This window comes from Mesorhizobium sp. M0800, from assembly GCF_040320095.1.
In the GTDB taxonomy this organism is placed as follows: domain Bacteria; phylum Pseudomonadota; class Alphaproteobacteria; order Rhizobiales; family Rhizobiaceae; genus Mesorhizobium.
In genome coordinates, this window is the sequence record NZ_JAMYOZ010000011.1 from 1 (window position 1) to 111,531 (window position 111,531).

At 61.1% G+C, this 111,531-nt stretch carries 113 protein-coding genes and 8 pseudogenes (1 of these 121 only partly in view); 72 read left to right on the forward strand and 49 right to left on the reverse strand.

The window, feature by feature from the left end:
* Positions 1–330 precede the first annotated feature (330 nt).
* From NKI18_RS15455 to NKI18_RS15475, 5 genes are all read left to right on the forward strand, one after another.
* On the forward strand, positions 331–1,581 hold the full coding sequence (locus tag NKI18_RS15455) for a lanthanide ABC transporter ABC transporter substrate-binding protein PedA1 (RefSeq protein WP_352622142.1): 1,251 nt from the start codon (positions 331–333) through the stop codon (positions 1,579–1,581).
* A 21-nt stretch (positions 1,582–1,602) separates the two neighbouring features.
* On the forward strand, positions 1,603–2,568 hold the full coding sequence (locus NKI18_RS15460) for a YVTN family beta-propeller repeat protein (protein WP_352622141.1): 966 nt from the start codon (positions 1,603–1,605) through the stop codon (positions 2,566–2,568).
* A 98-nt stretch (positions 2,569–2,666) separates the two neighbouring features.
* A complete protein-coding gene (locus NKI18_RS15465) occupies positions 2,667–3,455 on the forward strand; it encodes a lanthanide ABC transporter ATP-binding protein PedB/LutE (protein WP_031212311.1) in 789 nt (262 codons plus the stop codon).
* Between the two features lie 11 nt (positions 3,456–3,466).
* Positions 3,467–4,327: a lanthanide ABC transporter permease protein PedC gene (locus NKI18_RS15470; RefSeq protein WP_352622146.1), complete on the forward strand. Its 861-nt coding sequence runs from the start codon at positions 3,467–3,469 to the stop codon at positions 4,325–4,327.
* Entirely contained in the window at positions 4,327–4,956 is a 630-nt protein-coding gene (locus NKI18_RS15475) for a hypothetical protein (RefSeq protein ID WP_352622139.1), read from the forward strand. The genes NKI18_RS15470 and NKI18_RS15475 overlap by 1 nt, the downstream gene beginning before the upstream one ends.
* Positions 4,957–4,983: 27 nt before the next feature.
* Here NKI18_RS15475 and NKI18_RS15480 read toward each other — a convergent pair whose 3' ends face one another.
* The 4 genes from NKI18_RS15480 to NKI18_RS15495 all read right to left on the reverse strand — a co-directional run bounded on the left by NKI18_RS15480 (position 4,984) and on the right by NKI18_RS15495 (position 8,291).
* Complete coding sequence (locus NKI18_RS15480) at positions 4,984–5,184, reverse strand: hypothetical protein (RefSeq protein WP_023678847.1); 201 nt, start codon at positions 5,182–5,184, stop codon at positions 4,984–4,986.
* Between the two features lie 295 nt (positions 5,185–5,479).
* Positions 5,480–6,295 (reverse strand): oxidoreductase, encoded by an 816-nt coding sequence (locus tag NKI18_RS15485; RefSeq protein ID WP_352622137.1) that lies wholly within the window; start codon positions 6,293–6,295, stop codon positions 5,480–5,482.
* Between the two features lie 66 nt (positions 6,296–6,361).
* Positions 6,362–7,666 (reverse strand): beta-ketoacyl-ACP synthase II, encoded by a 1,305-nt coding sequence (fabF, locus tag NKI18_RS15490; protein WP_352622136.1) that lies wholly within the window; start codon positions 7,664–7,666, stop codon positions 6,362–6,364.
* A gap of 46 nt (positions 7,667–7,712) precedes the next feature.
* Positions 7,713–8,291: a TetR/AcrR family transcriptional regulator gene (locus NKI18_RS15495; RefSeq protein WP_352594011.1), complete on the reverse strand. Its 579-nt coding sequence runs from the start codon at positions 8,289–8,291 to the stop codon at positions 7,713–7,715.
* Between the two features lie 79 nt (positions 8,292–8,370).
* Between NKI18_RS15495 and NKI18_RS15500 the strand changes: the two genes are divergently transcribed.
* Both NKI18_RS15500 and NKI18_RS15505 read left to right on the forward strand, forming a co-directional pair.
* Complete coding sequence (locus tag NKI18_RS15500; RefSeq protein WP_352622133.1) at positions 8,371–8,733, forward strand: hypothetical protein; 363 nt, start codon at positions 8,371–8,373, stop codon at positions 8,731–8,733.
* 111 nt (positions 8,734–8,844) lie between these two features.
* Complete coding sequence (locus NKI18_RS15505; protein WP_352622131.1) at positions 8,845–9,303, forward strand: nuclear transport factor 2 family protein; 459 nt, start codon at positions 8,845–8,847, stop codon at positions 9,301–9,303.
* A gap of 214 nt (positions 9,304–9,517) precedes the next feature.
* Here the strand turns inward: NKI18_RS15505 and NKI18_RS15510 are convergent, their stop codons facing one another.
* Complete coding sequence (locus tag NKI18_RS15510) at positions 9,518–10,477, reverse strand: LysR family transcriptional regulator (protein WP_352622129.1); 960 nt, start codon at positions 10,475–10,477, stop codon at positions 9,518–9,520.
* A 123-nt stretch (positions 10,478–10,600) separates the two neighbouring features.
* On the opposite strand from NKI18_RS15510, the gene NKI18_RS15515 reads away from it, so the two are divergent.
* The 10 genes from NKI18_RS15515 (at position 10,601) to gph (ending at position 20,588) form a co-directional block, all read left to right on the forward strand.
* Positions 10,601–11,647 carry a class 1 fructose-bisphosphatase gene (locus NKI18_RS15515; RefSeq protein ID WP_352622128.1) on the forward strand — a complete coding sequence of 349 codons (1,047 nt, stop codon included), beginning with the start codon at positions 10,601–10,603 and terminating at the stop codon, positions 11,645–11,647.
* 5 nt (positions 11,648–11,652) lie between these two features.
* The gene (locus NKI18_RS15520) at positions 11,653–12,525 is read left to right on the forward strand and encodes a phosphoribulokinase (protein WP_352622126.1); all 873 of its coding nucleotides are present in this window, start codon (positions 11,653–11,655) and stop codon (positions 12,523–12,525) included.
* Between the two features lie 10 nt (positions 12,526–12,535).
* The gene (gene tkt / locus NKI18_RS15525) at positions 12,536–14,557 is read left to right on the forward strand and encodes a transketolase (RefSeq protein ID WP_352622124.1); all 2,022 of its coding nucleotides are present in this window, start codon (positions 12,536–12,538) and stop codon (positions 14,555–14,557) included.
* Positions 14,558–14,567: 10 nt separating this feature from the next.
* On the forward strand, positions 14,568–15,647 hold the full coding sequence (fba, locus tag NKI18_RS15530; protein WP_352622122.1) for a class II fructose-bisphosphate aldolase: 1,080 nt from the start codon (positions 14,568–14,570) through the stop codon (positions 15,645–15,647).
* A 21-nt stretch (positions 15,648–15,668) separates the two neighbouring features.
* Positions 15,669–17,162, forward strand: coding sequence for a ribulose-bisphosphate carboxylase large subunit (locus NKI18_RS15535; protein ID WP_502900705.1), 1,494 nt, complete (start codon positions 15,669–15,671; stop codon positions 17,160–17,162).
* A gap of 18 nt (positions 17,163–17,180) precedes the next feature.
* Positions 17,181–17,615 carry a ribulose bisphosphate carboxylase small subunit gene (locus NKI18_RS15540; protein ID WP_352474618.1) on the forward strand — a complete coding sequence of 145 codons (435 nt, stop codon included), beginning with the start codon at positions 17,181–17,183 and terminating at the stop codon, positions 17,613–17,615.
* An 8-nt stretch (positions 17,616–17,623) separates the two neighbouring features.
* On the forward strand, positions 17,624–18,562 hold the full coding sequence (gene cbbX, locus NKI18_RS15545; protein WP_352622120.1) for a CbbX protein: 939 nt from the start codon (positions 17,624–17,626) through the stop codon (positions 18,560–18,562).
* Positions 18,563–18,624: 62 nt separating this feature from the next.
* Positions 18,625–19,311 (forward strand): ribulose-phosphate 3-epimerase, encoded by a 687-nt coding sequence (gene rpe, locus NKI18_RS15550; protein ID WP_352455610.1) that lies wholly within the window; start codon positions 18,625–18,627, stop codon positions 19,309–19,311.
* Between the two features lie 21 nt (positions 19,312–19,332).
* The gene (locus NKI18_RS15555) at positions 19,333–19,890 is read left to right on the forward strand and encodes a thioredoxin family protein (RefSeq protein ID WP_352622115.1); all 558 of its coding nucleotides are present in this window, start codon (positions 19,333–19,335) and stop codon (positions 19,888–19,890) included.
* The gene (gene gph, locus NKI18_RS15560; RefSeq protein WP_352622113.1) at positions 19,887–20,588 is read left to right on the forward strand and encodes a phosphoglycolate phosphatase; all 702 of its coding nucleotides are present in this window, start codon (positions 19,887–19,889) and stop codon (positions 20,586–20,588) included. The genes NKI18_RS15555 and gph overlap by 4 nt, the downstream gene beginning before the upstream one ends.
* Before the next feature lie 61 nt (positions 20,589–20,649).
* Here the strand turns inward: gph and NKI18_RS15565 are convergent, their stop codons facing one another.
* A complete protein-coding gene (locus NKI18_RS15565; protein ID WP_352578022.1) occupies positions 20,650–21,030 on the reverse strand; it encodes a c-type cytochrome in 381 nt (126 codons plus the stop codon).
* A gap of 363 nt (positions 21,031–21,393) precedes the next feature.
* Here NKI18_RS15565 and NKI18_RS15570 point away from each other — a divergent pair, with 363 nt between their 5' ends.
* The 4 genes from NKI18_RS15570 to NKI18_RS15585 are packed head-to-tail and all read left to right on the forward strand — an operon-like array spanning position 21,394 to position 24,136.
* Positions 21,394–21,603 (forward strand): hypothetical protein, encoded by a 210-nt coding sequence (locus NKI18_RS15570; RefSeq protein ID WP_352620328.1) that lies wholly within the window; start codon positions 21,394–21,396, stop codon positions 21,601–21,603.
* A 43-nt stretch (positions 21,604–21,646) separates the two neighbouring features.
* A complete protein-coding gene (locus tag NKI18_RS15575; RefSeq protein ID WP_352578023.1) occupies positions 21,647–22,633 on the forward strand; it encodes an ABC transporter substrate-binding protein in 987 nt (328 codons plus the stop codon).
* Entirely contained in the window at positions 22,630–23,427 is a 798-nt protein-coding gene (locus tag NKI18_RS15580; RefSeq protein ID WP_352578024.1) for an ABC transporter permease, read from the forward strand. The genes NKI18_RS15575 and NKI18_RS15580 overlap by 4 nt, the downstream gene beginning before the upstream one ends.
* Positions 23,396–24,136, forward strand: a complete 741-nt coding sequence (locus tag NKI18_RS15585) for an ABC transporter ATP-binding protein (protein ID WP_352620337.1) — start codon at positions 23,396–23,398, stop codon at positions 24,134–24,136. Before NKI18_RS15580 ends, NKI18_RS15585 begins: the two co-directional genes overlap by 32 nt.
* A 101-nt stretch (positions 24,137–24,237) precedes the next feature.
* Here NKI18_RS15585 and NKI18_RS15590 read toward each other — a convergent pair whose 3' ends face one another.
* A complete protein-coding gene (locus tag NKI18_RS15590; protein ID WP_352578025.1) occupies positions 24,238–24,591 on the reverse strand; it encodes a hypothetical protein in 354 nt (117 codons plus the stop codon).
* A 671-nt stretch (positions 24,592–25,262) separates the two neighbouring features.
* Between NKI18_RS15590 and NKI18_RS15595 the strand changes: the two genes are divergently transcribed.
* From NKI18_RS15595 to NKI18_RS15605, 3 genes are all read left to right on the forward strand, one after another.
* Positions 25,263–27,164: a methanol/ethanol family PQQ-dependent dehydrogenase gene (locus tag NKI18_RS15595; RefSeq protein ID WP_352620325.1), complete on the forward strand. Its 1,902-nt coding sequence runs from the start codon at positions 25,263–25,265 to the stop codon at positions 27,162–27,164.
* A 155-nt stretch (positions 27,165–27,319) separates the two neighbouring features.
* Positions 27,320–27,844, forward strand: a complete 525-nt coding sequence (locus NKI18_RS15600; protein ID WP_023678824.1) for a c-type cytochrome, methanol metabolism-related — start codon at positions 27,320–27,322, stop codon at positions 27,842–27,844.
* 1 nt (position 27,845) lies between these two features.
* Positions 27,846–28,709: a substrate-binding domain-containing protein gene (locus NKI18_RS15605; protein WP_352620323.1), complete on the forward strand. Its 864-nt coding sequence runs from the start codon at positions 27,846–27,848 to the stop codon at positions 28,707–28,709.
* 10 nt (positions 28,710–28,719) lie between these two features.
* On the opposite strand, the gene NKI18_RS15610 is transcribed toward NKI18_RS15605, so the two are convergent.
* Positions 28,720–28,953 (reverse strand): hypothetical protein, encoded by a 234-nt coding sequence (locus tag NKI18_RS15610; RefSeq protein WP_352620321.1) that lies wholly within the window; start codon positions 28,951–28,953, stop codon positions 28,720–28,722.
* A 220-nt stretch (positions 28,954–29,173) separates the two neighbouring features.
* Between NKI18_RS15610 and pqqB the strand changes: the two genes are divergently transcribed.
* From pqqB to pqqE, 4 genes are read left to right on the forward strand one after another with little or no spacing between them, the layout of a single operon-like run.
* The gene (pqqB, locus tag NKI18_RS15615; RefSeq protein ID WP_352620320.1) at positions 29,174–30,112 is read left to right on the forward strand and encodes a pyrroloquinoline quinone biosynthesis protein PqqB; all 939 of its coding nucleotides are present in this window, start codon (positions 29,174–29,176) and stop codon (positions 30,110–30,112) included.
* Positions 30,109–30,867, forward strand: a complete 759-nt coding sequence (gene pqqC / locus NKI18_RS15620; protein ID WP_352620318.1) for a pyrroloquinoline-quinone synthase PqqC — start codon at positions 30,109–30,111, stop codon at positions 30,865–30,867. The genes pqqB and pqqC overlap by 4 nt, the downstream gene beginning before the upstream one ends.
* Positions 30,864–31,160 (forward strand): pyrroloquinoline quinone biosynthesis peptide chaperone PqqD, encoded by a 297-nt coding sequence (gene pqqD / locus NKI18_RS15625; protein WP_023678820.1) that lies wholly within the window; start codon positions 30,864–30,866, stop codon positions 31,158–31,160. Before pqqC ends, pqqD begins: the two co-directional genes overlap by 4 nt.
* Positions 31,157–32,278, forward strand: coding sequence for a pyrroloquinoline quinone biosynthesis protein PqqE (gene pqqE / locus NKI18_RS15630; protein ID WP_352620316.1), 1,122 nt, complete (start codon positions 31,157–31,159; stop codon positions 32,276–32,278). The genes pqqD and pqqE overlap by 4 nt, the downstream gene beginning before the upstream one ends.
* 21 nt (positions 32,279–32,299) lie before the next feature.
* Here pqqE and fghA read toward each other — a convergent pair whose 3' ends face one another.
* From fghA to NKI18_RS15655, 5 genes and pseudogenes are all read right to left on the reverse strand, one after another.
* A complete protein-coding gene (gene fghA / locus NKI18_RS15635) occupies positions 32,300–33,151 on the reverse strand; it encodes an S-formylglutathione hydrolase (protein WP_023678818.1) in 852 nt (283 codons plus the stop codon).
* Positions 33,152–33,611: 460 nt separating this feature from the next.
* A pseudogene (locus NKI18_RS15640) lies at positions 33,612–35,065 on the reverse strand (aldehyde dehydrogenase family protein).
* Positions 35,062–36,336, reverse strand: coding sequence for an NAD(P)/FAD-dependent oxidoreductase (locus NKI18_RS15645; RefSeq protein WP_352620314.1), 1,275 nt, complete (start codon positions 36,334–36,336; stop codon positions 35,062–35,064). The pseudogene NKI18_RS15640 and the gene NKI18_RS15645 overlap by 4 nt, the downstream one beginning before the upstream one ends.
* Positions 36,337–36,390: 54 nt before the next feature.
* Positions 36,391–37,493, reverse strand: a pseudogene (locus NKI18_RS15650) (alanine racemase).
* Between the two features lie 11 nt (positions 37,494–37,504).
* Positions 37,505–38,542, reverse strand: coding sequence for a GNAT family N-acetyltransferase (locus tag NKI18_RS15655; protein WP_352620312.1), 1,038 nt, complete (start codon positions 38,540–38,542; stop codon positions 37,505–37,507).
* 54 nt (positions 38,543–38,596) lie between these two features.
* On the opposite strand from NKI18_RS15655, the gene NKI18_RS15660 reads away from it, so the two are divergent.
* Both NKI18_RS15660 and NKI18_RS15665 read left to right on the forward strand, forming a co-directional pair.
* Positions 38,597–38,890, forward strand: a complete 294-nt coding sequence (locus NKI18_RS15660) for a hypothetical protein (protein ID WP_352620310.1) — start codon at positions 38,597–38,599, stop codon at positions 38,888–38,890.
* Positions 38,851–39,534 carry an ornithine cyclodeaminase family protein gene (locus tag NKI18_RS15665; protein WP_352620308.1) on the forward strand — a complete coding sequence of 228 codons (684 nt, stop codon included), beginning with the start codon at positions 38,851–38,853 and terminating at the stop codon, positions 39,532–39,534. Before NKI18_RS15660 ends, NKI18_RS15665 begins: the two co-directional genes overlap by 40 nt.
* 145 nt (positions 39,535–39,679) lie before the next feature.
* Here the strand turns inward: NKI18_RS15665 and NKI18_RS15670 are convergent, their stop codons facing one another.
* From NKI18_RS15670 to NKI18_RS15695, 6 genes are all read right to left on the reverse strand, one after another.
* Positions 39,680–41,011 carry an NAD(P)/FAD-dependent oxidoreductase gene (locus tag NKI18_RS15670; protein ID WP_502900706.1) on the reverse strand — a complete coding sequence of 444 codons (1,332 nt, stop codon included), beginning with the start codon at positions 41,009–41,011 and terminating at the stop codon, positions 39,680–39,682.
* Between the two features lie 29 nt (positions 41,012–41,040).
* Complete coding sequence (locus tag NKI18_RS15675) at positions 41,041–41,919, reverse strand: ABC transporter permease (protein ID WP_023678809.1); 879 nt, start codon at positions 41,917–41,919, stop codon at positions 41,041–41,043.
* A gap of 32 nt (positions 41,920–41,951) precedes the next feature.
* Positions 41,952–42,902: an ABC transporter permease gene (locus NKI18_RS15680; RefSeq protein ID WP_352620304.1), complete on the reverse strand. Its 951-nt coding sequence runs from the start codon at positions 42,900–42,902 to the stop codon at positions 41,952–41,954.
* An 84-nt stretch (positions 42,903–42,986) separates the two neighbouring features.
* On the reverse strand, positions 42,987–44,657 hold the full coding sequence (locus NKI18_RS15685; RefSeq protein ID WP_353019994.1) for a peptide ABC transporter substrate-binding protein: 1,671 nt from the start codon (positions 44,655–44,657) through the stop codon (positions 42,987–42,989).
* Between the two features lie 23 nt (positions 44,658–44,680).
* Positions 44,681–46,345 carry an ABC transporter ATP-binding protein gene (locus NKI18_RS15690; protein WP_352620301.1) on the reverse strand — a complete coding sequence of 555 codons (1,665 nt, stop codon included), beginning with the start codon at positions 46,343–46,345 and terminating at the stop codon, positions 44,681–44,683.
* Between the two features lie 161 nt (positions 46,346–46,506).
* A complete protein-coding gene (locus NKI18_RS15695; protein ID WP_352620299.1) occupies positions 46,507–46,965 on the reverse strand; it encodes a hypothetical protein in 459 nt (152 codons plus the stop codon).
* Between the two features lie 158 nt (positions 46,966–47,123).
* On the opposite strand from NKI18_RS15695, the gene NKI18_RS15700 reads away from it, so the two are divergent.
* The 6 genes from NKI18_RS15700 to NKI18_RS15725 all read left to right on the forward strand — a co-directional run bounded on the left by NKI18_RS15700 (position 47,124) and on the right by NKI18_RS15725 (position 51,575).
* Complete coding sequence (locus NKI18_RS15700) at positions 47,124–48,449, forward strand: NAD(P)/FAD-dependent oxidoreductase (RefSeq protein WP_353019997.1); 1,326 nt, start codon at positions 47,124–47,126, stop codon at positions 48,447–48,449.
* An 84-nt stretch (positions 48,450–48,533) separates the two neighbouring features.
* Complete coding sequence (locus NKI18_RS15705) at positions 48,534–49,607, forward strand: tartrate dehydrogenase (RefSeq protein WP_352620295.1); 1,074 nt, start codon at positions 48,534–48,536, stop codon at positions 49,605–49,607.
* A 10-nt stretch (positions 49,608–49,617) separates the two neighbouring features.
* On the forward strand, positions 49,618–50,094 hold the full coding sequence (locus NKI18_RS15710; RefSeq protein WP_352620293.1) for an Lrp/AsnC family transcriptional regulator: 477 nt from the start codon (positions 49,618–49,620) through the stop codon (positions 50,092–50,094).
* Positions 50,095–50,397: 303 nt separating this feature from the next.
* On the forward strand, positions 50,398–50,718 hold the full coding sequence (locus tag NKI18_RS15715; RefSeq protein ID WP_352620291.1) for a nucleotidyltransferase domain-containing protein: 321 nt from the start codon (positions 50,398–50,400) through the stop codon (positions 50,716–50,718).
* Complete coding sequence (locus tag NKI18_RS15720) at positions 50,705–51,244, forward strand: ribonuclease toxin HepT-like protein (RefSeq protein ID WP_352620289.1); 540 nt, start codon at positions 50,705–50,707, stop codon at positions 51,242–51,244. Before NKI18_RS15715 ends, NKI18_RS15720 begins: the two co-directional genes overlap by 14 nt.
* Before the next feature lie 4 nt (positions 51,245–51,248).
* Positions 51,249–51,575, forward strand: coding sequence for an HVO_A0114 family putative DNA-binding protein (locus NKI18_RS15725; RefSeq protein ID WP_352578047.1), 327 nt, complete (start codon positions 51,249–51,251; stop codon positions 51,573–51,575).
* 137 nt (positions 51,576–51,712) lie between these two features.
* Here NKI18_RS15725 and NKI18_RS15730 read toward each other — a convergent pair whose 3' ends face one another.
* Positions 51,713–53,089 carry an aspartate aminotransferase family protein gene (locus NKI18_RS15730; RefSeq protein ID WP_352620285.1) on the reverse strand — a complete coding sequence of 459 codons (1,377 nt, stop codon included), beginning with the start codon at positions 53,087–53,089 and terminating at the stop codon, positions 51,713–51,715.
* 427 nt (positions 53,090–53,516) lie between these two features.
* On the opposite strand from NKI18_RS15730, the gene NKI18_RS15735 reads away from it, so the two are divergent.
* Positions 53,517–54,206, forward strand: a complete 690-nt coding sequence (locus NKI18_RS15735) for a haloacid dehalogenase type II (RefSeq protein ID WP_352620284.1) — start codon at positions 53,517–53,519, stop codon at positions 54,204–54,206.
* A 155-nt stretch (positions 54,207–54,361) separates the two neighbouring features.
* Here NKI18_RS15735 and NKI18_RS15740 read toward each other — a convergent pair whose 3' ends face one another.
* The 5 genes from NKI18_RS15740 to argE all read right to left on the reverse strand — a co-directional run bounded on the left by NKI18_RS15740 (position 54,362) and on the right by argE (position 59,506).
* Entirely contained in the window at positions 54,362–55,837 is a 1,476-nt protein-coding gene (locus tag NKI18_RS15740) for an NAD-dependent succinate-semialdehyde dehydrogenase (RefSeq protein ID WP_352620282.1), read from the reverse strand.
* 18 nt (positions 55,838–55,855) lie between these two features.
* Entirely contained in the window at positions 55,856–56,899 is a 1,044-nt protein-coding gene (locus tag NKI18_RS15745) for a tartrate dehydrogenase (protein ID WP_352620280.1), read from the reverse strand.
* 171 nt (positions 56,900–57,070) lie between these two features.
* The gene (locus tag NKI18_RS15750) at positions 57,071–57,427 is read right to left on the reverse strand and encodes a cupin domain-containing protein (protein ID WP_023678793.1); all 357 of its coding nucleotides are present in this window, start codon (positions 57,425–57,427) and stop codon (positions 57,071–57,073) included.
* Between the two features lie 14 nt (positions 57,428–57,441).
* The gene (locus NKI18_RS15755) at positions 57,442–58,365 is read right to left on the reverse strand and encodes a 2-hydroxyacid dehydrogenase (RefSeq protein ID WP_352578052.1); all 924 of its coding nucleotides are present in this window, start codon (positions 58,363–58,365) and stop codon (positions 57,442–57,444) included.
* A gap of 16 nt (positions 58,366–58,381) precedes the next feature.
* The gene (gene argE, locus NKI18_RS15760; protein WP_352620278.1) at positions 58,382–59,506 is read right to left on the reverse strand and encodes an acetylornithine deacetylase; all 1,125 of its coding nucleotides are present in this window, start codon (positions 59,504–59,506) and stop codon (positions 58,382–58,384) included.
* 242 nt (positions 59,507–59,748) lie between these two features.
* On the opposite strand from argE, the gene NKI18_RS15765 reads away from it, so the two are divergent.
* The 6 genes from NKI18_RS15765 (at position 59,749) to NKI18_RS15790 (ending at position 64,826) form a co-directional block, all read left to right on the forward strand.
* Complete coding sequence (locus NKI18_RS15765; RefSeq protein ID WP_352620276.1) at positions 59,749–60,627, forward strand: GNAT family N-acetyltransferase; 879 nt, start codon at positions 59,749–59,751, stop codon at positions 60,625–60,627.
* A 66-nt stretch (positions 60,628–60,693) separates the two neighbouring features.
* Complete coding sequence (locus tag NKI18_RS15770; RefSeq protein WP_352455573.1) at positions 60,694–60,873, forward strand: YdhR family protein; 180 nt, start codon at positions 60,694–60,696, stop codon at positions 60,871–60,873.
* Between the two features lie 426 nt (positions 60,874–61,299).
* Positions 61,300–62,268 carry a helix-turn-helix domain-containing protein gene (locus tag NKI18_RS15775; protein WP_352620335.1) on the forward strand — a complete coding sequence of 323 codons (969 nt, stop codon included), beginning with the start codon at positions 61,300–61,302 and terminating at the stop codon, positions 62,266–62,268.
* Between the two features lie 145 nt (positions 62,269–62,413).
* Entirely contained in the window at positions 62,414–63,931 is a 1,518-nt protein-coding gene (gene adh / locus NKI18_RS15780; protein WP_352620274.1) for an aldehyde dehydrogenase, read from the forward strand.
* Between the two features lie 68 nt (positions 63,932–63,999).
* The gene (locus NKI18_RS15785) at positions 64,000–64,332 is read left to right on the forward strand and encodes a DUF779 domain-containing protein (RefSeq protein ID WP_352455633.1); all 333 of its coding nucleotides are present in this window, start codon (positions 64,000–64,002) and stop codon (positions 64,330–64,332) included.
* 62 nt (positions 64,333–64,394) lie between these two features.
* Positions 64,395–64,826 carry a potassium channel family protein gene (locus NKI18_RS15790; RefSeq protein WP_352620273.1) on the forward strand — a complete coding sequence of 144 codons (432 nt, stop codon included), beginning with the start codon at positions 64,395–64,397 and terminating at the stop codon, positions 64,824–64,826.
* A 12-nt stretch (positions 64,827–64,838) separates the two neighbouring features.
* Here NKI18_RS15790 and NKI18_RS15795 read toward each other — a convergent pair.
* Positions 64,839–65,321 (reverse strand): annotated as a pseudogene (locus tag NKI18_RS15795) (oxygen-independent coproporphyrinogen III oxidase); the annotation flags it as partial.
* Positions 65,322–65,524: 203 nt separating this feature from the next.
* On the opposite strand from NKI18_RS15795, the gene NKI18_RS15800 reads away from it, so the two are divergent.
* The 13 genes from NKI18_RS15800 to NKI18_RS15860 all read left to right on the forward strand — a co-directional run bounded on the left by NKI18_RS15800 (position 65,525) and on the right by NKI18_RS15860 (position 79,215).
* Positions 65,525–66,640 carry a Fic family protein gene (locus NKI18_RS15800; RefSeq protein WP_352620271.1) on the forward strand — a complete coding sequence of 372 codons (1,116 nt, stop codon included), beginning with the start codon at positions 65,525–65,527 and terminating at the stop codon, positions 66,638–66,640.
* On the forward strand, positions 66,624–66,776 hold the full coding sequence (locus NKI18_RS15805) for a hypothetical protein (protein WP_352455515.1): 153 nt from the start codon (positions 66,624–66,626) through the stop codon (positions 66,774–66,776). The genes NKI18_RS15800 and NKI18_RS15805 overlap by 17 nt, the downstream gene beginning before the upstream one ends.
* 61 nt (positions 66,777–66,837) lie before the next feature.
* Positions 66,838–67,143 carry a type II toxin-antitoxin system TacA family antitoxin gene (locus NKI18_RS15810; protein ID WP_352455514.1) on the forward strand — a complete coding sequence of 102 codons (306 nt, stop codon included), beginning with the start codon at positions 66,838–66,840 and terminating at the stop codon, positions 67,141–67,143.
* Between the two features lie 23 nt (positions 67,144–67,166).
* A complete protein-coding gene (locus NKI18_RS15815) occupies positions 67,167–67,667 on the forward strand; it encodes a GNAT family N-acetyltransferase (protein WP_352620269.1) in 501 nt (166 codons plus the stop codon).
* A 546-nt stretch (positions 67,668–68,213) separates the two neighbouring features.
* Positions 68,214–69,260, forward strand: a complete 1,047-nt coding sequence (locus tag NKI18_RS15820; RefSeq protein ID WP_352620268.1) for an NAD(P)-dependent alcohol dehydrogenase — start codon at positions 68,214–68,216, stop codon at positions 69,258–69,260.
* Positions 69,261–69,602: 342 nt separating this feature from the next.
* On the forward strand, positions 69,603–70,514 hold the full coding sequence (locus NKI18_RS15825) for a carbohydrate ABC transporter permease (RefSeq protein WP_352620266.1): 912 nt from the start codon (positions 69,603–69,605) through the stop codon (positions 70,512–70,514).
* Complete coding sequence (locus NKI18_RS15830) at positions 70,514–71,413, forward strand: carbohydrate ABC transporter permease (protein WP_352620264.1); 900 nt, start codon at positions 70,514–70,516, stop codon at positions 71,411–71,413. Before NKI18_RS15825 ends, NKI18_RS15830 begins: the two co-directional genes overlap by 1 nt.
* A gap of 47 nt (positions 71,414–71,460) precedes the next feature.
* On the forward strand, positions 71,461–72,990 hold the full coding sequence (locus NKI18_RS15835) for an ABC transporter substrate-binding protein (protein WP_352620262.1): 1,530 nt from the start codon (positions 71,461–71,463) through the stop codon (positions 72,988–72,990).
* 65 nt (positions 72,991–73,055) lie between these two features.
* Positions 73,056–74,585, forward strand: a complete 1,530-nt coding sequence (locus tag NKI18_RS15840) for a xylulokinase (protein ID WP_352620260.1) — start codon at positions 73,056–73,058, stop codon at positions 74,583–74,585.
* Complete coding sequence (locus NKI18_RS15845) at positions 74,578–75,903, forward strand: iron-containing alcohol dehydrogenase (protein WP_352620258.1); 1,326 nt, start codon at positions 74,578–74,580, stop codon at positions 75,901–75,903. The genes NKI18_RS15840 and NKI18_RS15845 overlap by 8 nt, the downstream gene beginning before the upstream one ends.
* Before the next feature lie 77 nt (positions 75,904–75,980).
* Entirely contained in the window at positions 75,981–77,063 is a 1,083-nt protein-coding gene (locus NKI18_RS15850; protein WP_352570961.1) for an ABC transporter ATP-binding protein, read from the forward strand.
* Complete coding sequence (locus NKI18_RS15855) at positions 77,064–78,119, forward strand: hypothetical protein (protein WP_353020005.1); 1,056 nt, start codon at positions 77,064–77,066, stop codon at positions 78,117–78,119.
* 97 nt (positions 78,120–78,216) lie between these two features.
* Complete coding sequence (locus NKI18_RS15860) at positions 78,217–79,215, forward strand: sugar-binding transcriptional regulator (RefSeq protein ID WP_352620256.1); 999 nt, start codon at positions 78,217–78,219, stop codon at positions 79,213–79,215.
* Between the two features lie 52 nt (positions 79,216–79,267).
* On the opposite strand, the gene NKI18_RS15865 is transcribed toward NKI18_RS15860, so the two are convergent.
* The 5 genes from NKI18_RS15865 to NKI18_RS15885 form a co-directional block, all read right to left on the reverse strand.
* The gene (locus NKI18_RS15865; protein ID WP_352620254.1) at positions 79,268–79,999 is read right to left on the reverse strand and encodes an ATP-binding cassette domain-containing protein; all 732 of its coding nucleotides are present in this window, start codon (positions 79,997–79,999) and stop codon (positions 79,268–79,270) included.
* A 2-nt stretch (positions 80,000–80,001) separates the two neighbouring features.
* Entirely contained in the window at positions 80,002–80,982 is a 981-nt protein-coding gene (locus tag NKI18_RS15870; RefSeq protein WP_352620252.1) for an ABC transporter permease, read from the reverse strand.
* Positions 80,983–81,183: 201 nt separating this feature from the next.
* Complete coding sequence (locus tag NKI18_RS15875; protein ID WP_292655806.1) at positions 81,184–82,167, reverse strand: sugar ABC transporter substrate-binding protein; 984 nt, start codon at positions 82,165–82,167, stop codon at positions 81,184–81,186.
* Between the two features lie 36 nt (positions 82,168–82,203).
* Positions 82,204–83,409 carry a mandelate racemase/muconate lactonizing enzyme family protein gene (locus NKI18_RS15880; RefSeq protein ID WP_352620250.1) on the reverse strand — a complete coding sequence of 402 codons (1,206 nt, stop codon included), beginning with the start codon at positions 83,407–83,409 and terminating at the stop codon, positions 82,204–82,206.
* Between the two features lie 14 nt (positions 83,410–83,423).
* A complete protein-coding gene (locus NKI18_RS15885) occupies positions 83,424–84,143 on the reverse strand; it encodes a FadR/GntR family transcriptional regulator (RefSeq protein ID WP_352570962.1) in 720 nt (239 codons plus the stop codon).
* Between the two features lie 368 nt (positions 84,144–84,511).
* Here NKI18_RS15885 and NKI18_RS15890 point away from each other — a divergent pair, with 368 nt between their 5' ends.
* On the forward strand, positions 84,512–85,501 hold the full coding sequence (locus NKI18_RS15890; RefSeq protein ID WP_352620333.1) for a Tim44 domain-containing protein: 990 nt from the start codon (positions 84,512–84,514) through the stop codon (positions 85,499–85,501).
* A gap of 88 nt (positions 85,502–85,589) precedes the next feature.
* Here the strand turns inward: NKI18_RS15890 and NKI18_RS15895 are convergent, their stop codons facing one another.
* From NKI18_RS15895 to NKI18_RS15905, 3 genes are all read right to left on the reverse strand, one after another.
* Positions 85,590–86,669 carry an AI-2E family transporter gene (locus NKI18_RS15895; RefSeq protein ID WP_352620248.1) on the reverse strand — a complete coding sequence of 360 codons (1,080 nt, stop codon included), beginning with the start codon at positions 86,667–86,669 and terminating at the stop codon, positions 85,590–85,592.
* Between the two features lie 246 nt (positions 86,670–86,915).
* On the reverse strand, positions 86,916–87,329 hold the full coding sequence (locus NKI18_RS15900) for a PIN domain-containing protein (protein ID WP_353020007.1): 414 nt from the start codon (positions 87,327–87,329) through the stop codon (positions 86,916–86,918).
* Entirely contained in the window at positions 87,326–87,574 is a 249-nt protein-coding gene (locus NKI18_RS15905) for a plasmid stabilization protein (protein WP_352620331.1), read from the reverse strand. Before NKI18_RS15905 ends, NKI18_RS15900 begins: the two co-directional genes overlap by 4 nt.
* Positions 87,575–87,864: 290 nt before the next feature.
* Between NKI18_RS15905 and NKI18_RS15910 the strand changes: the two genes are divergently transcribed.
* The gene (locus tag NKI18_RS15910) at positions 87,865–88,002 is read left to right on the forward strand and encodes a hypothetical protein (protein ID WP_352620245.1); all 138 of its coding nucleotides are present in this window, start codon (positions 87,865–87,867) and stop codon (positions 88,000–88,002) included.
* Between the two features lie 147 nt (positions 88,003–88,149).
* Here the strand turns inward: NKI18_RS15910 and NKI18_RS15915 are convergent, their stop codons facing one another.
* From NKI18_RS15915 to NKI18_RS15935, 5 genes are all read right to left on the reverse strand, one after another.
* Positions 88,150–88,437, reverse strand: a complete 288-nt coding sequence (locus NKI18_RS15915; protein WP_352592868.1) for a PilZ domain-containing protein — start codon at positions 88,435–88,437, stop codon at positions 88,150–88,152.
* Positions 88,438–89,279: 842 nt separating this feature from the next.
* Positions 89,280–89,684 carry a TadE/TadG family type IV pilus assembly protein gene (locus NKI18_RS15920; RefSeq protein ID WP_352455495.1) on the reverse strand — a complete coding sequence of 135 codons (405 nt, stop codon included), beginning with the start codon at positions 89,682–89,684 and terminating at the stop codon, positions 89,280–89,282.
* Positions 89,674–90,063, reverse strand: a complete 390-nt coding sequence (locus NKI18_RS15925; RefSeq protein ID WP_352620242.1) for a TadE/TadG family type IV pilus assembly protein — start codon at positions 90,061–90,063, stop codon at positions 89,674–89,676. Before NKI18_RS15925 ends, NKI18_RS15920 begins: the two co-directional genes overlap by 11 nt.
* Positions 90,064–90,119: 56 nt before the next feature.
* Positions 90,120–90,890: a hypothetical protein gene (locus tag NKI18_RS15930; protein ID WP_353020009.1), complete on the reverse strand. Its 771-nt coding sequence runs from the start codon at positions 90,888–90,890 to the stop codon at positions 90,120–90,122.
* Positions 90,827–91,612, reverse strand: a complete 786-nt coding sequence (locus tag NKI18_RS15935) for a TadE/TadG family type IV pilus assembly protein (protein WP_352619613.1) — start codon at positions 91,610–91,612, stop codon at positions 90,827–90,829. The genes NKI18_RS15930 and NKI18_RS15935 overlap by 64 nt, the downstream gene beginning before the upstream one ends.
* Before the next feature lie 34 nt (positions 91,613–91,646).
* Between NKI18_RS15935 and NKI18_RS15940 the strand changes: the two genes are divergently transcribed.
* The 4 genes and pseudogenes from NKI18_RS15940 to NKI18_RS15955 all read left to right on the forward strand — a co-directional run bounded on the left by NKI18_RS15940 (position 91,647) and on the right by NKI18_RS15955 (position 93,232).
* A complete protein-coding gene (locus NKI18_RS15940) occupies positions 91,647–91,913 on the forward strand; it encodes an AbrB/MazE/SpoVT family DNA-binding domain-containing protein (RefSeq protein ID WP_059186960.1) in 267 nt (88 codons plus the stop codon).
* The gene (locus NKI18_RS15945) at positions 91,910–92,308 is read left to right on the forward strand and encodes a type II toxin-antitoxin system VapC family toxin (RefSeq protein ID WP_352619614.1); all 399 of its coding nucleotides are present in this window, start codon (positions 91,910–91,912) and stop codon (positions 92,306–92,308) included. The genes NKI18_RS15940 and NKI18_RS15945 overlap by 4 nt, the downstream gene beginning before the upstream one ends.
* Positions 92,309–92,459: 151 nt before the next feature.
* Positions 92,460–92,844: pseudogene (locus tag NKI18_RS15950) on the forward strand (porin family protein); the annotation flags it as partial.
* Between the two features lie 79 nt (positions 92,845–92,923).
* Positions 92,924–93,232, forward strand: a complete 309-nt coding sequence (locus tag NKI18_RS15955) for a hypothetical protein (RefSeq protein ID WP_352455491.1) — start codon at positions 92,924–92,926, stop codon at positions 93,230–93,232.
* Positions 93,233–93,387: 155 nt separating this feature from the next.
* On the opposite strand, the pseudogene NKI18_RS15960 reads toward NKI18_RS15955, so the two are convergent.
* Positions 93,388–95,241 (reverse strand): annotated as a pseudogene (locus tag NKI18_RS15960) (adenylate/guanylate cyclase domain-containing protein).
* Between the two features lie 417 nt (positions 95,242–95,658).
* On the opposite strand from NKI18_RS15960, the gene NKI18_RS15965 reads away from it, so the two are divergent.
* The 3 genes from NKI18_RS15965 (at position 95,659) to NKI18_RS15975 (ending at position 100,119) form a co-directional block, all read left to right on the forward strand.
* Positions 95,659–97,935, forward strand: coding sequence for a hybrid sensor histidine kinase/response regulator (locus NKI18_RS15965; protein ID WP_352619615.1), 2,277 nt, complete (start codon positions 95,659–95,661; stop codon positions 97,933–97,935).
* A gap of 439 nt (positions 97,936–98,374) precedes the next feature.
* Positions 98,375–99,097, forward strand: a complete 723-nt coding sequence (locus NKI18_RS15970) for an RNA polymerase sigma factor (RefSeq protein WP_352579031.1) — start codon at positions 98,375–98,377, stop codon at positions 99,095–99,097.
* Positions 99,098–99,255: 158 nt separating this feature from the next.
* A complete protein-coding gene (locus tag NKI18_RS15975; RefSeq protein WP_352648065.1) occupies positions 99,256–100,119 on the forward strand; it encodes a ferritin-like domain-containing protein in 864 nt (287 codons plus the stop codon).
* Positions 100,120–100,319: 200 nt separating this feature from the next.
* On the opposite strand, the gene NKI18_RS15980 is transcribed toward NKI18_RS15975, so the two are convergent.
* Both NKI18_RS15980 and NKI18_RS15985 read right to left on the reverse strand, forming a co-directional pair.
* Positions 100,320–100,691 (reverse strand): alpha/beta fold hydrolase, encoded by a 372-nt coding sequence (locus NKI18_RS15980; protein ID WP_352619616.1) that lies wholly within the window; start codon positions 100,689–100,691, stop codon positions 100,320–100,322.
* Between the two features lie 134 nt (positions 100,692–100,825).
* Positions 100,826–101,018: pseudogene (locus NKI18_RS15985) on the reverse strand (SLOG family protein); the annotation flags it as partial.
* Positions 101,019–102,099: 1,081 nt separating this feature from the next.
* Between NKI18_RS15985 and NKI18_RS15995 the strand changes: the two are divergent.
* The 3 genes from NKI18_RS15995 (at position 102,100) to NKI18_RS16005 (ending at position 103,493) form a co-directional block, all read left to right on the forward strand.
* Positions 102,100–102,345 (forward strand): type II toxin-antitoxin system VapB family antitoxin, encoded by a 246-nt coding sequence (locus tag NKI18_RS15995; protein ID WP_023678723.1) that lies wholly within the window; start codon positions 102,100–102,102, stop codon positions 102,343–102,345.
* Positions 102,345–102,773, forward strand: coding sequence for a type II toxin-antitoxin system VapC family toxin (locus tag NKI18_RS16000; protein WP_023678722.1), 429 nt, complete (start codon positions 102,345–102,347; stop codon positions 102,771–102,773). Before NKI18_RS15995 ends, NKI18_RS16000 begins: the two co-directional genes overlap by 1 nt.
* Positions 102,774–103,280: 507 nt before the next feature.
* Positions 103,281–103,493, forward strand: a complete 213-nt coding sequence (locus tag NKI18_RS16005; RefSeq protein ID WP_352619617.1) for an XRE family transcriptional regulator — start codon at positions 103,281–103,283, stop codon at positions 103,491–103,493.
* On the opposite strand, the gene NKI18_RS16010 is transcribed toward NKI18_RS16005, so the two are convergent.
* Positions 103,490–103,759 (reverse strand): nucleotidyl transferase AbiEii/AbiGii toxin family protein, encoded by a 270-nt coding sequence (locus tag NKI18_RS16010; RefSeq protein WP_352619677.1) that lies wholly within the window; start codon positions 103,757–103,759, stop codon positions 103,490–103,492. The two genes, NKI18_RS16005 and NKI18_RS16010, sit on opposite strands and share 4 nt — an antisense overlap.
* Positions 103,760–103,799: 40 nt before the next feature.
* Between NKI18_RS16010 and NKI18_RS16015 the strand changes: the two genes are divergently transcribed.
* Positions 103,800–103,928 carry a hypothetical protein gene (locus NKI18_RS16015; RefSeq protein ID WP_352619618.1) on the forward strand — a complete coding sequence of 43 codons (129 nt, stop codon included), beginning with the start codon at positions 103,800–103,802 and terminating at the stop codon, positions 103,926–103,928.
* A 566-nt stretch (positions 103,929–104,494) separates the two neighbouring features.
* Here the strand turns inward: NKI18_RS16015 and NKI18_RS16020 are convergent.
* Together NKI18_RS16020 and NKI18_RS16025 are read right to left on the reverse strand one after the other, a co-directional pair.
* Positions 104,495–104,899 (reverse strand): type II toxin-antitoxin system VapC family toxin, encoded by a 405-nt coding sequence (locus tag NKI18_RS16020; RefSeq protein WP_352619619.1) that lies wholly within the window; start codon positions 104,897–104,899, stop codon positions 104,495–104,497.
* Positions 104,896–105,129, reverse strand: a complete 234-nt coding sequence (locus tag NKI18_RS16025; RefSeq protein WP_352455481.1) for an AbrB/MazE/SpoVT family DNA-binding domain-containing protein — start codon at positions 105,127–105,129, stop codon at positions 104,896–104,898. Before NKI18_RS16025 ends, NKI18_RS16020 begins: the two co-directional genes overlap by 4 nt.
* 394 nt (positions 105,130–105,523) lie before the next feature.
* Here NKI18_RS16025 and NKI18_RS16030 point away from each other — a divergent pair.
* Positions 105,524–106,471 (forward strand): annotated as a pseudogene (locus tag NKI18_RS16030) (site-specific integrase); the annotation flags it as partial.
* A gap of 37 nt (positions 106,472–106,508) precedes the next feature.
* Here NKI18_RS16030 and NKI18_RS16035 read toward each other — a convergent pair.
* Together NKI18_RS16035 and NKI18_RS16040 are read right to left on the reverse strand one after the other, a co-directional pair.
* Positions 106,509–107,027, reverse strand: a complete 519-nt coding sequence (locus tag NKI18_RS16035; RefSeq protein WP_352579916.1) for an RES family NAD+ phosphorylase — start codon at positions 107,025–107,027, stop codon at positions 106,509–106,511.
* Positions 107,024–107,413, reverse strand: a complete 390-nt coding sequence (locus NKI18_RS16040) for an antitoxin Xre/MbcA/ParS toxin-binding domain-containing protein (protein ID WP_352619620.1) — start codon at positions 107,411–107,413, stop codon at positions 107,024–107,026. The genes NKI18_RS16035 and NKI18_RS16040 overlap by 4 nt, the downstream gene beginning before the upstream one ends.
* Positions 107,414–107,981: 568 nt before the next feature.
* Between NKI18_RS16040 and NKI18_RS16045 the strand changes: the two genes are divergently transcribed.
* Positions 107,982–108,656: a protein-L-isoaspartate(D-aspartate) O-methyltransferase gene (locus NKI18_RS16045; protein WP_352619678.1), complete on the forward strand. Its 675-nt coding sequence runs from the start codon at positions 107,982–107,984 to the stop codon at positions 108,654–108,656.
* Between the two features lie 384 nt (positions 108,657–109,040).
* Here NKI18_RS16045 and NKI18_RS16050 read toward each other — a convergent pair whose 3' ends face one another.
* A complete protein-coding gene (locus tag NKI18_RS16050) occupies positions 109,041–109,475 on the reverse strand; it encodes a helix-turn-helix domain-containing protein (RefSeq protein WP_352619621.1) in 435 nt (144 codons plus the stop codon).
* A gap of 165 nt (positions 109,476–109,640) precedes the next feature.
* On the opposite strand from NKI18_RS16050, the pseudogene NKI18_RS16055 reads away from it, so the two are divergent.
* Positions 109,641–110,943, forward strand: a pseudogene (locus NKI18_RS16055) (IS701 family transposase); the annotation flags it as partial.
* 528 nt (positions 110,944–111,471) lie between these two features.
* Here NKI18_RS16055 and NKI18_RS16060 read toward each other — a convergent pair.
* Positions 111,472–111,531 carry the 3' end of an AI-2E family transporter gene (locus NKI18_RS16060; RefSeq protein WP_352619622.1) on the reverse strand. 372 nt of this gene lie beyond the right edge of the window, so 60 of the gene's 432 nt are visible here — the last part of the coding sequence; the start codon falls outside the window, past its right edge — the gene reads right to left on this strand; it ends in the stop codon at positions 111,472–111,474.

A 111,531-nucleotide genomic window follows, 5' to 3' on the forward strand; every position in this document is an offset into this window, starting at 1 on the left:
CCTCGCCATCACGCGGACCTTCGAGGTCGACCTCCATGATCTGCAGCGGCTTTCCGGCGGCGACGGCGACAGCGGCGCGCGTTTTCATCAGGCAATCCTCCCATGACGACCCATAGAGTTTCTCATTCCGCCATTGCTGCGGATGAGACCGCAATACGCTCATTCATCGCCGTATCCCCGCGAAAAGGCATAGGACTAAAGCAGACATGTAAGTCCACTTGCACGGCTTTGATAAATCTTGTGGCGTCCGCTAAGCTCATTGTGGGCACCTTGAATTCGCGCTGGTCCGGGAACAATCGGACTTTAGTGCAAGAATGGGCAGTTTTATCGATGACGAGCGCGGTGCCAGGCACTCTCGCGGCCTTTTTGTGCTTTTTTTTCCAGGCCGCCAACGTTACAGGCGTGATGGCCCAGGAAGTGACGGGCAAGCAACCGGTCGCAGCCGACAGGCCGGAAAGAAAGATAACCGAAATCAGAATAGGTTATTTGCGGGCCTACGCGCCGCAACTGGCGCTTTCCCTGCTGGACCTGCCGCCACGCGACGAAGGTGTCGCCGGCGCCAATGTGGCGATCGGCGATAACAACACGACAGGAAAGTTCCTCAGCCAGAAATTCAGCCTCGACATAGCCGAGGTCAAGCCGGACGCCGACGCGGTTCAGGCGTTCAACGATCTGATTGCCAAAGGTGACCGCTATGTTGTCGCTGACCTCTCGGCCAGGCAATTGCTGTCGATCGCCGACATCGCCCGCGACAAGGGCGTTCTGGTCTTCAATGTCGGTGCCACAGACGACAGCCTGCGCGAGGAAGACTGCCGCATAAACATTTTCCATGTGGCGCCGACACGAAGCATGCTGGCTGACGCGCTGGCGCAGTATCTCGTGATAAAGAAATGGCCGAATTGGGTGCTGCTCTATGGTTCGCATGAGCGGGATCATCTCTATGCGGCCGCGTTGCGCCGCGCGGCGGCTCGCTTCGGCGGTCAGATCGTCGCCGAGAAGGAGTTCAAAGACACTGGCACGGCGCGCCGCACCGACACCGGCGCCACGCAGATACAGCAGCAGATTTCCGTGTTCACGCAGGATCTGCCGGAGCATGACGTGGTGCTTGTCGCCGATGAGAGCGAGGTGTTCGGAACCTATGTGCCCTACCGCACCTGGACACCGCGGCTGGTCGCTGGCACGGCCGGTCTTGTCGCATCGTCCTGGCATCCCGCGAGCGAGCAATGGGGTGGCATTCAAATGCAAAGCCGTTTCCTGAGGACGACCGGCCGGCGAATGCTGTCCAAGGATATGTCGGCCTGGACGGCGGTGCGGGCGGTGGGCGAAGCCAGCACGCGGACCAATGGCGACGATACGAAGAAGATCAGCGACTACATCCGCTCGGACGATTTCTCGGTCGCCGCCTTCAAGGGACAGAAGCTGACCTTCCGCAAGTGGAACCATCAGCTTCGCCAGCCAATCCTGCTCGGCGACACCAAATCCGTGGTCTCGACATCGCCACAGGAGGGTTATCTTCACCAAATCTCCGAGCTCGATACGCTCGGCGTCGATCAGCCGGAAACGAAATGCGTCCTTAAGTAGAACCAATCGGGAGGAATTTTCGTGCAGAGACGAGCTTGCGCACTCGCCATTCTCGGCTTCATGGCCAATCCGGCGTGGGCTTACACCGTTTATGTCTCCAACGAGAAAGACAATACGATAACGGTCGTCGACACGGCGACGATGCAAGTGGTGAAGACCGTCGAAGTCGGCCAGAGGCCGCGCGGTATCGCCATCTCGCATGACGGCAAGTTCATCTATTTGTGCGCCAGCGATGACGATACGATCGAAATCATCGATACCGCGACGCTGCAGATCGTTGGCACGCTGCCATCAGGCCCCGATCCCGAACTGTTCGTGCTTTCGCCCGACGGCAAGACGCTCTACGTCGCCAACGAGGACGACAATCTCGTCACCGCGATCAACGTCGAGAGCAAGGAGGTCATGACCGAGATTCCCGTTGGGGTGGAGCCTGAAGGCATGGCCGTCAGTCCCGATGGCAAAACCATGGTCAACACCTCCGAAACCACCAGCATGGCGCATTTCATCGACACCGACAGCCATGAGGTGACCGACAACGTCCTGGTCGACACGCGTCCGCGCTTTGCGCAATTCAAGCCCGACGGATCACAGATCTGGGTCAGTGCCGAAATCGGCGGTACCGTCAGCGTCATCGACAGTCTCAAACGCGAGGTGGTGAAGAAGATCCAGTTCGCGATTGCGGGACTGCGGCCCGAAACCATCCAGCCGGTCGGCATCGCAATCAGCGCGGACGGCAAGAAAGCCTATGTCGCGCTCGGCCCAGCGAACCACGTCGCCGTCATCAACACCGAAACCTACGAGGTGGAAAAATACATCCTGGTCGGCCAGCGCGTCTGGCATCTCGACTTCACCCCCGATCAGAAGACGCTGATCACCACCAACGGCAATTCCAACGACATCACCTTCATCGACACGGCGACGGACGAGCCGGTTCAATCGGTTACGGTGGGCCAGCAGCCTTGGGGCGTGGCCATATCGCCCCACTAGACCGCAGCAATGATCAGGGAGGCCGACGTGATGAATATTTGCCGCGGGGATGTTGCAAGTGCACTAGATAACCAGCGCGCCCCGAAGGAGCCAGCGGCATGCAGCATGTGAGGACAAGCGGAGCTGGAGAGGAGGTGGCAGCGCTCGATGTTGCCGGCATCAGCCATTCCTATGGTCCGAAGCGAGCGCTCCAGGACGTCTCATTCTCGATCGCGCCGGGAACTTTCACCGTTCTGCTCGGCCTCAATGGGGCCGGCAAGACAACTTTGTTCTCACTGATCAGCCATCTTTACGGCACCCGCCGCGGATCGATCCGCATCTTCGGCCATGACGTCAGCCGCGCTTCGGGCGAAGCGCTCAGGCGTGTCGGCATTGTATTCCAGGCACGCACGCTCGACCTCGACCTCAGCGTCCACCAGAACCTCTCCTACCACGCCTCGCTGCATGGCATTGGCGGACACCAAGCCCGGCAGCGCATTGCCGCGCTGCTCGATACAGTCAACATGCAGGGCCGTCAGCATGACAAGGCACGCAGTCTTTCCGGCGGCCAAATGCGGCGCATCGAGATCGCGCGGGCGCTGCTCCACCGCCCTTCCCTGCTGCTGCTCGACGAGGCGACGGTCGGTCTCGACATCCAGTCGCGTGCGGGCATTTTGGCCACCATCCGCAAACTCGTCGAAACCGAGGGCATCGGTGTGCTGTGGGCGACGCATCTGATCGATGAGGTCGAAGACGGCGACCACGTCGTCGTGCTGCGGCAGGGCGACCTGGTTGCCAAGGGTAAGGTGGCCGATGTCGTTGCGACGAGCGGTGCCAGTTCGATCCGCGACGCCTTTTCCAGGCTCAACCGCATCGAAACAAGCGGCATCGCGGAGATGTCGCCATGAGCGCTCCCGCAATGCCCGCAAAAGTCGCCGCCCTCACGCCGGTGAAGTTCGAACAGTTTGGGCTCCACCACTACCTCGTTTGCCTCAAAGGGATCGTCGTGCGGGAGTGCCTGCGCTTCCTGCATCAGCGCGAGCGCTTTATATCCTCGCTGGTTCGGCCGCTCGTCTGGCTGTTCATTTTTGCCGCCGGATTCCGGCAGGTGCTCGGCGTATCGATCATCCCGCCCTACAAGACCTACGTGCTCTATGAGGTCTACATCACGCCGGGCCTGTGCGGCATGATTCTGCTGTTTTCGGGCATGCAGTCTTCGCTGTCGATGGTCTATGATCGCGAAATGGGCAACATGCGCACCCTGCTGGTCAGCCCCTTCCCGCGTTGGTTTTTACTGATGTCGAAGATGCTCGCCGGTGTCGCCGTGTCGATCGCGCAGGTTTACGCGTTCCTGATCGTTGCCTGGTTCTGGGGCGTCAAGGCGCCGCCGCTTGGCTATCTCACCGTGCTGCCGGCGTTGTTCCTGTCAGGCATGATGCTGTGCGCGCTCGGCATGCTTCTGTCCTCAATGATCAAGCAGCTCGAAAACTTCGCTGGCATCATGAACTTCGTCATCTTTCCCGGCTATTTCGCTTCTCCGGCACTCTATCCCTTGTGGCGTATCCAGGAGGCTAGCCCCCTGCTCTACAAAATCTGCCTCGCCAATCCATTTACTTACGCCGTCGAACTGATCCGCTTCGCCTTCTACGGCCAGGTTGACTGGCTGTCGCTGGGCGTCGTTGCCGGCTGCACGCTGCTGTTCCTTGCCGCCGCCATCATCGCCTACGACCCTTCGCGCGGCCTGATGACCCGCAAACAGGACACGGGAGGAAATGCCTGATGGCGCGAATGATCCATGTTCGCGGTCTGGCTCTGGTCGCCATGCTCGCGCCGGGCGTCAACGCCATGGCAGCCAACCCCGATCCAGACTGGCCCTGCATGCAGCGCAAGGTGCCGCAACTCTCGCTCGGCCAGATCTGGAGCGGACCGGACCTTCCTTCAGCCGCGAAGGACTGGTCGAAGGACCCCACCATCTCCGCCCTGATCGAGGAAGTGGCAGCTCGCCGGATGCCGATTGCGGAAGCTCAAAAGAAGATCGGGGATTTCGCGGCCTCCTTGCCGGCCGAGCAACTTGCACCCAAAATGGCGATGATGGTGCAAGGCATGTTCGACCACCTGGACGCCGAGCGCTCACAGGTGATCTCCGGCATTTCCCGCTACGCCCACAAGCAGCTCGAAATGGCCGCCGCGTTGCGCAAGGAAGCGTCCGATGTCGATGCATTGCGGGCAAAGCCGGATGCAGATCCCGAAGAGATCGATCGGCGAACCGAACAGCTGAAATTCGCAACGCGAATTTTCAATGAACGCGTCCAATCACTGACCTACGTCTGTGAAGTGCCGACGATAATCGAGCAGCGGCTTTATCAATTGTCCAAGGCCGTCTCGGAAACGCTCGCCGCGAAGAAATAGAACCTCATTCGATCTTCGCGGCGGATATCACGATCCACGGCCGGGCAGCACGCGCCAGCGCTGAACGAAATAACCGGGATGCGTCTCGATCCACTGGGCTACCAGCGATTGCGCCTGCATGAAGGCGGTCCCGGGATTCATCGCCAGGCCATCCACCATCTGTTCGCGTTGTTCACAGGTCTGCGGCACATCCGTCAGGCAGACCATCATAACGAGCGTGTAGAGCATTACCCCTTGTCCCCTTCGATTCCCGAACCCCATGCCCGGGAGTTTCCGTGATACCGACCAGTCTGCAGGGATCGCACATACGGATCACTTACGGGTGTGAAAGGAACGTGGCCCCCGCTCTTTCGCGCCGCAATATAACATGGCGCTAATCTAACGCCAACGACCGCAGGGCTCGGTCGCGGACGCGCGCGCATCGAAGATGCGCGTCCGGCTGTGCCAGTGCCATAAAATGTGAACTCCTGGGACGCGCTCTCGCATGGGCTCGACCGAAACAGGAATATCATTGTTGTCGACCTCAGACCGGCAGTCCGTTCTGCTTTCGCAGGCTCTTGTCGAAAGCGGATGCGGGGACGAAACGGCGCAGGAAACTGACCTGGCGCGCCATTTTTCCAGCCGCATAGCGCCCCTTCGGAGCGGGATCGGTCGCAGCCGCCAAAACGGTCCTGGCCACCACTTCCGGCGCATCGCCTTTTTCCATCGCTTTCCGCACAGCTGCATTCATGCCAGCGCGCGCAGAGTCATAGATGTCAAGCAACTGATCCGGCCTGGCGAGATTTTCTTCAAATGAGGTGCGGGTATAAGCGGGCTCCACCAACACGACGCGAATTCCGAAAGTACGCAGTTCGTGGTCGAGCGATTCGGAGTAGCCCTCAACGGCATGCTTGGTCGACGAATAAAGCGCGAAATAGGGAGCTGGAATGAACCCCTGCACCGAGCTCAAATTGACGATTCTGCCCTTGCCTTGGCGGCGCATTGTCGGCAACACCGCTTTGGTTACTCGCATAACGCCGAAGACGTTCACGTCAAACAACGACTTGGCCTGGGCCATCGAGGACTCCTCCGCCCCACCAAGCAGGCCAACGCCGGCATTATTGACAAGCAGGTCGATGCGCCCGGTCTCGGCCAGCACGTCCTGGACAAGTTTCGCCACGGACGTGTCATCGGTCACGTCACAGGCCAGCATGGTAACGCCATCGGATTGGTCGACGACCGCGCGACGGCTGGTTCCGAACACGCGAAAGCCCGCGTTCTGCAGGGCTTTGGCCGTTGTGTGCCCGATACCGCTGGATGCCCCCGTCACCAGGGCGACGCCTAGATTGGTCTTGTTCATGGAGGTCACTTCTTTCTTCGTTTTGGATTGGCGTGGGAGAAGCACGACAGGTCGGAGCGAAAGGCGTCAATCATGAGCGCCTCCGGTACTCGCGCCGGCCAGATCACCCGTCCAGCGCCGGAACAGCGCGCTGGCATTAACGCCTCCGAAGCCGAAGCCATTGGAGATTGCATAGCCCATCGCCATCGGCCGGGCCCGGTTTGCGACGAAGTCGATCCCGTCGCCGGCCGGATCGGGAGCGCTCAGATTGAGGGTCGGCGGTGCCATCTGATCCCTGAGCGCCAGGATTGCGAAGATTGCTCCGAGCCCGCCGGCGGCTCCGAGCAGGTGTCCGGTCGCCGATTTCGTTGCACTGACAGCTATCGCGAAATCGCGCCCGAACACGCTCTTGATCGCTTCGATCTCACCCAGGTCGCCCACCGGCGTGGAGGTCGCATGGGCATTGAGATGACGAACCTCGCGGGGCGAAATCCCTGCTTGGGCGATTGCGATCTCCATGGCCCGGCGCGCACCGTCGCCGTCCTCGGGACCGGAGGTGACGTGATGAGCATCCGCCGTCGTGCCGTAGCCGACAAGCTCGGCCAGCGGTCTTGCGCCGCGCGCCAGCGCGTGGCTCAATTCCTCGATGACCAGTATGCCGGCTCCTTCGCCCATGACGAAGCCGTCCCGCGACTTGTCGAACGGTCGGGAGGCCTCATCAGGACGGTGATTAAAGGACGTCGAAAGAGAGCGTGCCGCGGCAAACCCACCGAGGCTGACAAGATTCATGCATGCTTCCGTCCCGCCGCACACGGCAATATCGGCCTCGTTGGCGCGGATTAGGCGAGCCGCATCGCCGATCGCCTGAATGCCGGCCGCGCACGCCGTCACGGGTGCACCGAGCGGACCTTTGAAGCCATAGCGGATCGAGACGTGGCCTGCCGCGAGGTTCACCAGGAAGGACGGCACCGTAAAAGGTGATAGACGGCGGACGCCGCGCCGGTCGACCGTGCGCACCGCCTCGGTTATGGCCGGGAACCCGCCGACGCCCGAGGCGATGATCGTGGCCGTGCGCAAGCGATCCGCTTCCGAGACGGGGGCCCATCTTGCTTGGGCGAGCGCCTCTTGTGCCGCGGCCAGCGCAAAGAGAATGAACCGGTCTACCTTGCGCTGATCCTTCGGCGGAAGGATGGCTTCCGGATCGAAACCAGCGTCCGGATCTTCTTCTGTGGAGGGCACCACCCCGCCGACCTTCGCCGGCAGGTCGCACACCACATCATCCGCAAGCCTCCGGATGCCCGAGCGGCCGGCCAGGAGACGCGACCAGGACGTTTCAACATCGGCAGCAAGGGGCGTAACCGCTCCCATGCCCGTAACAACAATCCGTCGCATCTATTTTCCTGTCAGTTTGGGCGCGCCGCAGGCGCCGCGACGCCGTTCAAGCGCCGGCTGATTCACGAACCTGATTGGCCGCCGCATCCAGAAAGGCCTGCGCGAGGTCAGGATCGTTGATGACGCGCGATAACATCAGCGCACCGACCATCGTCGAGAGAATGGCCATGGCCCTGCCATCGAACTCCCCGCCACTGGTCTCAGCAATGAAACGGCCGAGGATCTCGAGATGCTCCTTGATCCCGGCTTCGAACGGCGCTTTCACGTCCTTGCCCTGTCTGGCGGCATCCGAGCCGAGCGCCACGATCGGGCAGCCGTCCATCTTTTCTCCGCGATGGTCCATACTGAGGTAGAACGCGATCACCGCGCCAAGCGGATCATCAGGGTTTGCCGCAGTCGCGGCCGACCATCGACGGGTGGCGCTCTCCATCGCCCGCCTGGATGCCTGCGCCGCCAGGTCGTCCTTGGATGCGAACTGCTTGTAAAACGCGCCTTGGGTCAGTCCGGCACCCTTCATCAGATCTTTAAGGCCGATACCATCAAAGCCGCGCTCCCGAAAAAGGCGGCTTGCCACGTTGATTACGGTTTCTCGGTTTTCCGCTGCCTGAGTACGACTTACCCGCATTGTTGACCTCTTTTTTAGATTGCGTTCGTAATCTATAGTCTATATAGAGTTCGAACGCAATCTAAAAAGGAGATACGAAATGATCCGCAAAACCCTGAGCGCATCGCTCCTGGCCGCGCTGTTTCTTGCGACCCCGGCTTTAGCCGAGGAAGCCACCATCGGACGCCCGATCGAGGGCGGCAGCCTGCACGAGGGACACCTTGACATGGTGGTCTACTACGTCCCGGTCGACGGCGACCTCTTGGAGGTCACCGCCACCTTCGCGCCGAAGACCGGGGGCGATCCGCTGCGCGTCGTCATGGGTCTCGCCGACGACGACTCCGTGGCCTTTTCCATGCCGGGCCACCAGGACTCGCTCTACGCGTTCTCAAGGTCCGGGGATGAGGTGACGGTGTCGACCGAGACTGACATGCATCTGCGAGCCGACGCGACAATACGCTGAGCCGAAGTTCAGACCGCAGCCGGCGTGCTGCTGGCCGTGGGCTCTCGCGTCCGCTCGGCTCGCCACACGGTGCCTCGATCACGCGATCGAATAAGTTTGGGGAGAGGTCAAATGCTATACAGTTATTTTGTCGAGAAATCGATCCGAGAGAGCTTCGACCACGTCAACAACCATCGCTGGGATGAGGCGGTGAAGGCACTCGCGCTGCATGTCCATCACCGCGTTTCCGGCGCCCACGCGCTTGGTGGTGAGCGCCACGACAAAGAAGCCATGCGCCGCTGGTTTGAGCGCCTCGGCCGCGTCCTGCCCAATCTCCATCTCACGGTCAACCACATCTGGGTGAAGGGCTGGCCGTGGCATACCACCGTGTTTGCCCGGTGGGACGGCACCGCAACGCTGCTCAATGGCGACGCGTCGTACGTCAACCGTGGTCTCCACGTGTTCACCCTGCGGTGGGGCAGAGTCTATGCACTTGAGGAATTTTACGATTCACAAGCAGCGGCCCGCGGTCTTGCCGCCCAAGCGGCAGCTGGCCTCGAAGAAGCTGTCGCCGAACCAATTGTAGGCTAGCAGAAGCTCAATCAAAGCCCACCCGTTCCGTGAACGCGGGGCCGCTACCCCATGGCCCAGTGCTTGGAGGGCGGTCGCCTCGGCTCCGCAAATGCGTGCCACCAGCGATGCCTCCCTATCCTCGGCGCGTGGACGTCGGTCTGGAGATCACAGCCGATCAGCCGCTGATATGCACCATCGTTTGTCTGAAGCGTTTGCCTGGACCGCCCGCGCCCTAAGTCGCGCGACCTTTGGTGTTCGGCTCCTCGTGCGGATAGAGCTTGCCGAACAGTGGCAGGTACATCGCGCCCTTGCGCATCAGAAAATCGTGGAATGTCGCCATGGCCGGCGAGATCGCGTGATCGGTGCGCATCACCGAAAACCATTGCCGGCGGATCGGCATGCCGACAACGTCGAGGATGACCAGCCGGCCGGCTTCGGTTTCGGCAGCGATGGTGTGGGCAGAGATGAACGCGATGCCGAGCCCGGCCATCACCGCCTGCTTGATGGTCTCGTTCGAGTCCATCTCGACGCCGAGATCGTCGATGCGGCCGGGCACGTCGCTCAGGAATATTTCCAGTGAGATGCGCGTTCCGGAGCCGGGCTCGCGAATGAGGAAATGCTCCTCGGCGATCCGCTCCTTGGAAATGTCGCGCACCGACGCCAGCGGGTGGTCGGGCGGTGCGATGATGACCAGCGGGTGATCGCCGAAGACCGAAGCACGCACCGGGACTTCCTTCGCCGGGCGTCCCATCAGCGCAATATCGATGTCGTGGTTCTTCAGATTGTCGATCGTCTCGGCGCGGTTGCCGATGGCAAGGCGCATGTCGATATCGGGATGTTCCTTCATGAAGGCGGCCATCAGCCGCGGCGCGAAATATTTGGCCGTGGAAACGACGCCGAGCCGCAAGCTGCCGGCGCGCACGCCCTTGATCGCATCCATCTTGTCTTCGAGCAGACGAAGCCGCTCGTCGATGGCCTGTGCCGTCTCGACGAAGGCCAGACCTGCGGCAGTGGGACGCATGCCGTCCGACGTCCGGTCGAACAAGGCCAGTTGGAACTCCTCCTCCACTTGCCGCAACTGGATCGTCACCGCTGGAGGAGACAGGCCTAACACCTTGGCCGCGCTGACTATTTTTCCGTGGCTAATGATTGCCTGAACGGTCTTGAATTGCTTAAGCGTGAGGTTTCTCATACGGCATACTAAAATTTTTTTACTGCTTGAGTAAAGTTATTGAATTTTACTTATCCAGCGTCGTTTGTTCTCCTTTCCCAATCCGGCCGACCCGAGGAGAGGCGGCTGGATCGGGAGGTTACGATGCCAGCGGCAACGCTCGACGCTTTTCTGAACTCCTATCTTGGCGAGCCGGACGAACTGCGCTCCGCCGTCGTAGCGACCATCCGTCAGCTGACGCAGGCGGCCACCACGATCCGCAACACCATCAATCAAGGGGTGCTCGGCACGGCCTTTGCGGGAACCCGCGGCGCCAATGCTGACGGCGACATCCAGAAGGATCTCGATGTCTTCGCCGATGACATCTTTCTCGATGCGATGCGCCACGCTCCGGTCGCGCTCTACGCTTCCGAGGAACTGGAGCAGCCGGTGCTGCTCGACAGGCAGGCGGCTCTTGCCATCGCCATCGACCCGCTCGATGGCTCATCCAACATCGACACCAACGTGTCCATCGGAACGGTCTTCTCGCTCCCCCCTGCAATTGGTGCGCCGGATGGGAATCCGGCCGCCTCGTTTTTGCAGGCAGGGGTGAACCAGCTGGGCGCCGGTTTCTTCATCTACGGCCCGCAGCTGGCGCTGGTTCTGTCGCTCGGCAGCGGCACCCATGTCTTCGTTCTCTCGACCAGGCTCGGCACCTTCGTCCAGGCCTACGAGAGCCGGATCATCCCACAGCGAACCCAGGAGTTCGCCATCAACGCCGCCAACTACCGGCATTGGGACGAGGCGGTGCGGCTCTACATCGACGACTGCCTTGAAGGCACCGAAGGCCCACGCGAGAAGGACTTCAACATGCGCTGGATCGCCTCCCTGGTCGCGGACTGTTACCGCATATTGATGCGCGGCGGCGTATTCCTGTATCCAGGCGACAAGCGCAAGGGCTACAGGCAGGGGCGACTTCGCCTCGTCTATGAGGCAAACCCGATCGCCTATCTCGTCGAACAGGCGGGCGGTGCCGCCACCGATACGATGACCCGCATCCTCGAAATCGAACCCGAGAGCCTGCACCAGCGCGTGCCCATGGTTTTCGGATCGGCGCGGGAAGTCGCGCGCATCACCCGCTACCACACCGAGCCGAGCGCCATCGGCGAGCGCGCGCCGCTTTTCAGCCGCCGCGGCCTTTTCAGGGCCTGAAGACCATGTCGGCAAAGCACCCCATCATTACCATCACCGGGTCGTCGGGCGCAGGCACCACCTCTGTCAAGCGCATCTTCGAACTGATCTTCCGGCGCGAGAACATCGGGGCCGCCTTCATCGAAGGCGATGCTTTCCATCGCTACGACCGCGCCACGATGAAGGCGAGGGTGGCCGAGGAGGAAAAGGCGGGCAATCCGAACTTCACCCACTTCCATGCCGAGGCCAATGAACTGGCAATCCTCGAAGACGTATTCGAGGAATATGGCCGCCGGGGAACCGGAAAGACCCGCACATACATCCATGATGAGGATGAGGAGAAGCAGTACGGCACGCCGCCGGGACATTTCACCGAATGGCGCGAATTTCCGCCGAGCGACCTGCTCTTCTACGAGGGCCTGCATGGCTGCGTCGTCACCGACAAGATCAACCTGGCCAGGCACGCGGACCTCAAGATCGGCGTGGTGCCGGTCATAAATCTCGAATGGATCCAGAAGATCCATCGCGACCGCGCAACGCGCGGCTATTCCACCGAGGCAGTGATGGACGTGATCCTGCGTCGCATGCCGGACTATGTCCGCTACATCGTCCCGCAGTTTTCGCAGACAGCCATCAACTTCCAGCGCGTGCCGATCGTCGACACGTCCAATCCATTCATCGCGCGCTGGATTCCGACGCCCGACGAATCGATGCTGGTTATCCGCTTCGCCAATCCCCGCGGCATCGATTTCCCCTACCTGCTTTCGATGATCCACGACTCGTTCATGTCGCGGCCGAATTCCATAGTGGTGCCCGGCAACAAGCTCGACCTTGCCATGCAGCTGATCCTGACGCCGCTCATCCTGCAATTGATCGAACGCAAGAACCGTGTGTCGTGAGGAGGACGCCATGAACAGCCAAGCAGCAGCACTGAAGCCCGTCGCCGCCGTCTCGGAACGGGACATGGCCAACGCCATTCGCGCACTGGCGATGGACAGCGTCCAGAAGGCCAATTCCGGTCATCCGGGCATGCCGATGGGCATGGCCGATGTCGCGACGGTGCTGTTCAGCCGCTTCATCAATATCGATCCGTCGGCGCCCAACTGGCCCGATCGTGACCGCTTCGTGCTGTCGGCCGGGCACGGCTCGATGCTGCAGTATGCGCTGCATTACCTGCTAGGCTTTGAAGACATGCCGATCGAGGAATTGCAGCGGTTTCGCCAGCTGGGCAGCCGCACCGCCGGACATCCGGAATATGGCCACGCGCTTGGCATCGAGACGACGACCGGCCCGCTTGGACAAGGCATTTCGACCGCTGTCGGCATGGCGCTGGCGGAGCGCATGCTTGCGGCCCGCCACGGCGCCGATCTCGTCGACCATTTCACCTACGCGATCGCCGGCGACGGCTGCCTGCAGGAAGGCATCAGCCACGAGGCGATCGATCTTGCCGGTCACCTGAAGCTCTCCCGGCTGATCGTCTTTTGGGACGACAATGCGATCTCGATCGACGGGCCCACTTCCCTGTCGACATCGATGGACCAGCCGGCGCGGTTCAAAGCCGCTGGATGGCATGTCCAGTCGGTGAACGGCCACGACACCGAAACCGTTGCGGCGGCAATCGAAGCGGCGCAGCAATCGGACCAGCCGTCTCTGATCGCCTGCCGCACGGTGATCGGCAAGGGAGCGCCCAATCTGGGCGGTTCGGAAAAGACGCATGGCGCGCCGCTGGGCGATGCGGAGATCGCCGCGACGCGCGAAAACATCGGCTGGGCCTTCGCGCCGTTCGAGGTGCCGGACGATATCCTTTTCGCCTGGCGCGAGATTGCCGGCCGCGGTCAAGCGGCACGCCGCGCCTGGGAGCAGCGGCTTGCCGCCTCACCACGGCGGCAGGCCTTCGAGAGCGCGGTCGCCGGCGCCCTGCCCGACGCGGTCTTCGAAGCACTCGGCGCTTTCCGCAAGGAGCATGTCGGGAAGGCGACCAAGGTTGCAACGCGAAAAGCCTCGGAAATGGCACTCGCTGCGATCAATGGCGCAACCGAACTGACCGTCGGCGGCTCCGCCGATCTGACGCATTCGAACCTGACGATCACCAAGGGTATGAACCGCATCGCGCCGGGCGACTACGCCGGCCGCTACATCCACTATGGAATCCGCGAGCACGGCATGGCCGCAGCCATGAACGGCATCGCACTGCATGGCGGCTTCGTGCCTTATGGCGGCACGTTCCTGTGCTTCGCCGACTACGCGCGCGGCGCGATGCGGCTCTCGGCGCTCATGGGCCAGCGCGTCATCTATGTGATGACGCATGATTCCATTGGTCTCGGCGAGGACGGCCCGACCCACCAGCCGGTCGAGCACCTGGCGATGCTGCGGGCGACGCCAAACCTCAACGTCTTCCGTCCGGCCGACATCATCGAAACGGCGGAGTGCTGGGAACTGGCGCTGAGAAGCGAGAAGCGGCCGAGCGTGCTGGTGCTCTCGCGCCAGAACCTGCCGATGCTGCGCCAAGCACCTAGCGGCGAGCCTCACAGTGACGAGAACCGGTCGAGCCGGGGCGCCTACATCCTGCACGAGCCAGCCGGGCACCGCGCGGCGACGCTGATCGCCACCGGCTCGGAGGTCGAAATCGCGGTTGCCGCCGCCCTACGGCTGGAGACCGAGCACGGCGTCGCCGCCGCGGTTGTCTCGATGCCGTGCTGGGAGCTTTTCGAGGAGCAGGACGCCGGCACCCGCAAGGCCGTCCTCGGCTCGGCGCCCCGCATTGCCATCGAAGCCGCAGCACGGCTCGGCTGGGACCGCTGGATCGGCGACACCGGCACTTTCGTCGGCATGGCCGGTTTCGGCGCCAGCGCCCCTGCCCCGGACCTTTACCGGCATTTCGACATCACGCCCGAAGCCGTCGCGGCAGCGGCGCTGAAGCTCATCATCTAGGAGGACGACCATGGCCCGCATCACCCTTCGCCAGCTTCTCGACCATGCCGCCGAGCACGGCTACGGGGTGCCGGCATTCAACATCAACAACATGGAACAGGGCCTCGCCATCATGGAGGCCGCCAGGGCCTGCGATGCGCCGGTCATCATCCAGGCCTCGCGCGGCGCCCGTTCCTATGCCAATGACATCATGCTGGCCAAGATGATGGAGGCGTTGACCGAAATCCATCCGGCTGTTCCGCTTTGCATCCATCAGGATCACGGCAACAACGAGGCCACCTGCCTGTCGGCGATCCGCCACGGCTTCACCTCGGTGATGATGGACGGATCGCTGATGGCGGATGCCAAGACACCGGCGAGCTACGATTACAACGTCGCCATCACCGAACGTGTCGCACGCATGGCGCATTGGGTCGGCGCTTCGGTCGAAGGCGAGCTCGGCGTGCTCGGCTCGCTGGAAACCGGCCGGGGCGAGGCCGAGGACGGGCACGGCGCTGAAGGTGCGCTTTCCCACGACCAGCTTTTGACCGATCCCGACCAGGCGGTCGACTTCGTGACCGCCACCCGGGTCGACGCGCTGGCGATCGCCTGCGGTACCTCACACGGTGCCTATAAATTCAGCCGCAAGCCTGACGGCGGCATCCTGGCCATGCAGGTGATCGAGGCGATCCACGAAAAGCTGCCCAACACGCATCTGGTCATGCACGGGTCTTCCTCCGTGCCGCAGGAACTGCAGGACATCATCAACAACTATGGCGGCGAGATGCCCCAGACCTTTGGCGTCCCGGTCGAGGAAATCGAGCGCGGCATCCGCTACGGCGTGCGCAAGGTCAACATCGACACCGATTGCCGAATGGCCATGGCCGGGCAGTTCCGCCGCGTTGCGACGGAGGACCCGCGCGAATTCGATCCGCGTAAATTCCTGAAACCCGCCATGGACGCCCTGCGCGACCTTTGCCGCGATCGCTTCGAACGCTTCGGCACCGCAGGCCACGCGTCGAAGATCAGGGTGATCGCCATGGATGAGATGGCGAAACGTTACGCCGCAGGAAAGCTCGACCCCCATATCGCAACCGCGAAAGCCGCCTGAGCGGCAAACAGGAGACCTGCCATGAACAAGATCGACATGCCCTCAGCAGGCACGCTCAAGGAAGGCAAGGAACGCTACAGGTCGGGCGTCATCCCCTACAAGAAGATGGGCTACTGGGAGCCGGACTACCGGCCCAAGGAGACCGACCTGATCGCCATGTTTCGGATCACGCCGCAGCCCGGCGTCGACCACGAGGAGGCGGCCGCCGCCATCGCCGGTGAATCCTCTACCGCGACATGGACCGTGGTGTGGACCGACAGGCTGACCGCCTGCGAGCTCTACCGCGCCAAGGCATTCAAATCCGAGCCGGTGCCGAACACAGGTCCAGGCACCAGGATCGAGCAACAGTACTTCGCCTATATCGCCTACGACCTCGACCTGTTCGAGCCCGGCTCCATCGCCAACCTGACTGCATCGATCATCGGCAACGTGTTCGGCTTCAAGGCCGTCAAGGCCTTGCGGCTCGAGGACATGCGCATCCCGGTGGCTTACCTCAAGACCTTCCAGGGCCCGGCGACCGGCATCGTGGTGGAACGCGAGCGGCTCGACAAGTTCGGCCGGCCGCTGCTCGGCGCGACGACGAAGCCCAAGCTTGGCCTGTCCGGCCGCAACTACGGCCGCGTCGTCTACGAGGCGCTGAAGGGTGGCCTCGACTTCGTCAAGGACGACGAGAACATCAACTCACAGCCCTTCATGCATTGGCGCGACCGCTTCCTCTACTGCATGGAGGCTGTGAACAAGGCGTCGGCCGCCACCGGCGAAGTCAAGGGCCATTATCTCAACGTCACCGCCGGCACGATGGAGGACATGTACGAGCGCGCCGAATTTGCAAAACAGCTTGGCTCCTGCATCGTCATGATCGACCTCGTCATTGGCTACACGGCGATCCAGTCGATGGCCAAGTGGGCACGCCGCAACGACATGATCCTGCACCTCCACCGGGCCGGCAACTCGACCTATTCGCGCCAGAAGAACCACGGCATGAATTTTCGCGTCATCTGCAAATGGATGCGGATGGCCGGCGTCGATCACATCCATGCCGGCACGGTGGTCGGCAAGCTGGAAGGCGACCCGCTTATGATCAAGGGGTTTTATGACACGCTGCGCGAGGAGCGCACGCCGCAGAACCTCGAAACCGGGCTGTTCTTCGATCAGGACTGGGCCTCGCTCAACAAGGTGATGCCCGTCGCCTCCGGTGGCATCCATGCCGGCCAGATGCACCAGTTGATCCGTTATCTCGGCGAGGACGTCATCCTGCAGTTCGGCGGCGGCACGATCGGCCATCCGGACGGCATCCAGGCCGGCGCGACGGCCAATCGCGTCGCGTTGGAGGCGATGATCCTCGCCCGCAACGAGGGCCGCGACTATCTGCGCGAAGGGACCAAAATCCTTGAACAGGCGGCCAGATGGTGCACGCCGCTCAAGGCGGCCCTGGAGACGTGGAAGGACGTCACCTTCAACTACGAATCGACCGACACGGCCGACTTTGTGCCAACCGCAACGCCGAGCTTCTAGACGAAAGGAACCGTCGCCATGATGACCAATCCCGGAAACAAGGTCACGCAGGGACAGTTTTCGTTCCTGCCCGAGCTAACCGATGAGCAGATTTCGGCGCAGATCAAATACGCACTGAAAAACCACTGGGCGGTCAGCGTCGAGTACACGGACGATCCACATCCGCGAAACACCTATTGGGAAATGTACGGCAACCCGATGTTCGACCTGAGGGACCCGGCGGGCATCCTGCTTGAAGTCGACAATTGCCGGAAAGCTATGCCCAACATGTATGTCCGGGTCACCGCCTTCGATTCGACGAAGGGCTGGGAAGCGCCGCGCATGTCGTTCATCGTCAACCGGCCACCCAATGAACCCGGGTTCCGGCTGCTGCGCCAGGAGCGCGACGGCCGCAGCCAGGGCTATTCGATCGTGCCATATGCGACCGACAGGCCCGAAGGCGAGCGGAGCTAGGCGAAGCCATGCTGGACGCGATAGGAAAGGGCGCTGCCGCGCAGGACGAATCGGTCGATCTGCAGGCCGAGTTCGAGGCGTCCAACATCGACGAAGTGATGGACAAGCTCAACCGCGAACTCGTCGGCCTGAAGCCCATCAAGACCCGCATCCGCGAGATCGCTGCGCTGCTCCTGGTCGACCGGCTTCGCCGCAAGTTCGGGCTGACCTCTGGCGCGCCGACGCTGCACATGAACTTTACGGGAAATCCCGGTACCGGAAAGACCACCGTGGCGCTCAGAATGGCCGAAATCCTGCATCGTCTTGGCTATGTCCGCGAAGGGCACATGGTCGCGGTGACGCGCGACGATCTCGTCGGCCAGTATGTGGGCCACACCGCGCCCAAAACCCGCGAAGTGATCAAGCGCGCCATGGGCGGGGTGCTTTTCATCGACGAGGCCTACTATCTCTACAAGCCCGAGAACGAACGCGACTACGGCCAGGAATCGATCGAAATCCTGCTGCAATGCATGGAAAACAACCGTGACGATCTGGTTGTGATTCTTGCCGGCTACAAGGACAAGATGGACCGCTTCTTCGACAGCAATCCCGGCATGCGCTCGCGCATCGCCCATCACCTCGATTTTCCGGACTACGGCGTCAGCGAACTCAAATCGATCGCCGAGATCATGCTGGCGGAACAGAATTACCGTCTCAGCGAAGCGGCGGCCAAGGCGCTCGAAGAGTATCTCCCGATCCGCATGCGGCTGCCGCATTTCTCCAACGCCCGCTCCGTTCGCAATAGCCTCGACCGGGCGCGGCTTCGCCAGGCCAGTCGGCTTTTCGCATCGCGCGACCGGGCGTTGACGAAAATCGATCTTATCACCATCGAGGAATCCGATATTCGCGGCAGCCGCGTGTTCGTGGAAGGTAAGCTCGAAGGCGAACCGGAGACGAAGGCGCGCTGACAAGATGACGGCGGTTGGTGTGCAGCGACCGGAAACGGACGACAGAAGGGGAGCCGACGACCATGGATACCAAGACAATCATCGCGCCCTCGGTGCTTTCCGCGGACTTCTCGCGGCTCGGCGACGAGGTCGAAGCGGTCGTCCGGGCGGGTGCCGATTGGATCCATCTCGATGTGATGGATGGCCATTTCGTGCCCAACATCACCTTCGGTCCGCCGGTGGTCAAGGCGATCCGTAATCGAACGGACAAGGTCTTCGATTGCCACCTGATGATCGCGCCGGCCGACGCCTATCTCGGCGCCTTCGCCGATGCCGGCTGCGACATCATCACGGTGCATGCCGAGGCCGGACCGCATCTCGACCGTTCGCTGCAGGCAATCAGAAATCTCGGCAAGAAGGCCGGCGTGTCGCTGAACCCGTCAACGCCGGAAAGCGTCATCGAATATGTACTTGACCGGCTCGATCTGGTGCTTCTGATGACGGTCAATCCGGGCTTCGGCGGCCAGGCCTTCATTGCGGCGGTCGTCGACAAGGTCAGGCGGGTCAAGGCGCTGGTCGGCCATCGTCCGATCGACATAGAGATCGACGGCGGCGTCACGCCCGAAACCGCTCCGCTTGTCACCGCGGCCGGCGCCAATGTGCTGGTCGCCGGCTCGGCCATCTTTAAGGGCGGTACCGAGGCTGCCTATCGCGCCAATATCGGCACCATCAGGCAGGCGGCCGACGGGGCGATCCGGAAAGCGGCGTAAACCATTTCATCGGAGGAAATCTTGGCGGCAATCCCACCTGTCTGCGATTTCGGCTGGCGAGCCATCGACGCCGTTTTGCCCGGCGTCGACGGCACATCGCATTCGATCTTAAGCCACGCCGGCCCGAACGGGCTGGTGGTGGCCTTCATCTGCAACCACTGCCCCTATGTGAAGGCGGTGATTTCACGCATGGTGCGCGACGCCAATGACCTCAAGGCCGAAGGCATCGGCTTTGTCGCGATCAACTCCAACGATAGCGACGCCTATCCAGATGATTCCTTCGACAACATGAAGCTCTTTGCCAGGACGAACGGCTTCACTTTCCCCTATCTCCATGACGAGCACCAGACGGTGGCGCGTGCCTACGGAGCCGTTTGCACCCCGGATTTCTTCGGGCTCAACAGCGAGTTGACGCTGCAATACCGCGGCCGGCTGGACGCGTCGCGACGCGACGCCGAATTGCCCGGGCTGAGACGCGACCTGTTCGAGGCGATGAAGCAAGTTGCCCGAACCGGCGACGGACCGCTTGACCAGATCGCTTCGATCGGCTGTTCGATCAAGTGGAAGGGTGCCGCATGAACGTCGCCGCAGGCAGGCCGTTTCGCTCGCCCAAGGCGATCCTGTTCGATCTCGACGGCACACTAGTCGATTCGGCGCCTGATATAGCGGCTGCCGTCAACGAATTGCTGGCCGGACGCGATCTGCCGCCGCTGCGGCTGGATCAGGTCAAGGCCATGATCGGCGGCGGCATCAGGAAACTGGTCGAACGAGCCTTCGCGGCTTCCGGCACGCCGCTCCTCGGCAGCGCGCTCGATGAGGCCAACCGCGTCATGGCGCCGATCTATCGCAGGCATCTGACCGGCCGCACGAGGCTGATGCCTGGCGTCAGGGAGGTTCTCACGCACTTGCATTTGAGCGGAATAGCCATGGCCGTGGTGACCAACAAGCCGCAGCTGGCGGCTCGCGAAATCCTGCTGCATTTTCGGCTGACGGAATATCTCGGCGCGATCATCGGCGGAGACGCGGTGACATACTTGAAACCGGCGCCAGACGCGCTGTTGCTGGCGCTCGACCTGCTTCAGGTCGAACCTCGTGACGCGCTGATGGTCGGAGACAGCAGCGCCGACGTGGCCGCCGCCCGCGCCGCCGGCATGGCAGTCATTCTGCTGCGTGGCGGATACAGCCAAATTCCCGTTGAAGAGCTTTGCGCCGACCTCGTTTGCGACAGCCTGTTCGATCTGCCGTCAGCGATGCAGAGGCTGCAAGACGCTGCGTGACCCCATGCGCAAAGCCGAGCCAACGCCGGCCGAGCGCAGTCCAACGGCCGGTGGTACCGCGTTATTTTGAGAATTGCTTCAGATAAGCAATGACGTTGGCGATGTCCTCGTCTTTCTTGAGGCCGACAAACGCCATCTTGGTTCCTTTGACCATCGCCTTGGGATCGCGAAGGTAGGTCGTCAGCGTGGCCTCATCCCATTTGACGCCGGACTTGCCGGCCTCGGTCATGGCCTTGGAATAGCTGAACCCCGGATGCGTCCCGGCCGTTCGGCCGATAACGCCGTTCAAGGACGGACCGATCTTGTTCTGGTCCTTGTCTGCGACGTGGCAGACCTTGCATTTGGCGAAGACCTTCTCACCCGCCGCGGCATCCTGTGCCTGAGACTGGGTAGTGACAAAGGTGGCGACGGACACGGCGGCGAAAAATGCGACTGCGCGCATGGCATTTCCTCATTGATCGTGTGAGTGCCCGGGACACTTTAGCGTGTCGATGCCTTGATCGCCGGCATTCGTTTTAAAGCGGGAGAGCGAACTATTCGTCCTTCCTCCCCGGACTGGCAGCACCTGCACGCCTCGAAAAGCTAGACTGCCGATGAAGGAAGTCAATCGTACAAAGGTCCTGTTTCGTTTCCCGACTGCGCGAAGGGAAGTGTGTAGCGACACGCGGTCCACATCATTGACGCCTGTTGGCCGAACGCGTAGCCTCACTCCAACCGGTTTGCTGTTTGGGCACCTTCAGGAATCCGCGCAACTCCAAAGCACGAACTCTGGAGAGTTCGCCGCGCAGGCGACGATAAGTGCCAAATGGACATGGTCGATCTCATATTAGCGGTGTGCCTTAGCGCCAATCCGGGCAATTGCCGAGATGAACATCTCTATTTCGAGAGCCGCGGCTCTCTGTTCCAATGCATGTTCCTGGCGCCCGCCGAGATCGCAAAATGGTCTCAGGAACATCCGAGTCTCAAGGTCGTGCGCTGGAAATGTGCCGTTCCGAGCAAGGAACGAGCGATTTGATCGACATTCCTGGTTCGTCGACGACCCTAAAAGAGGAGACGCCATGATGATTTCGCGGCGCACGACGCTGCGCTTGGCAGCTCTGGGGGCCATCCTCGCCTCAAAGCCGGTTGCCGTCTTTGCGGCCGCTAAGGTCCGAATTGGTGTCCTGAAGTTCGGCACCGTGAGCTGGGAACTCGATACGTTGAAACGCCACAAGCTCGACGAGGCCAACAGGATCGATCTGGAAATTGTCTACTTCGCCGGGGAGGATGCGACCAACGTCGCGTTGCTGGCCGGCGCGATCGACATGATCGTGACCGACTGGCTGTGGGTCTCGCGCCAGCGCTCCGAGGGCGGCGACCTTACATTGGCCCCTTATTCGACCGCCGTGGGGGCAATCATGGTGAAGGAGGAATCGCCGATCCGGACGCTCGCCGACCTCAAGGAAAAGAAAATCGGTGTCGCCGGCGGCCCGCTCGACAAGAGCTGGCTACTGGTCCAGGCGCTGGCCAGACGCGATCACGGCCTCGACCTGCCGACAGCCTGTGACGTCGTCTTTGGCGCGCCGCCGCTGATTTCTGAAAAGGCGATGCAAGGCGAACTCGATGCCGTGCTCAATTTCTGGCATTTCTGCGCCCGGCTCGAGGCCAATGGCTTTCGTCGGTTGATCGGTGCGGATGACGCGACGAAAGCGCTTGGTGCCTCGGGCCCCGTGTCGGCACTCGGCTACGTCTTCCACGACCAATGGGCGAGCGACAATCCGGATGCCGCCCGGGGCTTCGTCAAGGCATCCAAGCAGGCCAAGGACTTGCTGGCCAAATCCGATGATGAATGGCTGCGCCTGGCGCCACTCATTCGCGCAGAAGGCAACGAGCTGGAAAAACTGCGCGACCGCTATCGCCAGGGCATCCCAAGACGGCCGGTCGCCGAAGAAGCGGTCGATGCGGGCAAACTCTATCACGTGCTGGCCGCGATAGGCGGCGAGAAGCTGGTTGGCAGGGCGCCCGAGATGGCGCCCGGCACGTTCTGGCCGGAACTCGCGAAATGACCGCAACGGCAGACAAGTCGGGTCGATCCGGCTTTGCGACGGCGCTGACACCAGCGCTGACGGTAACGGTTTCCCTGCTGGGACTTTGCCTGCTGTGGAGCCTCGCGGCCCATCTGTGGCAAAGCCGTGCTTTCCCCTCACCAGGGCAGGTCTGGCAGGTGCTGCTCAGGGAAGCGGCGAGCGGCGACCTTTTTTATCACCTTGGCGCGACGCTCGGACGGGTTGCTGCGGCGTACGTCGTCGCAATGATTATCGGCTCGGTCATCGGCGTCATCCTCGGCAGCTATCGCGGTGCGGACCGGTTCTTCAGTCCGTGGGTGGTCCTGTTTCTCAACATTCCCGCGCTGGTGGTCATCGTGCTCGCCTATATCTGGTTCGGCCTCAACGAGGCGGCGGCGATTGGCGCAGTTGCCGTGAACAAGATCCCGAATGTCGTGGTGACGATGCGCGAAGGCGCCAGGGCGTTTGATCCGCGTTATGGCGAAATGGCCGCCGTCTACCGCTTCGCCCCACTTGAGCGCATCCGCCATGTCCTGCTGCCGCAACTGCAGCCCTATTTTGCCGCGGCCTCGCGGTCCGGCATCGCCCTCATATGGAAGATCGTCCTGGTGGTCGAACTGCTCGGCCGCTCCAATGGCGTCGGTTTCCAGATCTATCTCTATTTCCAGCTCTTCGACGTCGCCGCCATTCTCGCGTACACGCTGGCTTTCGTGGCGGTGATGCTTGTCATCGAACTCCTCCTGGTGCAGCCCGTTGAACGACATGCAACCCGTTGGCGCGGTCGTCCCGCTTAGGGTCGACATCGCTGAAAAGACCTTCCGGTCCGCGCAAGGCGTCTCGATCACGGCGCTTCAGGGTCTGTCTTTCGAGGTCCGGCAGGGCGAATTCGCTTGTCTGCTTGGGCCGTCGGGCTGCGGCAAGACCACGACGTTGCGCATCCTGCTTGGACTGGACAAAGACTTTTCCGGCTCTTTCCAACTGCCGCAAGGCGGCTCGAACCGCATCGCCGCCGTGTTCCAGGAGCCTACTTTGCTGCCATGGCGGACGGTGGAGCAGAATGTCAGGCTGGCGCTGCCGAAAAGCCTAAGAGCGAAGAGTCTCGACGAGCTGTTTGACACTCTCGGCCTCGCCGGCATGCGCTCGCTCTATCCGGCGGAGCTTTCGCTCGGCCTTGCGCGCAGGGCAGCGCTTGCCAGGGCCTTCGCCACCGAACCGGCGGTGCTTTTCCTGGACGAACCCTTTGCCTCCCTCGACGAACAGACCGCCGAGCGGCTTCGGCACCTGCTTTTGACCGTCTGGTCGGCGCGGCCCACGACCGCCTTGATGGTAACGCACAATCTGCGCGAGGCACTGATGCTGTCGGACCGCATCATCGTGCTTGCGCAGCGCCCTGCCCATGTGCTCGGCATGTTCGACGTAAGACTGCCGCGGCAACATCGCAACCCACAGGTGATGAGCGACCTTTTGCTGTCGTTCCAGCAAAAATTTCCGGGCGTGGCCTGATCGCCTTACGGCTCGAATGCGGATTGCAAGGTATTTCGCAGCCAATGGCCAATAAAACGGCGAGACTGTGAGGCACCGCCATGCACGCCTGTTTCGCCTGATTAAAAGCAACGTACGTCGGCTTCCGCCTGCGCGCGCTTCAGTTCCGTGCGCGCTGCCTTCGCTGGCGCGCTTTCGCGAAACAACCCTGCGGCCTCCCCTGTCGTCAGCGACATGCTTTTGAAGGTCTCCGCCCTCTCATAGTGATCGTAAGGAAGGATCGAGGCGATAACATCGATCGAGCAGGAACAGCTTTCAAGCGCCTGACGTGTCTGGCCATTTGTTTGCATGCAGCCGAGCACGTAGTCGGCAATCGTTGCCGTCGGGTAGTCTCCCGCGGCGCTGGCCAAGTTCGCAAAGGCCAGCGTCGCCGCAAAGGCCACCGACAAGGTGAGAGATCCAACAGACCTTATCATGAGGAACCTCCAGTTGGCCTGGACACCATGCATCCAGACGGGATCATCGCTCCAATTGGCGACGTGCCGCAAAGCCAGTCAAGCTCCCATGGCCTGCGTATACGACCAAAGGAGGAATGCCCTATCGACCGACAAGAGCCAGCTTCATGACCCCCTGCGCACCCTCCTTCACGCGTTTATTTCATGCGTCGCTCACTATCGGCAGCCAGCGAGATGCACGCATACTTACTCCGAGGTGCCTCGTAGAATATATCGAAATAAAGTCAAATGTGTATCACCTTGAGAATACGGGAACAATATGTTTGCTATATATATCGCGGCTGGCGGTCATCCTCTTATTAGTTTTTCACACGGTGCTTATTTTAATTGTTTCTAAATATTGCATCGCACCATAATCGATATTGCAGCGCAGCGACCCATTGTAGGTTTTTGCTTGCCTGGCCTTTTACGATGACATAGCTTTTTCCTGTTTCCGGCTTCAAGAGCGCCACCGTCATCAGGGAGCGGCGGCAGTCTTTCGAAGACCAAGGGGGGCGGGCGGTAACGGTGCCCTCTGCTTCGGGGTAGGTCGTGACAGCTGCCGGAAAATAACTTCCCAACATGAATTGCTTGGGCAAGCCCTTGTGGGGCTTGACGGTCGATTCTTCACTGCGAACCCGGGAGGATTTTGGATGCGTGTACTTGCGAAAACTGCTTACATTCTGACGACTGCGGCGTTTTTATCGCTCGGCGCTGCCTATACGGCTTCGGCCAATGAAGACCTTGCAAAGCTCGCATCGGATGCGAAGAACTGGGCGATGCAGACGGGTGACTACGCCAACACCCGCTATTCCAAACTCAACCAGATCACTGCCGACAATGTGAAGAACCTGCAGGTCAAATGGAGCTTTTCCACCGGCGTGCTGCGTGGTCACGAAGGCGGGCCGCTGATCATCGGCGACGTGATGTATGTCCATACGCCTTTCCCAAACAACGTCTTTGCTCTCGACCTCAAGAATGACGGCAAGATCCTGTGGAAATACGAGCCCAAGCAGGACTCGAACGTCATTCCGATCATGTGCTGCGACACGGTCAACCGCGGTGTCGCCTATGGCGACGGCAAGATCATTCTCAACCAGGCCGACACAACCGTCGTCGCGCTCGATGCCAAGACCGGCAAGGTCGTCTGGTCTGTCAAGAACGGCGATCAGACCGACGGCGGAAAGGGCGAATCCGGCACGTCGGCACCCGTAGTCATCAAGGACAAGGTGCTCGTGGGCGTCTCCGGTGCTGAATTCGGTGTTCGCGGCTGGCTGGCCGCCTACAATCTGAAAGACGGCAAGCTCGCCTGGAAAGCCTATTCGGAAGGTCCTGATGCAGACACCCTTCTCGATCCCGAGAAGACGACTCATCTCGGCAAGCCTGTCGGAAAGGATTCCGGCACGAACACCTGGGAAGGCGAACAGTGGAAGACGGGCGGCGGCACGACATGGGGATGGTATTCCTATGATCCCAAGCTGAACCTGGTCTATTACGGCACTGGCAATCCCTCGACATGGAATCCGGTCCAGCGCCCAGGCGATAATCGCTGGTCCATGACAATCATGGCTCGCGATGCGGATACCGGTGTTGCCAAATGGCTCTACCAGATGACCCCGCATGATGAGTGGGACTATGACGGCATCAACGAGATGATTCTCATCGATGGCATGGAGGTCAACGGCGCCAAGCACGACGTGCTGGTGCATTTCGACCGCAACGGCTTTGCCTACACAATGGATCGAGCCACCGGCGAACTTCTCGTCGCCAAGAAATACGATCCGGCAGTGAACTGGGCGACGGAAGTCAACATGGATCCCAAGAGCGACCAGTATGGCCGCCCGCAGGTCGTCGCCAAGTATTCGACCCAGCAGAACGGCGAAGACACCAACTCGACCGGTATCTGCCCGGCCGCGCTTGGAACCAAGGACCAGCAGCCGGCCGCCTACTCGCCGAAGACCGGGTTGTTCTACGTGCCGACCAACCATGTCTGCATGGACTATGAGCCTTACAAAGTGAGCTACACCGCCGGTCAGCCCTATGTGGGCGCCACCGTGTCGATGTATGCGGCGCCTGGCGGTGACGGTAACATGGGCAACTTCATTGCCTGGGATGCAGCCAAGGGTGAGATCGTCTGGTCGAAGCCCGAGCAGTTCTCGGTGTGGTCGGGCGCATTGGCGACAGATGGCGACGTCGTCTTCTACGGTACCCTCGAAGGCTACATCAAGGCGGTCGATAAGGACGGCAAGGAACTCTACAAGTTCAAGACCCCGTCCGGCATCATCGGCAACATCACGACCTACGAGCATGACGGCAAGCAGTACGTCGCCGTTCTGTCCGGCGTCGGTGGATGGGCCGGTATCGGTCTGGCAGGGGGGCTGCTTTCGCCCGACAACGCCGCTGCCTGGCATGGCGCCGTTGATCAGGGCCGTGCGCAGGGCGACCAGACCGCGGTCGTTGGAACCGCTGGTCTGGGTGCCGTCGGCGGTTACGCGGCACTTGCCGACTATACGACACTGGGCGGGCAGCTCACCGTGTTCGGCCTCCCGGACTGATAACCGGGAAGAGCCTTACGGCTAGGTTCGAAAACGAGAGCCCGGGTCACCGGGACGCCGGGAACCGGGCTCTCGATTGCGCCGCGCACCCAACTCCGATCAATGCCGCTGCACGACGGCAGCCAGGGTTTCTGGCAAACGAAGGAAGAGCCTGAATGATCGTTCGCATTGCAGTTTCCGCTCTCGCCCTGGTTCTGCTGCCTCTGGCCAGCTCAAGTCTGGTACGGGCCGAAGACAGCATGGAGAAAGCCAAGGCGGTGAAGCAAGAAGGAGGCAAATATTTAGATGCGGACGGAAATCCGACCTACAAGATCGAAAACGGAACCGTCGATTGGTACACCTTCAGCGGGTACCGCCGGTATCACTCAGATTGCCATGTCTGTCACGGACAGGACGCCACAGGTTCGAGCTATGCGCCTGCCCTGGCTAATAGCCTGAAGAACATGGATTACGCCACGTTCCTGTCGATCGTCGCCGAGGGCCGCAAGAATGTCGGCGGCGGCAAGGAAAACGTCATGCCTGCCTTTGGCGACAACAAGAACGTCTATTGTTACCTGGACGATCTCTACGTCTATCTGCGCGCGCGCGCCGATGGCGCGGCACCCCGCGGCAGACCGCCCAAGCACGAAAACAAGGCTCAGGCAGCCAAGGATGCCGAAGCATCCTGCATGGGTGGATGATATGATCGGCTGCACTGCATCGAAGCTGCGCGTGGTTCTGCCGATCCTCGGCGCGCTCGCCTTGCTGCCGTCGAACGTTCTGGCGCAAAATGCCGGGCTTGGCGCTGCGGGCGAACTGGTGGATCCCGACATTCTGCGCGTCTGCGCCGATCCCTCGAATATGCCCTTTACCGACAAGAACGGCCAAGGCTTCGAAAACAAGCTGGCTGAACTGGTTGCCAAGAAGACGGGGCGGAAATCAGTCGCTTACACGTGGTTTCCCACTGTCACCGGCTTTGTGCGAAACACGCTGGGGGCCAACCGATGCGACATCATCATGGGCTACGCCCAAGGCGATGAACTGGTGCAGAACACCAACGCCTACTATCGCTCCGCCTATGTGCTCGTATACCCCAAAGGCAACGGCATGGAAGGCATCGAGACGATCGAAGACCCGAAACTTTCCGGCAAGAGAATCGGCGTCGTCGAAAGCACGCCGCCAACCGCCAACATGGCCGCCAACAAGCTTCTGCGGACCGCCAAGATCTATCCACTCGCGGTGGATACGCGCGTCACTCCTTCCATGGGGGAGGTCATGATCAAGGACATGCTCGCCGGCAAGATTGACGCGGCGGTCCTGTGGGGGCCGATGGCAGGTTACTATGCCAGGGAACTCGGAGCCGATGTCACCATTGTTCCGTTGTTGAAGGAAAAAACCGGCTCGCGCATGTCCTACCGCATCACCATGGGCGTACGTCCGTCCGACCAGGAATGGAAACGGACGCTCAACCGGGTGATCAGGGAAAACCAGCCGGAGATCACCAAGCTCCTGCTGGGTTACAATGTGCCGCTGATCGACGAGCACGACAATCCGATCACGCAATAGTTGGGATGGGTCAGGAGGAGGAAAAACCTACGCGATGAACAATTGAAGAGAAGACTACAGCTACTTTTGATAGTTTGTTTTTCGGGCCTTTCAAAACCTTGTGTTTCATTTGTCCATTTTGAGAACGTGATGGACGAGCCATTGCTTCGGTGCCCTGCAATGGTTGGCTAACCACCGGATCGGCCCCTTCGGGCTGGTAGAAGAGGAGAAATGTTATGAAGAAGAGCTGGACAAAACCGACCATGTGTCAGGTTGCTGCGGGCTTTGAAATTTCGCGCTATCTGCCTGCTGAAATTACTCCCAAGAAGTAGGCCGCAGAGGTGCGTGTCCCTGGCAACAGGGGCACGCATCCCCTTGCCGTATGGGATTTTCGTGAAAGATTTTGAGGCACGCGAAGCGAGCGGGACGTTTTTCGCGGCTGCAAATTGGCTGCTGGTCAGAGAAGCCGCGGGGCGGGCGTTTTCATGCGCTTGAGAATCATCGGATCGGCAGCCGGCGGTGGCTTTCCGCAATGGAACTGCAATTATCGTCTGAGCCGTGCGGCTCGCACCGGGATGGCTGGCGTGCATTCACGAACCCAATCAAGTGTCGCCGCGTCGGCGGATGGGCTCGGCTGGGTTCTGTTCAACGCGTCACCCGACATTCGCCAGCAGATCGCGGCAACGCCTGAATTGCAGCCCGCGCACGATGCGCCGCTGCGCTCGACGCCCATTCGCGCGGTGGTGCTGACCAATGCCGATGTCGATCATGTCGCCGGCCTGCTCAGCCTGCGTGAGCGGCAGCCTTTCGCTATCTATGCAACGACACAGGTTCTGGCGACGCTGAAGGCGAATTCGATTTTCAATGTCCTCGATCCGGCGCTCGTGCCGCGACGCATCTTGCCGCCGGCGCAAGAACTGTCGATCTGCGACGCAGACGGCCACGACACCGGGGTGGCTGTCGAGAGCTTTCCCGTGCCCGGGAAGATAGCCCTCTATCTCGAACAAAGAGGGCAGCCGGATGCAAATTTCAGCTCCGATGCCGGCGACACGATCGGCGTCCGTATCGCCGGTGCCGGCAGTCGCGGCTCCGTCTTCTACATCCCCGGCTGCGCCCGCATCGATGCGACCCTGCGCACGCGTCTAGCCGATGCCGCATGTCTTCTGTTCGACGGCACGGTCTTCACCGACGACGAGATGATTGCTGCCGATGTCGGCCAAAAGACCGGTGCGCGCATGGGGCATCTGGCAATGTCGGGAGACGCGGGGTCGATCGCCGGCTTGGCCGATGTGAGGATCGGCCGCCGTGTCTTCGTCCACATCAACAACACCAATCCTGTTCTGGACGAGAATTCTGCCGAGCATGCAGCAGTCAAAGCGGCTGGCTGGGAAGTGGCCTGCGACGGGATGGAGATGGAACTTTGAGTGATTTCCACGACGCAGCCAGCAACGGCCTGTCCTCCAGAGAGCTCGAAGCCGTGCTGCGGCAGGTCGGTGCCGAGCGCTATCACAACCACCATCCTTTCCATCACAGGATGACCAGCGGTGCGCTGTCGAGGACCGAGATGCAGGCCTGGGCGCTGAATCGCTATTGCTATCAGGCGGTCATTCCGCGCAAGGATGCCATGATCCTCGCTCATGCCGAGGATCCGGCGTTTCGCGCCGCCTGGCGCAAACGCATCGAGGATCATGACGGCGAGGACGGCTGGAGCGGCGGTATTGCGCGCTGGTTGCACCTGGCGACCTCGCTCGGTCTCGATGCCGACGCGGTGAAGAGCGAGAGGCTGGCCCTGCCGGCGACACGTTTTGCGGTTGGCGCTTACCTCTGCTTTTGCACGAACCGGACCCTGCTGGAGGCGGTCGCGTCGTCGCTGACTGAGATGTTCTCGCCGCTCATCATCGGCGAGCGGGTGCCCGCGATGCTGGCCAGATACGATTATATCACCGAGGACACGCTGGCCTATTTCACCCGACGGCCCGAACAGGCCTCGCGCGACGCCGACTTCGCGCTCGCCTATGTGCTCGAACATGCCGACACGACGGAGCGCCAGCAGCAGGTGATCGATGCACTGGTGTTCAAATGCGATATACTCTGGGCCATGCTCGACGCGCTTCAACACGCCTATGGCGAGCCGGGCAATATCCCGCCGGGCGCCTTCCGTCCGGAGGCAGCCCAATGATGGCACTGCGCGAAAGAGCCATGGTGTCGCTGCAGTCGGTTCCATCGCTGCCGAAGCATGTGCGCATACAGTATGACCCCGTGCGCCAGGCGTTCGCCGTGCTGTCGCCCGAAAAGGTGTTCTGGCCAAACGAGATCAGCCTCGACATATTGCGCCGCTGCGATGGGCGGTCCACGGTCGGCCACATCATTGCCGGCCTTGCCGCAGATTATGATGCCGAACAGGAGGCTGTGGCGGCCGATGTCATCGCCTTCCTGCAGGAATGGTCTGACAAGCTGCTGGTGAAGCTATGAGCGAGCCCCCTCTCCCCCCGATCGGCATGCTGGCGGAACTGACGCATCGCTGCCCGCTGCAATGCCCCTATTGCTCCAATCCGCTCGAATTGCTGAAGGCTAATCGCGAACTCGACACGCAGAGCTGGCTCGACCTATTCTCGCAGGCCGCCGATCTTGGCGTTCTCCAGGTGCATCTGTCCGGCGGTGAACCAACGCTGCGTCGCGATCTCGAGCAATTGATCGCCGGGCTTTCGGCGCGCGGCGTCTACACCAACCTGATCACCGCCGGTGTCGGCATTGCGGATGGCCGCATCGAGGCATTTGCCGAAGCCGGGCTCGACCATCTGCAACTGAGCTTTCAAGGTGCACGGCCGGCGACCACCGAGCGCATCGGCAATCACAGGGGCAGCCACGAAAAGAAGTTGGAAACGGCACGCCGCACTCGCGCGGCCGGCTTGCCGCTTACCATCAACGCGCCGATCCATCGCCACAATATCGAGGAGGTACCGGAATTCATCGATCTGGCCCTTTCGCTGGGTGCGGAGCGTCTCGAGATCGCCAACGTGCAGTACGCCGGCTGGGCGCTGACCAATCGCGATCAACTGATGCCCGAGCGTGCTGCCGTCGACCGCCAGGCGGAGATCGTCGCGGCGGCGCGCGAACGGCTCACCGGCATCATGAACATCGATTTCGTCACGCCGGATTATTTCGCCATCTATCCCAAGCCGTGCATGGGCGGCTGGGCGCGCGACGCCTTCATGGTGACGCCAGACGGCACCGTACTGCCATGCCATGCCGCCCAGACCATACCGTCGCTCGGCTTCGAGCGTTTTGGATCACGCAGCCTGGCCGCGATCTGGACCGATTCCCCGGCATTTAATGCCTTTCGAGGCACGGACTGGATGCAGGAGCCCTGCCGCAACTGTGAGCGGCGCGAGATCGACTGGGGCGGCTGTCGCTGCCAGGCGATGGCAATCGCCGGCGATGCCGCCGCGACGGACCCGGCTTGCGCGAAATCGCCGATCCATGCGCGCATGGCAATGCTGATCGACGAGGCCCAGCGCGCTGCGACGGTTCCTTCGAAGGACGAACCATTCGTCTACCGGCGCATCGGCGTCGTCACCGAGCCCGCCTGACTGCCGACCTATTCCTACGGCCTACCCTCGTGAAAGCCGTTCGGCATGCCACGTCATATGGTCATGCATGAATGTCGAAATGAAAAAATAGGAGTGATCGTATTCGTCCTGCATGCGCAATTTCAACGGAATGCCTGCCTTGGAGCAGGCGTCTTCGAGCAGCCAAGGCCTGAGGCCCTCCTGGAGGAAACCGTCTGACGTTCCCTGATCGACCAGGAATTCCGGGAAACGGTGTCCATCCTCGATGAGCGAAGTGGCATCGTAGCGCCGCCACGACGCCTCATCCAGGCCGAGATATTTTTCGAAAGCCGGCTTCGACCAGCCGGCTGTGCTTGGCTGCACGATCGGCGCAAAGGCCGAGCAACTTCTGAAACGCGCGGGATTGTTCAGTGCGATCGTCAGCGCGCCGTGCCCGCCCATCGAATGGCCGAAGATCGACTGGCGCGCCATATCGGCGGGAAATTCGCGCCCGATCACGGCCGGCAGCTCCTCGACGATATAGGAATACATGCGATAGTTCTTGGCATACGGCTCTTGCGTCGCGTCGAGGTAGAAACCGGCGCCGCTGCCGAACTGCCAATTGTCCTTTTCATCCGGAATGTCGGCACCACGCGGGCTGGTGTCGGGACAGACAACGATCACGCCAAGTTCGGCGGCAATACGTCTGTATTCGCCTTTTTCCATTACATTCGCATGGGTGCAGCTGAGTCCGGAGAGGTACCACACCACGGGGCAACGGCTTTCCCGTGCCTGCGGAGGCACGAAAATAGCAAATGTCATTTCGCACGAGCAGCTCGTCGAAAGATGAGAGTAAACATGCTGGGCGCCGCCATGCGACTTGGCAGTCGAGACGAGTTTCGGGTGCTCTGCCATATATTCTTCTCCACCAATTTTAACCGCCGACCGTAGGCTCTACGACATCAAGGGTGATCGCGGCAACCTTGGTGGGCCGGCTGGCGCGCGGGGCTCTTGATCGGAGCCGGGATGGCCTGCCTTCGCCGATCGTCTTGGCGCAGCAAGGCGCGCGAGGCCACTCGCTGGCGCAGCGTTGCCCAGCAAGCCATACGGGCCAGGCTGGGCGATTGTTGACGATGCTGGCTATAACAAGGACGCAGTCACTGCGCAGGCATCGGCGATGCTTCCGGGACGCCGAACTCTGCGCAAATGCACTTGCCCTGGCTTTCAGTGGCGACAGCCGCTTCGACGCGGCTATGGCGGACGAGCACGCACGCGTCATCGCGTGGGCTCGCAGCAAGCGCGCCAGGGTACCGAGCAAGAACTTGTGAGCCGACGGCTATTCCCGACCGTCGAAAGCCACGGACAGGCCCAGGGCCTAGAAATAGCCGAGTATGGATTTTACCTCGAGATACTCCAACATGCCCTCGATCCCATATTCGCGTCCGTTTCCGGACTGCTTGAAACCGCCAAACGGGGCGTGCGGATCCCAGCCCGGGTAGTTGAGATGCACCTGACCGGAGCGGATCCGCGAGGCCACGTCCCTGACGGCGTCCACATCCTGGCCCTGCACATGGGCCCCCAGACCGTAGACCGTGTCGTTGGCGATGGTGACGGCCTCCTCGATTGTGTCGTAGGGGATGATGCAGAGAACTGGCCCAAAGACCTCTTCCTGGGCAATGCGCATGGTCGTGCGCACGTCGGAAAAGATGGTCGGCCTCACATAGAACCCGACGTTCAGATCGTGCGCACGGCCCGGTCCGCCGGTGAGAAGCTTGGCGCCCTCAGAAATGCCGACGCCGATCATGGTTTGGATGCGGTCGAATTGGGCACGGTTTGCGATTGCACCGTGAGTTGTGGCTTCGCAAAGCGGATCGCCAATGACGATCTGGGCTGCGGCCCTTTTGGCGATTGCCTCGATCTCGGAGAGCAGCGAGCGTGGCACGATCATGCGCGTCGGGGCGCTGCATGACTGGCCGAGATTGCGGAAGGCGGCGGCTACGCCCAGAGAAACGGCGCGATCGAGATCTGCGTCCGGCAGGATCACGTTCGGCGACTTGCCGCCCAGCTCCTGCGCGACACGCTTGACCGTCGTCGCTGCCGCCTGGGCCACCGCAATGCCCGCGCGGGTGGACCCGGTAATGGAGATCATGTCGACATCCGGATGGGAGGCGAGACCCATACCCACGCCTGGACCATCACCTTGCAGGAGGTTGAAAACCCCGCCAGGGAAGCCGGCTTCCTCGATTGCCTCGGCGAACAGCAGGGCGTCCAAGGGAGAAAGCTCACTCGGCTTCAGCACGACCGTGCAGCCTGCAGCGAGCGCCGGCGAAACCTTGGCGGTGATCTGGTAAAGTGGCCAGTTCCACGGAGTGATCAAGGCACAGACACCGATCGGTTCGTGGGTGACGGCGGTTTGCCCCCGTTGCTTGACGAAGCGAAGTCCGTCAGCACATCGCGAGCGACCTTAACATGCGTGATCGCCAGCGGCACCTGGGCGCTGCGCGCATAGCCGATCGCCGCGCCCATTTCGAGGCTCAGGCATTGAGCCAGCAGTTCGCCGCGCGCCTCGAGCAGCGCTTGCAGGCGATCGAGCAGACCCGCGCGGTCTTCTGGCGTGGTCCGACTCCAGGAGGCGAATGCCCTGCGAGCCGCTGCAACGGCCGCGTCAACGTCCTCGCCATTTCCAAGCGGAAACTGGCTCACAACCTCTTCTGTGGCGGGATTGACGACGACGCCCGTCGCGGTGCCGCTCGGCTCAACCCATTGACCGTCGAAGAAGAACTTGTCCAGGTGGCCGTTGCGGGCCAGGTGTTCGAGGGGCGTCATCACCCTACAAGGTCCTTCATGCGGTAATAGGCGCCGAGAATCGGCAGGAACCAGGGGCGCCCGAAATAACCGGGGATCGCTGGCCAGTCGAAATCCTTCCAGGGATTGAGCTCGGGGCGCCCGTCCATGACGTCGGCCATGATGGTGCCCATCAACGTCGACATCTGGGTCCCGTGTCCGCTATAGCCCATCGAGTAATAGATGCCATCGCGCTCTCCGGCGCGCGGCAGGCGATCGCGGGTCATATCGACCATGCCGCCCCAGCAGTAGTCGATGCGGGTGCCGGCCAGTTCCGGAAAGACCTCGACCATCGCCGCCTTGAGTATCCGGCCGCTTTTTTCGTCGGATTGAGGGTTGGACACGGCAAAGCGCGCCCTCCCGCCGAACAGAAGGCGATTGTCCGGCGTGAGCCGCCAGTAGACAACGAGATTGCGCGTGTCGACGACCATGCGCCCAGTCGGCATGAGACGCCTAAGGTGGTCGGGCGACAGCGGCTCGGTCACGATCAGAAAGGCGCCGACCGGGATCATGCGCCGGCGGATCCAGCCGAGCGGGCCAAGCTGGGAAATGCCGCTTGCCAACAGGACCTGCCGCGCGACGATCTTGCCCTTTGGCGTCGTTACCTCATGCCCGCCTGAAACCTTGCGCATCGCAATGACGGGCGAGCGTTCATGAACCTCTGCGCCACGCCGGGCAGCGGCGGTCGCGAGGCCCCGGACGAACCGGCCGACATGCATGCCCGCGCTCTTGGGAAAGAGCAGCCCGCCATGGTAGCGGTTGGTGCCGACTTCGGTTCGCAGGTCCTCGCGCGCGATCATCCTGGTGTCGGGATCGACATTGGCAGCCAGTAGTTCCTGGCTGCGCGCCAGCATGGCGTAGTGCTCGGGCTTGGCGGCAAGCTTGAGCTTGCCGACGCGGGAGAAGCTGCAGTCGATCTTCTCTTCCTGCACCAGCCGCTCGACCATATCGACGCCGGCGTCAAAAGCCTTGTAGAGCGCATTTGCGGCCAGCTTGCCGTGCTTGCCAGCCATGATTGCATAGTTCTGGGCAAAGCCGTTGTTGCACATGCCGCCATTGCGGCCGGACGCGGCATTGCCGATCGTTTCGGCCTCCAACAGGGCAACCCGGGCGCCCTTTTTGGCAAGGGCCAGCGCTGCGGAGGAGCCGGTCAAGCCGCCGCCCACAATCGCCACGTCGTAGTGGCCTTCGAGCGGTTTGGACGACGCTTCATTGAACGGCTGAGACGTATCCAGCCAGTAAGAGGTAAACTTCATTTTCTTGACCACCAGTGTTGATTTGAGTGGGGCGACATCCGAGTAGTCCCGCGCCTACCAGCCGCGCATCCGCTCCCAACGCGCTTCAATCTTGGGGCTGGCGCCGTTGACGACGCTGTAGAAATCATGCTGGGCGGCCATCGCACACGCATGGTTGGGCAGAATCCGGACCCGAGTCCCGAGCGGCAGCTCGGGCATGGACTTTCCAGAACCGGCACGAATGGCGAGAATACCGTGTTCCTGGCTGGCCTGGGCCACGATCACATCTTCAAGCACCCGCCCCTTTTCGTCGCAGACCACGCCGTAACCCCGGTCGATCTGCTGGTTTGCGGTTCCCCGGTCGCGCGAAAGCGCCATCCATCCAGCGTCGACCAGCACCCATCCCTTTTCCGGCTTGGACCCGATCACCGTGGCCAATACGGAAATCGCAATGTCGTCGAGTTCGCACACCCCAACGCCGTGCTGGACCAGATCGAAGAACATGTAGACCCCGGCGCGCAGCTCCGTGACCCCCTCAAGATTGCTGGCGAAATGCGCTGTCGGCGTTGAGCCGACGCTGACGATCGGGCAGGCATGGCCATGGGCGCGCAGGATTTCAGCGGCGCGCACCGTGGCTGAACGCTCGTTCTCGCCTGCCTTGACCAGCGCATCGGGCGTGTTCAAGCCATAGGATTCGCCTGCATGGGCGAGAACGCCGACGAGTTTGGCACTGGCCGCGACGACACTGCCGGCCACGTCGAGCAACTTCGGGTCGTCCGGCCTCAAGCCACCGCGATGGTCATCGCAGTCCAGTTCGATGAAAACAGATGGGGTCATACCGGTGGCTTCGCGGACGCTGGCCAGGGCATCGGCCTGCCCGAGATGCCGACCGCGTAGGTCATGTCTCGAAAGCCATGGCCCGCGAAATACTCCGCCTCGGCGATGGTCGAGACCGTGATCGGACCGCGTTCGCGATGGAACGCGTATCGGGCGACATCGATGCTCTTGGCCGTCTTCATATGCGGGCGCAGCACCACGCCAAGCTTCCTGGCGCGCTCAGCCAGACCCTTGATATTGTGCTCGAGCCGGCCACGGTCGAGAAGCAGCGTCGGGGTGACCAAGGCGTCGATCGTCCTAGCCGTCTCGCTCACCGCCAGGCTTGCCGCCATCTTATTCATAGTCTCGTTTCCTAAGTGAACGACTGGTTTGCCAACGCATACATATGGGCTGGCCCCTCGGCGACGGGTCGTTGTCCTTTGACCATGGCGGTCGCACTGCCGGACCGCGGCAGGCCAAGGTTCGCAAGCCAGTCGCCCAATCCATCCTCGGCATAGACGTCGATGCGAACGAATTGATTGTGAAGCTTCGAAAGCTGGGCCAGGATCAGAAGCCGCGCGTCGTGGTCGCTCTCGGCTGCACAAGGGCCGACGACATAGCCGCGGCCAAACCTCCTCGCGACAGCGTAGCCTGCAATCCGTCCCCTGCGCTCAATGACCAATGCGTTGCCCACATTGGCGAGCGCAGCCACCATCGGCAGCCGGGGCATGCCCGTGGCCCGTTCGTCGAAGGCCTGGATTGCCGCGAGGTCAGAGGCTGTCGCTCGACGGATGTCGTCGCGGGTACTCCGCGTCACGGCGACAGCCAGCGAGCCCTGGTGCTGAAGCACCGTGCCCCAGGCAGTGAAGCCGCGTCGCTTGTAGAGCGCCAGCCCCTCTTCGGTTGAGTTGAGCAGCAGGTTGCGACCGTGTGTCGCCTCAAGCAATCCATCAAAGAGCCGGGCGCCGTTGCCACCGCCTTGCGCGGAGCCAGTAACTATGATCATCCCGACCGAGGCATAGGACTGTCCGTAATTCCAGGACATGGCCGTGCCAATCACCTGTCCTGCCCGCTCGAGGACCAGGCCATTGCCGACCATCAGGGCAAATTCCCAATCCTCCTGACGGTAGGGCCAGGCCATCTCCTGCGACAGCTTCAGTGCGCCCGGCAAATGGCGGGTTTCCAATTTCATCAGCTCGATCGGGGCGCTGACGATATCTCTGTCATGCTCAAAGGCCATAAGGTGCAACGCTGTCAGTTGATCCAGAGTCGGATTGAAGTCGGATCTTAGAGTCGCGCCCGGCGGACAGATTTCGCTGCTGTTTTGCCCCTGCAAATCAGCGGTATTATTCGTTTTATGCAGTTCCTCGGCATGCCAAATCGTGCAAATCGGGCGAGGAATACCTGGCACCTTGAATCGCCGCTTCGTGGTTGCCCGATCGGCGATGCCCAGGAGGAATTTTGGATGATCTACATCAGCGAAGAGGAGTCAGCCGCCCTCGTCACGCATGAACTTGCTTTCGAGGCGGCGCGCGAGGCTCTCGTGGCGGCAGCATCGCGGCAGAGCTGGGTCTTTCCGGCTGTTCTCGGGCGCACACAGGAAGTGACCAATACTTTCTCAATCAAATCCGGTTCGTCGGGCGAGCTGACCGGCGTGAAAATTGGCTCCTTCTGGTCGGGCAACTCGGCACGTGGCCTTCCCCGCCACACTCGACCATCGTGCTGCTCGATCAGCATACAGGTCGGCTCGGCGCCGTAGTCGAGGCCGGGAAGGTCAACGCCTACAGGACGGCCGCCGCCGACGCGGTTGCGGCCGATCTTCTTGGGCGCAAGCAAGCCAAGGTTCTGACGATCTTCGGGGCCGGCAACCAGGCGAGCTTCGAAGTGATGGCGCTGGCACGCATCCGCCCAATCGAAACCGTGCTGGTCGTGGCCCGGCCTTCGCCGCGGCGCGACGCTTTTGTCGATCAGATCGGCGAAAGGGGACTGAAGGCGCGCGCTGCCTTGCCGGAAGAAGCCGTGCGCACGGCCGACATCGTGGTGACGGCGACACCCGCACGCGAACCGCTGTTGGATGCCGCTTGGGTGGGACCCGGAACCCATATCGTCAGCATCGGGTCGGATGCTCCGGGTAAACGCGAATTGCCGAGCGAATTATTTCCCAAGGCACGTCTGTTTTGTGATCTGCTTTCCCAGTCCGTCCAGATCGGCGAGTTCCAATACGTGCGCGACGAGATCGACGTCGGCGTGCTTGCGGTAACACCAATCGGTGACGTTATTGAAAGGCGTCCGCTCGGCCGCCGCTTCGACAATGAGATCACGGTCTTCGACAGTTCCGGCATCTCCCTGCAGGACCTCTACATGGCCGACGCGCTGATCCGCGCAAAGGCGTCCCACCGCTGATCAGTTTCGCACCAGGCCCAGTCCCGACGGATTTTTCGACACTCTCCGGCAACAAGGTGATCCCGCGCGATCCTGCAGTCGTGTCAGCGGCGGGCGCGCCAAAGGGTTGCCCGCATGAACCACCGATCGCCCCCGATGTCGGCGACTAGCGTCTGGCGCGCCAGAAGGCGAGACGGTCCTGCAACCGAGAGCCCTGGATAATCGCCGGCATGAACCACGGATTGCCACGATAGAGCGGGACGGCCGAAGGCGGTCGAAAGTCGAACGCAGTGCGCGACTGCTCGCCATGCCCCATCAACTTGTGGGCCGCACGCATGCCAATCCATGGCGCCCAGACCACGCCCGAACCGCAGAAGCCGGAGGCATAGACCACGCCGTCCTTCTCGAAGATGCGGGGCAGCATGTCTCGGTTCATCGCCACATTGCCGAACCAGCAATGCGAAAGGCGCACGTTCTCCAACTCCGGGAAAAGGTTCACCAGGCCCTTGCGAAGGAGAAGTTTCGGCGCCGCCGGATCGCCGACGCGGGAACTGTCACGGCCCCCCAGCAGAATGCGTTTTCCGTCGGGCGAGGGACGATAATAGAAACCGAGTTGCCGGTTCTCGGTGATCGTCATCAGCTTCGGCATCAGTTGCGCCATGACATCGGGCGCAAGTTCTTCGGTGACGATGATCCGGCTGCGGACCGGAACCAGGCGGCGGCGCAGGAAGGGAGCGGCGCCGTCGGTATAGCCGTTGGTACAGACCAGAACCTGCCGTGCATCCACCGTCCCTGCCGAAGTCGCGACACGGAAGCCCGAACCGTTCCTCTCGATCGACTTGACCACTGTATGCGAATGGACCGTCAACCCGGATGCGAGCGCCACCCGCAGGAGCTCAGCATGGAATTTTGCGGGGTGCAGCCCGCCAATATCCATCCGAACGGTTCCGCCGCGGTAGAAGTCGGTGCCGATATAATTTCGCTGCTCGGCATGCGGAACCGCGTAGGACTCGATCCCCAGTTTCTTCGCCAGCGTCTCGGCGCCGCGCGCCATCTTCTCATACTGTTCATATCCGAAAGCGCCTTTGAATTGGCCAACCAGTCGGAAGTCGCAGTCGAGCCCTTCGGTCTTGATGAAGTCGTAGAGGAATTCGCGTGCGACCTTGCCCTCGGTCTCGATCGCCATGGCCTTCTCTTCCCCGAAGCGCCGGGTGATCGTGGCATGGTCCGGCCGAATACTCCCGCTCGTAATCCCGCCGTTGCGGGTGGAAGCACCCTCGCCCGGATTCATCGCATCAAAAGCGGCGACCGAGCGTCCCTCGCGCGCCAGCGCAAGCCCGGCCGAAAGCCCGGCATAACCGGCGCCGACAACTGCCACGTCAAGGTTCTTTGCGACTGGCTGCCGCGGCAGCGGCATGGCGGGCGCTGCTTCCCACCAGTAGGGTGTGTTCTTGTCGGCGATATGAGGCTCTTGCACGTGGCTGACTTCTCGCTGCATTGCAGGGGTAATCTACGGTCGGTGAAACTTCAGATGTGGTCGTCTCGGACGTCGAGCGCATCACGCAGCCCGTCACCGATGAAATTGAAACTGGTTACCGCGATGGTGATTGCAGCTCCGGGAATGATTGCCAGCCAAGGTGCGCTGCCGAGATATTGCTGGGCGCCATTGAGCATATTGCCCCAGCTGGGCAGTGGCGGCTGGATCCCGTAGCCGAGGAAACTGATGTAGGCTTCCATGAGAATGGCGCGCGCGACCGTCAAGGTGGAAGCGACGATAATCGGCCCCATGGCGTTGGGCAGTATCTCGCGGAACATGATGTGGGTGCCGCTCAATCCCAGCATTCGCCCGGCTAGGACGAACTCGCGTTCGCGTAACGAGCGGACTTCCGCTTCGACTATGCGGGCAACCTCCATCCAACTGGTGAGGGCGATAATGACGGTGATCATCACAGGACTGGGCTTCAGTGCGGCAGCCAGCGCCAGCAGCAGAAAGATCGATGGGAATGACAGGAATCCATCGACCGTGCGCATCAGCGTGGCCCCGACCCAGCCGCCGCGATAGCCGGCAATTACGCCGACCAGGGTGCCGATGAGTGTCGACAAAACCATGGCAAAGAAACCCACCAGCAGCGAGATTCGTCCCGCCATCAAAAGCCTTGCCGCCACGTCGCGGCCAAGCGGATCGGTACCTAGAAAGTGGTAGCCCGTCAGCGGAGGGGCAAAGCGGGCTCGCAGATCGATGTACAGTGAGTCATAAGGCAGGAGATGGGGGCCGAGGACGCAAGCGAGGCTCAGGAAGATGATCATCGCCAACCCGAGCAGCGCCAAGCGATGACGCATGAAACGACGTGCCGCGCGGTTGTTTCTCCATCGGCTTGGAGCTGCATTTGCGGTGAAAGCGGTCATATCGGCTGTCTCCTGTCGGGGAAGTTGCGCGCTCAAGCCAGACGAATGCGCGGATCGACAATAGCGACGACAATGTCGGCGATCAGGTTTCCAAGCAGAACGAGGATGGCGGAGAACATCAGCAGCCCCATCACAACCGGATAGTCGCTGTAACCAAGGCTATCGAGGAACAACCGTCCCATTCCTGGCCAGGTAAAGACGGTTTCGGTCACGAGCGCGCCAGTGAGGACACTGGGAAGCTGCATCCCGGCCAAGGTAATCATCGGCAAAAGTGCGTTGCCGACGACATGCTTCATCAGAATCCGGCGTTCACTCAACCCCTTGGCCCGAGCCGTCTTGACGAAGTCCTGGCTAATGGCGTCGAGAGTGGCCGTCCGCATGTAGCGGCTCCAGATCGCGACATGGACCAGCGACAGCACGATACTTGGCAGGATCAGATGGTGGAGGTAGCCCAGGATCGAGGCGTCGCCGATCTCGGACATATTACCCGCAGGCAGCCAACCCAACTTCAGGGAAAAGACGTAGATGCCGACGAGTCCGAACCAGAAGGTGGGGACCGACAACGCAACCATGGCCCCGACAGTTGCAAGATAATCGAACAGCGAGTAGCGGCGCGTGGCGCCTCGGATTCCAATCCAGGCGCCAATGGAGATCGCAATTGCGGTTGAGGACCCCATCAGCAGCAGCGTGGCAAAGAGATGGCTGCCGATGACCTCCAATACCGACGCTCCGTCGCGAAAGGAGTGACCCCAGTCGCCCCGCACCAGCCGCCATGCCCAGTCCAGATATTGGATCCATATGGGTCGATCGAGGCCCAGCAGCCCCTTGAGACGCTCGATATCCTGCTGGGTCATTCCGGGATCAAGCCCGAATTGCGCCAGCGGGCCGCCGGGAAGGAGGTTCAGAATGCCGAAGCCGATGATCGAAACGATCACAAGCAGCACCAGGCTCTGCGAGAGGCGATTGAGCAGGAAGCCGCGCATTCGAGTCCCTCCATTGTGGGTTGATGATTTTAGTCTGTTGCCGCCGCCGCGGCGGAATCGGCGGGGCGGCGGCAACTGCGTGGATTAGGCCTTCCACTGCCAGGCTGCGGCATCCCACGACGCGGTGCGGGTGTTGGCGTTGGGCTCGAAGCCGTCCAACCCCTTCTTGCGCCCGAGGACGATTGTGTACGCGAACAGCGGCAGGAAGGGCAGATCATGGCGCACCACTTCCTGCACGCGATTATAGATCCCGCGTCGTTCTTCCGGATCGAAGCTGCGAGCGCCCTTTTCGAGCAGGGCATCGACCTCAGGGTTGGAATATTGCCCGGTGTTCGAACCGTGTCCGCCTTGAGCGGCGATTGCCTTCGTATGGAGCCGGTTTGTGGCGTCGGGGTCCGCGGCAATCAGATAGGTGACGCCCACCATGGCGGTGTCGAATTGCGACTTCAGCCAGAACTCGCCCCACATAACTGCAGCCGGCAAATTCGAGATCGTCATCTCGACGCCGATCTCGGCAAACGTCTGCTGCAGGAACTGCTGCGTCTGCTCGCGGAGGTTGTTGCCAGAAGTTGTCGAGTTGGAGAAGGACAGTCGCACCCCATCCTTGGCGCGGATTCCATCCGGCCCCGGCGCCCAGCCGGCCTCATCAAGGATTTGGCGCGCCCGGTCCAGATTGAACTCCTGAACCGGCAGGTTCGGGTCGTAGTAGTAGGACTCCTTCGGCATGAAGGTCTCGGTGAGAGTGCCCACGCCGTAATAGATCGTGTCGACGATCGCTTTCCTATCCAAGGCGGCGTAGAGCGCCTGGCGCACTGCCAACTCCTTGAACTGCGGGCGGCCCAAATTGAGGTAGATCGACTCCAGGGATGACCCAGTCTCAAGTGTCACCACGCGGTCTGCTAGTTCGCGGGCTTCAGTATAATGGTCGGCGGTGATGTACGACTGATCGACCAGGTCCACGTCGCCGCTCTTGAACTGCGTGTAGAGCACCGTCATGTCGGGGATGTATTTGAAGATGAGTTGCTCGACATAGGGGCCTTCGCCGGCGCACTCAGGATTGGCGACGAGCTCGATATGATCGCCCGCAACACGCTGTCCCCATTTGAATGCGCCGGTGCCGACCGGCGCCTGGTTGAACGCGGCTGTGTTCGGATCGGCTTCTTTCCCCAGAATGTGCTTGGGCACGATGAACGTTTCGGCCAAGAACGAAAGATAGGGCGCAAAAGCCTCCTTCATCCGCCATGTGATCTCGGTGGGCGAAACCACTGTGATGTCCTGCACGAGCGAATGGCCGCTCGTGCGCCAAGCGCGAAACTTCGGGTTCGTGATGAGTTCAAGGGTGAATTTCACGTCCTCGGCCGTGAAGGGCTCACCGTCGTGCCAGCGGGCATTGTCACGCAACCGGATGCGCCAGTTGAGACCGTCCTCCGAAATGCCGCCGTTCTTTTGGCTTGGCACCTCGGCTGCGAGGTTTGGATGTAGGCCACCTTGGGGATCCATGCGGACCAGCGCGTCGAAAACCGAGAAATGGACCGCGTCATCGACTTCGATATGCGCCATCAGCGGATTGAACACGGTCGGCTCTTGGGAGAGGCCGACGATGACGCGACCGGCCGGGCCTGCAGGAGGGGTCTTGGCGAAGGCGGGCTTGCCCAACAGATTGGGCGCGATGAGGCCTGCAGCCCCACCTATCGCCATCAGTCGCAGCGCTTCGCGCCTCGAGTAGTTGGACGTAGTCGATGAATTTTTGGTCATGGTAGTTCCTCTCTTGTTATTTCTTATGCGTTTGCTGCTACTGGACGGGCATTGCCCGGCCGCTCTCCTGGAATTGCCGCTACCAGTTGGCGCGTGTAGGCTGCTTGCGGGTTCAGGAATATTTGCGAGGGCGGTCCGCGCTCGACGATCCGGCCCTTCTGCATCACCGCGATTTCGTCGCAGATCTGGCTGGCGACGCGCAGGTCGTGCGTGATGAAGACCATCGACACGCCCGTCTCGCGCTGGATCTGGTCCAGAAGCTGCAGGATCTGCGCCTGGATCGACACGTCGAGTGCGGAGACTGCCTCGTCGGCAATCAACAGCTTCGGCTTGAACATCAGCGCACGAGCGATGCCGATGCGCTGGCGTTGCCCACCCGAGAACTCGTGCGGGTAGCGGCCAAAAGCGCCGGCATCGAGACCGACATGGGCCAGAAGCGCACGCGCTTCATCGCGCGCTTGGACATGAGGCATCCCGTGCGCCATCGGGCCCACCGTCATGATGTGACCGACCGTCGAGCGTGGGTTCAGAGAAGCGAAGGGATCCTGGAAGATCATCTGGATCCGCGGTCGAAGTGGGCGGAACTTCGCTTCGGAAAGCTTGGCTATGTCACAGCCCTCGAACAAGATCCCGCCGCCGTCATTGTCCAGCAGCTTGATCAGCAGCCGGCCCAGCGACGATTTCCCCGAACCGCTCTCGCCTACGACCCCAAGCGTGCGGCCGGGCGCCAGTTCGAACGAAACCTCGTTGACCGCTGTCACAACTCGTTGCGCGCCGAACAGCGCGCTGCCGCCGCGATAGGTCTTCACCAGACCCTCAACCTTCAGGATCGGCTCCTTGCTGGCAGCCTCCGGACGAGGGCGATCTTCGCCGGTCAAATGCGGTACGGCTGCAATCAGGCGCTGGGTATAAGGGTGCTTGGGCGACTTCAGCACCTGTTCGGCGCTGCCCTGTTCGACGACATTGCCCTTTTCCATCACCACGACGCTGTCGGCGATCTCGGCCACCACGCCGAAATCGTGGGTGATGAACATCACGCTCATGCCCTTGCGCCGCTGAATGTCACGGATCAGTTGCAGGATCTGAGCCTGGGTGGTGACGTCGAGCGCGGTGGTTGGTTCATCCGCAATCAGCACCGTCGGCTCGAGCGCCAAGGCCATGGCGATCATGACGCGCTGCCGCTGCCCGCCCGAAAGCCGGAAAGGGTACTGGTAATACATGAGTTCGGGATCTGGCAGGCCTACTTCAGTGAGCAGTTCGATTGCGCGGCTTCGACAGGTTTGTGGCGTGCCGAAGCCATGCGCTGCCATGACCTCGTCAATCTGCGCGCCCACCGTCATCAGGGGATTAAGCGCCGAGAGCGGGTCCTGAAAGATCATCGACACGACCCGTCCACGCAGGTTGCGCAGCTTGTCTGGCGACATGCCGACGATGTTCATCCCCTCCAGCTGGATTATTCCCGATGAGAGGCGGATCACCTTGGGCAGAAGCCCCATGATCGCATTCGCCGTGACCGACTTACCCGATCCGGACTCGCCTATGATGCAGAGTATCTGGCCGCGTTTCAGATCGAAGGAAACGTTCTTGACAGCATGGGTCCGTTCCATGCCTTGCGGCAGATTCACCGTGAGGTCGCGCACCGAAAGCGCCACATCGTGGGGGGCTACAGCCTGGATGCTTGCGACCATCGAGATCACCTCCCCTTCAACCGAGCGCGTCCACCCTGTTGCGGACCGCTTCATCGCCCTTTGAGCAGAAGCGCCTCACCGTAGCGGCCGTAGTCTGGCCTTCTCGGCGCTTCGCGCGCTGAGGCTGCGAGAGACGGGTTCTGCTCATCCTGGCGGCTCCCTTATGAAATCCGGTCCGTGTACCGGACTCTGTTCCCTTTTTTCTTGGAGAACTCTCCGAAGGGGCAAGCCTTGCCTGTCGGATGTCCTCTGGAGCCTGCCTGCCATAAGGAAGGGTTGCTCCGTTCTTCCAGCCAGTTTGACTGTTCTGTTTCCGCAGAGTCTTCGAAACTTGGCCCTCGGGCGGCAGGAACTTCTGAAAAGAACATCCAGTTCGGCATTTCACTCTGTTCCCGTTTCGGCGCGGAAACCGGGATCAAGCAACCATATCCTTCATCCGGCAATACGCGCCCATGAGGGATAGGACCAAGGCTTTCCGGTGTACATCGGCACCATGTCCAGGCCATGCCGCCAAGCGAATTGGTGACCGTGCGGCCCATCACAATGTCGGCCAAGGCGCTGCCGATCAAGGTCGACGACTGCGCCGTGTGCCGCCCATGGCGCAGATGACGCGACTGCATGAAGTTTACTCCCGCTTGCTCCGCGCAGCGAGCTTTTCGCGCAATAATTGCCTGTCCTGGGGGCTGCTAAACGCAGGAAATTCCGTCCAGGCACAAACTCCGCAGCCTGCCTCTGCGGGCGGCAGGTTAGGATGCTTCAAATTACCGGAGTCCCATCCATGCCCGCGCCGCTCATGCACATCGACTGCAGCCCTTCCCTCCCTCGCGAGGCGGACGTCGTCGTCATCGGCGGCGGCGTGGTGGGCGTGTTCAGCGCATACTATCTGGCGCGCCGCGGCCTCAAGGTCGCTCTGGTCGAGAAGGGGCGTATCGCGGCCGAGCAGTCCAGCCGCAATTGGGGCTGGTGCCGCCAGCAGAACCGCGATGCGCGCGAGCTGCCAATGGCAACCAAGAGCCTCGATCTCTGGGAGAAGGTGGCACAGGAGACTGGCGAGGATACTGGATTTCGCCGTTGCGGTCTCCTCTATCTCTCACAGGACGGAAATGAGCTGGCAGGCTGGGCAAAGTGGCGCGATTTTGCGAGAACGGTCGGGGTCACCACGCACATGCTGAGCGCGGAAGAAGCCACCGAACGGGGCAAAGCGACGGGCCGCAAATGGAAAGGTGGCGTGTTCTCGCCAACTGACGGAACGGCGGACCCTTCCAAGGCAGTGCCGGTCGCGGCGCGCGGCATCATGGCGGCGGGCGGCACCGTACATCAGCACTGCGCGGCGCGCGGGCTGGAGTTGAGCGCCGGCCGGGTGAGCGCTGTGGTGACCGAAGCCGGCACCATCCAGACAAAGACCGTTGTCATGGCCGGGGGCGCGTGGGCTTCTTCCTTCTGCAACCAGCTTGGTGTGCGTTTCCCGCAAGCTGCCGTGCGTTCGTCCATTCTGGCCGTGGCACCCGGCGCAAACAGCCTGCCGGATGCCCTGCATACCACGCGCGTCTCTCTGACGCGGCGCAGCAACGGTGGATACGCGCTGGCGATCAGCGGGCGGGCGCGTGTCGATCCAACGCCGCAGCAGTTCAGGTTCGGCCGCGAGTTTGTACCTATGTTCGCCCGCCGCTGGCGCAATATCGCCCCGGGCGCCTTAGAGGGCTGGCGTCAAGGCCATGAAAGCCTGCGCAAATGGGCCCTCGACGACATCACGCCAATGGAACGGAACCGCATTCTCGACCCGAAGCCCGACATGGGACAGATTCGGCTGACATATCGAAGAGCCTGCGAATTGATCCCCGAACTCCAACGCGTCGCGATCTCCGATGTGTGGGCGGGTTATATCGACAGTACACCCGATGGCATTCCCGCCGTCGGCGAAGTGGAGGGGATTCCGGGCTTCATCCTGGCGGCGGGATTCAGCGGTCACGGTTTCGGGATTGGCCCCGGCGCGGGACATATGATCGCCGACATCATTACAGGCAGCGAGCCTATCGTCGATCCGCGTCCTTATAGGCCCGAGCGCCTGAAGACTGCTGCGTGGGGCAAGGTCGCTGAATTCTGAGAAGACCGTCTTGCCAACATACAATCGATCGCACACGAGATTGAGGTCACGAGGCGGCCAGCACCAAAAAACAGGGAAGTGACGATGCGCGAATATGAGATTGCCGCCATTCCGGCCGACGGGATCGGCCCAGAGGTGATTGCCGCAGGTCTCCAGGCGCTTGAGGCGCTGCAGCAGCGCTGCGGCGACTTCAAGCTGCGCGTCCAGCACTTCGACTGGGGCTCAGACTATTACAAGGCCCACGGTCGGATGATGCCCGAAGATGGGGTGGCGCAACTGAAGCGCTTCGACGCCATCTTCTTTGGCGCGGTGGGCGCCCCCGATCTGCCTGACGACATCACGCTCTGGGGCCTCCGGCTGCCGATCTGCCAAGGCTTTGATCAGTACGCCAACGTGCGGCCGACCAGGATATTGCCCGGGATTGTTTCGCCGCTGGCGGGTGTTCGCCCTGGCGATCTGGATTGGGTGATCGTGCGGGAGAATTCCGAGGGCGAGTATTCCGGCCACGGCGGCCGCGCCCATCGCGGACTCCCCGAGGAGGTCGGAACCGAGGTCGCGATCTTCACGCGCGTCGGCGTCACCCGCATCATGCGCTATGCATTCCGGCTGGCGCAGTCACGGCCGCGAAAGCTCCTGACAGTAGTTACGAAATCCAACGCGCAGCGTCACGGCATGGTAATGTGGGACGAAATCGCAGCCGAGGTGGCGCGGGAATTCCCGGACGTCGCGTGGGACAAGATGCTAGTCGATGCTATGACAGTGCGTATGACGTTGAAACCTCGGAGCCTCGATACGATCATCGCCACCAATCTTCACGCCGACATATTGTCGGACCTTGCAGGCGCGCTCGCGGGCAGTCTCGGCGTTGCACCGACCGCCAACATTGATCCCGAGCGGCGCTATCCCTCGATGTTCGAGCCAATTCACGGCTCGGCATTCGACATCGCCGGCAAAGGTATTGCCAACCCGGTCGCCACCTTGTGGACCGCTGCCCAGATGCTCGAACATCTGGGCGAGAGCGCAGCGGCCGTGCGGTTGATGAGCGCTGTGGAAGCGGTGACGAGTGAAGGCGTGCTGACGCCGGACGTAGGAGGGACAGCGACCACGCAGGAGGTGACGGACGCCGTCTGTCGGGCGATCCGCGGTTCGAACGTGTGACAGGTTTCCAATGAAGCTCGACAGGATCGACATCAAGATCTTATCCCAACTGCAAAAGAACGGGCGGGTCACGAATGTCGAGCTTGCCGATCTGGTCAACCTTTCGCCGAGCCCTTGCCTGATGCGGGTGAAGAAGCTTCAGGCGGAAGGCTTCATCACCGGCTATTCCGCCCAGATCGATGTGTCCAAGCTCGGACAGACTCTAACGATCTTCACCGAAGTCACGCTCAAGCACCATCAGCAGAACGACTTCGCGAGATTTCTCACCGCAATTCAGAAAGTCGATTCTGTCATCGAATGCCATCTGGTTTCAGGCGGCTACGACTATCTTGTGAAGTTTGTCACAGCGGGCATCAGCGAGTACCAGGCGATCATGGAGCGCATGATCGAATTGGATATCGGAATCGACAAATATTTCAGCTTCGTCGTGCTGAAGTCACCGATCGTGAAATCCCATTTGCCTCTCGACATCATTTTCGACAAATGAGAAAGCTGCTCCGGCTCGGTCCTCAAGCGGCGGCGCTCGTGCCAAGCTCCATCTTGTTGCGCGCGCGGCATTTGTCGAATGACGGTGTCACGATTCGGCGGAGGCCGTCATTGCCACTCGCCTGAACGGCGCTTAGCCTAAAACTTCGACTGCATCTGGACATTTCCAGCGAACGCCTGTTTTCGCCTTGTCCTCGTCAAATGGCTTGAATATATCATACAATGATATATAGGCAGGTAGCACGCACAGCTTACGGAGTTGCGACAATCTCGCCTCGGGTCACCAAAGGCAACAGGCGAAAAGATGAACAAGATCAACACTTTGATCCACCGAAGAGCTGACGATCGCCGGAAGACCGCGCAAGCCTGTGTATCGCGGATTCTCCGGAACGCCAAAGCCTGCGGCGTCGATATCTCCGTTGTCGGATCCCTCGCGAAAAACCGTTTCCGCGTCCACTCGGACGTAGATCTGCTGGTGCACGGACGCACTGATCCCGCGCGCCGGGCCATGGTAGAGCGCTTGGTCGCAGACCAGCTTCGGGGAACGAACATTCCTTATGACCTGATCTTTGCCTCAGACGTTTCGTCCGAACGAGTGCAGGAATTGCTTAATGACAGCGTTTAAGCATCCGGCATTCGCAAAACTGTCGCCAAAAATCGACCGTGCTGCGGAGGAACTGGAGCAAATCGAGGAATATCTGGCGGCTCATCGGAGTGAGCTGTCACGCGGCGAATGGGGCGCGGTCGCAGCAGTTTCGCTGGGAGTACACAATGTCTACAACGGCATCGAGGACATCCTGCTCAGCCTCTCCAACGACATAGACGGCCTCGTTCCCCAAGGGCCTACGATGCACCAGGACGTGCTCGATCAGATGTCGGCGGAAATTGCAGGCATCCGGCCGGCTGTGCTCGACCCCGAGCTTTATCAGTCCTTGAGTGAGCTAAAGGGATTCCGTTACCTGGTGAGGCATCGGTACGGTTTTGACCTGAAAACAGACAAGGTGCAAGAAAGCCTCGACAGGGTAAAAAAGGCATTTCCGTCTTTCGTCGAGGCCATTGTTTACTTGGAAAGCACTCTTACTGAGGAAAACACGCACGACAGTGATGGCGGCGGCGACGGCTCAGGCGGCGGGGCATCTGGTGGTCCCTGAACCAATGGCCCAGTCGTGCGCGCCGGAAGAGATTCTGCGGGCGTTGACCCCTGAGAATTGTCGGCTGGTGGCGCTGATCCATCGGTATCGACCGCAAAGCATCACGGAACTGTGCAGGTTGGCGGCGCGTCCGCAGCCGAACGTATCCCGCTCCTTGGCGGCCCTTGAGCGGGCGGGAATTGTCTCAATGACGGGCTCCAGGCCGAAGAGACCCGAACTCGCCGTGCAACGAGTCACGATCGACCTCGCTGAGCTTCAGAATGGCCGATGCGAGGTCGACGATTCGTGGAGACAAATCGCCGGACCATCATCTTTGCTGCGCGATGGGTGACAGGCAAAAGTCGATCAGTGGGATGCGAAATCGCCGCTGATCAGGTTTGGCAAGTATTGGACGTGAAGCCTCGGTGACGCCGAGCCGATCGCCAAGATAGTCCCAAAAGGCCCTGGTCGATGCAATGCGCCCGCTGATCATCCCTTCATCGCTGCCCGCACATCCTTATCTTGGAGGGTTTGGTCCAGCGTCATCCGCGTGCGTTCGAGGATTCCATCAATATCGTCGTCTGTGCAGCAGAGCGGCGGCGCATAGCCGAGGATGCCGCTGTTGAAGGCACGGATGACAAGGCCGTTCGCCCACGCGCGCTCGAAGATGCGGCGCCCCGGATCGGCCGCCGCCGGCAGCGGCGTCTTGCGTGCCTTGTCGGTGACCAACTCGATTGCTGCCAGCATACCGCGACCGCGAATGTCGCCAACCAGCGGGTGGTCGGCGAGCGAGCGAAGGCCTTCCATCAAGCGCTTCCCCATTTTCCGCCCATTCTCGAGCAAGCCATCTTCATAGAGACGCAGGCATTCGAGCCCGACCGCTGCGCTCACGGGATGGGCCGAATAAGTATAGCCATGGCCGACAGCCGCTTTGCCGGCTCCGTCCGCGATCGTATGATACACGTGGTCCGACATAAAAACGGCGCCCATCGGCACGTAGCCCGAGGTCAGTCCCTTCGCCGTGGTCATGAAATCCGGCACGACCTCGTCTTCCTCACACGCGAAGAGCGGGCCGGTACGACCAAAGGCAGTGATGACTTCGTCGGCAACGAACAGAATGTCGTGTTCCTTGCACACGGCGTGCAGAGCCTTCAGCCAACCTGTCGGTGGAACGAGGACACCGCCCGAACCCTGGATGGGTTCGGCGTAGAAGGCTGCAACCCGGCCCGCGCCGAGTTCCGCGATTTTGGACCGCAGCGCCGCGACCGATGCATCGATGATCGACTGCGGGTCAGAACCGACCGGATTGCGATAGGCGTAGTGCGAGGGAATCTTGTGCTGCCAGTCGTAAGGCACGCCGAAACCCGCATGGAAGGCCGGGATCGCTGTCAGACCTGACCCTGCCGTCGAGGATCCATGGTAGCCATACTCAACCGAGATGAACTGGTCTTTTTGCGGCGTACCCTTGGCATGGTAGTAATAGCGAATAAAGCGGATCGTACTGTCGACTGCGTCGGAGCCGCCAAGCGTGAAATAGACATGGTTCAAATCGCCTGGCGCCAGTTCAGCAAGCCTGGCGGCAAGGCGAATGGCAGGCTCGGATCCCAGCCCGAAATATCCAGTCGCATAGGGAAGCTCTCTTAGCTGCTTTGCGGCCGCCTCAACGACGCTTTCCTGGCCGTATCCGATGTTGACACACCATAGACCGGCGAATCCGTCCAGCAGGGTTTTCCCGCTTGCATCGGTCACGGTTGCGCCTTTGGCGGATTTGAGCACCCGCACGCCCGTCTCCTCGTGGCTCCGATAGCATGAAAACGGGTGAACCAGATGTGCGCGATCGAGTTCGATCAGTGAGTTTGCCAGCATTTCTTCCTCCGATTCAGCGCAGTGCCTGACTGACGAGAGCATAAGTCCGGTGTGGTGTGGTTTCGTCCTTCAGCTCGTTTTCCAGCGTGATCTGTTGCGCGGTCATGTTCATTCGGGCCTGAATTCTCCTAGGCCGAAGATAGGCTGCCGCGGGCAGCAGTTCCTCCCGACCAGAACCTGAGCGATAGGCGTTTTGATTTTCCTTTGCCGCTGGCACCGCATCTTATGCGGACGCACAGCTGAAAGATCGCGCTCCCGCCGAAGCTCGAAACGAACTCAGGCGCAACTCTCTGCCAAAGCTCTCACCCAATACAAAACAATCTGCTTCAGGGCGCATCGAATGCGGCGACTAGTCTTCTCCGGTCCTCATTATGATCCTTGCTGTTAAAGGCACGCAGTGCCGACAGGATTGGAAGGATTGACGCCCATGACCCAGTTCAGACCGAAATACATCACCTTTGACTGCTACGGTACACTGACCAACTTCGACATGGCTGGCGCGGCGAGACGCGTCTACGGTGCGCAGCTCTCCCCAGCTGGGATGGCGCAGTTCATCAAGGATTTCTCGGCCTATCGCCTCGATGAGGTCCTTGGCGCCTGGAAGCCGTACAGCGAGGTCGTGCACAATTCCGTGGAACGGACCTGCAAGCGCAACGGCGTCGCATTCCGGCCCGAGGATGCCCAGCGCATCTATGCGGAAGTGCCGACATGGGGTCCGCACCCGGATGTCCCGGTAGGCCTGGCCAAGGTCGCCAAGGAGATTCCGCTGGTGATCCTGTCGAACTCCATGAAGAGCCTGATCATGTCGAACGTGGAGAAACTCGGCGCACCCTTTCACATGGTCATCACGGCCGAAGAGACGGGCGCCTACAAGCCCCAGATGAAGGGCTTCGAATATATGTTCGAGAAGCTCGGCTGCGGCCCGGAGGACATTACGCACGTGTCGTCCTCATTTCGCTATGATCTCATGACCGCCTATGATCTCGGTATCAAGAGCAAGGTCTGGGTGAACCGCGGCCACGAGCCTGCGAACCCCTTCTACGAATATACCGAAATCAAGGATATCGGCAGTCTGGCCGGCGCCGTCGGCCTGGAGCCCGTTCGGGAATTCGCCTGAACGTCTGTTTGCTGGCGCAGTCACACCAGACTGAGGCGCTCCCAAAACGTTAATGCCTCACTGGTCGCAATGGAGAAAGGGGCGGTTTTCACCGCCCCTTTCTTGTGGTTCCAACGCTTTAGGGCTGCAAGTGTTTCCACCTGCGTGCAAGATAACTAGTTAAGCCCGCCAACATGAAGCGCCTTGACCTCGAGATATTCCTCGATGCCGAGCTGCGATCCTTCGCGCCCCACTCCCGACTGCTTGACACCGCCGAAAGGCGCAACCTCGGTCGAGATCATGCCTGTGTTGAGCCCGACCATACCGAACTCCAGCGCCTCGGCAACACGCCATGAGCGTTTGAGGTTGTCGGTGTAGAAGTAAGCGGCAAGGCCGAACGGCGTACCGTTCGCGAGGGCGATGGCCTCTTCCTCCGTCTCGAAGCGAAAAAGCGGCGCCACCGGACCGAACGTCTCTTCCGATGCCAGGAGCATCCCCGTAATAGCTTCTCCCAGCACGACGGGCCGTGCATATTGCTTACCCTCGGGCACCGTCTCGCTTTGAGCGATGATCTGCGCACCTTTCGCCTGTGCATCCGCGATGTGACGCTCGATCTTGTCGATCGCGGCCGCGTTGATCATCGGGCCGATCTCAGTGCCCTCATCGGTCCCTGCGCCAACCTTCATCCGTGTGACGCGCTGGCTCAGCTTTTCGGCGAAAGCGTCGTAAACGCCTTCCTGCACAAGAATCCGGTTCGCGCAGACGCAGGTTTGACCGCCATTGCGGAACTTGGATGCGATCACCCCTTCAACTGCTTTATCCAGATCGGCGTCGTCAAAGACGATAAAGGGTGCGTTGCCGCCAAGCTCCAGGCTCAGCCGCTTGATACTATCGGCCGCACCACGCATGAGCAGCGCACCGACGCGGGTCGAACCGGTGAACGAGATCTTGCGCACCGTCTGATTGGCCATCAGTTCGTTGCCGATTTCGACGGGCATGCCGGTCACAATGTTGATCACGCCGGCAGGGATACCTGCCCGTTCCGCCAGAACGCCGAGCGCCAGCGCCGAGAATGGCGTCAATTCCGACGGCTTGATGACAACCGTACAACCTGCGGCCAGCGCCGGTGCTACTTTGCGTGCGATCATCGCGTTGGGGAAATTCCACGGCGTGATGATGGCGCAGACGCCGACGGGTTCTTTCAGCACCAGAATGCGGCGATCGGCCGTGGGTGACGGAATGGTCGAGCCACCGATCCGGCGCGCCTCCTCCGCAAACCATTTCACAAAAGATGCGCCGTAGCGGATTTCCGCCACCGCCTCGGCAAGTGGCTTGCCTTGTTCCAGCGTCAGCAGGAGCGCGAGATCCTGTTCGTGCTGGCGAATGAGGTCGTGCCAGCGTTCGAGAAGTCCTGCACGCTCGGCATGGGTCTTCTTCTTCCAGCTTTTGAAGGCCTCGGCCGCGGCGCCGATTGCGGCTCTCGTCTCGTTCTCCCCCATTGCGGGAACGGTGCCGAGAACACTTTGGCTGGCAGGGTCAATGACATCGACCACGCCCTTCGTTTCGCCATCCCGCCAGACACCGCCAATCAGCGCCTGCTGGCGGAAAAGGTCGGAATCGTTGAACATGCCAATCTTCGTCATCGCATTCATGGTCTTTCCTCTGCTCTTTCAGCTCAATCCTGCCAGCACGGCCTGCGTGATTGTTTCAGTCCTGTCCTTGCCTGCGATCGTGCCAATCCCTCGCGCGGTTGCGGACTCGATTGCCGACATCACTTCGGCCGCAGTCTGCCCCTCGCCCAGATGCTCGAGCATCATCGCACCGGACCAGATCGCGGCGATCGGATTGGCGACACCGAGATGCGCGATGTCGGGCGCCGAACCATGGACCGGCTCGAACATGGAAGGTGCGCTGCGATCGGGATTGATATTGGCGGAGGCGGCGTAACCCAGCCCGCCCTGAATGGCCGCTCCAATATCGGTGAGGATGTCGCCGAAAAGGTTCGATGCGACGATTACGTCGAGGCTTTCCGGCGCCAGGACCATGCGGGCGGCAATGGCGTCGATGTGGTAGTGCGAGACCTCCACATCGGCATAGTCTTTTGCCAACTCGCGCGTGACCTCATCCCAGAAAACCATGGTGTGTTTCTGCGCGTTGGATTTGGTGACAGATGCGAGCTTCCTGCGACGCGCCCGCGCCTGTTCGAAACCGAAACGGATGATCCGTTCGACACCCGTACGCGTGAAAATCGCGGTCTCTACCGCGACCTCATCAGCCGTGCCGGAATGAACGCGCCCACCGGCGCCGGAATATTCGCCTTCCGTATTCTCGCGGATGCACAGGATATCGAAACCATCGGAGCGGAGGGGCCCCTGAACGCCCGGCAACAGCCGGTGCGGTCGTATGTTGGCGTACTGCGTGAACCCTTTCCGGATCGGCAGGAGCAGTCCGTGAAGCGATACCGAGTCGGGCACTTTCGCGGACCAACCCACAGCGCCGAGATAGATCGCATCGAATTTTCGAAGTGTCTCGATGCCGTCTGACGGCATCATTGCACCGGTCTCCAGGTAGTAGGCGCACGACCACGGGAATCTTGTGTCATCAAGGGCGAAACCGCCCCGCTTAGCCGCCGCCTGCAGCACCTGCCATGCCGCCTGCGTGACGTCCTTGCCGATGCCGTCGCCGGGGATGAGCGCTATCTTGTAGGTCTTCATTGATGGAGGTCCTCATTCGCACTAACGTCATCGGAAGAATAGTCGACCGCCTGCCGCATTTTCCGTCGAGGATGAGCCGTGTGACGGCGTCGAATCGCGTCAGGCGGAACTTGAAAAGCCGATTGTTCTGAAGCCTCCGCGCGCTATTCGGCGGGACTTTGAGCGCTGAACTCAGTCATAAACGCAGACGTAGATCTTGCGCACGGTCTCGATAGTGCGCCAGACGCCGACGAAACCAGGCTTCATCACGAAACTGTCGCCGGCGCGGTAGGTCTTGGTCTCACCGCCCTTCTCCTCGATTTCGACGAGACCCGAAACTATGTGGCAGAACTCGTAGATAGTGCCCTTGATCGAATGCGTCTCGCCGGGCGTCGCCTCCCAGACACCGGTGAGCACCTTTTCGCCCTTCGAGGCATCCTGCGCCCAGGTCTTGAAGGATGGATTGCCGGAAATGAGCCGCTCCGGAGCCGGTAGTGCCTCCTTCGGCGCGAAGTCTGGAACTGTGTCGATCGTGATCAGAAGTGACATGTGATGTTTCCTGGTTAGTAGCCGAGTGTCCGATCGACGAGGCCGATCAGTTCTTCTCCGGCGCGGTGGCGCCGGATGTTGTCAACGACGGATTGTGCCGCCGTATGCGGTTGCGTCACCGAGGCGATGTGCGGCGTTATCATCACCTTCGGATGCGACCACAGCGGATGGTCTTCCGGGAGCGGTTCTGGATCGGTGACATCAAGCATCGCCGCAGATACGTGACCGGTGTCGAGCGCGTTGATCAGCGCGGCCTGGTCCAGTTGCGGACCCCTGCCGACATGCAGCAGCTGCGCCCCGACGGGCAGTAAGTCGAAGAACTCTGCATCGAGCATGCCGTGCGTTTGTTCCGTGAGCGGAAGCAGGCAGACGAGAATATCCGTTTGCTTCAGAAAGCCCGCGAGTTGGTCCGTGCCGTGAAAACAGGCGACGTCCTCTATCCGCTTTTCGCTGCGGCTCCACCCGGCAAGCGGAAACTGGAAGGGCTTCAAGCGCTCGATCGCCGCCTGCGCCAGCATGCCAAGGCCGAGGAAGCCAACCCCGCGTTCGGCCGCCTGTCGAGCGGCAATCGGTTGCCAGAGGCATCTTTTCTGCTGCTCGAGATAGGCGGGCATCTCCCGGTGGAGCGCCAACACGCCGAGCGCGACGTATTCCTGCATCATCCGTATGATGCCGTCCTCGACCATGCGCACAAGCTTCACATGGCTTGGCACCACGTCCTGCTTGAACTGGTCGACGCCCGCTCCGATGGAAAACAGCACTTCCAGATTGCGGTAGCGCGAGATCTCGTCCGGCACCGTCCAGGTGATGAGATAGCGCACCTTCTCCGGCTCCATCTCGTCCCCGGAATGGACGAATTCCAGATCTGGGAGCTGGCGCGCAAAGATCTCGCGGAAGACCGCAGCACGCGCCGCATCGGAATTGAAAAGAAACGCCATGGTGACCGCCCTTCCATCAGGCCGCAAGACGCGCGCCGAGCCCCTCGATCATCTTCCGGCAAGCGGCGAGTTCACCAATCTCGATATATTCGTCGGGACGATGGGCACGGCCGATGTCGCCAGGTCCGCAAACGACCGCATCGATGCCGGCCTGCTGATAAAGTCCGGCCTCCGTGCCGTAACTCACAGCTGTCAGCGGCTCCTGCCCCGTCAGCTCCGTCAGAACGGCCGCTAGCGCGCTCCCGTTGGCGGGCGCAAGGGCGGGATAGGTGCTCAACTCATGCCACGCCACATCGAAGCCGCTGTCTCGCAGAGCGAAAAGCCGGGCCTTGACCGGCTCAAGCAGGGAGGCTGGAGAAACGCCGGGCACGGCACGCGCCTCGATATCGGCTGTGCAGTGGCCAGGGGTGATGTTGACCGCCTGTCCACCGGCGATGACGCCCACCTGCAACGAAGAATACGGGGGCTCGAAATTTTGATCGAGCGGCCCGTCGGCGAGGGATTGGCCGTAGGCCACGGCGTGCGCGATGACGCCGGCCATGGCGTGCACGGCGTTGAGTCCGAGATCGGGGCGTGAGGAATGGCCGGATCGCCCGATCACCTCGAGCCGCGCGGCGGCCTTCCCCTTGTGCGCGCGCACAGGCTGCATCCCGCTCGGCTCGCCGACAATCGCGCCAAGCGGCCTCTCGCATAAGCTCGGCAACGCGGCTAGGAGATGCGGCACACCACGGCACCCCGCCTCTTCGTCATATGAGAATGCGAGATGAACTGGCTGCCGCAGGTTCATCGCCGCAAGTCCTGGGAGCGTCGCCAATGCGCAGGCGAGGAAGCCCTTCATGTCGGAGGTGCCGCGGCCGTAAAGCCTGCCGCCCTCGCGGCGCAGAACGAACGGGTCCGAGCTCCATTCCGGCTCGCCGGCCGGGACGACATCCATATGCCCGGAGATGATATAGCCCCGACCCTGGCGCCGGCCGATCGTGAGGAAAAGGTTGGACCGGTCGCCCTCGGGACCGGGGAGAACCGTCACCTCGGCTCCGGCTGCCTGACAGTAGTCGCGGATCCAATCGACGATCGCGCCGTTTGGCGAGCCCACAACAGAGGGAAATGCAACCAGGGTCGCGAGGATTTCTTCCACGTTCATGGCGGTCCGCTCTGCTTGCACACTATCACCGGGTGCAACCAGCCTATCCGCAGGCAGCAGTGTTCCCTGCCGAATTGCGTCGTGCTTTGGCCGAAGATTGCGAAAAAGCACCTCGAACCAGCGAAACCTGCTGGCTTTCCCGTATAATGCTGCGGCAAAAGAGGTAAGTCGCGACATGGCGATCGATGACAGGATCAACACCGCGTGCCTTGCGCATTCGTTGAAGGAGCGGATCGATTGAGATGCAGAGATCAGTACGCCTGAAATCCTTCGAACTGGTCGCGCGGGACATTGATGATGTCGACGTCAAGCTACTGCACGCGCTGTCGATCTCAGTCCGCTGGCCTCACCGGCCGAAGGATTGGGACTTTCTGCGCCGTGCCGGACGCGGCATTGTTGCCGTTGATGGTATTGGACGCGTTTTCGGGAGCGCGATGTGGTTTCCCCACGGGGACGACTTTGCCACCATTGGCCTGGTGATCACAACGCCACGCACACAAGCGCAAGGAGGCGGCCGATGGCTCATGGACCTAGTCCTTGAGCAGTGCGGCGATCGCAATTTGGCACTCAACGCGACCCATGCTGCCTACCCCCTCTACGTTTCACTCGGCTTCACGACCGAGGCGATCGTATACCAGCGCCAGGGGGAGGTCCCACAAACACTCCCGGCTATGCCGGCCTTGAACGGTGAATTGGAGGCGCTGTCGAGCGACAGGCTTAAGGACATCACGCCGCTGGATACGCGCGCGTTAGGGATAAACCGCGAGAGGCTGCTCGCGTTGCTCGCAGTGGATGCCTCAATCTGCACTTTGAGCCGCGGCGGCGAAATCGTCGGCTATTCCATGTGTCGCGAGTTCGGTCGTGGTCACGTGATCGGCCCCATGGTCGCGCGAAACGATCTCGACGCGGTCCATCTTACAGCCCTGCATCTGAAGGAACTGGCAGGACGATTCGCCCGCGTCGACACCCGCGAGAAGGATGGCGTGTTTGCCGCGTTTCTCCAGCAGAGCGGCCTCGGCATTGCCGAGACCGTTACGACCATGTCCAAAGGGCGCCGCTTCCTGAACCGGCAAGACAATGGGCCTTGGGTCTATGGATTGGCCGGCCACGCCTTGAGCTGAATGCAAGCATACTGTCGCCTTCAACCAGCCGTCAGAGAATCAATGAGCCCGGGCTGATCTGGAAGTGTGGACCGAGGCGCCCGATCGAGATGTCGCGGGCGGGTCTATTTGTTCGACAGCGTCGAGCACGCGCAAGCGTATACCGAAAAACATTCCGCGCACCTGAACTGTTTCGGTATCGCCGACATCGGCGTTCGCTCGTACGCTGTCAACGAACGGCTGTCGATGGCCACCCGTGGACGATAAGCCGATATTGATATGTAATAATTTGGTGGGCCCGGAGGATGTGCCGAAAGGTTGATTTGTTGGGTTTTTGAAGGCCACAATCAGAAAGCTTCCCGTATTGTTCCGCACGATCCCGCAGCTGATTATGGTCAGCCGTCTTTGCTATGGATCAATGAATGCCCAGTTCATACCGGTAGGCTTGCGGGGATCAGCCGAACAGTTGCCTGGAAGAGAGAGTGTGTGTGGGGGGGCACAGGCGAGGACGACTACCCCATTGGCAAACGTCACTGACTGACAGGAAAACATAGCGGATGTCTGGTTCTTCTGTCGAATTGACAGTGCGGTGATCGAAAGCGGAACTTGGCAGGACACCAGCGTTAGCTTGCCTTGAAGCAGCCGTGGTCTAGTAGCCGACAGGAAGAGAGCTGGGGTTCTGGGAGGACAAGCATGGGTGAGGATCTATCCGGTCATCACGCCGACCGCGTTCAGGCCGCGATCGCTTCGGACGCGGCGGCGAAGTCCGCGCTGGTCGCTTCCTGGCGACGGTCTTCCAGTCTGCACCGGCTCGATCCGGCCGATTGCAGCCTCCCACGCTATCTGACAGAGGCGGAATTGGGAGAGGCCCGGCAACGCATCGGGCCGCTCGTCCGGGTTGCTCAATCAAGCCTGGACCGGCTCTATCTTGCGGTGGGCGGCGTTGGATGCTGCGTCCTGCTCGCCGATCGCGACGGCGTGCCGGTCGAACGGCGCGGCGCGCCTGTGGACGACGAGACGTTTCGTTCCTGGGGGTTATGGACAGGGTCAGTCTGGAACGAGGAGAGCGAGGGCACCAACGGTATCGGCACCTGTCTGGTGGAACAGCGCGTCCTGACGATCCACCGTGATCAGCATTTTCACACGCGCAACACCGGGCTGAGCTGCACCACGGCTCCGATTTATGATCACCGTGGAGACCTTGCGGCTGCCCTTGACGTGTCTTCCTGCCGGGCTGATCTGACCGAGGTCTTCTCCAACCTTATTTCCATGGCCGTCGTCGACGCGGCGCGTCGGATCGAGGCCGAGAACTTCAAAATGGCATTCCCCAAGGCGCGCATTCTGCTGGCGCCGGTGCCCGACAAGGGTTCCGGCGCGTTGATCGCGGTTGATGCGGACGACCTTGTGGTCGGCGCGACCCGTTCGGCTCGCCTGGCGCTTGGAATTACGCAACAGTGTCTCGACAAGCCGATGCCTGCGGCCGATCTGCTCGGTTGGGCCGAGAGCCGCCCCGAAGTCCTCGCCGAGGCGGAGCGCGGCGTTCTGCAGCGGGCGCTGGCGCGGGCAGACGGAAATGTCTCGGCCGCGGCCCATGCGCTCGGCATCAGTCGCGCCACGCTTCACCGCAAACTCAACCGCCTGGACGTCCACAGGTCCCACTGACTTTTGAAACGTCGCATGACTGTCGCAATTCTGCGACACACCCGCCCGCCCACTGTCCCCGGCGCATTGGCAATAGCGGTGGGAGATCGCAAGTGTCTTCCCGAAGCGTCGCATTCCGCGGCGCCAGCTTTGCGGAGGAAGACACATGAACAAGGTAGAATTCTCACGCCCGGTCAAGGCGCCCTTCGATAAGCGCTACGGCAATTTCATCGGCGGCAAATGGGCCGAACCGCGTTCGGGCCGTTACTTCGAGAACTTCTCGCCGATAAATGGTCAGCTGCTCTGCGAGGTGACGCGCTCGGATGCCCAGGACATCGAGGCGGCTTTAGACGCTGCCCATGCCGCCAAGGACGCCTGGGGGCGCACCAGCGTGGCCGAGCGCTCACTCATCCTCAATCGCATCGCCGATCGCATGGAGGAAAACCTCGATCTCCTCGCATGCGCCGAAACCTGGGACAACGGCAAACCGATCCGCGAAACGACCGCCGCCGACCTGCCTTTGGCCATCGACCATTTCCGCTATTTCGCTGGCGCCTTGCGTGGCCAGGAAGGCAGCCTTTCGCAGATCGACGACGATACCGTCGCCTATCATTTCCATGAGCCGCTCGGGGTGGTTGGCCAGATCATCCCGTGGAACTTCCCGCTGCTGATGGCCTGCTGGAAACTTGCTCCCGCGCTTGCCGCCGGAAACTGCGTCGTGCTGAAGCCTGCCGAGCAGACCCCGGCTGCCATCTTGCTGTGGGCCGATCTTATCGGCGATCTGCTGCCGCCGGGTGTGCTCAACATTGTCAACGGCTTCGGCCTCGAAGCCGGTAAGCCGCTCGCGTCGTCGCCGCGCATTGCCAAGATCGCCTTTACCGGAGAAACCACGACCGGCCGGCTGATCATGCAGTATGCCAGCCAGAACCTGATCCCCGTCACCCTGGAACTGGGCGGCAAGTCGCCCAACATCTTCTTCAAGGACGTTGTCGCCGAAGACGACGATTTCTTCGACAAGGCGATCGAAGGCTTCGTCATGTTCGCGCTGAATCAGGGCGAAGTCTGCACCTGCCCGAGCCGCGCGCTCATTCATGAATCGATCTACGACAGGTTCATGGAACGTGCGCTGAAGCGTGTCGAGGCGATCGTGCAGGGCGATCCGCTCGACCCGGCAACGATGATCGGTGCCCAGGCATCATCCGAGCAGTTGGAAAAGATCCTGTCCTACATCGACATCGGCCGCCAGGAAGGCGCCGAGTTGCTGACCGGTGGCGAGCGCAACGTCCTGCCCGGCGATCTCGCCGGCGGCTACTACGTGAAGCCGACGGTGTTCAAGGGCCACAACAAGATGCGCATCTTCCAGGAAGAGATCTTCGGACCGGTGGTCTCGGTCACGACCTTCAAGGACGACGACGAAGCGCTCAGCATAGCCAACGATACGCTCTACGGCCTGGGCGCCGGTATCTGGACACGCGACAGCAACCGCGCCTACCGGTTCGGCCGCGCGATCCAGGCGGGCCGCGTCTGGACCAACTGCTACCACGCCTATCCCGCGCATGCGGCCTTCGGCGGCTACAAGCAGTCCGGCATCGGCCGCGAGACGCACAAGATGATGCTCGACCACTACCAGCAGACCAAAAACATGCTGGTCAGCTACAGCCCGAAAAAGCTCGGCTTCTTCTGATCGCCGCTTTGACCCACAGGCGCGGCTCCGCGAGGGGCCGCGCCAAAGGCTGGAAATCGGAAGACATGATGCGAGCGAAGGTCACAGCGACACCGGCAGCCCTTGAACTGATCGCCGAGATTGTCGCCGAGCACGGTCCGGTGCTGTTTCATCAATCCGGCGGCTGCTGCGACGGCTCTTCCCCGATGTGCTATCCGCGTATCGGCTTCATCGTGGGCGACCAGGACGTGCTGCTCGGCCACATCGGCGACGCGCCGTTCTACATCGGTGCGTCGCAATTCGAGGCTTGGAAACATACCGATCTCATCATCGACGTGGTGCCGGGTCGCGGTGGCATGTTCTCGCTGGATAACGGGCGGGAGAAGCGGTTCCTGACCCGGTCGACAATCTGCACCGCATAGGCGAAACCTGCCGGTTTGATTTCGAGCAAGGAAGGCACCGCAGCAATCTCTACCTTCCGAAGATGATCCTCAATCTGCTCATCGGCACCGTCGTCATTAGCCTTACGGTCCTGGTTCACACCTTTGGTCTGATCGTGGTCACACATGCGATGGGGCACCTGGTCGCCCGGTTTCGCATGCACGGGCGCCGCAGCCGCATCGTTGCGATGATCAGCGTGGTGATGGGGCTCTTTGCCATCATGACCACAGAGGTGTGGCTCTGGGCAGGACTATACCGGTTGCTCGATATCTTTGCTGACTTCGAAACCGCGCTGTACTTTTCCACCATCACCTTCTCGACCGTCGGCTACGGCGACATTGTGCCCGCTCACGCATGGCGCGTCCTCGCGGCTCTAGAGGGCGTGAACGGATTTCTTCTGATTGGCTGGTCGACCGCCTATCTGATCGCGGCCGGCACCCGCATTGGCCCATTCAAGGCCGGCGAGCACTTCTGAACTGGTGATCGTTCAGACCGCTACGGAATGCCTGGCTGTACCGGTTTCGAAATATTTGTCGAACTTCGCCGCGATGCTTCTGACAAAGGGCCGGCTTTCCGCAGGCACGACGAAGCGGTCACCATCAAGTTCAAGCAACCGCGCAGGACCATGAAGAGCCGTGGAACTCGCCTCGAGGAGAAGTCTTTGGCCGGCTTCGCCAAAGCGCTCCACCAGCTCAATCGCCGAGAAGGCGAAGTCACACATCAATCGCTCGATGATCCAGCCGCGAACACGGTCGTCGTCGGAAAGCGCGATACCCCGAACAGCGGCCAGCCCGCCATCAGCAACCATGCGTCCATACTCGGCGGTCGAAGGCATATTCTGTGCATAGGCCTGGCGAAACTGGCTGATGGACCATGGGCCGAGGCCGATCAATGTCTCGCAGCGGTCCTCGGTGTAGCCTTGGAAGTTCCGGTGCAAAGTCCCGGCGCGGGCCGCAAGCGTTGATCGATCAGCTCGAACTGTAATCAAACAGATTGGCGCGGCCGCAAGAACGCCTCCTCAACAGTGGGTCTTGCGATATAGCGGTCTACAACTCGAACCCCGAACACGTTCGCCAATTGTTGACGTATCCAAGAAGACCCTGAGGCATAGCGAGGATTGCTATAGCTCACCTGTCGTGGCATAATGAGTTATAGAAAGGTGCTCTATAACTCATGGTATGGAATTGGGAGCAGGCTGACTGGCCGCATTTTACCTACGATAAGAAGGTATTGGAACCGCTGGAAAGCGAGTTCCTGTTGCGATCGGGCGAGTTCCTGGGCGTCTTTCGTCATGTGGGTGCCAACGATCGCGACCAAATCCGCATCGACCTTATCAGCGAAGAGGCCTTGAAGACATCCGCGATTGAAGGGGAATACCTCAACCGCGAGAGTCTGCAATCATCCTTACGCCAGCAACTTGGCCTGGGAAGCGAGATCAGGCACATTCCGCCGGCCGAGCGCGGCATCGCTGAAATGATGGCCGATGTTTACTTGCATTTCGCCGATACACTCTCGCACCGCACCCTCTACGCTTGGCACAAGATGGTGATGTCGGGTGAGCGGGGTATCGGGACCATCGGCAGCTACCGCCAGCATGCCGATGCTATGCAAATCGTTTCCAATCGGCTGGATAAGCCCAAAGTGCATTTCGAAGCGCCGCCGTCGGCCCGGGTGAAGACCGAAATGGACGCCTTCGCGGCTTGGTTCAACGTAACCGCGCCCAAAGGCAAGATACCGATTCCGGCGTTGACGCGTGCCGGAATCGCGCACCTTTATTTCGAGAGCATTCACCCGTTCAACGATGGCAACGGGCGCATAGGGCGTGCCCTCTGCGAAAAGGCGTTGGCGCAAAGCCTGGGTGAGCCCAGTCTCATCGCTTTGGCGTACACGATTGAACGCCACCGCAAGGCCTACTACGACAATCTCGAGGCCAGCAACAAGAGCAACGCGATTACGGATTGGCTGCGCTACTTCGCTAAAACGATCCTTGAGGCGCAGCGCGTAACGCTTGCCCGTGTCGAATTCTCCGTCGCCAAGGCCAAGTTTTACGAACGCTACCACGGTCACTTCAACGAGCGACAGGAAAAGGCCATCACCCGGATGTTCCGCGAAGGTATAGATGGTTTCAAGGGCGGTCTCAGCGCCGAGAATTACATCGCCATCACTCAGGCATCTCGCGCGTCAGCGACAAGAGATTTGCAGGACCTCGTTGCCAACGGTGCACTGATTAGAACTGGCGAACGACGATACACACGTTACGCATTGAACACTCTTGCTGGCCGAGCGTAAACCACAACAGGGACAGAAGAAGCGGGCTGTCGAAGAGCCTGCCTGCCTGGACCGTCAGCACCCAGTAGAAGCCGAACAGCGGGCGAAGCTGATGTTCGACCACCAGCGCGTGGATGAAGGGCAGAAATCGGTTTGATTTGTTCGTCTATGTGACGTACATTGTCTGCGAAACATAGACTATGACAGGAGTGATCCCAATGCCGCGCAAACAGCCCCAGATCGAACGAGAGACGCCCAACCGCGTCGAACGCCTCGGATTCCGGTTGGATGAAGAGACTAAGGATCTCATCGAGCGGGCAGCGCATCTGTCACGACGCAAAGTCAGCGACTTCTGCGTCACTGCGCTCACTGACACCGCGCGCCGCACGATCGCCGAGCATGAGACGTTGGTGCTGTCCGATCGCGACCGCGCGGCATTCTTCGACGCGCTGGTCAATCCGCCAGAGCCGAGTGAGCGGCTGGTCCGCGCCTTGGCCGAGCACAAGCGCCGGGTCGCGTCCTGAGCATGGCGGCGTCTCGGCCAGATTTGAAGATCGAGGCGCTCGCGTCGCATCACGACCGGGACGGCTTTGCCTGCGGCGTCGACAGACTCGACCGTTATCTCCGGACGCAGGCAAGCCAAGATGTGCGGCGCAAGGCGAATGGGGTCTTCATTCTAGTGGAGCCTGATAAACCGGATGTCGTGCTGGGCTATTATACGCTTTGCGCAACCAGCCTTGCACAGGGCGACGTGCCGGCCGCCGCGCGCAAGCACATCCCGCGCTATCCGCTGGTCAGCGCCACGCTGATCGGACGGCTGGCGGTCTCGGAAGCCCGTCAGGGCGAACGCCTGGGTGCGATGCTTCTCGCCGACGCCGTGCGGCGCGCCTATGCGAGCGCGGCCACAGTCGGTTCCTCGATGCTGGTGGTGGATGCCATCAGCGAGCGCGCCGCTGCCTTCTATGAGGGAAACGGCTTCGTGCGGCTGCCGGACTCCCTCCGGCTCGTCCTACCGATGCACGCAATCCAGCAACTGGTGGAGCCATGATCGACGCAGCACCTACATCGCCTAACGCGGAGCCTTCGCCGTCGGACCGCGACGGGTTCGGCCACCCTGTGCTTTGCCGAAGCCCTCAGAAGCATCTCGCACACCCAGTAAAAAGACCCTCTTTCGTCGTGCTACGGCGCCCTGTCAGGTGCTCTGTCGCCCGGGCAGCCGAAGCCGGGCGACAATTTCTCAAACATCGCGTCACAGCATGCCCTGTTGCCTCTTCGACAAAACAGAACCGAAAGAAGGGAGAACTTTGTGTGCAGCGAGTGTGCACGTCGCCCTCTAAACACTGGTTCCTATCCTGATGCCGAATCTATCACTTGATACCTCAGAGTACCCTGAATGATCCAAAGGAAATTCGGCAGCGGCATGGTCGGCCTTCAAAGTCCCTTGGCCGGGAAGTTGGTACGGATAGTCGGAATCTTGCAACACCCGTTTCCGAACTGGATTTTGAAGCCGTGAATGAGCGGCTATGATGAACGTGCCGAATGCAAGCAAGGTCGCGGAGGCCTCGAACAGTCGGCTTTAGAGGAGACTACGTCGATGACGAACATTCGCGCCCTTGTCCTTGAACGCCAGCACGAACTCAAGCTGCGTGAGATCGATCTGCCACAGACCGTCGGCGCGGGCGAAGTTCGCATCAAGATCCATACGGTGGGCATCTGCGGCTCGGACGTGCACTACTACACGCATGGCCGCATCGGCCCGTTCGTGGTCGAAGGGCCGATGGTCTTGGGCCACGAAGCCGCCGGCACCGTCGTCGAAACAGGGGAAGGCGTCGAGCATCTGAAGGTCGGCGACCGCGTCTGCATGGAGCCGGGTATCCCCGATCCCAATTCGCGGGCGAGCCGGCTCGGTCTCTACAACATTGACCCAGCTGTCAGATTCTGGGCAACGCCGCCGATCCACGGTGTGTTGACGCCCTATGTCGTCCACCCCGCCAACTACACATTCAAACTGCCCGACGATGTCAGCTTCGCCGAAGGCGCCATGGTGGAGCCCTTCGCTGTCGGCATGCAGGCGGCTGCCAAAGCAAAGATCGCGCCGGGCGACACGGCGGTGGTGATTGGCGCAGGGCCGATCGGCACGATGGTGGCGATCGCGGCACTCGCCGGCGGGTGCGCCCGCGCCATTGTTGCAGATTTCGCCCAACCCAAGCTCGACATCGCCGGCGGCTATCAAGGCGTAATCCCGGTCAACGTCCGCGACAAGAACCTGGCGGCGGAAGTAAAGCGCCTGACCGATGGCTGGGGCGCCGACGTGGTGTTTGAATGCTCGGGCTCGTCCAAGGCGTGGGAGACCCTGCTCGATCTGCCGCGGCCCGGTGGCGCGGTAGTGGTGGTCGGCCTGCCGGTGGCGCCGATCGCATTCGATGTCGCCACCGCCTCGACCAAGGAAGTCCGCATCGAGACTGTGTTCCGATATGCCCACCAATATGAGCGGGCAATCGCGCTGATGGGGTCGGGCCGGGTCGACCTAAAGCCACTCATTTCGGCGACCTTCCCCTTCGAAGATTCCATCACCGCATTCGACCGCGCAGTCGAAGCCCGGCCCGCGGACGTAAAGCTTCAGATCCTGTTGCAGGATTAAGGGGAGTTCCAAAAGCGCCCGGGTTGTCCTCCCGATCTCCTCGATGCTTTCGTAGCCTTCCGGGCTGCCAAAATTGGCGGCGGCCCAGAGCGCGTTTGAGGCTGGTGCACGGCATTTGCCGGCGGCGTTTCCTCCAAAAATAACTCCATACCCGGCGATCACGGCATCCTCTGGGACCACGAGCAAATCCCTTGAGCGCTGACGGAACCGACTTGACAATTCGGCGGGCGTCCGACACGTTCTTAACAAAAGGCACAACAAACTTACAAAAGTTCAAGTTGGCACAATCTGGCCGACAGGGAGAAGGCCGATGCGTCTGTGTGACCGAGCGGAGATTTGCGCGTGAGCACGGTGACCGTGACCCGCGAAACGCCCAGATGGGCCCTGCCCCGGTTCATGACGGCCGAGCATCCTTTCCCCTGGCTCGCGCCGATCACGGTGATGCTTCTCGTTTTCGGCATCTATCCCCTCGCCTATTCGGTTTGGCTGTCGTTTCACAAACGCAATGTCGTCTCCCGGCAGCTCGACTTCGCCGGGCTCCACCAATGGACGCGCGCCTTCTCGGATGCGCGGATGTGGCATTCGCTGGAAACCACGCTGATCTACACCTTCGTCGCGCTTGCGGTTCAGCTTGCGCTCGGCATCCTCATCGCGCTTCTGCTTGACACCGATCGCAAAGGTTACGGCGTGCTGCGGGCGCTGATGACCCTGCCGCTGGTGGTGCCGCCTGCGGTGACCGGAATGATGTTCCTGCTGATGCAGGACGGCTCTTTCGGCGTCCTGTCGTTCTACCTCTATGCCCTCGGCCTGATCTCGCCGGCACAGCCGATCCTGACGCAGCCCGGAACCGCATTAGCGGCGATCCTGCTGGCAGACATATGGCAGTGGACGCCGTTCATGGTGCTCATCATCCTGGCAGGGCTCAGGGCGCTGCCGAAGGAGCCTTTCGAGGCAGCCGCGATCGACGGCGCCAACGGCATCCAGACGTTCTTGCGGCTCACATTGCCGATGCTGCGCAAGGTGATAGCGGTCGCGGTGCTGATCCGCGGCGTCGATCTCTTTCGCATCTACGACTACGTTTACATCATCACCGCAGGCGGGCCTGGCACGGCCACCGAGACGCTTTCATTCTACGCTGGCCGTATCTACTTCACCGGAGACTTTCCCTATGCCGCGACCCTGTCGCTGATCGTGCTCGTCGTCTTGATCGTCGTGTCGAACCTCTTCGTCAGGCTGTTCAAGGTGAGGTTCTGATGGAGTCGTCGCGCGCCCAAACGATCGCCCGTGACGTGCTCGCCGTGCTAGTGGTGGCGATCTTTATGTTCCCGATCGCGTGGTGGGCCCTGTCGTCCATCAAACCCTATTCGGCGATCTTCGACCGCAGCGGACCGGTTTACACCGGTTTCACCCCGACGCCGGACAACTACCGCGTGACGTTGCTTGGCGTCTCACGCGTCGACATCGGCATGGAACAGGGCGGCGAGGCGGCCGGGGTCATCAAGGGGGGCGCCAGTTCCTACGATTCCCGCCAGTCGTTGCTCGACAGCGCCATCATAGCCGTCGGATCGACAGCGCTGACGCTGCTGCTGGCGACACTGGCCGCCTATTGCCTGTCGCGAATGCAGTTCAGCGGCCAGCAGTCCTTCCTGTTCTGGATTCTCTCGCAACGCTTCATGCCGCCAATCGCGATCGTCATTCCGATCGTTTTCATGTTCCGAGATCTCGGCTTGCGCGATACCTATACGGGCCTCGTCCTCGTTCACAGTTTGATCAACCTGCCGCTGGCGGTTCTGCTTTTGAAGTCGTTCTTCGACGATGTTCCGCGCGAGGTTGATGAGGCGGCGCTTATTGACGGCGCGACGCGCTGGCAGACGTTCCGACGCGTGGTCCTTCCCATGGTCAAGGGCGGCATCGCTGCGACGGCCGTGCTGTGTTTCATCTTTTCGTGGACCGAGTTCCTGCTCTCACTGTTCCTGACAACGTCGATCCGCACTGTGCCGGTGAAGATCTCGACCTTTGTCACCTCGACCGCGACCGAGTGGGGCTACATCACAGCGCTCGGCACGTCCGCGATCATACCCAGCTTCATCTTTATCCTGCTGGTTCAACGGCATCTGGTCCGCGGCCTCACCCTCGGATCGCTGAAGGAGTGAGGCGCAGACGAGAAGAACGACGACAAAAACGCAATGGAGGAACGATCATGAGCTTCAGTGAACACGACAAGAAGACATTCGTCGCCGATACCTGCAATGACTTTACGGCGCGCCGGATAACCAAACGCGACTTCATGAGGAAGATGGCGCTCGCTGGTATCGGCTTTTCCGCCTTCGGATCGGCCATGCTAGGTGGTGGCCGCACCAATCGGGGGATGCTGGGCCTCGGGGTTGAAGAAGCCCGCGCCCAGGACGCCGATATGCTGAAGTGGCTGGCCGACGTCGGCAAACCATATGCCGGCACCAAAATCCGCTACACCTCGGAGGCGACGCCGCCAACGATTGTTGCCAACCAGCTAGTCGCGGGTGAATTCACCAAGGCAACCGGCATTGAGGTGGAAGTCGAGATCGTGCCGCTGGAGCAGGTTCTCGCCAAGGCGACGCAAGACGTACAGGGCCAGCTTGGCACCTACGACGTCTACTATCTCGACCAGTCCTGGATGGCGACATTTGCCCAGGATGTCGTCGATCCGCGCGAGTATTACGACCAGAACAAAGACCTGGCGATGCCCAACTTCGACTGGGACGATTTCTCCAAGCCGCTGGTCGACGGCATCGCCATGTACAACGGCAAACAGTGCGGAATTCCATTCGATATTCCGATCTTCATCCTGATGTACCGCAAGGATCTTTTCGACAAACACAACATTGCGCTGCCGACTGACCTCGACGCCTACCTCAAGGCCGTGCAGGCGCTCACAGAGGCAGAAAAAAGCAACGGCATCTTCGGCACCGCGTGCCAGGCGAAGTCCGGCCACTATTCGCTGGAATGCGACTGGACCTTCGCATTGTGGGGCCATGGCGGTTCGATCTTCAACAAGGACAAGAAGTTTGTCGGCAATGACGAACGCGGCGTGGCCGGGCTGCAATTCTATCAGGAGCTGGTCAAGAACTCGCCGCCCTCGGCGACGACTTGGACGTGGGACGGTCAGGGGCAGGCGCTGACACAGGGACAAGCCGCTATGGCAATCACCTGGGGCGAAGATTTCCCCGGCTTCGACGCCAATGATTCCAAGGTCAAAGGCCTGTTCGAGGCCCTGCCCGCGCCCAAGGAGGTTCCTGGCCGTCGCGCCGCCGCCGATTGCGGCTTCAACGAAATCCCTGCCGTCGGTCACCAGGGCGGCTCGACGATCTCGCTGTCGCAATATTCCAAGAACAAGGAAGCGGCATGGCTATTCATGCAGTGGGTCTGCTCGAAGGATGTGATGGCGCGGGTATCGACGCTCGGCGGCGGCGCCTCGCCGATGCGCAATTCCTCTTTTACAGATCCTCGGGTCAAGGCGAAGGCCGTTGTCGGCCCCGGAACGACACGCCATTTCGACGCGATCAAATACACGATCGACAATCAGATGGGATCTGAGCCGGACATGCCGATCTGGGCGGATCTGTCGAACAACGACATTCCGGTTGAGCTCGGCAAGTTGCTTACGGGCCAAGACTATGGCGGCGATGCCAAGGCATGCCTGGATGCCATTGCCGGCATTGTCGACGGCAAAGTCAAGGACGCCGGTCTTTAGTGGGTAATCGGTGATTTGGGCGAAGGCGGTTTCGACCGCCCTCGCCCGTTGGCAACGTGGCGGCAATGGTTCCTGATCTCGTCATCGGCATTGATTCCTCGACCTCGGCAACCAAGGCGATCGCCTGGGACCGCAACGGTCTGGCCGTGGCTGAAGGTCGTGCACCGCTTGCGCTGTCGAACCCGCGTTCGGGCTATTTCGAGCAGGATCCGGCCGAATGGTGGGCCTCGACGGTCACGGCGCTTCGTGCTGTCGCGGCAACAGTTTCGCCGGCACGCATTGCCGCCCTTGCGATTGCCAACCAACGCGAGAGCTTCGGCCTTTTCGACGAGCAGGGCCAGGCGGTCGGGCCCGCAACGCTCTGGCTCGATGAGCGCGCCCGGCGGAAGGCACACCGCTTCGGCGAGAGCTTCGGCGCGGCACACGTCCACGCAATATCCGGCAAGCCGCTGGACGTCATTCCTTGCCTTTACCGCATGATCTGGTTCCGCGAGCAAGAGCCCGAGATTTTTGCCCGGGTGGAGCGGATGGCCGAAGTCCACGGCTATCTGGTCTTTCGCTTGAGCGGCCGGTGGGTGACGTCCACCGCATCCGCCGACCCGATGGGCATACTCGATATGCGAGCTATGGACTGGTCGAACGATATACTGGAGGCAGCGGGCGTCGCCCGGCGCATGATGCTGGATCTGGCGCGGCCCGGCACCGTTCTGGGCCAACTGACTTCGGAAGCGGCCATTTCGACGGGCCTGCGCGAGGGCACGCCGATCGTCGCCGGCGGCGGCGACGGTCAATGCGCTGGCACGGGCGCGGGTGTGTTGCAGCCGCGATGCGCTTACGTCAACCTCGGGACGGCTGTCGTCTCCGGCAGCTTCGGCATCGACTACGTCCATGATTTGGCCTTCCGCACAGAGACGGCGGTCGCCGATGACGGCTATATCTACGAGACGTGCCTTCGCGCCGGCACTTTTCTTGTCGACTGGATGGCGCGCGAGATGCTTGGCGTCGATCTGCATGGCGCAAATGATGCCCTGGAGACGCTCGAGGCCGAAGCCGCTGCCAGCCCGATCGGCGCAGGCGGCATAATGCTCCTGCCCTACTGGCAGGGCGTCATGGACCCACACTGGGATAGTGCGGCCCGTGGTGTGATTGCCGGGCTTTCGGGCTCTAGCCGCCGCGGCGACATCTATCGCGCCGTGCTGGAAGGCATAGCGCTGCATCAGGCCGCGACAAGTCAGCGGGCGGCTGCGGCCGCCGCCCAGACCATCGACCAGTTCATAGCGATCGGCGGAGGAGCGAAGTCCGACCTGTGGATGCAAATTCTGGCGGATGCACTCGATCGTCCCATAAAGCGTTCGACGACCGTCGAAGCCTCCTCGCTTGGCGCGGCGATGGCGGCGGCAAAGGGCGTGGGCTGGTTTTCCACCATCGCCGAAGCGTCGCTCGCAATGGCCAGCGAGCCGGCCAAAACCTTCGAACCGGACACGAAACGGGCCGCGCTCTACGCCGAACTTCTTGCGATCCATGCCGATCTTTGGCCAACGCTTTCAGCCTGGAACCAGCGCCTCGCGGCCTTCATGGAGGCCGATCATGGCTGAAACGACCAACTGGAACGCGTTGATCGAGGACGTTGTCGCGGGACGCTGGACAGATCCCAAGACCGGCGCGGCCGCGGTCCTGCCGTTCAAGACGATCGAACTGCTGGAGACGACGGAGGGCCGCGAGTCGGATCTCGTTGCGCCCCTGGCGCTAGGCAGCCGCATCGCTGTTGTGTCGGATATCAACACCGTCGATGTGATGGGCAGGCGCGTCGCGAAGGCGCTGCGTGCCATCGCCGACATCGATGAAATCGTGCTGCCTGACGGCCTCGACTGCGATGAGGCAATGATCCAGATGGTCAGGAAGAAGACGCGTCACGCCGACGGGGTCGTGGCCGTCGGGTCGGGCGTTCTCAACGACGGCTGCAAGCATGCAACCTTTCTCGACGAGCGGCCCTATGCCGTCTTCGGCACGGCCGCCTCGATGAATGGCTACGGCGCCTCGACAGCGTCGGTGACCTTGGCCTCCGGGCTCAAGATCTCGCTGCCCTCACACGCGCCCCGGGGCATCTTCCTGGACCTTGGCGTGTCGGCCGCAGCGCCCGCCTGGCTCAGCGCTGCCGGGCTTGGTGACAGCCTCTGCCGCTCAACCGCCCAGATCGACTGGTGGGCTTCGCATCGGCTGTTCGACACTTACTATTCTGAGGTGCCCTACCTGCTGCAGGCGGGCGATGAGGAGCCGATGCTGGCCCATGCGCCTGGCCTTGCCAGGCATGACGTCACCGCAGTCGGGCATCTCCAGCGCGTCCTGACGCTGTGCTCGACGGGCGTGTGCTTTGCCGGCGTTTCCCATCCCGGGTCCATGGGAGAGCACCAGATTTCCCATTGGGTCGACATGTTCGCGGGAGAGCGCCATCCCGGCACCACGCATGGTCAGCAGGTTGGGGTTGCCTCGCTGGTCATGGCGCGTCTGCAAGCGCGGCTGCTGGACATGAAAGAGCCGCCGCAGGTGAAGCCGACCGCCATCGACGAAGCGGCGATGCTGGCACGCTATGGAGCGCAGCTTGGACCACTTTGCATTGCCGAGATGAAGAAGACGGCACTCGACGCCAGCCAGTCGGAAATCTTCAACCGCAGGCTTGCGGAAATCTGGCCGGCGCTGCGCCAGGAGGTTCGGCCCATGGCAATGCCGGTCGCCCGCATGGAGGCAGCACTCAAGGCTGCGGGAGGGCCGGTCACCGGCGCGGAACTAGGCCTGCCGCGAGCGCTTTGGCACGACGCCATTCGCTATTCGCGGGAAATCCGCGGTCGATGGTCCTTCATCAATCTGGCCGCCGATGCGGGACTCTTGGAAGAGTTTCTGGAGAGCGAATGGTGAGAGCGCATCCGATCGCCAATAGCTCGCATAGCGAAAATGCGATCCAACCGGCAAGGGCAATCGAAGGGTAGCAATTTATGGCGTCTGTCACCATCAGCAACATAAAGAAGGACTATGGCGCCCTCTCGATTATCGATGGACTCGATCTCTCGATCGAGGATGGCCAGTTCGTCGTTCTGTTGGGGCCGTCCGGCTGCGGCAAGTCCACGCTGTTGCGCATGATAGCCGGTCTCGAGCCCATCACATCCGGTGAGATCGCCATAGGCGACAGGGTCGTCAACACGCTCCATCCCAAAGACCGCAACATCGCGATGGTCTTCCAGAATTACGCGCTTTATGCGCACATGACCGTCTTCGACAACATGGCCTTTTCCATGCAGTTGAAGAAACGCCCAACCGAAGAAATCAAACAGAAGGTCGGATGGGCGGCGGCGATCCTCAATCTGACCCCCTATCTGGAACGGTACCCTCGCCAGCTTTCGGGCGGCCAGCGGCAGCGCGTCGCCATGGGCCGCGCCATCGTGCGGGACCCAACTGTGTTCCTGTTCGACGAGCCGCTGTCCAACCTCGACGCCAAGCTGCGCGTGCAGATGCGCACCGAAATCAAGGAGCTCCACCAGCGGCTGAAGACCACCACCGTCTATGTCACGCATGACCAGATCGAGGCCATGACCATGGCCGATGTCATCGTCATCATGCGCGACGGCCATATCGAGCAGATCGGGCGCCCGCTCGATGTCTACGATCGCCCGGCAAATCTCTTCGTCGCCTCCTTCATCGGCTCGCCCGCAATGAACATGTTCCATGGCGAGGTGGCTGCCGAGCGCGACGTCTGGGTGGTGCGGACCGACGAGCTATCGCTCCCGCTGCCGCCAGGGGCTGCGGTCCGGCCCGGCCAAAAGGTGATCTACGGCATTCGCCCCGAACATCTTCGACCAGTGGCCGACGGGCGCGGCATTCCGGCGAGGATTACGGTTGTCGAGCCGACTGGCCCCGAAATCCACATCTTTGCCAGCATGGGCAACATCGCGATCTGCGCGGTGCTGCATGACCGCATGGAGCTCGCTCCAGGAGCTGTGATCCATCTGGAGCCGGCGCCTGAGCGAATCCACCTGTTCGACCAAGGTAGCGGCGAGCGGCTGGACAAGGGAAGAAGTTGAATGGCGCGGATCCTCATCCTCGGCGCCGGCGTCATGGGCTCTGCCATGACGCTTCCGGCCGCTCACGCTGGTAACCGCATCACTCTTGTCGGGACCCATCTCGATGAGGAGATCGTCGGCTCGATGGCCAGCACAAGTCATCACCCACGCCTCAACATCACTCTGCCTGATGTGGTAACCGCCTGTTCCTGGACCGAATTCGGGGCGGCGATGAACGATGGACCCGATCTGCTTGTACTCGGCGTCTCGTCGGCCGGCATTCCTTGGGCGATCGACCGCATTGCAGAAAGCATCAAGTCGCCCGTGCCGATACTGATGATTACGAAAGGACTTGCAGCAAGCGACGAAGGCGTGGAAATCCTGCCACATCTGCTTGCCCGCGAGATCGAGCAACGCACTGGCTTGTCTGTCCCGGTCATGGCCGTCGGCGGACCGTGCATTGCCGGCGAACTGGCGGCACAGCGCGACACCTCTGTGATCCTGGCCGGGCACAATCCCGACCAGGTGGCCGCGGCGTCCCGCATTCTGCGCGCGCCTTTCTATCATGCGCGATCGTCATCCGATCTCGTCGGCGTCGAGATCTGCGCTGCGTTCAAGAATTTCTACACACTCGCCGTTGGGGCTCCCGTCGGGCTGCTCGAGCGCGACGGCAAGGCGCCCAATGGCGCGCTCATGCACAACCTGGCCTCGTCGCTTTTCTCGCAGTCCCTCGCCGAGATGGCGATTCTGGTCGAAGCTCTGGGTGGAAAGGTCGAAACGGTGCTGGGGCTGGCCGGCTCCGGCGATCTTTATGTGACCTGCCAGGCGGGCCGTAACGGTCGCATGGGGCGCCTGCTCGGCCGCGGCCTGCCCTATTCGGTGGCGAAGCGCGAACATATGAGTTCGGACACGGTCGAGGGCGCGCAACTGGCGCTGGACCTTGGTCCGACTTTGAAGAATATGATGGCCCGGGGTGTACTTCCGCACGATCGCCTGCCGCTGACGAGGGCCATCATCGACGCGATTTGCCATGATGCTCCGCTGGTTTTGTCCTTCGACCGCTATCATCGAGGCTAGCGGAGCCGGGAAACTCGATTGATACCTCATCTCGATGAGCACATGGCTCCGCCGAGCCGCTCTGGACCCGCTGCCGCGGAGTGGACAGGATGATCTGATGGAGAAACCAGCACGAAAGAAACGCGACGGCCGCCAAGCCGTAACGAGTTCCGTCACGTCCGATCGCGAGGAAGGGCTGCTCGTGCGCGCCGCCTGGCTTGCTTATGTCGGTGACCTCACCCAGGCGCAAATCGCCAAGTCTCTTGGCCTGACACGCCTTCGCGTCAACCGGATGCTGGCGCATGCCCGTCAGCGGGGGATCGTTCAGATTCGCATCAATTCCAAGGTGGCGAACTGCATCGAGCTGGAGAACCGGCTGCGGGACGCCTATGGCGTTTCCGACCCAATCGTGGTTCCGACACCGCCCGATCCTGCCCTGGTGCCACAGGTGATCGCAGCCGCTGCCGGTGAAGCCCTGTCGCATAGAATCCGTGACGGGATATCGGTGGGCGTGGGATGGGGACGGACGCTGCAGCTTAGTCTGCGCTCAGTGACCGTGCGCCCCGTCAAAGGGATGTCGGTCGTTTCCCTGCTTGGCGGGCTCACACGTGGATCGGCGATCAACATCTACGAGATCGCTTCCCGGCTCGCGGCGCTCTTCGACGCCGAATGCTTCTACATCGCAGCACCGGTGTTCACGGATACGGAGGCCACGCGCGATCTGCTTATGCGCCAGTCAATTCTGGAAGATGCTTTTACTCATGCCCGCGACGTTGACGCCGCTTTCGTTTCGGTGGGCGCGGTGCACAAGGACGCCACCATCTTTCGGATCGGACTGGTAGGAGACGATGATCTCAGATCGCTCCGCGAAGCCGGAGCCGTCGGCGATATTTGCGGCCACTGGATCGGCGCCGACGGACAACTCGTCGATCACCCGCTAAACAGCCGTGTCATCGGCCTCGCCCCCGAACATCTGCGGGACGTCGACACTGTGATCCTGCCCTCCGGCGGCCTCGACAAGGTTCCGGTGCTGCGCGCCGTGTTGCGTCTGGGAGTCGTCGATGTGCTGATCACCGACGAGAAAACCGCTGAGGCGATCCTTGCGGAAAAGCCGTAGCGCAGACTGACCTCTACCAGCAGAGCGGCTCGCGAGTGATCGCTTCTTCGCGTCACAGAACCTCGTGGATTTCCTCGATCGAAGTCTCATCGATCCGCTTGTCGAGAACGATCTCACCGCGCGCCATCGCCACGACCCGGTCACAGCATTCGAAAACATGATGCATGTTGTGGCTGATGAAGACGCTGGTGATGTTCTGGGCCTTGAGGGCGCGAACGAAGCCGATCACCTTTCGCGTCTCCTTGACCGAGAGATGATTGGTCGGCTCGTCGAGGATCATGACTTTCGACTTGAAGTGCATGGCCCGGGCGATCGCCACGCCTTGGCGCTGGCCGCCCGACAGTTCGCCGACCAGCGCATCGGGCGACCTCAGATGCAGATCGACGTCGGCGATCGCCTTGACGCTTTCGTCACGCATGCGCTTCTGGTCCAGGATGCCGATGCCGAAAACCGAGCCCTTCACCGGCTCGCGTCCGATGAAGACGTTGCGGGCGATGGTCATGGTCGGGACCATCGAATTGTACTGGTAGATCGTCTCGATGCCGCGATCCATGGCGTCGCGCGGGTTCGAGAAGCGGACCGGTTCACCTTCGATCCTGATCTCGCCGCCATCGGGCTTTTGGGTGCCTGACAGGATGTTGATCAGCGTCGATTTGCCGGCGCCGTTGTCGCCGACGAGGCCCAGCGCCTCGTCTGGATAAATGTCCAGAGTGACGTTCTTCAAGGCGTGGACGCCGGAATACCATTTCTGGAGTCCCTTGATCGCGATGATGGGTGCCGCCATGATCAGGTCTCCACCTTCATTGCCCTGCCCCGCTTTCGAAGCCAGGCGTTCACGACGACCGCGAAGATAGTCAGGAAGCCGATTGCCATCTTGAACCAGTTGGCGTCAACCTGGCTCAGCACCAGTCCGTTGTCGATGACGCGGATCAGGGCAGCCCCGATGATGCCGCCGAAGACGGTGCCGATGCCGCCAGCCAGCGAGGCGCCACCGATGACGGCAGCCGACACGGCTTGCAACTCCAGCCCCTCGCCGATCGACGGCAGCGGCGCGCCGAGCCGCATCACCTGAATGGTGCCGGCAAAGCCGGCGAGCACCGAACAGATCATGAAGCAGGCGACCTTCACCCGGGCCGTCGGGATGCCCATCGACTGGGCGGCGGGCAGAAAGCCGCCGGTGGCGCGCACCCAGTTGCCGAAATTCGTGCGCGACAGGAGCACCGTCACCAGGATTGCCACGGCGACAAACCAGAAGAACGACATGCGAAAGAGGTCGCCCGGTCCCACATAGATCGTAAACAGCCATTTGGGCAGAGCGTTGGCTGGGATAACAGGAGGGAAGCCACCGGAGATTACCACCGTCAGCGAACGCGCGATGAACAGCATGCCAAGCGTGGTGATGAAGCTTGGTATCGCGAAACGAATCGTTATGAACCCGTTGAAGAAGCCAATCAGGGCGGCGATCGCGAGCCCGGCGGCAAAGGCCGGCGCGAACGGCACGCCTGCCGCCAGCATCACCGCCATGGTCATCGGGGTCAGCGCAAATACCGAGCCTACGGAAAGATCAAACTCGCCGCATATCATCAGCAGGGTCACGCCGATCGCGACCAGCCCCATTTCAGGCAGCAGCCCAAGCATTCCGCGCACGTTCTGTGTGTTCAGAAATACGCCGTTCGAGCGTATCTGAAAGACGAGGAGGAGGAGGAGCAGGAATACGACCGCGGCAAGCTCCGGCTTCTCCAGATAAATCTTCATCAAGCGCTTCATCATTCGCTCCGGCCTGGATTGTTGGCGCTGGCTTGCCGCATCGGCAAGCGGGATGGCGGCAGTCTGTCTTCTCCCGCCCTTGACGGGGAGATGTGGTGGCAGGATGAGGGGTGGATCTAAAACGCCCAAAGGCCACGCGGCCTGCCCCCCACCCTTGCCCCCCTCCCGTAAAGAACGAGGAGAGGACGCCGGCTTCGCCGCCTACCGCACGCCTTGTGCGGCCAGTTCCTTGAGCTTTGGCACGTCTTCCTTGACGATGATGCCTTTGCCGGTGTCGATGTCTGCCGGCAGCAGACCGACGTTCTTGGCGAGATAGGCTTCCATCACCGGCATGAAGCCCTGCATGTAGGGCTGCTGGTCGACCTGGACCTGGATGTAACCCGCTTCCATCTGTTGCAGGACTTCCGAGACGATGTCGAAGCCGCCCATCAGCACCTTGCCCGGCTCGATGCCGCGATCGACCAGGACCTGGGCCACGTAGGCATGCCAAAGGCCGGTGTCGAAATACACCGTGGTGTCCGGGTGGGCAGACAGATAGGCGCCAACACGATCGGCGACGACGGCGCCATCTGTGCCGGTGTCGAGCCGTTCAATGACCACTTCGCGTCCGGCATTCGCGGCCTTGTATTCCTCAAGGAACTTCATGACGCCGGCAGCGCGCTGTTCCGACCAGTTCTGACCGGGCGCGGAGACGCCGACGAGCGCCCTGATCTTGCCTTCCTTGGGGAAGAACTCGGACATCTTCTTGCCGAGTTCGTAGCCGGCGGGAATGAAGCCCTGGCCGATGAAAGCCTGGCGGGCATTGCCGGCTGCACCCTCGGTGTCGTCGACGTTGGACGCGATGACCGTGACGCCGGCAGCGCGGGCGTCGGCGATGATCTGGTCGAAGGCATTGTTGTCGACGATCGAGGTGATCAGCGCGTCCGGTTTTGCCGCGAGTGCCGCCTGCATGTTGGCCGATTGTTGCTCGATCGAGCCTTCGGTCTGCGTGAAGACCATCTGGCAATTGGCCTGGATCTTGGCGCAGGCGTCGTCAAACCCCTTCTTCACCGCCTGCCAGAACGGGTTCGACGCCGACGAATGATGCGTGAAGACGATGTTCATCGGCTCCTGTGCGCGTGAGCCGATTGCCGAGCCTCCAGCCAGTACTGCTCCCAAGGCTGCCGAGATAAGTAGCTTCTTCATGGTTCTCCTCCGTAGAAAGCTGCTTCAGGTTCATTTTCAGAGAGTAGATGCGTCAGTCACCTGTCGAAGCGCCGTGAAGGCGCGATCGATCTCCGGGTTCAGTTCCATGCCGAGGCCCGGTCCGGGAGGCACGGTGATCATGCCGTTCTTCACCTGCGGCAAAGCGGTCACAAGGTCGCGGTACCAGGTCTTGTAAAAGGCCCTGACACTCTCCTGGACAAGCGCGTTCGGCGCATTCAGTGACAGGTGGGTCGATGCGCCGAGCACGACTGGACCGGTGCAGTCATGTGGCGCGACCGGCAGGTGCCATGCTTCAGCCATGGCAGCGATCTTGCGCGCCTCCGAGAGCCCGCCGCACCAGCTGATATCAAGCATGATGACACCGGCCGCTCCGGTTTCGAGAAGGTCGCGGAAGGCCCACCGGGAACCGAGCGTTTCCGAAGCCGATATCGGCGCCAGCGAAGCCTCGGCATAGCGTTTCAGGCTGGACAGGCTGTCCATCCTGATCGGATCTTCGTGCCAGAAGGTCTTGTAGGGGGCAAGCTCGCGAGCGATCTGCATGGCCGGCAGCAGCTGCCACATTGAATGGAATTCAACCATGATGTCCATCTTGTCGCCGACCGCATTGCGGATTTTCTCGAATGGCGCCAGCGCGGAATTCAAGTCGGGCTGCGATATATACTGGCCGCGCGTTTTCTCGGCGGCCATGTCGAAGGGCCAGATCTTCATGGCCGTAATGCCTTCCTCCAATAACGAATGCGCCAGTTCGTCGGCGCGGTGAAGGAAGCCGTTCAGATCATCATAGGCGTCGCCGGGCTTATCGAGCCCGTAGTTGGCCGTCGTCTGCCCGGTGGCCTTCTTGATGTATTCGGTTCCGGCACAGGTGTTGTAGGTCCTGATCTCGTGCCTGGTGAACCCGCCGAGGAGTTGTGCGATCGGCTGACCCGTCGCCTTTCCGAACAGATCCCAAAGCGCGATATCGAAAGCGGAATTGCCCCTGACTTCCGCGCCCGTCGACCGGAAACCGAGATACCCGACGAGGTCGGCGGCAAGCAGGTCGATCTGCAAGGGGTCGCGCCCGATCACGCACGGCGCGACATATTCGTGCAGATAGGTCTCGACGGTTTCAGCCATGAAGAAGGTCTCGCCCAGTCCCACGAGGCCTTCGTCCGTGTGAACCAGGACCCAGAGAAGGTTCGGCCGCTCCTCGAGCCGCAGCGTTTCCAGTTTCGTGATCTTCATTGCGCCCCTGCTCCTCAGGCGATGCCGGCCGCCAGCAGGGCCTTGACGCTCTCGTCAAAATGCCTCGCCATCAGGTCACGCGCCGACTGGGGATCACCGGTCTCGATTGCTTCGGCGAGGTCGATATGGATCTGGATCATCGCCAACTGCTCGGCATCCGAAGGGCGGGTCCGCCAGCCGATCGGCCAGGTCTGGCGCGATACGCGCTCGAACGCGCCGACGATGAGGCTGAAAACCGGATTCTTCGCAGCCTTGGCGATTTCGAGGTGAAAGGCGAGATCGTGCTCCATGACCTGTTCCGGCCGCTGGAAATTCTCGCGCATGGCGAGCGCGTGCGTCCTGATCCTTTCCACTTCGTCGGCTGTTCTGCGCAAGGCCGCCAGCATGGCGGTGCGGGTCTCAATCGTGCGGCGCACGTCGTAGATTTGCTGCACCGTGATCTGCTCGGTGTGGACGCCATGCTCGATCACCAGTGACATGGCGCCATAATCCAGCTCGGCGACGGTAGCCCGTCTGCCCGCCCTCAGGTCGATAAGCCGCATGGCGGCGAGCGAGCTGAAGGCCTCGCGAACCACGGTACGCGAGACGCTCAATTGTCTCGAAAGCGCGGCCTCGCTGGGCAGCCGGTCGCCGGGCCCGAGCTCATGCGCGCGGATATGGCGCGTGATCTCGCCGATCGTATTGCTGACCAGGCTCGCTGCGTCGGAATGTTTTGCGGATGCGGCCGTGCTCACGCAATCTCCAGTTCAGGAGTCGGCAAACCTGTCTGGCAGGTTTTCCCAGATATGTTGATAGTACCTAGGAAAGCTGTATGTCAATCGAGTCTTCGCCGGCAGACCCTCGGCATCATCGCCGGGGAGATCGATGACCAGAGGCTTGCATGACCGATGCTGTTGACGCGACCGATACCGGTCGGCCGGGTGCGGGAGCCTGCGTGATGGAACAGCGATCATCGCGCTTGGGTAGGGCAGACATTCTCGTCGTGAACACTGGCGGGCGGCCGACCATGCCGCCCGAAAATATCTCGGCGGACAATTCACTGATATTTCGATCGACGCACCCCATATGAGCGGAAAGAGTGTCACTTGAGGACTTGCCTATGCTGATTTCGCGTTGGGGACGGTTTGCAGTTTTGTTTGCGGGGTTGTTCCTGGCATTTTCCATGGTCGCTGTGGATCACGCCGATGCGCGCCGTGGCGGCAGCTTCGGCAGTCGCGGCATGCGCACTTTCCAGCCGGTCCCGCCGACCAGAGTTGCGCCGCAACCGGCCGCACCGGTCGAGCGCTCGATGTCGCCGAATGCGGCAACGAACAATGCGGCCCGTCAGCCGCAGGCATTCCAGCGCCCGGGCTTCTTCAACGGCCTCGGCGGGTCGATGATGCGGGGGCTGCTTCTTGGCGGTTTGATCGGCGTTCTTCTGGGCCATGGGTTCGGCGGCTTGGCCGGCATGTTGGGTCTTTTGCTCCAAGTACTGCTGTTCGGCGGCGCGATCATGCTGGCGATCCGCTTTTTCCGCTCGCAATCGGCCTACAACCCAGCGCCCGCTACGGCTGGAGCCTTGCGGGGCGCAGGGAATTTTGGGCGAAACGCAGCAGCCCGGCCCGAGCCGAGCAACGCCACAGCTTTCCCTATTCCAGGCATCGGGTCAGGATATGGCGGAACGAGCCAAGCCAACGCTTCCGATGAGATCACGCTCACCAAAACCGACCTCGACACGTTCCAGCAACGGCTGACGGAAGTTCAGGAGGCGTTCGGGCGTGAGGACCACGCTGCATTGCGCCGCTTGGTGACGCCCGAGATGGTGTCCTATCTGTCCGAGGAGCTTGCCGACAATGCCAAAAAGGGCGTCAGGAACGACGTGTCGGAGGTCAGCCTGTTGGAGGCCGATATTGCGGAAAGCTGGCGGGAGGGTGATCGCGACTACGCGACGGCCGCTTTGCGCTATGAGTCTCGCGACGTGACCCGCGATCGCGTCAGCGACAAGATCATTGAGGGCCAGGCCGATCAGCCGACGGAGACAACCGAACTGTGGACCTTTACGCGCCAGGCCGGGGGTGACTGGAAGCTTGCCGCAATACAGCAGCCTGGCTGATGTGCTTGCCTTCATTGAGATATCTGCGCAGAGGTTGTTCAGGTTTCGCGCTACCACTCGAAGGCCAGCGCCCTTTTCGCGCGCTTGATCAATCCATCACGGACTGATGAGGTAGCTCACCAGGGCGCGCCGCCGTCGCCTTGGGCCGGTCGGTCAATCGAGTCTTTAGCACATCGATGAGGCTGATTGTGATGGCGATCACCGCAGGTCCGAGGACAAGGCCGGATGCTCCGAACAAGACGATGCCGCCGACCGCGCCGATAAAGGCCACCACCGTGTGGAGGCGCAACCGGTTCCCGACAAGCATCGGATAGAGCAGATTGTCGATGCCGCCGACGATGACGCCGCCCCAGACGGTCAATATCGCCGCACTGGCCCAAGCTCCCTCCAGTGCGAGATAGACCGCTGCGGGCACCCAGATCACAAATGCCCCGAGCACGGGCACGATGGCAAGAAGTCCCATGACAAGGCCCCAAAAGACTGGCGTCGGCAGGCCGAGCCACCAGAACATCAGGCCACCCAATGTTCCCTGGACGGCGGCGACGAACACGGTGCCGAGTAGTGTTGCATGGACGGTCTCCGCAAAGCGGGACAAGATGTAGGCTGTCTCCGGAGCGCGCAGGGGCGACAGGCCCGCGACGGCTTGCAGGCCATGTTGGCGGTCGCGCAGAAAATAGAACAGAAGATAAAATGTCAGGCCGAACATCGCGACCTGATAGATGGAGCCACGCAACAGCGATGTGCTTTGTCCCGTCAGCCATTGTATGAATGCGGCGACTGAGCCGGCCGGATCGAATTCGTTCTCGATCCATTGGGCAATGGCCGAAAGCGTGGGGTAGCCAGACATGAAGCCGTCTGCGTCCCAACCGCGGATGACCTCCTCCAGATAAGTCGCTCCGTTTACCGCCTCGCGAACGAGCTGTTGTGCGACGAGTGCCAGCGGCAGGCCGACGGCGATCGCCGCGACGCTTACCGATATCAGCGCTGCCAGGTTTCGATTTCCGACCCGTCTCTCAACCCACCGGTGAGCCGGAGACAGAACGATTGCCAGGACGAGCGCCCAGGTCAATGCCGGCAAAAAAGGCAACGCCAGCAGATAGCAGACGTATAGACCGATCGCCGTCGCTGCCACGACGCCGAGCAATCTCAATTGTTTTACATCCGGCATCTGTTTCACGTCGGCATCTCTCGCTTTGTCGCAAGCCCAGCGAGCGTAATGGTTTTCCCGAAGAAAAGGCAGGTCGGTTGCCGTACCGTTTCGGTCAGGCCGCCGGTGAGGCGCTTCGAGTGACCTTCAGGGATTTTGACGGCATGCAAATCGAACCTGATATCGCTCGCCTGCGCTTTGACGGCCTTTCAGCCCGTCTGTGACTGGCAGATGGGGCTTGAACAAAAGCGACGACAGGAAAGCGTTTCAGAACTCCCACGGAGATGTCAAAACGAGTCCTGCCGTCTCGAATTCAGTCAGATTGCGCGTGGCGAGGCGGCCACCGTTTACTCGAGCGATCGCCGCGATCATGCCATGGGGTGCCGACATGCCGCGTCCCTGGCGAGCAGCAGCACCCATAATTTCCCCGTAAACCAGCGCAGCTTCTTCCGTCAGACCGAAGATGCGGTCTGCGAAACGCCGGCGCCAGTCGGACAACCCTTGCTTCAGCCGTTCGGCACGCTGATCCGGTCTTATCTTCTGGATGGGGAAGGCGATCTCGGCAATCGTCACGGTCGGAAGCGCGAGTTCGGTATCGTATCGGATCAGCCAGGCAATGACTGCCTCGTCTGGGGTCTTTTTCAACGTTTCGGAAATGACGTTGGTATCGACGAAGATCAAAGCTCGACGCCTCGATTCGGCCGGCGACTCTCGCGGATCACCGCCTCAAGGTCGATGTCTGTGCCGGATTGCTCTGAAAGACGCAGATAGAAGGCAGAAGCAGGCTCACGACCGGCCTCGCGGACCTCGTAGCATTCGAGGGCGCGCTCGACCACCTCCGCAATCGAGCGGTTTTCACGGCGGGCAAGCCGGTGTGCAAGATCACGCGCCTTAGCGCTGCGGACTGAGAGTTGTGGCTCGGCCATATCCGACGCACCGTTATATAGGCTCATTTGGCTCCCCGCCAGGGCGAGAGCCCAAATGTCAAAGTTGATATGGCGGACGCCGAGAGCGATACCCGCGGAGATATGCTCGCAATGTTGGACGAGTTTCCCAATCAACCGGAAACCGCAACCATCTGGAGAAGCGGCCTCTAGCAGGCCAGCATTGTGCTGGTCAATCGCGAGATGGCCGACATGGCCGCGGCGGCCGTGGCGGGCTCGGCCTCGCGGTGCTGCCCCGCATCATCGGAGATAGCGAGCCGGGGTTGCGGCGGTTGACCGGGGAAATCCTGTGGCGGCAGAGCCTCTCGGTCGTCTACCGCCGCGAGGCCGCGCTGGCGAGTTCGGTTCCAATCATCGTCCGTTTCCTGATCAACGTGATGCGGCGACATTTTGGCGCGATGCCGCGCTGAGCGGTCAGAACCTGAAGGTCGACGAGACAATCGACGGCTTGTGTGAGTTGAGCCTTTGCCCGTGGCCGTGCGGCGGCTTCCCTTGCTGTGTTGAAGGTCAGTGCCAGCTGTTGCTACCGGTGGTGCTCGGCTGGTGCGACGAGAACTTCAGCCATAGTGAAGGCGCGGTTTGGGCACTGTTTCGGTGAACTGCACACCGACACGGTCGTTCCTGCGCCAGCGCAACACAGACCGATAGGCAACGCCATCGGTCGGCACGTAGAGAAGGAAATGCTCCGGCACCAAAGCTTCGACCGGCACCTTGAGTTCGGCTCCGCCGACGTTCTGGTTTCGAATGGTGCAGCTAATTTCGGAGTTGTTGATGCCGTTAATGATCGCGGCACCCTTCAGGACGCGCTGTCTGCGTTCGCGGCGGTTGTCGCCTTCTTCAACCATTGTGACCTCCGTTAGGCACCCCACTTGTATATCAGAACCGCCCACGCGCGAGCCGGATTAAATCGCGGAGCGTTGTTACCCGCGTCGGGCTGCGATCGCTGTCCAGTCGGGTCAAAAGGGTTTCCATCTGCCTCGGCCCCTTGCCTCGGCCTGATACAGCGCCCTGTCAGGATTCTTGAGCTACCCCTCCGGTAGCCGATGGGTCCGCCCGGAAAGGGGGGCCAACGTCCGCCTTCAGCCGTTGCGCCAAGTTCTTCATGAGCCGCGTCGGGAGGCTAACGTCGCCGGTCCCATCGCAGGGCCGTACATCCGCAGAGCGAATTCATCTCCACCAGTCTCGCAACCAAGCCACCACGTCTGATTGCTTTCTCAAGACCGCGCAATCGCGACCAGTAGCGTGTCGCCAACGGCATGCTCGAAATTGTCCTCGCGTGGCGTCGCCAGTTTTTTTGGAGAGATGATCGTCCAGGCTTGTGCCCGGACCAAGCGGCTCCTCCCGATGTTCGACAGGCGCCTGAATGATATCGGCGAATTTGTCCGCGGCACCCGCAGGTGCGCTGTGCGAGGGAATAACTGCCGGAATATGTGCTCTTCGTCGCCAGGCCGGCGCCGATCGCCGTCAAGCGTTAGGCAGGGAATAGCGGCCGAGGTGAGGGACGGCAAGCCGCGCATTGCCGGGGCAAAGGCCGTGATCATACATGCCGTCCCCGATCTATAGCCAGGATGAAGGCCCGCGCCGAAGTCTACGTTCTGCGCCGGTGGCGGTGAAGCAGACCTGAACGCAAGCAAAGAAGAACAAGCCGATCACTGCGCATGTTGCGTAAAGAGACTATTGGGTGCGCTCATGACGCAACCAACGGAACTGTGACAGTTGTCGCATAATTTATCGAGTATCGGTCGAAGTACGGAAACTCGATCGCGAACGCATATTTGGCGGTCAGATGGGCCATTCGAAAGCCGCCGCTGGGGGCGTCGATTGCTATTGTTATGTCGACATCGGTTAATCCCAAACTCAGCAATTTTGCCGTGGCTATCGCTTTTATCTCGGCTTCGGTCAGAGAATTCTTCATTTGCAGCGCTCGTGAGGACGTTTCCAGAGTATAGCGAACACTTGACATGGCATTCAGAGCCCAGCCGAATGCGAAGATGCCGATCAAAAGCATTATCAGAATAGGCGCGATCAGCGCGAACTCCAGTGCGGCTCCGCCTGATGCCTCACGTATGAAGGCTCTCCCTTTAGCGAACACGTATCACCTGTTGGTGGCTGAGCTCGCGCGAGAGGGAAAACTCGCCGAAACTGAAGGGCGGGGACCAGGTGGCCGTCGCCTGTATTTCAACGAAAACCGCGGAAGCTTTCAAACTGTCGCACAGCACAGATGGATCGACCACGATGATCCCGCACATATATTTCCGGCTCAGCGTCACCTGCGCGTCATCGGGATGATTTTCCCAGCTCGAAAGGGCGACGGTCTGGGTAGCCGCGTCGTCGGCTGCGCCTTGCATCACGAGATTGGCCGCCGTTTTCACGCCCGCACGCATCGACAACGCGCTTGATACAAAAGACCAGCCGTCGATGATGCCAAGAAGTACCAGGCAAAGGATGGGCAGAACCAGCGCAAACTCCACCGCGGCAACACCCGAATCACTCCGGAAGATCCGGACTTGTAGCCGATCCACGAAAACTACTCGACAAGCTGAACGGTTTGCGTGGCCGGAATGTTACGCATTCCAAGGCTCGTGCAATCCTGAATGATGTTTGCGTTGCCGGACCACTGCACGGTACTGGCGACGACCTGCGTGCAACCACCCTTGCCAGAAAAATTGCCGAGATAATTGACGCCCTGTGTTGGAAAATACAGAGCGCCGGTCAATAGCGAATCCGCCGTGCCATTAAATGTGTTGGATCCCGCCAGGTTGGCTCTGTCGCCATAGAACAGCACACCTGAATAGGTGCCCGACGTCGGTGCGCTGAGCTTGACGGTCGCCGTGCCGTTCATGCTAACGCCGGAGGTATCGGCCAGATAAATGACGACACCCTCGCCGGAAATATTTGCATTCGAGCTCGCTTTGAAATCGCCTCCCTCAATGACGTATATCCCGGGCGAGAGGGTTACATTGCCGCTCAAGCTGAGCCCCTTGCAGTATGTTCCAGGTTGCAAGGTTGACTGATTGCCGTTTTGACAGGGGTTCGTGGCCGGTGGCGCCGGCAAGTCGGCAAAAGGATCGGCAGCGGGCAACGCCTGGGTTATCGGACTGGCGCAGACGGTCGTCACGGGGTTGCTCAACGAAACACCGCCTGCCGATATTAGGCAATCGACCTGAAGGTTTGCCGATCCCTGAAGCTTGATGGCGTCCGCGGCTATCGAATTCGACATCACGACGCAGCCGGTCAGTTTGAGGTTCGAACTGCCGGAAAACAGCGCCGCTTTCGGAGCGGAAGGATTGCGCGCCATAAGGCAGGCCTTTGAAGAATCCGTGATAAGAGCCACCGCTCTTGCCCGTGCGCCGACCGGGCTTTGCGTGAATATCGATGTGAAAAACCGATCGAGGGTCTGATGAACGATGACCTCGACGGCCTTTTGGGCGACATTCGGGCCGGAAGACGGAGGCGTGAAGATTTCGATTGTGCCTGTTGACGGGTCCCAGCCGTTCGTCGTCGCTGACAGTGTCGCGGCGGAGACAATCGTTGGCTTGTCAGATCCCGAAATCTTTCCAAAGCGCCAGCATAGGCCGCCGCATCCGCCACCGCCTGTAATTTCAGGCTGCTAAAATACCAGTAGGAGGTCTCGATACCGAGACCCGCTGCGCCGACGACAATCGGCAAAGACAGGGCAAAAATAGTAGCAACGTTGCCGCTCTCGCCTGTTTGTCGCAGACGGCTAACAAACCGCCTCAAGATACGGGCACCCCATTCCATGGAAATATTTAGGCCAGGATGAATGAAGGAACGACTAAGGATTTCACTCCATTTGACAGGTGCGCTCCTTGGGCGGCCGGCACGAGCTCCGGCGGCCGCACTCGGCGAGCACGCTGCTAATAGCTGTACCTGCGCGCCGGCGATGCCGATGTCGCGATTCGTTACGCGCACAGGATGCCTCCGACCGTTGTGATTGTGGCCGCCAGAGCGCAACTGCTCGACAACGCCTTTGCTATTGATGATAATGCAAATTTGCATTATCTAATCGTGTGGATGAGTTGGAGCTGCGAAAATGACTACATTGACGGTGACGGCACGGGGACAGGTGACCTTCCGCAAGGACGTTCTGCAGCATCTGGGCATCAGGCCGGGCGAGAAGATCGAACTTGATCTGCTCCCCGACGGCCGGGCGGAATTGAAGGCGGCGCGGGCAAAGGGATCATTCCGGGAGCTCTACGGTTTTCTCAAGGGCAAGACGAATGGCCGGGTGTTGAGCATTGAAGAGATCAACGAGGCAATCGCGGAAGCGGGTACTGCAGCGGGATCGAGCAAGGAATGAAAGTCACGGCCGATACCAACGTTCTGCTGCGTGCCTATGTCGCCGACGATGAACGACAGGCGGAAGCGGCCGTCGATCTCTTGGCGAAGGCAGACATCGTGGCCGTTAGCCTTCAGGCCTTGTGCGAGTTCGCATGGGTTTTGGGCCGACAGTATCAAACCGCACGCGCAGATATCGTGGCGGCAATCCGAGCCTTGGCGAATACCGCAAATGTCGTCGTCAACCGGCCAGCTGTCGAGGCAGGGCTTGCAGTGCTTGAGGCCGGCGGTGATTTTGCGGACGGCGTGATTGCCTTCGACGGCGACTGGGTGGGCGGGGAGACATTCCTCTCCTTCGACCGCAAGGCGGTCAAACTGCTGTCAGCGCAAGGACATCCTGTTCAGCTTCTTTCCTAGCTGTCCTCAGGCGTGTCGACATTGTATTGCCTGACGCGCCTGGCGGAATCCAACCCATTAAATGCCGGGACTAAACAGCTAGCCACAACGAGAGCAACTGCTGATCTGTAGAATGAGCAGGTTCGGTGAACTTTGCGTTCTCCTTACAGATCGTGTCCTGGACACTCCGCAGTTCACGTTCGACGCGCTTGCCGGCGCCCGCGTCTGGTACATCTCGAATGATGTGACAGTGCAATATGCTGGGTTCTCCTTGTCGCGCGAGGAGGATTTCGGCTGGGTCGATCCGGTGATCGGGGCGCGCGCCTTCTACAACATCACCGACAGGCTTTCCGTGATGGCGCAGGCGGATATAGGCGGGCTTCGGGGTGGGCGCCGATTTCACCTGGCAGGTGCTGGGAACCGTGAATTACCTGCTTACCGACCACCTCTCGGTTTCCGCCGGCTATAAGCACTTGGCGATCGACTACGATGACGACGGCTATGTGTTTGATGCAACCCTGTCCGGTCCGGTTCTCGGCATAACATACCGCTTCTGAGCCGCCCATGTCTGACGTTCCATACTGACGGTGTGCCTTTCCTGGTCGTGGATTGATCCTTCTGCCACGGGAGTGCTGATTGCTTCACGTGTCGGCGGTTCGGCATCTTCGCCGTCATTCTGCTATTTTCGGCTCTCCGCTGAAGCTGGCGGTCTGGTTGGGTCGGAACTGGTTGACCAATGTCATCCTGCGCCGACAAACTCGATCACGGCGCGAGCTGGTCAAAGCACCCGATCGGTCCATCGCGTTCCGCAACGGGCCCGACACGGTCCGTCGCATGGACATCCGCTACGGCAAATCGGCAAATGAAGCGACTTGGCATCAGTCGGCCCGCGTAGAGGGCACTTCCGGCATTTCGTCTTCCGAAACTCTCGCTTCAGGAAATTGAAGGGCAAATCGTGACCCTGAGCGGTCCCTGACCGCGACTGGCACAAACGTCGCCAAAGGTATACCTAGCGCCTATTCATACTCCCCTGAGAGACACGATTGCGCTACCAAGGTCAGGCATGTAGCCGCTCATCGCTGTGAGGCAGGGCTCAATGGCTAAGCTGCCAGCTCCAATACGCGCTGCCAGCGCGGATGCTCGTGCAGTGGCGCAAAGTCAGAATCCTGCTTCACCCATGCCTTGGTCTCGTGGTTTGCATGACAGCAGGCGTTCCAGCAGATCGAGCGCACGATCGAGCTCGCCGAAATGACAGCAAAGGCAGGCGGTATTGCATTGCGTCAGAATGTCGTCCGGATCGATTGCCAGCGCACGTGCCGACCATTCCTTGGCACGTTCGGTCTCCCCGATCAAGGCGAGAGCATTTGCGCCGAGATAGGCTGGCCGGGGGTTCTCAGGATACTTCGCCAATTCGCGCTCGGCGCGTAACACGCCTTTGCGAGCCGCTTCCCTTCGTCTTCCGGCCGCCCTAGAGAACGATAAACCTGCATAAGCAGAAGAACAGACTGATAGTCATCGGGCTTGATCTCGGCGGCCCGCTCGTAATGGTGGGCAGCCCCTTTGAGCTTACCTTGTGCATAGCACGCACGCGCGTAGAAATAATGCGCTTCGAATAGATTGAGATCACTTGCGATAGCCTGCTCGAACTCCTTTTCGGCCTCTTCATATCTTTGGCCGACCGAGAGAGCGAGACCACGCGACGCGTGTGCTTCTGCAAGTCCACTTTCGATATCGAGCGCCTTACCGCTGTTGGCCAGAATGCTTTCGAGAGAAACTTTCTCGTCGTAATTTAGGAATAGAAAGGAGTCGCAGTCGGCGATGCCCGCATAGGCGCGCGCATAAAGTGGGTCGAACTCGATTGCTTTGCCAAACATCCGCTTCGCCAGCACATAGTAGGTTTTGGACGTTCGGTGAAAAAACTCTCTCCCCCTCAGATAATACGTATGGGCCTCTACATTGTCAGTGGGCGCAGCCCTGATCGCCTTCTTTTCGGCCGGCAGCAGCTTGACCTTGAGCTGATCGACGATGGTGTGAGTGATCTCGTCCTGGATCGCGAAGATGTCGGTGAGTTCACGGTCGTATCGGTCGGCCCAGACGTGACCGCCATCAGCCCCGTCGATAAGCTGTCCCGTGATACGGACGCGCTGACCTGCCTTCCGTACGCTCCCCTCGAGCACGAACTTGACGCCGAGTTCCCGCGCCACTTGCTGCACCTTCACGGGCTTGCCTTTATAGGTGAACACCGTGTTGCGGGCGAGGACGTGGAGGCCGGAGATTTTCGACAGGTCGGTGATGATGTCTTCGGTAATTCCGTCGGAGAAATACTCCTGCTCGGGGTCGCCGCTCATATTTGTGAACGGCAGGACAGCGATTGAAGGTTTTGCCTTCATGTGGCTTTGAGGAGATGCTGTCATCGCGCTGTCCTCAAAACTGAACGGCGCCGCGAGTGCGACGTGGTAGACCCTGACCGGCCGGTCGATGTTCTTGAGCTCGTGTTCCCCCGTGTCCTCGAAATCCAGATCAAGATTCTTGCCAAGATGGTCACGAACCGCGCCGGAGATAGCGATACCTCCGGGCCGGGCGATGCTTTCAATTCGCGCCGCCACGTTGACGCCGTCGCCATAGATGTCGTTGTCATCGAAGATAATGTCGCCAACATTGATGCCGATGCGAAATTCGATGCCGCGCTCCTCTTGCACGTCGGCGTTGCGCTCGAGCATCCTGCGCTGGATGTCGGTCGCGCAAGCGACAGCGTTCACCACGCTCTGGAATTCCACCAGCATACCGTCGCCTGTGAGTTTCACGATCCGGCCCTGGTGCTCGGCGATCTTGCTGTCGACCAGTTCTCGCCGATGCGTCTTGAGCGCCGAAAGCGTGCCGCCCTCGTCGAGACCCATGAGCCGGCTGTAACCGACCACATCGGCAGCAAGTATCGCGCTAAGTCTCCGTTCCATGCGCGGCTAGCCTGTTTTACGGCGAGTCAGGGTAACAGGTTCTCACAGCAGCGGCATCACACTAAATCGGCTCCTCGTAATATTCGGAAGGAGAAGGCATCAACTGAGGTGCGGACGAGGCGTGTCACGGAGATGAAGCGGAAGCGATGAAAGCCCCTGCGTCAAGAGTGTCACCGCGGCCTCATGGTTTTTTCTACGGCGATCACGGAGCGTCCGCTTACTGTAGCTATCCGAAGTTGACAGGCACGTTCTGGAAGGCCCGCTACTGGCGCTCCTTGTCCTGCTGGTGCAAGCGTTTCCCTACCCCCGCACCGTACTGCGGTCGGATTCAGGCATCTTGCCGGAACTCACGATAATCGTCATCCTTGCCAGCCCGACGGCCAGCGTTCCGACCGGCCGTCACGGAGTGCCCCGCCCTTGCAAGAAGACGACGCCGGAAACGCATTCCAAGAGGCGATCCTCGCTTCGGTGGTTCGCTCATCGCTCGACTGCGTGATCGTCACGGACGAAGCCGGATTCGTTGTTGAATTCAACCCGGCGGCCGAGGCGACCTTCGGCTATTCGCGCGCTGAAGCGGTCGGCAGACAGATCTCGGAGCTCATCGTCCCGCCGCATCTGCGCAAGGCGCACGCAAACGGGCTTGCGGCCTATCTGGCGGGTGGCGCCCCGCGGTTGCTCGGGCGTCGTACAGAGCAGACTGCCATGCGAGCGAACGGCACCGAGTTTCCGGTGGAACTCACGATCACCGAAGCCCGGAGCGGCAAACGTCGTTTCTTCACGGCGAGCTTGCGCGACCTGTCGCAGCGCCACGCTGCCGACGCCGCTCTGCGTGCCAGCGAAGCCCGATTGGCGGCGTTCATGAAGCATGCTCCCGTAGGCATGTACCTGAAGGATACCGACGGGCGCTATCTGATCGCCAATCCCGAAATGGGAAAGGTCTTCGGCCGGCCGGCCGAGAGCGCAATCGGATTAAGCGCGGCCGACATTTTCGGGCCCCAGGAGGCCGCGATGATCGCGGAAAACGATCGCCGCGTCCTGGAATCGGGACAGGCGATTGCAATCGAGGAATTCCTAAGCAACGCGGCCCACTATGCCTGGAGCCTTGTCGTCCGCTTTCCCGTTCTGGGGGCCGATCAGCAGCAGGCGCGCATCGGCGGCTTCGATATTGACATTTCCGAGCAGAAGCGCGCGGCCGAGCGCCTGCTGCGAAGCGAGCGGCGCTTCCGAGACCTCACTCACCATCATCCGGTTCCGGTCGTGTTCATAGACTCGCGAACGAGGCAGCTGATTAGCGCCAATCCCGCCTTCCGCGAGATCATGGGTATAGGCCCGGATGACGAGGACCGCTTCCGGCGGCACCGCTGGTTCGCCACACGGGAAGACTATCGGCGCCTCAGAACCCTGTCACGTCAGCAGCCGCGCGCCGACGGCGTGGAGGCTCAACTTCGGCGTCTGGACGGCTCCGCGTTTACCGTGTCGCTGAGTTGGCGCCACATCGAGATGGACGATCGACCGGTGATCGTCGGCAGCATTCTTGATCTCACCGCAACCAAGGCGGCTGAAGCCGAACTGGCGCGGTCGCGTGAGGCATTGGCTCAGAGCGAGCGGCTCAACGCACTTGGTTCGCTGCTTGCCGGCGTTTCGCACGAACTCAACAACCCCTTGGCGGTCGTCGTCGCGCAGGCCCAGTTGCTGGAAGAATTTCTAGGCGGAACCGCCCACGCACAGCGGGCCGGCAAGATCAGACTCGCCGCCGAGCGCTGCGCGCGCATCGTGAAGACCTTCCTGGCAATGGCGCGACAACGCCAGCCGGAGCGCCGCAGTACCAACATCAACGATCTGATCCGCGCAGTTCTCGATATCGCCGGCTACGGTTTGCGCACGGCAGGCATCGAGTTGCAATGCCGGCTCGCCGAGGGCCTGCCGCCTCTGGAAGTCGACCCTGACCAGATGCATCAGGTGTTCTACAACCTGATCGTCAACGCGCAACACGCCCTGCAGGAGATACCGGCACCGCGGCGGATCGAGATCGAAACGTCGCTTGAAGGCAATGACCTCCAGATCGTGATCGCCGACAATGGCCCCGGTGTGCCCGCCGAGATCCGGAATCGCATTTTCGATCCGTTTTTTACCACCAAGGCTCAGGGTGCCGGCACCGGGATCGGGCTCGCTTTCTCGCTCAGCGTGGTGCAGTCGCACAATGGACGACTGGCCCTGCTTGACCGTGCGGACGGCGCGCATTTCCGGTTGCTGTTGCCGGTGGAGGCCTGCACTTCATCAGATTCAGTCGAAGGTGTTGCGGCGCACTCGGTCGCGGGCTTCGGTTGCACCGCCCTTGTGGTCGATGACGAGCGGGAGGTTGGAGAAACGATGGCAGAGCTACTTGAGGCTGAAGGTTTTGCCGTCAGGATCGTCGAGGACGGCGCCGGCGCCAAGGCAGCGCTGATGAGTGCTGTTTTCGATGTGATCTTTTGCGATCTGCGGATGCCGAACATCGACGGCCCCGCCTTGTTCGACTGGGCCTGTCAGGCAACCCCGGGCATAGCGGAGCGATTCGTTTTCGTTACCGGCGACACGCTCGGCGGCGCTGCGGCGCGCTTCGTTGAACGGGCCGGTCGACCAGTTGTCGAGAAGCCGTTTTCGCGCGATTCTATCCGCCGGGCACTAAGCTCGTTGGCAGACGTTCCGCGCTAGCCAACGACCCTCTTTGCGCGCTGGCGCCTTCGGACAACACCGCAGCGTCAGCGAACACGCATCGCAGGCCAGCTTGCTCGCGCAATACCGCATAGAGCCTTTTCTTCGACACTGGCCTTGGAATACCTGCGTTTCACGAAACTCGGCCCGCAATTCGATCAGCCGGTAGCGACCAGAAGACCTTCCGTTCAGGGAAAGCGTGAAGGGCTGCTATCCCATCGGTAAGCTGCTGATCGCAGTCATCTCTCCAAAATTCAGGTCATGGCGCGACCGAGCCGGCCGAAGGGTTCGGCCCCACCCTACTGCCGTGGAGCGTTCTACGTCGCGGTTGGGTGGTGAGCAGACCTCCGGTTCGCTAGAGTCCCAAGTCTCCACCGGGCTGCAGACCGAAACCCGGAAAACGCTTATCTCATAGTAAGCTGATGAATCTGGAGCGCCTATGATGAAGCCGACCGGATCCAACGAGGCAGTGAGGATCGAAGACCTTGACGACGCGGGGCTGGTTGAACACGCGCGTCAGCGTGACCCCGCCGCATTCTGGTTAATCATAAAGCGTCACAATCAGCGGCTTCACCGGCTCGCCCGCGCCGTCCTGAATGACGACACTGAGGCGGAGGACGTACTTCAGGAGACCTATATCCACGCCTTCACCCATCTGGCCGAATTCCGCGCGGAGGCGCGGCTGTCGACCTGGCTCACCCGGATCGCGCTGAACGAGGCGCTGGGACGCCGCCGGAAAAGGCGGCCCACTGTCGATGTGAAAGTCATCGAAGGCATGGTCGCTCCGTTCAGCGCCCACAAGCCTGATCCCGAAGAGGCGGCCGCTCTCGCTGAAATCCGCAGCCTCCTGGAGCGAGCCGTCGGTGGCTTGCCAGAGCCCTTTCGGATCGTCTTTGTCATGCGGGACGTCGAGGAAATGAGCATTGAGGAAACGGCTTTTCTTTTGGCATTGCGACCTCAGACAGTGAGCACCCGCCTTTATCGCGCACGCCGGCTGCTTCGCGAGGCGCTGCGGGACAAGCTCGCCACCGTGTTCACGGATACGTTTCTCTTCGCTGGCGCACGTTGTGACCGCCTCGCGCAATCAGTCTTAGATCGGCTCGCAATCAGCCTGGTTCGAAAAAATACTCATCAGTTGAACGTGGCGAGCGAGCGCACGTAGACGCAGTCCACGTCGAGCTTACGCCGGCTCCCTTCGCAGGGCTTTTGTAGCGGGACGCGGGAATATTTTGGCGCCCCGGACCATCTAATCGTCGGGCAAATGCACTCGGCGCCGCGGTGCTGACAGCGGTGTTGAATCAACAAACATAGGAGACCGCTATGCAGGGCGCACTTCACCTATCCCGGCGTCAGTCGCTTCAGGGACTTGTCGTACTCGGTGCCGGAGCGGCACTCGGCGGAATCGCGCGGCCTTCTCCGGTATTGGCACAGGACATATCGGACGAGGACATTTTCCGTTTTGCGCTCAATCTCGAATATATGGAGGCTGAATACTACCTCCGCGGCACCACCGGAAAGGGTATCGACGACGCCGATGCCGGCTCGAAACCGGGCGATGTCGTCGGCGGAAAGAAAGTGTCCTTCGAAACACCTGCCATCGGCCAATTCATGCAGGAAGTTGCTGAAAACGAACTCGCGCACGTCCGATTCTACCGCAAGACGCTTGCAAAGAACGCCGTCGACAGGCCGGCCATAGATTTCGATGCGGGGTTCAAGGCGGTTACGGAGGCAGCTGGCCTCGGGCGGGACTTCGATCCCTTCGGTAACGAAACGAACTTCGTTCTCGGCGGCATGCTGTTCGAGGATGTCGGCGTCACCGCCTATGCGGGTGCGGCGACAGTTCTGAAAAACAAAGACTTCCTCGCCGCCGCCGCAGGCATCCTGGCGGTCGAGGCCTACCACATGGGAATGGCGCGATCTACGCTATACCGGAAGGGAGAGGAAGCCTGGAAGGCCGCCAACGCTGTCTCAGATGCCCGAGACAAAATCGACGGATCGGATGATAAGGACCAAGGGATCCAGGTGGACGGCAAAGCCAACATCGTTCCTTCAACGCCGGACGCAATCGCCTTCACCAGAACACCGCAACAGGTGCTCCGGATCGTCTATCTCACCGACAAGGACGGAGTGAGCAAGGGCGGCTTCTATCCGGAAGGGATGAACGGCACGCTCAAAAGCACCTGAGCCAGTTGCGACGGGTGACGATTGGCCGCCGGAAACTGAGCGGCCTGATATCGGCTGCTCTCGGAGAAAGACCATGAATAATGATGATAATGGAACCACGGATCGTCAGCTTCGCCACAAGCGAACCTCGGCCCTTTCTATGCGCCATGAGTGAATCCTGGCGCTGACGACATCGCTGTGGCTTGTCGGATAGTACAACGCTACGCTGCCTTGGCCCTAGCCGACACAGCGCTCTTCGCAAAGTCGCGCACGACCTGCACGAATGCCTCCGGTCTTTCGAGGGGCATGAACTCGCCAGCTCCGCTGATGACCTTACCTATCAAGGCCTCGGCACCAATTGCCTCGATCCCAGCAACATAGTCCTCGATTCCGCGGCCGTCCGCGTCGCCGCGCAGATAAAGCATGGGCGTCTGATCCGCTTGTGCCGTATGTTCTTCTTGGCGTCCGCCTCGAACGCTCGATACCAGTCGATTGAGATCGTAGGCCACTACGGCTCGGAAGACCTTCCCATTGGCGCGCGCAGGGTCTTCGTTGTGGTTGAAAATACCGCCAAATCGGTCCTTCGGGGCCAAGAGCTCCAAACAGAGCAACTCAGAAATCGACGGGATAGAAGAAGGTTGGTCGCTGATCTGAAACGTGACCGTTGAAGCGCATGAGAGGCCAATGCGGAGCGTCAGTTTTGCCGCTTGGCGGTTAATCAGCCGGAGTGCTTTTCATGGACCTGGTCGAGCTTGGCCCAAATCAGCCGGTGATCGTCAAAGTCGAGCCCACCGGTGACGACGATCTTTGAGCCGGGAGGAAAGAGCACCTCATAATCGAACCGCTTCTTCGTCATCGAGGACGTCACGGCTGTCGATCCATCGCCGAGGTGAATTGCGGTGGTTGACCTTCGACCCGCTGTGCGCAAGTGAGATTTGCCGTGCTGCTACTGAAAAATTCGGAAAGCCCACTTGTCCTGCCTCGGGTTCCGACGCACACGCGAGAAGCACGGTTCGGCCATAACTCGAGGGCACGCGCCGCGGTCTGGAGCGGCGATCGCTGTCTGGTCGAGACCGCCGGCACTATCCGAAACAATGTGAGGCGCGATCGCGATCATGTGGCGCTCTATGGCGATCCTCGTAGTCCTGCCCGGGTTGGACAAGGAAGCTGTGGCAGAGCAAATTCGCGGGAACATTGAGGCCGCCGCTTTTCCGAGCCCTGCACCTGGCGTGTCGCACCGCGTCACTGTCAGCATCGTAGTTGCGGTTCAGGCGGCCAGCGAGGCCATCTCACCGGAGCATCTTCAGTGTCAGGCGGATGCGCGACTCTATCTTCCCAAGCAGACCGGCTGCGCCGAGTGCTGCTCCACAGACCGGAGTCGTCCGAGCGCAAAGATATTCGGTTGACGGTGATGCCGTCAGCCGGGTGCAGTGCAAGAATAGTCGTTTCGCTCCGCCCTCCTTGAACGGCCGAGGTCGATTTTGCGGAGGACCGCTGCTGCTGGTCGCCATCTCCGCGCTCAGAACACCTAGTCTCAGTCCACCGAGGAGCTCGATCGACGTGGCCGTGACGATCGGCTGAAGCCATCGCAGGACCATTATTTTGAAGGGCCCGCTGCACCTTCCCGGGGCAGCGGGCTTGGCATTTGTGCGAATGCTAACTCCTTTGGTACGACCCCAAAATCAACCATCCAGGTTTTCATAAATGGCCCCTTCCCCGCAGCACGCCGTCTGGGATGTTTCGGCACACGATCGTGATATCGAAGCTGCATATCAGGCTGCAGCAAAAAGCTCATGCTGACCGGCCGGACGAGATCGAAAGAAGGTTCGGCTGCGTCAGGCGTCCTGGCAATCCGCCCGACTGAGCACCAGAACCGACCCTCCCGACGGATTTTCGCGAGCTGCATTCCTCCCTCCCCTCCTTACCAAAACCGCCGCTCGCGAATTCGCTGGCGAGTATATCTCCGATGTGATATACATATATCACTCGGAAGATATACAAATGCCGCTCTTCATTCGCGATCCCGACGTCGATGCCATGGCCGTCGAGCTGCAGCACATTACCAACGCGCGCAGCAAGACCGAGGCCGTCAGAACCGCCTTGCGCCACGAGATCGAGCGCAACCGCGGCAGCGTCCCGCTGCGCGAGAGACTTGCCAAAGTCAAGGAAATGGCGCGGCGGATCGGGCCGGCCAACCCTGATTTCGATATGAAGAAATTCACCGACCAAATGTGGAGCGACGACTGATGTTCGTCGATGCCTCGGTAATCGTTGCCATCCTGAACGAGGAACCTGGCGCGGAAGAACTGGAAAAGCGGCTCGCGGCCGCGACCAAGCCGCTGTATATCTCCCCGCTCGTCCGGTTCGAGGCAGTCCAGGGTCTCGCGCGAGCGTCGGCCGAAGCCATCAAAAAGAACGCCAAGCCCACGGCCAACATGCTGGCGCAAGCCCGTGATACCGTCGACGCCTTTTTGATCGAGATCGCCGGCAAAGAAATCATGATATCCGGCGACATCGGCGACCGGGCGATCGAAGCCAGCATGAAATACGGCAAAGCAGTCGGGCACAAAGCCGATCTCAATTTCGGCGATTGTTTTGCCTATGCTTGCGCGAAGGCTCACCGGCTTGCCCTGCTTTACAAGGGCAATGACTTTTCACAAACTGATCTGGCGTAAGGCTTTCCAGGCCTTGCATCGCGCGAGAGCCGATGGGCCCCTTTTGCATGCTTTGGGCGAATCGTCGTCTTTCATGGCTAAACGCAATATTACGAGGAACGTTCGCTGCAGCACTGGTTTTCTTCGGCCGGATCAACCCCGTCACGACGGGGCCCTCGGCGGGCTGGAGCTGCCGGGCGTGCAGGGACGCGTTCCTTGAGGGCCTTGGAGACGACCACCGCTGGCGGGCCTCGGCCGCACGGAACTCCGCGAGAAGTGCGACGGCGCGTTCGCTGTAGCCCGGCTGACGCCGGCCTCGCGCGCAAGGTTGGCGACGGTCAGCGCCCCGTCGGTGCGCTCAGGCGGCTGTCGAGCAGCCGCACCATCGCCGCCCTCAGCGCCGCTTCGCCGCCTTGCGGCCGGCAAGCCAAAAGCCGTGCAGGATAGAATGTTGGACGCGCTGGCGGTCGCAAGCTTCGGGCAGAAGGCCGATCTGGCAAAGCCGATGAAGCACCGGGGTCAGGCGTGATGGAAATCGCCCTGCCCTACCCCTCCGACGCCTACGAGATCGTCAGAGGCAGCGGCAATGTCTACGCGGACATGGGGGATCCCGACGCCGATACCAAGCAGATGAAGGCCTTCCTGGCGGCCGAGATCATCGCTGCGCTGAATCGGCGGCACCTCACGGTCAGAGCTGCGGCGGAGGTGACCGGCGTGGAACTGTCGCCGCCTAACGCCTAATATGGCCAAGTTGCTCTGCCGGCGACCGGCAATGCCCTCCCTGTTGGCTCTTGGTCAATGAAGCCGAGTAGCTGAGGGTCGTCGAGGAAGATATCGACGTCGTGGCTTTCGCGATGGTTGATCTGGATCATCATCGCCGTGCCGCCGCCAAACGACCATTCGAATTCAAAACCTCCGGCCTTCTTCCGGAGCTGGTCGATCAGATCGGCAGCAAGGGCGAAAAGCCGCCGCCATTCGGACGGACGACGGCTATGGACCTCGATCATCAAGCAGCGAGTTAATAGGTCTCGCCGGACCAGGCAGAGAATGGGCCGCGAAAGCCTTCAGATCATCGACCGCTATCTGGTGCGCGGCGGCGAACCCCATCTGCTGCTCGACCGGCACTTCTCCAAGGAAGGCACTGACCTGCCCAGGATACTGCTTCGCCAGATCTAGATCCGAAAGACAATGAGCCAGCGCCACCCCATCGAGCTGTTCGCTGTAGGGCGCGTTAACTGTCGTCAGAACCAAGGCCAGATGCTCGCTCATAGTCATGCAAAATAGTCAATTCGTGGATGGGCACAAGCTGCGAGACTCGGGCACTGCAAATGGCTCGCGAGGCTCACAATCGTCCTTCCGTCGACCACAGTGACGCCTGAGCGGTCATGCGCGCGTAGACGGACGAGCTACAGAAGCGCGCGGGTCGAGCAGCATTCGGCCGGCTGCGAACTGACTTCGGAGCATGACTCCGGCACGTCCCGCCCTTACGAGCTGCCGCGCGCGATCGGTTCCGCGTCGACCTCACCAAAGGCTCTGACGGTCCCCTCCTCGCGCTTGAAGCCGTAAGGTGTAAACGGCGGTTCCGCATTTCAGCTTACGACTTCAATTGAAATCGGGAAATAAAACCGACACCCGCAATTACCAACGCCGCCGCGATCGTTACCGAGTCAACCTGACCAAAGCGTCCGGGCTCTAAAAAGCACCCTCCCCTGCCGGCGCGGTTCGAGCCTCGCCAGGCGCGCTCAGGAGGCTGGCGTGATCAACATCAGCGATGGAAAATAGGTGCGATAACGGCCGACGTCGCGGGTGAGCAGCGGCAGCTCACCGACCGCCGCGTGGGCGCCGATGAAGAAATCCGGCAGCACCCCGGTGCGCGATCCGCCCGATTTGCGATACTGGGTGAACACCTTTCCGGCCAGGAATAGCGCCGGCCGCGGCATCGTCACGATCTCGAGGCCGGCCGCGTCAAGAAAGGCGTCGAGATCCTCGATCCGGCTGTAGCGGACCGAGAACTCTGCATAGACGACGTCGTTGATCAGCAACGGTCCGCGCAGCGAGGCGGCCTCCAACTGTTCGATCGACCACTCCGCCCAGTCCTGATCGTCGGTGACGAGGTCGAGCAGAACGTTGGTGTCGACCAGCGTCACGCTTCGCCGCGCGTCAAGGTCATGATCGCCTCGGTGCTCAGCCCCTTGCCGGCATGGCCGCGCAGCTTGGCAAAGCGGCTCGCCGGCCGTTTTTCGTCCGCACGAACCAACACCACGCTGCCGTCGGCGGCGCGGCGAAAATCCACTTGGCTGCCCGGTGCGATCCCCAAGAGATCGCGCACGGGTTTGGGAATGGTCACTTGACCTTTTGCGGTTACGGTTGTTGTCATTGCAGCCTCGGTAAGGATACCTCGAAATATGGTATTACCTCCGCGCGATGGATTCAAGTATCGGGAGTTGCCCTGAGCCGTTAGCCGCGAACGGGACGTCCGCAGATCCTTCGCCGCTGACCTTCGGAACTCGGCACCGCCGCGACCATCTTGAGTTCATCTGGACTGGGGCCAACAGCCTTGCAAAAGGCCCGTCGCTCGCCTTCGATTGAAGCGAGAAGGCAAAAACCATCGGCTGACTTTTCACCTTAGGGCTTTAATTGAAATCGGGAAGTGAAAGCCACAGTCACCGAGGATGGTGCTGAGGCCAAACAACACTATCGATAATGACCGCTTATCGATGGTGACTTGACCAAGTCTTGGCCAACCGACGGAATCGACGCTATGGTCGCCTCTCGAGGCCTGGTCGCTCGCCGCGACCGGACAGCCTCTGCCCTGGCCGGCTCCGGAAGCCCTGTTGATCAAGTTGGTCGCCCACCACCTTTGGGACGCTTCCCGGCGCTCAACCGATCCGGGGCATGGCATGTCCGATGCCGTCATGGCCGCGCCGAGGGCGGAGGGACTGTTGCGGGTAAAAGCGGTCCGCATGCGCCGTCCACCGTGCGCCGGCGGCTGTCGAGTTGGTCGACGCTGACTCAATGGCGCGGTTTGCGCGGAAATTTCGCAGCCCCGGGCCTGCGGAGCGCTATTGAACTGGCGGTGCGCGCCAGCGCCCGTCCGCGCGGCCGCAAGAGCAAGAAGGCTGTGACCGCCGATGTTCTGGCCACCCTCCTGAAAACACGCGCTGGCGACCGTCTCGTCGACGTCAGGGATCGCTCGATCCTCATCACCGCCTCCGGCGGCCGACGTCACAGCGAAATTTCTGCTCTTCGTCGAACAGCTGGTCGACGAAGACCCGGTTCCGGCCGATCCCAAGGCTCCCGACGGCGATAAATTGCCATGCCTGTCGATCCGGCTCGGCCGCATAAAGTCGACGCAAGCCGACAGCGACGCTTTCGTGCTGCTCGTCGGCCGGCCTGTGCTGGTTTTGAAAGACTGGCTGGCGCGCGCCGGGATCGGCGAAGGCGCCGTGTTTCGCGGCATCGACCGCTGGGCCAATCTCGAAGCGCGCGTCCTGACGGCGCAGGCCGTCAATCTGATCCTAAAGCGGCGCACCACCGAGGCCGGGCTCGATCCGCAAGCCTTCTCCGCCCGCGGCCCGCGCTCCGGCTATCTCACCGAAACCGCACGCCGCGGCATTCCGTTGCACGAAGCCATGCAGCAGTCGCAGCATCGCTCCGTCCAGCAGGCCTCGAACTACTCCAATGACGCGGAACGCACGCTCGGGCGGGCGGCGCGGTAAATCGTCTGAGTCGCAGATCGATCCGACCCTTGCGGCGTCAGCTCCAGGACAATTGGTTCCGAGGCAACCGGCGTCCGGGATCGATCACCTTAACCTGGTGCGGGAGCACCTCGCCCCAGCTCCATAGCACGAGGTTCTGATCGGATGTGTCGGCACCTGGCGCGAAGCTTGGCACGAGAATGCCGAACTTGCCTTCAGCAACGAGGCGGTCTTGGATGGTCCATGACGGCGGCCGTTTGCCATCCGCGAGAAAATTCATCCAGGCACAAGCTATATCTTCGAACCGGATCTCGGCGTCGGCCTGGCCTTGCGCCGTCCTCAGATCGACAATGTCATCGCAATCGATCTCGTATGAGCAGAGCACGCAGGGATCAATGCGATATGCAAAACCCTGATTTGCCTCCTTCACGGCCGTCATGATGTCGAGCGCCAGATAAAGCGTAGGCACACCTTTCGCGTTGAATCTGGCACCCCGAATAGCCGCTCCGTCCCCTGAGATCGGCTGGAACGACCAACGCGGATCATGGGCGCGGTAGCAAATTCCGGCAAACCTCAAGCAAAGCCACCAACGGCGACATGATCCAGGTAGTCGCGAACCGCGCTGGCCTTGCCTTCCTTAACCAGAGCTTCCGCCGTCCGCCCGCCGAATGCCGGTATCGGCTGCGCCCGGTACCAAGCCATCGCCTGCTCCTTGCCTCCAGCCCAGTCGGTCACCCTGCTGATGATCTCAAGCATTTCACGAAGGCGACCTTGCGTCTTTGCAGCACGGCTACGCTCAGCCCTATAGAGGGTTTCCCGCGCAAGACCCGCCGTTTCGGCAAGCTGACCTTTGGACATACCGAATCCATCCGCAACCTGGGCGACAGCGATCTTCCCAGCCCGATCCATATAGGACAGCACCAACGGTTCGTTCTGAACTGGAACTTTCAACGGTTGGATCATCCCTGCCCCACTTGCCATATCCAGAAACACATTTCTTGTGCATAAGATATGGCATTAGCGACGGATTACAAGCCTCGGTTGGCTGATCAGGCGTCGTTGAGGCCTCACCAGACGCATTCACACGTTCGTTTTCTGGCACATTCCTTGTGTGTATAAAAATCCCAAAAAACGGCCCCGAAACCGGCCAAATGCACGCACAACGTCCAGTTCTCCCGATCGGCCGCCCATTGGCGATCCCCGCGTCTCGACCGAGGATCGGGCGACCGACGCCCAGGTCGACGAGGTCAAGGCGGCTGGCTGCCGCCTCGTCCACCAGGAGCACGGCTCCGGCGCCTCGCCCTCCCGGCCGGTGCTGGCGAAGCTGATGCGCGAGATAGCCGCATGTGGGACACACCGCTATGGCGATGTAGCGCCCAGAATCTCCAGGGTCGCCGCCGGCGATAGCCTGCCAAGACGGTCACCCATGCTTGCCCTAGGCACCCGTAATGGAAACGATGGCGGGCGCTACCGTGACGAACAGGATATAATGCCCACCGGCAGCAAGCTGGTTGAGGAAAGCCCCACCGTCATGAAGCCAATGAACGAAGAGCACCTCGCGGTCCTACGCAGGCACATGGTCGAGATGATTGCAATCCATACCGACCTTGCAAGCGAAGAACTCGGCAAGGCGGCGCTCGATGAGCGGGTGATGGCAGCGATGCGGCGAGTGCCGCGGCATCTCTTCGTGCCAGCCTCGGTTGCACCTTATGCCTACCAGGACATGCCGCTGCCGATCGGCTTCGATAAAACCGTCTCGCAGCCATTCATCGTCGCTCTCATGACCGATCTCCTCGCTCCCCAACCGCACGAGGCGGTGCTCGAGATCGGCACTGGCCTGGGCTATCAAACCGCAATCCTCGCGGAACTCGCCGGGCAAGTTTGGAGCGTCGAAATCATCGAGGAATTCGTAAGCCGTGCGGAGGCTCTCCTGCAGGAGCTAAGCTTATCCAATGTCGGCATTCGTGTCGGAGACGGGTCTCGCGGCTGGCCCGAGCACGCCCCATTCGACAAGATCCTGGTCACGGCGGCGGCTGAGCAGACACCGCCGGCTTTTCTGAAGCAACTCAAGCCGGGAGGACGGCTGGTTCTGCCTTTGGGACCTAAAGAAGCACAGTTTCTGACTGTCATCGCCAAGGACGCGGCGGGGCAGCTCGAGACCCGGAAACTCATCCCGGTTCGGTTCAGCCGGCTCGAAACCGTCTAGTGAGGTGCGACAACTGGCGCGACCGCGCTTTTCCGACCGTCAATCTACCTCATTCAAACAGACGAGGACAGTAGGCCATCCTGCCTCTACCATAGGTGGTCCTTCTGTCGAACTCGTACGGGAGCAATTATTGCACGTTGTGCGGAAATTGAAGCAACACGCAAACACTGTTGCAGTTCATACACTCGCATCCCGTAGGGGGGACATTCTCGAAGGACGATTGGGGTAACAACGATTTTCTCGGTGTTACCGCAAGAATTTACAAACCCATTCCGTGATATGCCGCCAAATGAGCGCAGCCGTTGGCCCTTTAGGCAGCGGCCGCGCAGACGTGTCATCTTCGTAGTGGTTCCGGTTTCGTCGATGAACACCAGCCGATGTGGCTCAAGCCGCATCCGCGGCTGGCGCCTGGTCTGCCACTCCTGCCGCGCCTTGCTGACGTCGGGACGATCTTGCTCGCTGGCCAGCAGCGTTTTTTTTGAAGCGATAGCCATTCCTGATGAGCCAGCGCGAGATCGAGGCAGGAGCGACCTGGACGTCTGTAGCAGCGGCCAGTTCGGCGGCAAGCTCCGGCATGGTGATGTCATCCTTCTCGGCCACACGGCCAAGCAGGAACGCACGATGCGGGTCGAGCTTGGAATGGCGGCGGCCACCGCTGGCCTTGGGCGCCAGGCTCTCGGTCTTTCGATAGTTCCTCATCAGGATCACGACAAACGAAACCGACACCCCAAAATGTGCCGCCGCCGCACGCCGCGAGTGGCCAGCCTCGACAAACCGCACAACACGTTCACGCAAATCGAGCGAATAGGGCTTGGGCATGGCAAATCACCTCCTACAGGAAGTGAATCATGAACCACGCTCGCGATTCAAACTGAACGTCCGACGCTCTAGTCTTACTGAGTCAGAAAGTCGCGGCTGCGAGAGGATTCGCGCTGATCGCGGATTTGTTAGGGTGCTGCTTCGTGATCAGGGAAGCGCCCCGCCATGCCCGACTGGACAGCCGAGAGTGAAGCCGCGTTCGACGCCTATGTCGATGCTTTGATCGGGGTGATCGGCCATGCCGACCGAGCTGAGCCGCTGAAGGATTATTGCCTCGGACTTCTGATGCCGATAGAGCGCAAGAGCGTGGAGCCGTTGGCGGCCGTCACGGCGCCGTCGCGGGTGTCGGCCAAGCATCAGTCTCTGCTGCATTTCGTGGGACAGGCGGTCGGACGCGGCCTTGCTAGCGCGGGTTCGCGACTGGGTTCTTCCACAGATCGAGCAGCGTGGACCGATCCGGGCGTGGATCGTCGACGACACCGGCTTTCCCAAGAAGGGCAAGCACTCGGTGGGCGTAGCGCGCCAGTATTGCGGCCAGTTGGGCAAGCAGGACAACTGTCAGATTGCGGTTAGCCTATCGATTGCAAATGACGCAGCCTCGCTTCCGATCGCCTACGAATTGTATCTCCCGCACAGCTGGGCGGAGAATCCGGAACAACGCAAGAAGGCCAAGATTCCGGCAGAGATCACGTTCCGGACCAAGCCGCAGATCGCGCTCGAGCAGATCAGGACGGCCAAGGCCGAAGGCGTCGCGCCCGGCGTGGTTCTGGCCGACGCCGGATACGGCGCCGACGGCGGTTTCCGCGCGGGCCTGTCCGAGCTCGGTCTGACCTATGTTGTCGGCGTTCAGCCCACACTCAGCGTCTGGCGTCCAGGCGAGAGCCCGCTGCCGCCCAAGCCTTGGAGCGGAAGAGGTCGGCCGCCGTCTCGAGTCGGCCGTACCGACAATCACAAGCCGATCTCGGCCAAGGCCCTGGCCGAGGAGTTCGACACCGAGACTTGGCGCACGATCGCCTGGCGTGAAGGAACCAACACCGAGCTCAATTCCCGCTTCGCCGCCGTGCGCTTGCGGCCGGCATCCAGGGACTACAATCGGCCCGAGGCTCATGCCGAAGAGTGGCTCCTGATCGAGTGGCCTGAAGGCGAGGTCGAGCCGAGCAAGTATTGGCTCTCCACCTTGCCGGCCGACGCTACGATCACCCAGTTGGTCGACGCCGCCAAGCTGCGTTGGCGGATCGAGCGAGACTATCAGGAACTCAAGCAGGAACTGGGACTGGGCCACTACGAAGGCCGTGGGTGGCGGGGCTTCCACCACCACGCCAGCCTCTGTATCGCCGCCTATGGCTTCTTGGTCTCTCTGAGGGAGACGATTCCCCCCTCAACTCCAACTCGCGCCCAGGGCCGCCAAACACCTGGTCTTCCCGACGGTTATCGACCCCGCAGATCCTCCGATCCGACCAGAGCGGCACGTCCCGACCTCGATCCCAACCCTCAGGCGACGCCTGACTGTGGCCCTGGCCAACCGTCTGCAACGATGTCCGTGCTGCATAAGGGCAATGGACAGTCCCCGTCGCTCACAATTTATGACGCAGTAGTACTAGAAGCTTGCCGCAATACAGCAGCCTGGCTGATGTGCTTGCCTGATTTAATGTCTGCCAGGAGACTGGTTCACTATTGGCTTGAAGGCCAGTCAGCCGAGGTGAATCCCGCCCTATCGGCCCAGCGGCAGCTTCGAAGTCGAAAGCAGTTCGGCCTCGTCCATCACTCCGGCCATGTAATTTGCTAGGATGCGATGCGAGCGCTTCATGCTCATGCTCGGATTGACAGTCACCCTTGAGCCCATCGAATACCCGGCCCAGAAGCGCCAGCTCGGATGGATTGAAAATACCAGCAGTCTGGGCTGTTCGATGGATCGGCATGACCAATTCTCCGTCTCGATGTTCTCAGCCGAACGATAGAATCCGCCTCTCCAAGATTGCATTAACCTTTGCTAAGATCATGCTGGATAGCCACAGAAAAACGCCCGCCACGTGGAATAAGGGCACCGCGTGGCGCC

Coding starts and splice junctions, on each gene's coding strand:
- NKI18_RS15610 (WP_352620321.1), bottom strand. CDS start 28,953: ATGGTCGGTTTTGTCCAGCTCTTCTTCATAACATTTCTCCTCTTCTAC.
- NKI18_RS15605 (WP_352620323.1), top strand. CDS start 27,846: ATGATCGGCTGCACTGCATCGAAGCTGCGCGTGGTTCTGCCGATCCTC.
- NKI18_RS16040 (WP_352619620.1), bottom strand. CDS start 107,413: ATGATCCAACCGTTGAAAGTTCCAGTTCAGAACGAACCGTTGGTGCTG.
- NKI18_RS15765 (WP_352620276.1), top strand. CDS start 59,749: ATGCAGAGATCAGTACGCCTGAAATCCTTCGAACTGGTCGCGCGGGAC.
- NKI18_RS15875 (WP_292655806.1), bottom strand. CDS start 82,167: ATGAAGAAGCTACTTATCTCGGCAGCCTTGGGAGCAGTACTGGCTGGA.
- NKI18_RS15505 (WP_352622131.1), top strand. CDS start 8,845: ATGCTATACAGTTATTTTGTCGAGAAATCGATCCGAGAGAGCTTCGAC.
- NKI18_RS15835 (WP_352620262.1), top strand. CDS start 71,461: ATGAGCTTCAGTGAACACGACAAGAAGACATTCGTCGCCGATACCTGC.
- NKI18_RS15725 (WP_352578047.1), top strand. CDS start 51,249: ATGGCCCAGTCGTGCGCGCCGGAAGAGATTCTGCGGGCGTTGACCCCT.
- NKI18_RS15975 (WP_352648065.1), top strand. CDS start 99,256: ATGCAGGGCGCACTTCACCTATCCCGGCGTCAGTCGCTTCAGGGACTT.
- NKI18_RS15685 (WP_353019994.1), bottom strand. CDS start 44,657: ATGACCAAAAATTCATCGACTACGTCCAACTACTCGAGGCGCGAAGCG.
- rpe (WP_352455610.1), top strand. CDS start 18,625: ATGGATACCAAGACAATCATCGCGCCCTCGGTGCTTTCCGCGGACTTC.
- NKI18_RS15705 (WP_352620295.1), top strand. CDS start 48,534: ATGCGCGAATATGAGATTGCCGCCATTCCGGCCGACGGGATCGGCCCA.
- NKI18_RS15660 (WP_352620310.1), top strand. CDS start 38,597: ATGATCTACATCAGCGAAGAGGAGTCAGCCGCCCTCGTCACGCATGAA.
- NKI18_RS15675 (WP_023678809.1), bottom strand. CDS start 41,919: ATGACCGCTTTCACCGCAAATGCAGCTCCAAGCCGATGGAGAAACAAC.
- pqqB (WP_352620320.1), top strand. CDS start 29,174: ATGCGCTTGAGAATCATCGGATCGGCAGCCGGCGGTGGCTTTCCGCAA.
- NKI18_RS15680 (WP_352620304.1), bottom strand. CDS start 42,902: ATGCGCGGCTTCCTGCTCAATCGCCTCTCGCAGAGCCTGGTGCTGCTT.
- NKI18_RS15565 (WP_352578022.1), bottom strand. CDS start 21,030: ATGCGCGCAGTCGCATTTTTCGCCGCCGTGTCCGTCGCCACCTTTGTC.
- NKI18_RS15800 (WP_352620271.1), top strand. CDS start 65,525: ATGGTATGGAATTGGGAGCAGGCTGACTGGCCGCATTTTACCTACGAT.
- NKI18_RS15830 (WP_352620264.1), top strand. CDS start 70,514: ATGGAGTCGTCGCGCGCCCAAACGATCGCCCGTGACGTGCTCGCCGTG.
- tkt (WP_352622124.1), top strand. CDS start 12,536: ATGAACAGCCAAGCAGCAGCACTGAAGCCCGTCGCCGCCGTCTCGGAA.
- NKI18_RS15730 (WP_352620285.1), bottom strand. CDS start 53,089: ATGCTGGCAAACTCACTGATCGAACTCGATCGCGCACATCTGGTTCAC.
- NKI18_RS15790 (WP_352620273.1), top strand. CDS start 64,395: ATGATCCTCAATCTGCTCATCGGCACCGTCGTCATTAGCCTTACGGTC.
- fba (WP_352622122.1), top strand. CDS start 14,568: ATGGCCCGCATCACCCTTCGCCAGCTTCTCGACCATGCCGCCGAGCAC.
- NKI18_RS15995 (WP_023678723.1), top strand. CDS start 102,100: ATGCCGCTCTTCATTCGCGATCCCGACGTCGATGCCATGGCCGTCGAG.
- NKI18_RS16005 (WP_352619617.1), top strand. CDS start 103,281: ATGGAAATCGCCCTGCCCTACCCCTCCGACGCCTACGAGATCGTCAGA.
- NKI18_RS15515 (WP_352622128.1), top strand. CDS start 10,601: ATGCCAGCGGCAACGCTCGACGCTTTTCTGAACTCCTATCTTGGCGAG.
- NKI18_RS15695 (WP_352620299.1), bottom strand. CDS start 46,965: ATGCAGTCGCGTCATCTGCGCCATGGGCGGCACACGGCGCAGTCGTCG.
- NKI18_RS15905 (WP_352620331.1), bottom strand. CDS start 87,574: ATGGCCGAGCCACAACTCTCAGTCCGCAGCGCTAAGGCGCGTGATCTT.
- NKI18_RS15485 (WP_352622137.1), bottom strand. CDS start 6,295: ATGAACAAGACCAATCTAGGCGTCGCCCTGGTGACGGGGGCATCCAGC.
- gph (WP_352622113.1), top strand. CDS start 19,887: ATGAACGTCGCCGCAGGCAGGCCGTTTCGCTCGCCCAAGGCGATCCTG.
- NKI18_RS15820 (WP_352620268.1), top strand. CDS start 68,214: ATGACGAACATTCGCGCCCTTGTCCTTGAACGCCAGCACGAACTCAAG.
- NKI18_RS15510 (WP_352622129.1), bottom strand. CDS start 10,477: ATGAGAAACCTCACGCTTAAGCAATTCAAGACCGTTCAGGCAATCATT.
- NKI18_RS15750 (WP_023678793.1), bottom strand. CDS start 57,427: ATGTCACTTCTGATCACGATCGACACAGTTCCAGACTTCGCGCCGAAG.
- argE (WP_352620278.1), bottom strand. CDS start 59,506: ATGAACGTGGAAGAAATCCTCGCGACCCTGGTTGCATTTCCCTCTGTT.
- fabF (WP_352622136.1), bottom strand. CDS start 7,666: ATGCGACGGATTGTTGTTACGGGCATGGGAGCGGTTACGCCCCTTGCT.
- NKI18_RS16050 (WP_352619621.1), bottom strand. CDS start 109,475: ATGCCCAAGCCCTATTCGCTCGATTTGCGTGAACGTGTTGTGCGGTTT.
- NKI18_RS15915 (WP_352592868.1), bottom strand. CDS start 88,437: ATGGTTGAAGAAGGCGACAACCGCCGCGAACGCAGACAGCGCGTCCTG.
- NKI18_RS15575 (WP_352578023.1), top strand. CDS start 21,647: ATGATGATTTCGCGGCGCACGACGCTGCGCTTGGCAGCTCTGGGGGCC.
- NKI18_RS16045 (WP_352619678.1), top strand. CDS start 107,982: ATGAAGCCAATGAACGAAGAGCACCTCGCGGTCCTACGCAGGCACATG.
- NKI18_RS15470 (WP_352622146.1), top strand. CDS start 3,467: ATGCCCGCAAAAGTCGCCGCCCTCACGCCGGTGAAGTTCGAACAGTTT.
- NKI18_RS15755 (WP_352578052.1), bottom strand. CDS start 58,365: ATGGCGTTTCTTTTCAATTCCGATGCGGCGCGTGCTGCGGTCTTCCGC.
- NKI18_RS15735 (WP_352620284.1), top strand. CDS start 53,517: ATGACCCAGTTCAGACCGAAATACATCACCTTTGACTGCTACGGTACA.
- cbbX (WP_352622120.1), top strand. CDS start 17,624: ATGCTGGACGCGATAGGAAAGGGCGCTGCCGCGCAGGACGAATCGGTC.
- NKI18_RS15670 (WP_502900706.1), bottom strand. CDS start 41,011: ATGCAGCGAGAAGTCAGCCACGTGCAAGAGCCTCATATCGCCGACAAG.
- NKI18_RS15775 (WP_352620335.1), top strand. CDS start 61,300: ATGGGTGAGGATCTATCCGGTCATCACGCCGACCGCGTTCAGGCCGCG.
- NKI18_RS15850 (WP_352570961.1), top strand. CDS start 75,981: ATGGCGTCTGTCACCATCAGCAACATAAAGAAGGACTATGGCGCCCTC.
- NKI18_RS16015 (WP_352619618.1), top strand. CDS start 103,800: ATGGGCCGCGAAAGCCTTCAGATCATCGACCGCTATCTGGTGCGCGGC.
- NKI18_RS15880 (WP_352620250.1), bottom strand. CDS start 83,409: ATGAAGATCACGAAACTGGAAACGCTGCGGCTCGAGGAGCGGCCGAAC.
- NKI18_RS15785 (WP_352455633.1), top strand. CDS start 64,000: ATGCGAGCGAAGGTCACAGCGACACCGGCAGCCCTTGAACTGATCGCC.
- NKI18_RS15855 (WP_353020005.1), top strand. CDS start 77,064: ATGGCGCGGATCCTCATCCTCGGCGCCGGCGTCATGGGCTCTGCCATG.
- NKI18_RS15590 (WP_352578025.1), bottom strand. CDS start 24,591: ATGATAAGGTCTGTTGGATCTCTCACCTTGTCGGTGGCCTTTGCGGCG.
- NKI18_RS15845 (WP_352620258.1), top strand. CDS start 74,578: ATGGCTGAAACGACCAACTGGAACGCGTTGATCGAGGACGTTGTCGCG.
- NKI18_RS15720 (WP_352620289.1), top strand. CDS start 50,705: ATGACAGCGTTTAAGCATCCGGCATTCGCAAAACTGTCGCCAAAAATC.
- NKI18_RS15585 (WP_352620337.1), top strand. CDS start 23,396: ATGCAACCCGTTGGCGCGGTCGTCCCGCTTAGGGTCGACATCGCTGAA.
- NKI18_RS15690 (WP_352620301.1), bottom strand. CDS start 46,345: ATGGTCGCAAGCATCCAGGCTGTAGCCCCCCACGATGTGGCGCTTTCG.
- NKI18_RS15645 (WP_352620314.1), bottom strand. CDS start 36,336: ATGAAGTTTACCTCTTACTGGCTGGATACGTCTCAGCCGTTCAATGAA.
- NKI18_RS15945 (WP_352619614.1), top strand. CDS start 91,910: ATGAAAGTCACGGCCGATACCAACGTTCTGCTGCGTGCCTATGTCGCC.
- NKI18_RS15500 (WP_352622133.1), top strand. CDS start 8,371: ATGATCCGCAAAACCCTGAGCGCATCGCTCCTGGCCGCGCTGTTTCTT.
- NKI18_RS15895 (WP_352620248.1), bottom strand. CDS start 86,669: ATGCCGGATGTAAAACAATTGAGATTGCTCGGCGTCGTGGCAGCGACG.
- NKI18_RS15465 (WP_031212311.1), top strand. CDS start 2,667: ATGCAGCATGTGAGGACAAGCGGAGCTGGAGAGGAGGTGGCAGCGCTC.
- NKI18_RS15840 (WP_352620260.1), top strand. CDS start 73,056: ATGGTTCCTGATCTCGTCATCGGCATTGATTCCTCGACCTCGGCAACC.
- adh (WP_352620274.1), top strand. CDS start 62,414: ATGAACAAGGTAGAATTCTCACGCCCGGTCAAGGCGCCCTTCGATAAG.
- NKI18_RS15580 (WP_352578024.1), top strand. CDS start 22,630: ATGACCGCAACGGCAGACAAGTCGGGTCGATCCGGCTTTGCGACGGCG.
- NKI18_RS15540 (WP_352474618.1), top strand. CDS start 17,181: ATGATGACCAATCCCGGAAACAAGGTCACGCAGGGACAGTTTTCGTTC.
- NKI18_RS15810 (WP_352455514.1), top strand. CDS start 66,838: ATGCCGCGCAAACAGCCCCAGATCGAACGAGAGACGCCCAACCGCGTC.
- NKI18_RS15860 (WP_352620256.1), top strand. CDS start 78,217: ATGGAGAAACCAGCACGAAAGAAACGCGACGGCCGCCAAGCCGTAACG.
- NKI18_RS15710 (WP_352620293.1), top strand. CDS start 49,618: ATGAAGCTCGACAGGATCGACATCAAGATCTTATCCCAACTGCAAAAG.
- NKI18_RS16025 (WP_352455481.1), bottom strand. CDS start 105,129: ATGACAACAACCGTAACCGCAAAAGGTCAAGTGACCATTCCCAAACCC.
- NKI18_RS15700 (WP_353019997.1), top strand. CDS start 47,124: ATGCCCGCGCCGCTCATGCACATCGACTGCAGCCCTTCCCTCCCTCGC.
- NKI18_RS15865 (WP_352620254.1), bottom strand. CDS start 79,999: ATGGCGGCACCCATCATCGCGATCAAGGGACTCCAGAAATGGTATTCC.
- NKI18_RS15930 (WP_353020009.1), bottom strand. CDS start 90,890: ATGGCGCGCAATCCTTCCGCTCCGAAAGCGGCGCTGTTTTCCGGCAGT.
- NKI18_RS15520 (WP_352622126.1), top strand. CDS start 11,653: ATGTCGGCAAAGCACCCCATCATTACCATCACCGGGTCGTCGGGCGCA.
- NKI18_RS15535 (WP_502900705.1), top strand. CDS start 15,669: ATGAACAAGATCGACATGCCCTCAGCAGGCACGCTCAAGGAAGGCAAG.
- NKI18_RS15570 (WP_352620328.1), top strand. CDS start 21,394: ATGGACATGGTCGATCTCATATTAGCGGTGTGCCTTAGCGCCAATCCG.
- NKI18_RS15455 (WP_352622142.1), top strand. CDS start 331: ATGACGAGCGCGGTGCCAGGCACTCTCGCGGCCTTTTTGTGCTTTTTT.
- NKI18_RS15600 (WP_023678824.1), top strand. CDS start 27,320: ATGATCGTTCGCATTGCAGTTTCCGCTCTCGCCCTGGTTCTGCTGCCT.
- NKI18_RS15495 (WP_352594011.1), bottom strand. CDS start 8,291: ATGCGGGTAAGTCGTACTCAGGCAGCGGAAAACCGAGAAACCGTAATC.
- fghA (WP_023678818.1), bottom strand. CDS start 33,151: ATGGCAGAGCACCCGAAACTCGTCTCGACTGCCAAGTCGCATGGCGGC.
- NKI18_RS16000 (WP_023678722.1), top strand. CDS start 102,345: ATGTTCGTCGATGCCTCGGTAATCGTTGCCATCCTGAACGAGGAACCT.
- NKI18_RS15595 (WP_352620325.1), top strand. CDS start 25,263: ATGCGTGTACTTGCGAAAACTGCTTACATTCTGACGACTGCGGCGTTT.
- NKI18_RS16010 (WP_352619677.1), bottom strand. CDS start 103,759: ATGATCGAGGTCCATAGCCGTCGTCCGTCCGAATGGCGGCGGCTTTTC.
- NKI18_RS15745 (WP_352620280.1), bottom strand. CDS start 56,899: ATGAAGACCTACAAGATAGCGCTCATCCCCGGCGACGGCATCGGCAAG.
- NKI18_RS15475 (WP_352622139.1), top strand. CDS start 4,327: ATGGCGCGAATGATCCATGTTCGCGGTCTGGCTCTGGTCGCCATGCTC.
- NKI18_RS15970 (WP_352579031.1), top strand. CDS start 98,375: ATGATGAAGCCGACCGGATCCAACGAGGCAGTGAGGATCGAAGACCTT.
- NKI18_RS15480 (WP_023678847.1), bottom strand. CDS start 5,184: ATGCTCTACACGCTCGTTATGATGGTCTGCCTGACGGATGTGCCGCAG.
- NKI18_RS15935 (WP_352619613.1), bottom strand. CDS start 91,612: ATGCAAATTTGCATTATCATCAATAGCAAAGGCGTTGTCGAGCAGTTG.
- NKI18_RS15715 (WP_352620291.1), top strand. CDS start 50,398: ATGAACAAGATCAACACTTTGATCCACCGAAGAGCTGACGATCGCCGG.
- NKI18_RS15740 (WP_352620282.1), bottom strand. CDS start 55,837: ATGAATGCGATGACGAAGATTGGCATGTTCAACGATTCCGACCTTTTC.
- NKI18_RS15870 (WP_352620252.1), bottom strand. CDS start 80,982: ATGAAGCGCTTGATGAAGATTTATCTGGAGAAGCCGGAGCTTGCCGCG.
- pqqE (WP_352620316.1), top strand. CDS start 31,157: ATGAGCGAGCCCCCTCTCCCCCCGATCGGCATGCTGGCGGAACTGACG.
- pqqD (WP_023678820.1), top strand. CDS start 30,864: ATGATGGCACTGCGCGAAAGAGCCATGGTGTCGCTGCAGTCGGTTCCA.
- NKI18_RS15940 (WP_059186960.1), top strand. CDS start 91,647: ATGACTACATTGACGGTGACGGCACGGGGACAGGTGACCTTCCGCAAG.